This window comes from Proteus sp. G2609 (assembly GCF_963896135.1).
Classification (GTDB): domain Bacteria; phylum Pseudomonadota; class Gammaproteobacteria; order Enterobacterales; family Enterobacteriaceae; genus Proteus; species Proteus mirabilis.
On sequence record NZ_CAWQNB010000019.1, the window covers coordinates 1 to 96,301 of the forward strand.

Annotated in this window: 72 protein-coding genes and 1 pseudogene; 34 read left to right on the forward strand and 39 right to left on the reverse strand. The window is 38.8% G+C overall.

Annotation, left to right across the window (positions count from 1 at the left end):
* Nucleotides 1-219 precede the first annotated feature (219 nt).
* Nucleotides 220-723, forward strand: coding sequence for a YbjN domain-containing protein (locus AACV01_RS05065; protein ID WP_012367695.1), 504 nt, complete (start codon nt 220-222; stop codon nt 721-723).
* A gap of 28 nt (nt 724-751) precedes the next feature.
* Nucleotides 752-1,885, forward strand: coding sequence for a 23S rRNA (uracil(747)-C(5))-methyltransferase RlmC (gene rlmC, locus AACV01_RS05070; protein ID WP_161682519.1), 1,134 nt, complete (start codon nt 752-754; stop codon nt 1,883-1,885).
* Nucleotides 1,886-2,027: 142 nt separating this feature from the next.
* Here rlmC and artM read toward each other — a convergent pair whose 3' ends face one another.
* The 6 genes from artM to AACV01_RS05100 all read right to left on the reverse strand — a co-directional run bounded on the left by artM (nt 2,028) and on the right by AACV01_RS05100 (nt 7,432).
* Complete coding sequence (artM, locus tag AACV01_RS05075; protein WP_004244548.1) at nt 2,028-2,696, reverse strand: arginine ABC transporter permease ArtM; 669 nt, start codon at nt 2,694-2,696, stop codon at nt 2,028-2,030.
* Nucleotides 2,696-3,400, reverse strand: coding sequence for an arginine ABC transporter permease ArtQ (gene artQ, locus AACV01_RS05080; RefSeq protein WP_004244549.1), 705 nt, complete (start codon nt 3,398-3,400; stop codon nt 2,696-2,698). Before artQ ends, artM begins: the two co-directional genes overlap by 1 nt.
* 30 nt (nt 3,401-3,430) lie before the next feature.
* Nucleotides 3,431-4,165, reverse strand: coding sequence for an arginine ABC transporter substrate-binding protein (gene artJ, locus AACV01_RS05085; RefSeq protein WP_004244550.1), 735 nt, complete (start codon nt 4,163-4,165; stop codon nt 3,431-3,433).
* Nucleotides 4,166-4,179: 14 nt separating this feature from the next.
* Nucleotides 4,180-4,908: an arginine ABC transporter ATP-binding protein ArtP gene (artP, locus tag AACV01_RS05090; protein ID WP_046335166.1), complete on the reverse strand. Its 729-nt coding sequence runs from the start codon at nt 4,906-4,908 to the stop codon at nt 4,180-4,182.
* Between the two features lie 106 nt (nt 4,909-5,014).
* Nucleotides 5,015-6,478: a DUF2867 domain-containing protein gene (locus tag AACV01_RS05095; protein ID WP_036971351.1), complete on the reverse strand. Its 1,464-nt coding sequence runs from the start codon at nt 6,476-6,478 to the stop codon at nt 5,015-5,017.
* Between the two features lie 51 nt (nt 6,479-6,529).
* Nucleotides 6,530-7,432: a lysine exporter LysO family protein gene (locus AACV01_RS05100; RefSeq protein ID WP_004244553.1), complete on the reverse strand. Its 903-nt coding sequence runs from the start codon at nt 7,430-7,432 to the stop codon at nt 6,530-6,532.
* A gap of 345 nt (nt 7,433-7,777) precedes the next feature.
* Between AACV01_RS05100 and AACV01_RS05105 the strand changes: the two genes are divergently transcribed.
* From AACV01_RS05105 to macB, 3 genes are all read left to right on the forward strand, one after another.
* Nucleotides 7,778-9,451 carry an ATP-dependent nuclease gene (locus AACV01_RS05105; RefSeq protein WP_004244554.1) on the forward strand — a complete coding sequence of 558 codons (1,674 nt, stop codon included), beginning with the start codon at nt 7,778-7,780 and terminating at the stop codon, nt 9,449-9,451.
* 141 nt (nt 9,452-9,592) lie between these two features.
* Complete coding sequence (macA, locus tag AACV01_RS05110) at nt 9,593-10,702, forward strand: macrolide transporter subunit MacA (protein WP_161682521.1); 1,110 nt, start codon at nt 9,593-9,595, stop codon at nt 10,700-10,702.
* A complete protein-coding gene (gene macB, locus AACV01_RS05115) occupies nt 10,702-12,645 on the forward strand; it encodes a macrolide ABC transporter ATP-binding protein/permease MacB (RefSeq protein WP_004247615.1) in 1,944 nt (647 codons plus the stop codon). Before macA ends, macB begins: the two co-directional genes overlap by 1 nt.
* Nucleotides 12,646-12,807: 162 nt before the next feature.
* Here macB and cspD read toward each other — a convergent pair whose 3' ends face one another.
* Entirely contained in the window at nt 12,808-13,017 is a 210-nt protein-coding gene (cspD, locus tag AACV01_RS05120; protein ID WP_004244557.1) for a cold shock domain-containing protein CspD, read from the reverse strand.
* Between the two features lie 289 nt (nt 13,018-13,306).
* Here cspD and clpS point away from each other — a divergent pair, with 289 nt between their 5' ends.
* Nucleotides 13,307-13,621 (forward strand): ATP-dependent Clp protease adapter ClpS, encoded by a 315-nt coding sequence (clpS, locus tag AACV01_RS05125; RefSeq protein ID WP_004244558.1) that lies wholly within the window; start codon nt 13,307-13,309, stop codon nt 13,619-13,621.
* A 30-nt stretch (nt 13,622-13,651) separates the two neighbouring features.
* The gene (gene clpA / locus AACV01_RS05130) at nt 13,652-15,946 is read left to right on the forward strand and encodes an ATP-dependent Clp protease ATP-binding subunit ClpA (RefSeq protein WP_161682523.1); all 2,295 of its coding nucleotides are present in this window, start codon (nt 13,652-13,654) and stop codon (nt 15,944-15,946) included.
* Between the two features lie 119 nt (nt 15,947-16,065).
* Here the strand turns inward: clpA and infA are convergent, their stop codons facing one another.
* From infA to trxB, 5 genes are all read right to left on the reverse strand, one after another.
* Entirely contained in the window at nt 16,066-16,284 is a 219-nt protein-coding gene (gene infA / locus AACV01_RS05135; RefSeq protein WP_004244560.1) for a translation initiation factor IF-1, read from the reverse strand.
* A gap of 319 nt (nt 16,285-16,603) precedes the next feature.
* Nucleotides 16,604-17,296, reverse strand: a complete 693-nt coding sequence (aat, locus tag AACV01_RS05140) for a leucyl/phenylalanyl-tRNA--protein transferase (RefSeq protein WP_036932268.1) — start codon at nt 17,294-17,296, stop codon at nt 16,604-16,606.
* A gap of 1 nt (nt 17,297) precedes the next feature.
* Nucleotides 17,298-19,049 carry a heme ABC transporter ATP-binding protein/permease CydC gene (gene cydC, locus AACV01_RS05145; protein ID WP_004244562.1) on the reverse strand — a complete coding sequence of 584 codons (1,752 nt, stop codon included), beginning with the start codon at nt 19,047-19,049 and terminating at the stop codon, nt 17,298-17,300.
* A 2-nt stretch (nt 19,050-19,051) separates the two neighbouring features.
* Nucleotides 19,052-20,821, reverse strand: a complete 1,770-nt coding sequence (gene cydD / locus AACV01_RS05150) for a heme ABC transporter permease/ATP-binding protein CydD (RefSeq protein WP_161682525.1) — start codon at nt 20,819-20,821, stop codon at nt 19,052-19,054.
* Between the two features lie 141 nt (nt 20,822-20,962).
* The gene (gene trxB / locus AACV01_RS05155; protein WP_004247618.1) at nt 20,963-21,922 is read right to left on the reverse strand and encodes a thioredoxin-disulfide reductase; all 960 of its coding nucleotides are present in this window, start codon (nt 21,920-21,922) and stop codon (nt 20,963-20,965) included.
* 542 nt (nt 21,923-22,464) lie between these two features.
* On the opposite strand from trxB, the gene lrp reads away from it, so the two are divergent.
* From lrp to serS, 5 genes are all read left to right on the forward strand, one after another.
* Complete coding sequence (lrp, locus tag AACV01_RS05160; protein ID WP_004244566.1) at nt 22,465-22,959, forward strand: leucine-responsive transcriptional regulator Lrp; 495 nt, start codon at nt 22,465-22,467, stop codon at nt 22,957-22,959.
* A gap of 127 nt (nt 22,960-23,086) precedes the next feature.
* Entirely contained in the window at nt 23,087-26,917 is a 3,831-nt protein-coding gene (locus tag AACV01_RS05165; protein ID WP_161682527.1) for a DNA translocase FtsK 4TM domain-containing protein, read from the forward strand.
* Between the two features lie 112 nt (nt 26,918-27,029).
* Nucleotides 27,030-27,635, forward strand: coding sequence for an outer membrane lipoprotein chaperone LolA (lolA, locus tag AACV01_RS05170; protein WP_004244569.1), 606 nt, complete (start codon nt 27,030-27,032; stop codon nt 27,633-27,635).
* 10 nt (nt 27,636-27,645) lie between these two features.
* Nucleotides 27,646-28,995: a replication-associated recombination protein A gene (locus tag AACV01_RS05175; RefSeq protein WP_012367706.1), complete on the forward strand. Its 1,350-nt coding sequence runs from the start codon at nt 27,646-27,648 to the stop codon at nt 28,993-28,995.
* A 133-nt stretch (nt 28,996-29,128) separates the two neighbouring features.
* Nucleotides 29,129-30,418 (forward strand): serine--tRNA ligase, encoded by a 1,290-nt coding sequence (serS, locus tag AACV01_RS05180; RefSeq protein WP_004244571.1) that lies wholly within the window; start codon nt 29,129-29,131, stop codon nt 30,416-30,418.
* 179 nt (nt 30,419-30,597) lie between these two features.
* On the opposite strand, the gene AACV01_RS05185 is transcribed toward serS, so the two are convergent.
* Nucleotides 30,598-30,930 (reverse strand): hypothetical protein, encoded by a 333-nt coding sequence (locus AACV01_RS05185; RefSeq protein WP_046335160.1) that lies wholly within the window; start codon nt 30,928-30,930, stop codon nt 30,598-30,600.
* 399 nt (nt 30,931-31,329) lie between these two features.
* Here AACV01_RS05185 and allD point away from each other — a divergent pair, with 399 nt between their 5' ends.
* The gene (gene allD, locus AACV01_RS05190; RefSeq protein ID WP_161682529.1) at nt 31,330-32,379 is read left to right on the forward strand and encodes an ureidoglycolate dehydrogenase; all 1,050 of its coding nucleotides are present in this window, start codon (nt 31,330-31,332) and stop codon (nt 32,377-32,379) included.
* 72 nt (nt 32,380-32,451) lie between these two features.
* Here allD and AACV01_RS05195 read toward each other — a convergent pair whose 3' ends face one another.
* From AACV01_RS05195 to ycaO, 5 genes are all read right to left on the reverse strand, one after another.
* Entirely contained in the window at nt 32,452-33,357 is a 906-nt protein-coding gene (locus AACV01_RS05195) for a BPSS1780 family membrane protein (protein ID WP_004244574.1), read from the reverse strand.
* Nucleotides 33,358-33,714: 357 nt separating this feature from the next.
* On the reverse strand, nt 33,715-34,455 hold the full coding sequence (pflA, locus tag AACV01_RS05200; protein WP_004244575.1) for a pyruvate formate lyase 1-activating protein: 741 nt from the start codon (nt 34,453-34,455) through the stop codon (nt 33,715-33,717).
* 107 nt (nt 34,456-34,562) lie between these two features.
* A complete protein-coding gene (pflB, locus tag AACV01_RS05205) occupies nt 34,563-36,845 on the reverse strand; it encodes a formate C-acetyltransferase (protein WP_004244576.1) in 2,283 nt (760 codons plus the stop codon).
* 54 nt (nt 36,846-36,899) lie between these two features.
* On the reverse strand, nt 36,900-37,754 hold the full coding sequence (gene focA / locus AACV01_RS05210; protein ID WP_004244577.1) for a formate transporter FocA: 855 nt from the start codon (nt 37,752-37,754) through the stop codon (nt 36,900-36,902).
* Nucleotides 37,755-38,423: 669 nt separating this feature from the next.
* Nucleotides 38,424-40,181 carry a 30S ribosomal protein S12 methylthiotransferase accessory factor YcaO gene (ycaO, locus tag AACV01_RS05215; protein WP_046335159.1) on the reverse strand — a complete coding sequence of 586 codons (1,758 nt, stop codon included), beginning with the start codon at nt 40,179-40,181 and terminating at the stop codon, nt 38,424-38,426.
* A gap of 227 nt (nt 40,182-40,408) precedes the next feature.
* Here ycaO and ansB point away from each other — a divergent pair, with 227 nt between their 5' ends.
* On the forward strand, nt 40,409-41,446 hold the full coding sequence (gene ansB / locus AACV01_RS05220; RefSeq protein ID WP_004244579.1) for an L-asparaginase 2: 1,038 nt from the start codon (nt 40,409-40,411) through the stop codon (nt 41,444-41,446).
* Nucleotides 41,447-41,520: 74 nt separating this feature from the next.
* On the opposite strand, the gene AACV01_RS05225 is transcribed toward ansB, so the two are convergent.
* The gene (locus AACV01_RS05225) at nt 41,521-42,792 is read right to left on the reverse strand and encodes a two-partner secretion domain-containing protein (protein ID WP_161682531.1); all 1,272 of its coding nucleotides are present in this window, start codon (nt 42,790-42,792) and stop codon (nt 41,521-41,523) included.
* 136 nt (nt 42,793-42,928) lie between these two features.
* A complete protein-coding gene (locus tag AACV01_RS05230; protein WP_161682533.1) occupies nt 42,929-44,359 on the reverse strand; it encodes an MFS transporter in 1,431 nt (476 codons plus the stop codon).
* Between the two features lie 136 nt (nt 44,360-44,495).
* Here AACV01_RS05230 and serC point away from each other — a divergent pair, with 136 nt between their 5' ends.
* The 11 genes from serC (at nt 44,496) to kdsB (ending at nt 57,917) form a co-directional block, all read left to right on the forward strand.
* A complete protein-coding gene (gene serC / locus AACV01_RS05235; protein WP_004244582.1) occupies nt 44,496-45,584 on the forward strand; it encodes a 3-phosphoserine/phosphohydroxythreonine transaminase in 1,089 nt (362 codons plus the stop codon).
* A gap of 196 nt (nt 45,585-45,780) precedes the next feature.
* On the forward strand, nt 45,781-47,067 hold the full coding sequence (gene aroA / locus AACV01_RS05240; protein ID WP_012367711.1) for a 3-phosphoshikimate 1-carboxyvinyltransferase: 1,287 nt from the start codon (nt 45,781-45,783) through the stop codon (nt 47,065-47,067).
* A gap of 288 nt (nt 47,068-47,355) precedes the next feature.
* The gene (cmk, locus tag AACV01_RS05245; RefSeq protein ID WP_020945417.1) at nt 47,356-48,033 is read left to right on the forward strand and encodes a (d)CMP kinase; all 678 of its coding nucleotides are present in this window, start codon (nt 47,356-47,358) and stop codon (nt 48,031-48,033) included.
* Between the two features lie 181 nt (nt 48,034-48,214).
* On the forward strand, nt 48,215-49,888 hold the full coding sequence (gene rpsA, locus AACV01_RS05250; protein ID WP_004244586.1) for a 30S ribosomal protein S1: 1,674 nt from the start codon (nt 48,215-48,217) through the stop codon (nt 49,886-49,888).
* Nucleotides 49,889-49,952: 64 nt separating this feature from the next.
* Nucleotides 49,953-50,240: an integration host factor subunit beta gene (gene ihfB, locus AACV01_RS05255; RefSeq protein ID WP_004244587.1), complete on the forward strand. Its 288-nt coding sequence runs from the start codon at nt 49,953-49,955 to the stop codon at nt 50,238-50,240.
* 501 nt (nt 50,241-50,741) lie between these two features.
* Nucleotides 50,742-53,066, forward strand: coding sequence for a DNA internalization-related competence protein ComEC/Rec2 (locus AACV01_RS05260; protein ID WP_337247708.1), 2,325 nt, complete (start codon nt 50,742-50,744; stop codon nt 53,064-53,066).
* 36 nt (nt 53,067-53,102) lie between these two features.
* Nucleotides 53,103-54,848, forward strand: a complete 1,746-nt coding sequence (msbA, locus tag AACV01_RS05265; protein ID WP_004244589.1) for a lipid A ABC transporter ATP-binding protein/permease MsbA — start codon at nt 53,103-53,105, stop codon at nt 54,846-54,848.
* Entirely contained in the window at nt 54,845-55,846 is a 1,002-nt protein-coding gene (gene lpxK / locus AACV01_RS05270) for a tetraacyldisaccharide 4'-kinase (protein ID WP_046335154.1), read from the forward strand. Before msbA ends, lpxK begins: the two co-directional genes overlap by 4 nt.
* 495 nt (nt 55,847-56,341) lie before the next feature.
* The gene (locus tag AACV01_RS05275; RefSeq protein WP_004247631.1) at nt 56,342-56,557 is read left to right on the forward strand and encodes a cold-shock protein; all 216 of its coding nucleotides are present in this window, start codon (nt 56,342-56,344) and stop codon (nt 56,555-56,557) included.
* A gap of 414 nt (nt 56,558-56,971) precedes the next feature.
* Nucleotides 56,972-57,151, forward strand: coding sequence for a Trm112 family protein (locus AACV01_RS05280; protein WP_004244593.1), 180 nt, complete (start codon nt 56,972-56,974; stop codon nt 57,149-57,151).
* Between the two features lie 4 nt (nt 57,152-57,155).
* The gene (gene kdsB, locus AACV01_RS05285; RefSeq protein ID WP_004244594.1) at nt 57,156-57,917 is read left to right on the forward strand and encodes a 3-deoxy-manno-octulosonate cytidylyltransferase; all 762 of its coding nucleotides are present in this window, start codon (nt 57,156-57,158) and stop codon (nt 57,915-57,917) included.
* 123 nt (nt 57,918-58,040) lie between these two features.
* On the opposite strand, the gene elyC is transcribed toward kdsB, so the two are convergent.
* Nucleotides 58,041-58,871 carry an envelope biogenesis factor ElyC gene (gene elyC, locus AACV01_RS05290; RefSeq protein WP_046335153.1) on the reverse strand — a complete coding sequence of 277 codons (831 nt, stop codon included), beginning with the start codon at nt 58,869-58,871 and terminating at the stop codon, nt 58,041-58,043.
* Between the two features lie 379 nt (nt 58,872-59,250).
* Here elyC and cmoM point away from each other — a divergent pair, with 379 nt between their 5' ends.
* Genes cmoM through mukB form a run of 4 tightly spaced genes read left to right on the forward strand, consistent with a single transcriptional unit; the run spans nt 59,251 to nt 66,522 of the window.
* On the forward strand, nt 59,251-60,024 hold the full coding sequence (cmoM, locus tag AACV01_RS05295) for a tRNA uridine 5-oxyacetic acid(34) methyltransferase CmoM (protein WP_004244596.1): 774 nt from the start codon (nt 59,251-59,253) through the stop codon (nt 60,022-60,024).
* Nucleotides 60,025-60,033: 9 nt separating this feature from the next.
* Nucleotides 60,034-61,356 carry a chromosome partition protein MukF gene (gene mukF, locus AACV01_RS05300; protein ID WP_004244597.1) on the forward strand — a complete coding sequence of 441 codons (1,323 nt, stop codon included), beginning with the start codon at nt 60,034-60,036 and terminating at the stop codon, nt 61,354-61,356.
* Nucleotides 61,337-62,068: a chromosome partition protein MukE gene (mukE, locus tag AACV01_RS05305; RefSeq protein WP_004247634.1), complete on the forward strand. Its 732-nt coding sequence runs from the start codon at nt 61,337-61,339 to the stop codon at nt 62,066-62,068. Before mukF ends, mukE begins: the two co-directional genes overlap by 20 nt.
* Nucleotides 62,065-66,522: a chromosome partition protein MukB gene (mukB, locus tag AACV01_RS05310; protein WP_161682539.1), complete on the forward strand. Its 4,458-nt coding sequence runs from the start codon at nt 62,065-62,067 to the stop codon at nt 66,520-66,522. The genes mukE and mukB overlap by 4 nt, the downstream gene beginning before the upstream one ends.
* A gap of 282 nt (nt 66,523-66,804) precedes the next feature.
* On the opposite strand, the gene catA is transcribed toward mukB, so the two are convergent.
* The gene (gene catA, locus AACV01_RS05315; RefSeq protein WP_060554589.1) at nt 66,805-67,458 is read right to left on the reverse strand and encodes a type A chloramphenicol O-acetyltransferase; all 654 of its coding nucleotides are present in this window, start codon (nt 67,456-67,458) and stop codon (nt 66,805-66,807) included.
* 405 nt (nt 67,459-67,863) lie between these two features.
* On the opposite strand from catA, the gene aphA reads away from it, so the two are divergent.
* From aphA to AACV01_RS05335, 4 genes are all read left to right on the forward strand, one after another.
* The gene (gene aphA, locus AACV01_RS05320; RefSeq protein WP_004247637.1) at nt 67,864-68,577 is read left to right on the forward strand and encodes an acid phosphatase AphA; all 714 of its coding nucleotides are present in this window, start codon (nt 67,864-67,866) and stop codon (nt 68,575-68,577) included.
* 342 nt (nt 68,578-68,919) lie between these two features.
* Nucleotides 68,920-70,635 (forward strand): L,D-transpeptidase, encoded by a 1,716-nt coding sequence (gene ldtD, locus AACV01_RS05325; RefSeq protein WP_004244603.1) that lies wholly within the window; start codon nt 68,920-68,922, stop codon nt 70,633-70,635.
* A gap of 331 nt (nt 70,636-70,966) precedes the next feature.
* Nucleotides 70,967-71,515, forward strand: coding sequence for a YcbK family protein (locus AACV01_RS05330; protein WP_004244605.1), 549 nt, complete (start codon nt 70,967-70,969; stop codon nt 71,513-71,515).
* Nucleotides 71,516-71,564: 49 nt separating this feature from the next.
* Entirely contained in the window at nt 71,565-72,215 is a 651-nt protein-coding gene (locus AACV01_RS05335; RefSeq protein ID WP_004247640.1) for an MBL fold metallo-hydrolase, read from the forward strand.
* A gap of 92 nt (nt 72,216-72,307) precedes the next feature.
* Here the strand turns inward: AACV01_RS05335 and AACV01_RS05340 are convergent, their stop codons facing one another.
* The 17 genes from AACV01_RS05340 to tssB all read right to left on the reverse strand — a co-directional run bounded on the left by AACV01_RS05340 (nt 72,308) and on the right by tssB (nt 94,344).
* Nucleotides 72,308-72,781, reverse strand: coding sequence for an Hcp family type VI secretion system effector (locus AACV01_RS05340; protein WP_004244607.1), 474 nt, complete (start codon nt 72,779-72,781; stop codon nt 72,308-72,310).
* A gap of 90 nt (nt 72,782-72,871) precedes the next feature.
* Nucleotides 72,872-74,608, reverse strand: coding sequence for a type VI secretion system baseplate subunit TssF (locus tag AACV01_RS05345; protein WP_161682541.1), 1,737 nt, complete (start codon nt 74,606-74,608; stop codon nt 72,872-72,874).
* Entirely contained in the window at nt 74,601-75,944 is a 1,344-nt protein-coding gene (locus tag AACV01_RS05350; protein ID WP_223231965.1) for a VasL domain-containing protein, read from the reverse strand. Before AACV01_RS05350 ends, AACV01_RS05345 begins: the two co-directional genes overlap by 8 nt.
* A gap of 49 nt (nt 75,945-75,993) precedes the next feature.
* A complete protein-coding gene (gene tssM / locus AACV01_RS05355) occupies nt 75,994-79,542 on the reverse strand; it encodes a type VI secretion system membrane subunit TssM (protein WP_161682543.1) in 3,549 nt (1,182 codons plus the stop codon).
* A gap of 2 nt (nt 79,543-79,544) precedes the next feature.
* Nucleotides 79,545-81,008, reverse strand: a complete 1,464-nt coding sequence (tssA, locus tag AACV01_RS05360) for a type VI secretion system protein TssA (RefSeq protein WP_161682546.1) — start codon at nt 81,006-81,008, stop codon at nt 79,545-79,547.
* A 5-nt stretch (nt 81,009-81,013) separates the two neighbouring features.
* Nucleotides 81,014-81,664 carry a type VI secretion system-associated protein VasI gene (gene vasI, locus AACV01_RS05365; protein ID WP_004244612.1) on the reverse strand — a complete coding sequence of 217 codons (651 nt, stop codon included), beginning with the start codon at nt 81,662-81,664 and terminating at the stop codon, nt 81,014-81,016.
* Nucleotide 81,665: 1 nt separating this feature from the next.
* A complete protein-coding gene (locus AACV01_RS05370) occupies nt 81,666-82,454 on the reverse strand; it encodes a helix-turn-helix domain-containing protein (RefSeq protein WP_004244614.1) in 789 nt (262 codons plus the stop codon).
* A 3-nt stretch (nt 82,455-82,457) separates the two neighbouring features.
* Nucleotides 82,458-85,181, reverse strand: coding sequence for a type VI secretion system ATPase TssH (tssH, locus tag AACV01_RS05375; RefSeq protein ID WP_161682548.1), 2,724 nt, complete (start codon nt 85,179-85,181; stop codon nt 82,458-82,460).
* Between the two features lie 8 nt (nt 85,182-85,189).
* On the reverse strand, nt 85,190-85,945 hold the full coding sequence (gene icmH, locus AACV01_RS05380) for a type IVB secretion system protein IcmH/DotU (protein ID WP_004244617.1): 756 nt from the start codon (nt 85,943-85,945) through the stop codon (nt 85,190-85,192).
* Nucleotides 85,938-87,296 (reverse strand): type VI secretion system baseplate subunit TssK, encoded by a 1,359-nt coding sequence (tssK, locus tag AACV01_RS05385; RefSeq protein ID WP_004247647.1) that lies wholly within the window; start codon nt 87,294-87,296, stop codon nt 85,938-85,940. Before tssK ends, icmH begins: the two co-directional genes overlap by 8 nt.
* A 1-nt stretch (nt 87,297) precedes the next feature.
* A complete protein-coding gene (gene tssJ / locus AACV01_RS05390; RefSeq protein WP_004244619.1) occupies nt 87,298-87,849 on the reverse strand; it encodes a type VI secretion system lipoprotein TssJ in 552 nt (183 codons plus the stop codon).
* Between the two features lies 1 nt (nt 87,850).
* Nucleotides 87,851-89,119: a type VI secretion system-associated FHA domain protein TagH gene (tagH, locus tag AACV01_RS05395; protein ID WP_004247648.1), complete on the reverse strand. Its 1,269-nt coding sequence runs from the start codon at nt 89,117-89,119 to the stop codon at nt 87,851-87,853.
* Between the two features lie 4 nt (nt 89,120-89,123).
* On the reverse strand, nt 89,124-90,161 hold the full coding sequence (gene tssG / locus AACV01_RS05400; protein WP_004244621.1) for a type VI secretion system baseplate subunit TssG: 1,038 nt from the start codon (nt 90,159-90,161) through the stop codon (nt 89,124-89,126).
* Entirely contained in the window at nt 90,125-91,900 is a 1,776-nt protein-coding gene (gene tssF / locus AACV01_RS05405; RefSeq protein WP_046334530.1) for a type VI secretion system baseplate subunit TssF, read from the reverse strand. Before tssF ends, tssG begins: the two co-directional genes overlap by 37 nt.
* A 7-nt stretch (nt 91,901-91,907) precedes the next feature.
* A complete protein-coding gene (tssE, locus tag AACV01_RS05410) occupies nt 91,908-92,339 on the reverse strand; it encodes a type VI secretion system baseplate subunit TssE (protein ID WP_004244624.1) in 432 nt (143 codons plus the stop codon).
* 5 nt (nt 92,340-92,344) lie between these two features.
* The gene (gene tssC, locus AACV01_RS05415; RefSeq protein WP_004247652.1) at nt 92,345-93,823 is read right to left on the reverse strand and encodes a type VI secretion system contractile sheath large subunit; all 1,479 of its coding nucleotides are present in this window, start codon (nt 93,821-93,823) and stop codon (nt 92,345-92,347) included.
* A gap of 20 nt (nt 93,824-93,843) precedes the next feature.
* Nucleotides 93,844-94,344: a type VI secretion system contractile sheath small subunit gene (tssB, locus tag AACV01_RS05420; protein ID WP_004247653.1), complete on the reverse strand. Its 501-nt coding sequence runs from the start codon at nt 94,342-94,344 to the stop codon at nt 93,844-93,846.
* 1,896 nt (nt 94,345-96,240) lie between these two features.
* Here tssB and AACV01_RS05425 point away from each other — a divergent pair.
* Nucleotides 96,241-96,301, forward strand: a pseudogene (locus AACV01_RS05425) (type VI secretion system tube protein Hcp); the annotation flags it as partial.

Genomic DNA, 96,301 nt, shown 5'->3' on the forward strand with positions numbered 1-96,301 from the left:
ATTCAGACATCAGTCTGAACGCAGTAGGGATCCACGTCCTTTAGGGCGTGGAGGATGTCAAATGATGATGAGTGAAAGAGGCTAGGTGACTTAGCCTCTTTGTCACTTGACTTTATTTGTGGCGTTTTTCTATTTATTACTGCCTTCTGGTGAAAAAAAGTGGCAAAATAACATCAATGCAGAAAAGCACTCTTATTTTTAGCGCGTAAAGGTTATTTAATGGACGCTGTTGTTACTATCGATCTGGATCAGCTGAAATCTTGGCTGGATGAATTACAGATTGCTTTCTATGAATGTGACTCTTGTCAGGCGTTACATTTACCTCATCTTCAATATATCAATGGTATTTTCGATGCTAAAATTGATGTGCTTGATGATGTGCTTGTTTTTACCGCTATTGCTGAATTAAAACCATCAGCGATAGTGCCTGTTATGGCAAATCTTAGTCAAATTAATGCAAGTTCCCTATTTATTAAGACGTTCCTAGAAATTAGCGATGAAAACTTACCGAAATTAGTTTTGAGCCAATCTTTACCTATTGCTGTGGGACTATCATTTAATCAGTTCGAGCTGTTTTTACATAAGGCTGAAGAGCAGTCAGCAGAAGTGATCAGTGAGATCTTTAATAATGATTTTCTGTATGGCGAAAGACAAGAAAATGAAGAAGATGAAGATCTAGACATAACATCATCATCAACAGACTCTTCATATACTGTACATTAATTACTATCTATAACGGTCATAAAATCTTATGCAATGCGCACGCTCCAGTGCGGGTGATTGCCACTCTTGTGGGTGGCTTTCTCTTGCTTATTCCGAACAAATTAATCAAAAACAACATAATCTATTAGACTTATTGCCCAAAAACTATGCGTTTACTCAATTAGCGCCGGTAGAAAGCCAACAAGTTAAATTTCGTAATAAAGCGAAAATGGTGGTAAGTGGTAGTGTCGAAAAACCGATTTTAGGGTTACGTAAACCAGAGGGGGAAGGTGTTGATTTATGCCAATGCCCACTCTATCCCGCTTCTTTTGAACCGGTTTTCCCAATATTAAAAACCTTTATAGCCAAAGCAGGATTAGTGCCTTATAACGTGGAACGTCGTCGAGGCGAGCTAAAGTTTATTTTATTAACAGAAAGCCGCCACAATCACAGCATGATGCTACGTTTTGTGCTGCGCTCAGAAAAAAAACTGGCGCAACTTCGCCAAGCATTACCATGGTTACAGGCTCAATTACCCCAATTAGCCGTGATTTCGGTGAATATCCAACCTATCCATATGGCGATATTAGAAGGTGAGCAAGAAATTGTATTAACAGAGAAAACCTTTTTAGATGAATATTTTAATGAGATTCCGTTACATATTCGCCCGAAAGGTTTTTTTCAAACCAATCCCGATGTTGCCGCGTCACTGTATGCAACGGCAGGGCATTGGGTCAAAGAGTTGCAGATAAACCGGTTATGGGATCTCTTTTGTGGCTCAGGGGGATTTGGCTTACATTGCGCACAAAAAAACACGGAATTAACAGGCATTGAGATTAGCCCTGAAGCGATTGAATGTGCACGTTTATCCGCCAATGAATTAGGGTTAGAGCATGTAGAGTTTCAAGCGCTGGACTCTACTGGTTTTGCTTTAGCAAAAGAGTCTGTTCCTGAATTAGTACTGGTTAATCCGCCACGACGAGGTATTGGCGAAACGTTATGCGACTATTTAAATAGTATGAAGCCTCGTTTTATCCTCTATTCCAGTTGTAATGCTCAAACGATGGCAAAAGATATACAACAACTTTCTCATTATCGTATCGATAGAGTGCAACTGTTTGATATGTTCCCTCATACTGCTCATTATGAAGTGTTGACGCTCTTGGTTTTACAACAAAGTTAAACGCTAATTTAATCGCAATAACATGTTATTGTCGTTAACGCTTGATAATTTTAACTGCACAACTTAATAACCCCCAAAGCGATTGTTCAACTTTGGGGGTTAATTTTAAAGCAAAAAACGTGGTGTAATGATTTAAGTTGCACTAATCACGATGTTCAAAAGCTAAGGCTTTCTTCTCAATTAATCTCATTAACAGTGTCAGTATTCCATTGATAGCTAAATAAATAATGCCAGCAGCAACAAATACCATCACATCATAATTTTGCCCAAAGACTTGTCGGCTATAGCCGGTTAGCTCAAGTAAAGTGATAGTGCTAGCAAGAGAAGTACTCTTGAAAATCAGCACCACTTCATTGGAATAAGAAGAAAGGGCGCGTTTGAAAGCATAAGGTAAGATGACATTCGCTGTTTGTAATGGCGACATACCTAAAGCTTGGCAGGATTGCCATTGTCCAGCAGGTATCGCCCTTACTGCACCGTGGAAAAGGAGTGTTGAATAAGCCGCACTATTTAATGCTAATGTCACCATGGCGCAAAACCAAGGCGTGGATAATAATTCCCACAACAGAGGATATTCTTTTAATGAGGGGAATTGTCCGGGTCCATAATAGATTAAGAAAAATTGTACTAACAAAGGTGTGCCAGTAAACAATGTAATATAGACTTTTACGATAGGTGAAATAACAGGGACTTTTAATGCCAAAATAAAAGTCATTAATACCGATAACGTAAAGGCGACTAGGAGCGCAACAAAAGTCAGTGATAAACTGGTCGGTAAGCCTGGTAAAATATCAACAATATAATCCCACATTATGAGGCACTCCGTTCAAATCGGGTCGTTCTCATCTCTAACCATTTCAGAATATATTGGCTGACTAATGTAATGGCTAAATAGATAAGTGCCACAATGCTATACCAAGTAAAAGGCTCTTGAGTACGATTGGCAATACTCTGGGTTTGTAGCATTAAATCATTAACGCTAATTAATGAGACTAAAGCGGTATCTTTTAAGAGCACTAACCACTGATTACCGAGTCCGGGTAACGCGTGACGCCACATTTGAGGCATGATAAAGCGGAAAAAAATGGTGATTTTTCCCATACCCAATGCCTGTCCTGCTTCCCACTGTCCGGTTGGCACGGCTTTTAATGCACCACGTAAAGTTTGTGAAGCGTAAGACGCATACAGAAGTGAAAGGGCGATAACACCACAATAGAAAGGTAAAGATTCAGTATCACCAAAGTCAAATTGTAAGGTGAAAGGACCTAATTCAATACCATCCATGAGCATCATGACACCTTGTAAGGTGCCATAATAGACAAAAAGAACCACCAGCATTTCTGGCAGTCCTCTAATTAGTGTTACCCAGCAAGTTCCTAGAAAAGCAAAGGCTTTCCACTTTGCGGATTCCCACGCAGTAAACAGCATGGCTAGAACTAATCCGATAATAAGAGCAGAAATAGCAAGTGTGACCGTAGTCACGGTCGCACCTGCTAGCGTTGTTATTTCATTCATTTATTAAGCTATTGTTGTTATTAACTATAATTATTCAAACCATTTTTTATAAATGACATCATAGGTGCCATCGGCTTTTACTTCAGATAATGCTTTGTTTAATTTATCTTGTAAATCAGCATTACCTTTTCTTACTGCAATAGCAAGGCCTGTACCAAAATAGTTAGGATCAGTGACCTTATCACCAACAATACCTAATTCAGGATTCTTTTTCAGCCATTCATTAACCACAGCGGTATCACCAAAGATAGCCTCGATACGACCATTTTTTAGGTCTAACACGGCATTTTGGTAACTGTCATAAGGCACCGTTTTCATCTCTTTATGTTGTTCATTGATGAATTTCTGATGGGTTGTCCCATTTTGGACACCAATTTGCTTGCCTTTTAAACTTGCAACATCGGAAATTTTACCTGTAACGGTGATAAAGACCGCTGAGTTGTCATAGTAAGAATCAGTAAAATCTACCTGTTTTTGACGCTCAGGCGTAATATCAATCCCCGCCATTAATGCGTCAAAACGACGGAATTTTAAGCTAGGAATTAAGCTATCAAATGATTGATTGGTAAAAGTACATTCAGCATTAATTTTTTCACACATGGCATTTGCTAAATCTACATCAAAACCAACGATTTGATTGTTTGCATCAATCATTTCAAATGGAGGATAAGTTGCCTCAGTAGCAAAACGAATAGTCTCTTTATCAGCCGCTGTTGCAGAAAGTGTAATACTGGTCAGAAGTGCTGCAAATAATATTTTTTTCATTGTCAGATCCCGATTTAGTGTGACAAGTAATTAGCAAAAGCTTCCGTTTGAGGGGCAGTGAAATGATGATTATCACCTTGCTCTATAATACGGCCGTTTTCCATATATACAACTTTGCTTGCGGCTTTGCGCGCAATTTCAACTTCATGGGTCACAATAACTTGTGTGATCCCTGTTTCAGAAAGCTCTTTTATGATATCAACAACTTGAGCCGTAATTTCTGGATCAAGTGCTGCCGTTGGTTCATCAAATAACAGTACCTGAGGCTCCATCATTAATGCTCTTGCAATGGCAACACGTTGCTGTTGTCCACCGGATAAATGCAGTGGAAAACGTTGTGCATAATCACTTAAACGTAAACGGTCAAGTAATTTCATCGCTTTTTCTTTAGCTTGCGGTTTTGCCAAGCCTAAAACACGACAAGGTGCTTCAATTAAATTATCAAGAACCGTTAAGTGTGGCCATAAATTATATTGCTGAAAAACCATGCCAACATTTTGGCGTAATGTACGAATCGCTTTCGCATTCGGTTGCTGGCCAAAATCAAAATGTAGACCAGCAATGTCTAATTCACCAGAACGAGGCATTTCTAATAAGTTTAGAACCCGCATTAGAGAGCTCTTACCCGCACCACTTGGTCCTAACAGAACCATTGTTTCACCAGCAGAACATTCTAGATTAATATCATAGAGTGCTTGGTGCGAACCGTAGAAACAATTTATATTTTTTAATTGAATACTCATGCGTTTTTTTTGAATAGTCATTAACTGTTTCAAATGATAAAACGATGAGAATAATTATGCAACTAATAGTGCATAAAAAATTGCTTTTTTTACTTAAAAATGGATATTAGGACGATTGTTCGGGCTTTTTAGGTGAATTTTTATCCAATCTATAGGCGCAAGTTGAGATGGTTTGAGCCATACCTTTAAAAATAAATAAATGGGCTGGCATCATGGCAAACCAATAGAGTAAACCACTAAAACCAGCAGGATGCCACCAAGCACGGACATCTAATGAGCGTAGGTTACCACTATCGTGAATAGTAAAAGAGAGGCGTCCCAAACCGGGGGCTTTCATACCGAAGAGTAAAGTCAGTTGTTTTTCAGGCTCTAACTTTATTACCCGCCAACCATCAATCATATCACCTAGCGCTAGCGTTTCACGCTGAGGGCGCCCATAAGTGACTTTGTTGCCAACAAGATCATCTAATAAAGCACGCGTTTTCCATAATGCATTACCATAAAAATAACCTTGTTCACCACCAATTTGCTGAACGACATGCCAAAGTGCCGCCGCACTTGCTGGTGTTGACACTGTACATCCGGCATTTTTGGGATAATAGCCATAGCCGGGTTTCCAACGGTTACGTACTTCAGGAGAGTAACCCCAATCTTGATCATCTAAAGCCGCTTCTTCATCTGCGAGTGTTTCTCTGACTGCGTCATCAAAAGAAATTAACTTTTGTGGGATCAGTTTGCGTAAAGAGGCATCTTTAGCGGGAAGATCGTATTTAAGCCCTTGGATAAGCTCCTTGGCGATTGAAGTGGGTACTGAAGTTATTAGGCTAATAAACCCAGCAGAAATAATACTGGCGGGGATAGGCAAAGGGATCAGTAATCGTTTTTTGCCGGAGATGTTAATAAAGCGCTCAAAAAGTGTTTGATAGCTAATATATTCAGGGCCACCGGCATCAAAAATGCGGTGTTGATGGGTTGGGTGATGAATAATTTCTGTTAAATAGTAAATTAAATTTTTTAACGCAATAGGGGATGATTTTGAACGCACCCAACGTGGCGGGGTTAATATCGGTAAGTTATATACCATATCTCGCATGATCTCAAAAGCGGCCGAGCCGGGGCCGACAATCATAGAGGTGCGGATTTCCGTCACAGGAATAGAGCTGGTTCTAAGCACTTCTCCCGTGAGCTTGCGGGCAACAAGATGGGGAGAGTAGGGTTGATCTTTATGTTGGAGCGCACTTAAAAAAATAATTTGTTTAACGTCACTCTCTTCTAAAGCATCGACGACGTTCAATGCCGCTTGGCGCTCTTGTTCGATAAGGTTATGGGCATCTCCCATACTGTGCACAAGGTAATACACAATATCCGTATTACGGATGACATCTCGTAATGTTTTGGGATCGTGTAAATCAACAAATACACAGCGTGTATTTTGCCACCCTTGCGACATCATCCAATCGACTCTACGAGCTCCGGCGGTGACTTGATGGCCTTGTGCTATTAAGGCAGGAATAAGATTTTGTCCAATATGTCCACTGGCACCTAATACCAATACACGCTGTTGATTCATCGTTAACCCACTGTAAGAAAAGACGTAATAATACTATTGTTACAAAATTTTCTATGAAGTAAAGAACGCCATTAAGATTGGTGTGACCAAACTTAATACGAAACCATGCACAATTGCAGCAGGAACTATGGCAACCCCTCCGCTGCGTTGTAATACAGGTAGCGTAAAGTCCATAGAAGTTGAACCACAAATACCTAATGCCGTATTTCTATAACGATTAACAATAATGGGAATTAGCATGATGGCGGCTAATTCACGCATTAAGTCATTAAAGAAAGCGGTACTACCAATTACCGGGCCAAACGCATCGGTTAATACGATCCCCGATAAAGAATACCAACCATAACCAGAGGCTATCGCTAATCCCATTTTTGTGGGTAATCCGAGTAAATAAGCCGCTAATGCACCACCTGCAAGGGCACTTATTGCCATCACTATTGCAATGGTAGTACCGCGACGATTAATTAAGATCTGCTTTGGACTCATGCCACTATTACGTAATTGTAGACCAACAAGCCATAATAAAAAGATAAGTGCGCCTTGACTGGCTTGAGATGCATAACCAAAAATTGACCATCCGGTTAAACCGACAAAAAAACCTACTACCACTACACCACAAAGTTGTAGTGATTCGAGTACCATTTTGATACGTGAAGGGGGCTTAGCTTGTTTATGTGCAGGGACATGCCAGGGATCTTTTTTATCCAGCAACCATAAAAACAGCAGATTGGCACCAAAAGTACAGATAAAGAAGACACTGGCATAGGCAAGGATAGAAAATAAATTTTCACCAATATTATCTAACATGGCTAAGCTAACCCCCATTAAAAAGAGGATCACATAGACCATTGCACTAAGTAAACGGTTAGCCAATTGAAGCAAAGGGCGATTGTTTAACTTAATCAAATACCCTATAAACAGGGGCAATAGGATAATCAATAACCCTGATAGCATTTCTATTCCTTACTGAGTGTTGTCAAAATTATAAAATAAACTAATAACGCGAATTGTATTATAACATTTGCTAATAGTTATGTGGATATAGAAACCGCGATAAGTTGAAAATTTTTATTACAGAAGAAGAGCCTAGCACGATCTGATTAATATAGCCTTAATTGTTTGAAAAATGAGCTAATTAGTTATGTGTCGAATAGTTGAGTAAATTTTATTACGCTTATGAGGAACTGTGTTTTAATAAAAATAAGTCATTAAGTAAAATTATTATCAGAAAGCGTATAAAGTTGATAGAGATGCAATAGATGAACCATAACAACTGAGTTGCGACCTGAGAGGGAATTTATGTATTTAGAAAGAGTGGAAATAGCAGGATTTCGGGGGCTTAATCGCCTTTCTCTCCCCCTTGATATGAATACGGTTTTGGTTGGCGAAAATGCATGGGGTAAAACTTCATTACTTGATGCGTTAACCTTGAGTTTGGGGATCGAAACTTATCAATATGCTTTTACAGCAGAAGATTTTCATCGTTTACCTAATGAGCCAGAAAACAGTAAAAAAAACCTACAAATTATTCTGACTTTTACCGAATCACGTCCAGGTCGTCATCGCTCGTATCGTTTTCGTAAATTAGCACCCGTATGGATAGCTAATGGGGACGCTCGTAAGCATATTTATTACCGTATTAGTGCAGAATTAGATGAGCAGCAAAATGTCAAAACCTTTCGTTATTTTCTGGATAAAGAAGGTAAACAGATCCGTTTAGCGAATGGACAGACCAAAGCGATTATTGCTGAAATTGTGCGCCTTTATCCAGTATTGCGCTTACAGGATGCGCGTTTTATACCTAATTTAACAACAGAAGTTATTGACTCTCATAATGAGCCTCATCGTGAAGCATTTAATAATAAGATGAGTGAATTAACGAAAGCATTAATTAATAACCCAGACAATTTATCAGATGAAGATTTACGTGAAGGGTTAGATGCAATGCAACAGTTATTAGGACACTATTTTGCTGATCACGGTGCGCTACTGTTTAAATCTCATTTGAAACATCGCAAAGTCAGTGAGCCACATATTCGAGGATGGCATGCACTAGAAAATATTAATAAGATTTTAGCGAAACCTAATCAGCGCAATATCCGCTTAATTATTTTAGGTATGTTCTCTTCTATTCTACAGTCACGAGGCAGTGTCGAACTTGATCCTTATGCAAGACCGATAGTGATTGTAGAAAACCCTGAAACTCGCTTACACCCTATTATGCTTTCTGTGGCATGGGGATTATTAAATCTCTTTTCTTTGCAACGCATTACGACAACCAATTCAGGGGAGTTACTCTCCTTAGCACCACTACAAAGTGTTTGTCGATTAGTACGTGATACAGATAAAGTTGCCGCTTATCGACTTGGCGACAAACAACTTCATGCAGAAGAAGAGCGTCGTATCTCTTTTCATATTCGTTATAACCGACCTTCTGCACTCTTTGCTCGTTGTTGGTTATTGGTCGAAGGGGAAACGGAAATCTGGCTAATGAACGAATTAGCCAGACAATGTAACTACTTCTTTGAATCTGAAGGGATCAAAGTCATTGAGTTTGCGCAGTGCGGACTTAAGCCACTGTTAAAGTATGCTACCTATATGGGTATAGAATGGCATACGTTGGTTGATGGCGATGAGGCGGGTAAAAAATACGCCGCCACCGTTAAAGAATTTGCCGCAAAAAGAAATGATGCGGAGCGTGACCGATTAACACGGTTGCCAGCATTAGATATGGAACACTATTTATATAAAGAAGGTTTTCGCAATGTCTATCATGAGGTTGCGGGTGTTCCTGATAATGAAAAATGGCCAGTAAGACGTGTGATCATAAAAGCGATACAACGTTCATCAAAGCCTGATCTTGCCTTAACGGTTGCTAATAATGCTGCACAACGAGGTATTGATGCTATTCCTACTTTATTAAAGGTGATGTTTTCTCGGGTAGCATGGCTTGCGAGAGGAAAAGCCAATTAAGTCATTTTTCTATGCTTCTATTTATAGGGGCATAGATATCTTATTGTGTTTTTATTATCGAAAAAGTTAAGGGTGATTTTAGGTTATTACCAACAGGACTTTATTTTTTATTTCACTCTTATTGTATAAGAAGGATATTTCATGGCTTTTTTCCTAACTAAAAAGCAAGGGAAGATTATAGCTGCTATTTTGATTTTTATTGCCATAGGCTTATTTTTTTTCTGGCCGAAAGAGCATTTACCTAGTTATCAAACACAAAAAATTACTCGTGGGGAGCTTTCCAAAGAAGTAACAGCAACAGGCAAATTAGATGCGGTACGTAAAGTCGATGTTGGTGCGCAGGTGAGTGGTCAGCTACAAACTTTATATGTAAAAGAAGGGGATGTAGTAAAAAAAGGCGATCTGCTGGCGATTATTGATCCGAAAAAAGCACAAAATGAGGTCGCGGAATCTCAAGAAACTAATAATGAACTGACGGCTAATTTACAGCAAGCTAAAGCCGAATTACGTTTGGCGCAATTGACTTATCAACGTCAATTAAAGCTGATTGGCACACATGTTATAGCCCAAGAAGAGCTTGATCGCACTAAAACAGACGTTGAAGTCAAAAAAGCGCGAGTGGCGACTTATGAAGCACAAATTAGAAAAAATCAGGCAACACTGGATACCGCAAGAACTAATTTGCAATATACCCGTATTACTGCGCCGATGGATGGTGTGGTCACTTTTATCAAAACCCTTGAAGGGCAGACAGTCATTGCAGCTCAAGAAGCACCAACCATATTAACATTAGCTGATTTAGATACCATGTTAGTAAAAGCCGAAGTTTCTGAGGCGGATGTTATCTATTTAAAACCCGATCTTAAAGCCTCTTTTACTGTGTTAGGAGCACCAGACAAAGCCTTCAATGGTAAGTTAAAAGATATTTTACCTACACCTGAAAAAATCAATGATGCGATTTTTTACTATGCACGTTTTGAAGTCCCCAATGAACAACATTTGTTGCGTTTACAAATGACAGCACAAGTTAAAATTCTCCTTGAGCATAAAAAAGATATTCTCTTAGTGCCATTGTCAGCATTAGGGGAAAATGTAGGCATAAATGAATATCAAGTAGAGGTTCTCGTCAATGGGCAGCCTGAAAAACGCGTAGTTAAAATCGGTATTCGTACAGATGTTTATGCAGAAGTCATTAGTGGATTAAATGAAAATGATGACGTGATCCTCGGTGAGATTGCAGGAGAGTCATAATGTCTGCATTACTAGAGCTCAACAACGTAAGCCGTTTATATACCAATGGTGAAGAAGACACGGTGGTACTAGATCAGATTTCACTGACGATTAATGCTGGGGAAATGGTCGCGATTATTGGTGCATCAGGCTCTGGGAAATCAACGCTAATGAACATATTAGGTTGCCTAGATAAGCCAAGCAGCGGTGAATATAAAGTGGCTGGGCAATGTGTGGCAGATATGGAAAGTGACCAACTGGCTGCGCTACGTCGTGAACATTTTGGCTTTATTTTTCAACGCTACCATTTGATGGCGCATTTAACTGCTGAGCAAAATGTGGAGATCCCCGCCATATATGCAGGTAAAAGTACAGAGCAAAGAAAAGAGCGCGCCCGTGCGCTATTAACTCGCCTTGGTTTAGCAGAGCGTATTCACTATCGACCAAGTCAGCTTTCCGGAGGTCAACAGCAAAGAGTCAGTATTGCCCGTGCATTAATGAATGGCGGAGAAGTGATCCTCGCCGATGAGCCAACAGGGGCATTAGATAGCCAATCGGGTAAAGAGGTAATGGCTATCTTAAAGCAATTAAATCAACAAGGGCATACGGTGATTATTGTCACTCACGATCCATTAATTGCCCAACAAGCCGATCGTATTATTGAAATTAAAGATGGTCAAATTATTAGCGATAATAATAATCACCATTCTGTACCAGTGAAAAAGGCACCACCTGCGATCCAAACCGCCTCTTATTTTCATCAAGTCATTGGGCGTTTTACGCAGGCATTAAACATGGCTTGGCGAGCAATGGTGGTGAATAAAATTCGTACCTTGCTGACAATGTTGGGGATCATTATTGGCATTGCCTCTGTTGTCACCATTATTGTTATTGGTGATGCTGCCAAAGATAGGGTCTTAGCAGATATAAAAGCGATTGGCGCCAATACCATTGATATCTATCCGGGTAAGGAGCTTGGTAGTGATTCACCAGAAGATAAACAATCCTTAACCATTCAAGATGTTGATGCGTTAAAACAGCAATCTTATATACAATCAGTGACACCACAGATTTACTTTAGCTCTCGATTACGTCGTGGTAATCAAGATGCGCCGGCAACAGTTTCTGGTGTTAACGAGGATTATTTTTCAGTGTATGCGTTGAAATTTGCACAGGGGAGCACTTTTACGCCTGATATGATCCATCGCCAAGCGCAAGTAGTCGTTATTGATGAAAATACTCGTCATCGTTTTTTCCCGAATAAACAAGCGGTGATTGGCGAGCAAATTATTATCCGTAATATTCCTTCTACTATCATAGGGGTGGTTGCAGAGCAAAAATCCACTTTTGGTGATAATAAGTCATTACGTGTCTGGGTGCCTTACAGTACGCTAAGTAGTCGAATTTATAACCGTAGTTATTTAGATAACATCACGGTAAAAGTAAAAGAGGGCTATGATGCGAGTGTTGCTGAGCAACAAATTCTCCGCTTATTAACGATCCGGCATGGTAAAAAAGATATTTTTACTTATAACATTGATAGTTTTATTAAAGCGGCTGAAAAAACCACGCAAACTATGCAACTGTTTTTAACCTTGGTGGCGGTTATTTCGCTGGTGGTAGGCGGCATCGGCGTGATGAATATCATGTTGGTTTCTGTTACAGAAAGAACCCGAGAAATTGGTATTCGTATGGCGGTAGGTGCACGAGCCAGCGATGTTATGCAACAATTTTTAATTGAGTCAGTACTGGTGTGTTTGGTGGGAGGATTATTAGGTATTAGCCTTTCATTTGCGATTGCTATGTTTGCCAGCATGATGCTACCCAATTGGCATTTTGTTTTCCAGCCCACGGCACTGATAAGCGCTTTTGCTTGCTCTACAGCAATTGGGGTTATTTTTGGTTTTTTACCGGCGAGAAATGCGGCCAAAATGAACCCTATTGATGCCTTAGCGAGAGAGTAAAATAGCGGTAGTCTATAAAAGATCAAAAGCCCTATCTTTCAAAAGATAAGGGCTTTTATTGGTATGATAATGTGAGCGTCATTTTCTGTTTAAAGTGTGAAAATGGACGAAATAAGGGGCGAGAGCGGATAAAATATTATCCACATTATACTTACTTAACCATTATTCGATAATAGGAATGATAAGATCAGCATGATCCCCTTTAGGTCCTTTTATTGTGCTATAATTAACTTTCTGACCCGCTTTCAGTGTGCGGTAGCCTTCCATTCTTATTGATGAATAATGGGCAAAAATATCTTCGCCACCTGCGGCAGGGGTAATGAAACCAAAACCCTTAGCGTTGTTAAACCACTTAACTGTACCTGTCTCCATACTTAGCTTCTCTCATATACTTGTCTTTATTTACTTAACATTACTTTCAGTATATTTACTGAGCTGTTCATAAAACATACTCTAATTAATTGTTTCAATCGTCAAGGGGGAGATGAGCAAGAAAATGTTCCGAGTAGGTGAAACTTTGATGTAGCTAACGCTTTGTTATTTATTTTGGTAGAAAAAGAGTTAATAAAAAACCGTTGATAGGCAGACTTTCCTATGAGATGGTAAACTGAATGTCATAGTGAGTCGTGACGTTTAACAAACCAATGAGTAACACATAACAATGGGTCAGTTTGATTTTTTAACAGAAACTACACTAGGGGAGAAGGTCTCTCAGTTAAATGAGCCACCTGCGATGTATAAGGTGATCTTGAATAATGATGATTACACCCCCATGGATTTTGTTGTAGAAGTATTAACAATGTATTTTTTTCTTAACGAAGAAAAAGCCACACAAATTATGTTGGACGTTCATCATAAAGGGAAGGGAGTGTGTGGTGTCTATAGTGCGGATATCGCTGAAACTAAAGTTGCACAAGTGAATCAATACGCCAGAGAAAATGGCCATCCACTTTTGTGTACACTGGAAAAAGCGTAGTCCGGTGAGTCTTTTAAGGAGGAGGTGCTTATGCTTAATCACGAATTAGAGCTTAGTCTTAACATTGCATTCGCGAAAGCCCGTGATAACAGACACGAATTTATGACTGTAGAGCACCTGTTGCTGGCGCTATTAAGTAACAAATCGGCGCGTGAAGCATTGGAAGCTTGTAAAGTCGATTTAGCAGTCTTACGCGAAGAGCTTGAAATCTTTATTCGTAAAACGACACCTATTTTACCCGAGCATGTCGATAGAGAAACACAGCCAACCTTGAGTTTCCAACGTGTATTACAACGTGCTGTGTTCCATGTGCAATCTTCAGGTAAAAATGAAGTTTCCGGTGCCAATGTGCTAGTGGCGATTTTTAGTGAGCAAGAGTCTCACGCCGCTTATCTACTACGTAAACATGATGTTAGCCGTCTTGATGTGGTTAATTTTATCTCTCATGGCATTTTAAAAGATGATCAACAAAACAGTGATGATCAGTCTGATATGGGCGATATAAATGCACAATCTCAACAAGAGATGCCACAAGGCGATGATCGCATGGATAATTTTACCACTAACTTAAACCAGTTGGCGCGTCAGGGTAAAATTGATCCACTTATCGGCCGTCAAGCGGAATTAGAAAGAACGATACAAGTCTTATGTCGTCGACGTAAAAATAACCCATTACTGGTCGGTGAATCGGGTGTCGGTAAAACGGCAATTGCAGAAGGGCTCGCATGGCGTATTGAACAAAATGATGTGCCTGATGTGATGAAAGGCTGTACGCTCTATTCTCTTGATATTGGATCTTTATTAGCAGGAACCAAATATCGTGGTGATTTCGAAAAACGCTTTAAAGCGTTATTGAAAACACTTGAAAAAGATGAAAAAAGTATCTTATTTATCGATGAAATTCATACCATCATTGGTGCTGGTGCCGCCTCTGGTGGACAAGTTGATGCCGCTAACTTAATTAAACCACTATTATCAAGTGGTCGTATTCGTGTGATTGGTTCAACCACTTATCAAGAATTTAGTCAGATCTTTGAAAAAGATCGCGCCTTGGCTCGTCGTTTCCAAAAAATTGATGTAATTGAGCCTTCGGCAGATGAAACCGTATTGATTATTAAGGGATTGCGTCAGAAGTATGAAGTACATCACGATGTGCGTTATACCAATAAGGCCATTCAGGCAGCTGTTGATTTATCGGTTAAATACATTACTGATAGACACCTTCCTGATAAAGCCATTGATGTTATTGATGAAGCCGGTGCGAAAACCCGTTTAATTGCACCAAGTAAACGTAAAAAGACGATTAATGTCTCTGATATTGAATCGGTAGTAGCAAAAATTGCCCGTATTCCAGAAAAAACGGTTTCTAGCAGTGATAAGTCAATGCTAAAAAATCTGGATAACCAATTAAAAATGTTGGTGTTCGGTCAAGATCAAGCTATTCATGCCTTGGCTGAATCTATCAAAATGAGCCGAGCAGGTTTAGGGCAAGAGAATAAGCCGGTTGGCTCTTTCTTATTCGCCGGACCAACTGGGGTGGGTAAAACAGAAGTAACGGTCCAGTTGGCGAAAGCGCTTAATATTAAGCTACTGCGCTTTGATATGTCTGAATATATGGAACGACATACGGTAAGCCGTTTAATTGGGGCACCTCCTGGTTATGTTGGTTTTGATCAAGGTGGATTACTCACAGATGCGGTGATTAAAAACCCTTATTCTGTAGTGTTACTTGATGAGATTGAAAAAGCACATCCCGATGTGTTTAACATTCTGCTACAAGTGATGGATAACGGAACACTTACTGATAATAATGGCCGTAAAGCTGATTTTCGTAATGTGATTTTGGTGATGACAACCAATGCGGGTGTTCATGAAACGCAACGTAAATCGATAGGGTTTACTGAACAAGATCATAGCACTGATGCCATGGTTGAAATCAAAAAAGCGTTTTCCCCAGAGTTTCGTAACCGTTTGGATGGCATTATTTGGTTTAATGCGCTATCAGCCGATATTATTGCTATGGTGGTTGATAAATTTATTGTCGAGTTACAAGCTCAATTGGATGATAAAGGGGTATCGCTAGAGGTAAGTCAAGAAGCTCGCCAATGGCTAAGTGATAAAGGTTACGATAAAGCAATGGGAGCAAGACCTATGGCGCGCGTAATTCAAGAAAATCTGAAAAAACCATTAGCCAATGAAATTCTGTTTGGCTCGTTAGTTAATGGCGGATCGGTTTCTGTGACCTTAAATGACCAAGAAAATAAATTACAGTACCAATTTACTAGCCAAGAAAAATTGGCTAAAAAAGAAGATACCGTTATTTAATAATAGCGGTTTATCTTAGGCTAAAAAGCAGACACCACAGGTCAGCATCAATTCATGCTTTGCCTGTGGTGTTTTTTTTCACCCGAAATGATGATATTGCGGGAGAGAATGGATTGGGATCAACGGCTACGGAAGATGATACGGCCTTTGCTCAGGTCATATGGGGTCAGCTCAACGGTAACCTTGTCGCCTGTCAGGATACGAATATAGTTTTTACGCATTTTTCCTGAAATATGAGCGGTAACGACGTGTCCGTTTTCTAATTCTACACGGAACATCGTGTTTGGCAGAGTATCCAGTACAGTGCCTTGCATTTCAATGTTGTCTTCTTTGGCCATCTAATCCTCTAAGTTTTAATAACCATATTTTTTAAACGGCAAGATAATGCCGAAAATATTGTCCTATGTAAAGGAATGTTATTGGTTAACAAAGATGTTTGCTTTGCTAACAAGTTAATATTCCTTACCGTTACTTGTGTTTTAGTTGCTGAAAAACAAGGTTAATAACACAAGTCATAATTCTTTATTGTGCGGTATTTATTGCAATAAAATAACAACATCCAAACCACACTTTGGATGTGCAAGATGAATTTTTGTATAGACCACAGCAGTGAAATTCTATTTAAAATCTGATGGGCTTTACAAAAACGAGTGGTGATTATAATTCCAACGATTGCTGATACCAACACTTTTTATCAATAATCACCTTTTTCCAACGAGATAGCGCCTCTAAATAGCGATCTCTGGCAATTTCTATCGCACCTAATGCTGCCGTATGAGAGTTTAACACTTGGCAATCAAATAGTTGACCCCCATAACGCAGAAAATGGTTATAAAAAGCAACAAAGGCACATTTAGAAGCATTATTTCGACGACTAAACATTGATTCACCGCAGAAAACGGCACCAACGTTAACCCCATATAAACCACCGACCAATTCGTCGCCCTCCCAAACTTCTACAGAATGGGCTTCTCCTTGTTGGTGCAATGCCCGATAGCCGGTTTTTATATCAGGGCCTATCCAAGTTCCCTCATTACGTACACTACAGGCCTCAATGACATCAGAGAATGCCTGATTTAAGGTGATGGTATAAGGCGCTTGGCGTAAAAACTTACGTAACGTACGACCAATATGCAATGTTCCTGCGGGTAAGACAGCTCGGGGATCGGGTGACCACCATAACGGCGTTTCATGGGGTGTATACCAAGGGAAAATTCCCGTTTGATAAGCCTCTTTCAAACGAGCAGGGGAAATATCGCCGCCAATTGCCAATAACCCACTTGGCTCTTTTAAAGCCAAATGGGGGGCAGGAAAAGTCACATCGTGTTCATCTAATTGAAACAACGGCATATTACGCCTCATCATGTGGCATTAACAATGCTTGTCTTTGATGAAATTTAGCATACTGACCTTGCTGTTGTAATAACTGACGATGCGTGCCGGTTTCGACAATATGACCGCCATCCATCACACAAATTTTATCCATTTTATCTAGCCCAGAAAGTCGGTGGGTGATCATTAATACCGCTTTTCCTTGGCAATGTTGCTGTAATAGCGCGAGGATCTGTTGCTCTGTATCTGCATCAAGACCTTCTGTTGGCTCATCAAGTAAAATTAGTGGTGCATTATGGAGTATGGCTCTTGCCAGCCCTAAACGTCGTTGTTCGCCTCCAGAAAGCTGTCTTCCACCATCACCCATCCATGCATTTAAACCTTCATCATTTTCGACCAGTTGTTCAAGACCAACTTGGCGTAGAACATGAGTAAGCTCTTCATCTGTCGCATCTTCTTTTGCCATAATTAAGTTCTCTCTTAAAGTATGGCTAAAAACATGCACACGTTGAGGTACAACAGACATCATTGAACGTAATGTCGCTTCATCATAATCAGCAAGAGATAAATGATTTAATGTGATCACGCCCTGAGAGGGATCGAATGCGCGATTGACTAATTGTAAGAGTGTTGATTTACCACAACCCGTTTTACCGAGTAATGCCACATGTTGTCCTGCTTCAATGGTGAGATCAACATGATTGATCACAGGCATGGGTTGATTAGGATAGGTAAAGCAGACATCCCGTAGTGTTAATGAGGCGCTCGGTTTTATCTCTCCCCCTTGGGCTGGGAAGGTGACATCGGGTTGTTGCTCAATTAAATGCGTAATACGCGTAGCCGATGTCATGACTTGCCCTAAATGTTGAAATGCGACAGTCACCGGGCCGAGCGATTCAAATGCCGCTAATGCACAGAAAGTAAAGAGAGCGATGAGTGCTTCTGGCATAAAGTGGGCATCAATACCATCGGCAGCTAACCATAAAATCAGTGTGGCGGTTAATCCCGAGGCCAAAATCATTAGCGATTGAGATAAACCAGTTAAGTTAGCTTGTTGTGCTTGACGGCGCAGCCAGCGTGCTTCAAGTTGCGCTAAATTTTGTCTAAAGCGGGGAAGGGCGCCAAAAATTGTTAATTCAGCTTGCCCTTGTAACATACTGGTGAGTACGGTGCGATATTGCCCTCTTAGATCTGTGAGATCACGACCAATGGGCTTTCCGGCATAATAAAATACAAAAGGTAATACCACCAGCAGGGTGAGCATAATACCACCTAGCGTATTTGCTAAGCGAGCATCAATAAGCCCAAGCCCAAACATAATGGTCATGATAACCACAAAGGCGGCAATTATCGGTGAGATCACCCGAATATAAAGGTGATCTAAGGTTTCAACATCAGCCACTAAACGGTTAAGTAATTCACCTTGACGAAAACGGGCGATCCCCCCAGGAGAGAGCGGTAAAATTTTCTTAAAAGTGAAAACACGCAAGTGTGAGAGTACACGAAAGGTGGCATCATGACTGACAAGACGCTCAAAATAACGCCCCGCAGTACGAAATATTGCCGCACCTCGTACCCCAGCGGCGGGTAACATATAGTTAAAACTATAAATGCCCGCAAAACCCGCTAATGACGTGCCCGCTAAGAACCAGCCAGAAAGTGTTAAAAGGCCAATACTGGCTAATAATGTTAAAATTGCCAACAAAATACCCAGTAACAGCATAAACCAGTGACGACGGTATAACGCGAGAAAAGGAAGCAGTACTCTCATGATCAAAGTTCCTCTTTACGATGAGCAAGAAGACGAGCAAAGGCACCATGTTGTTGACTGAGTGACTGATAAGTCCCAGTTTCAATGATTTGCCCTTTTTCCATTACCCAAATCTGATCATATTCCATCGTTTCTTCTAATAAGTGGGTAATCAACAGCGTCGTTTGATGTAATGAAGCTTCATTAAGCGCTTGCATAACGAGCTGTTCACTGTGAGAGTCTAAACTTGCTGCTGGCTCATCTAATAATAAAAAGTGACAAGGTGATAAAAGGGCGCGAGCTACCGCAATACGTTGGGCTTGACCAACAGAAAGACGGGCAGCATTATCACCAATAATGGTGTTTAAACCATCCGGTAATTCGTTAATAAAATCACTTACATAAGCTTTTTCAATAGCTTGATTTATCTTCGCTTCACTGGCGTTCGGATCACTTAAACGAATATTATCCAGCAGGGTTTGCTCTGGTAAGTTAGGGTTTTGTCCCACCCAGCTGATACATTGTCGCCATGCCTGTGGAGAGAGTTGAGTTAACTCAACACCATTGACGGTTAACGAGCCACGATAAGGTAAAAAACCTAACAATACATTAAGTAATGAGCTCTTGCCTGCGCCACTTTGCCCGACCAGTGCAATACGCTGTTTGGGATGAATGGTAAAGTTAAGAGGGCCTGCCAGTTTGGCTCCTTGATGTGACAAAATTTCTAATTGCTGGGCAACTATTTCAATACCTTGGTCGGTATTAATAGTTTGATTACCCGTAGGTTGGGGCTGTTCACCTTCAGCTTCTAAAAACTCAACCAAGGAGCCAGCTGCACCTACCGCCTGTGCTTTAGCATGATAATAGGTGCCTAAGTCGCGTAATGGTTGGAAAAACTCAGGGGCAAGGATCAGGGCTAAAAAACCAGAAAATAACGTCACGCCTAACCCATAATCACCAAAGCTCAATTCTCCAAGATAGGAAAAACCAAAATAGACCGCGACGACCGCAATGGATACGGCGGTAAAGAATTCTAATACGCCAGAAGAGAGAAATGCCATACGTAGCACTTCCATGGTTCGCTTACGAAAGTCTTCCGTTGCATCCGTTATCTGTTTTACTTCTGCATCACCACGGTTGAATAGGCGCAATGTATCTAAACCACGTAATCTATCAAGGAAGTTGCCACTTAAGCGACCTAAGGCAAGAAAATTACGCCGGTTAGCATCTGCTGCGCCTAAGCCAACTAACGCCATAAATAAAGGAATAAGAGGGGCTGTGACAAAAAGAATTAATCCTGCGGCCCAATTAATAGGAAAAATGGTAATAAGAATAAGCAAAGGTACAATAGAGGCGAGATACATTTGCGGTAGATAACGCGCATAGTAATCTTGCATATCTTCTATTTGTTCTAGAATAATCGTTGCCCAACTTCCTGCGGGCTTGCCTTTGACCCATACAGGGCCTAGTGCTTCAAGTCTATCAAGTACTATTTTGCGAATTTGCTGTCTGACCGCCATACCACAGCGATAGCCTACACGTTCGCGTATCGCCATCACGACAGCGCGTAAAATAAAGATGCTGATAAGGATAAGGAAAGTAGTCGTATGTGTATCACGACTTAGCCCATCCATAATGAACGCTTGTAGTAGAATGGCTAATAACCATGCTTGCGCAATAATTAATAAACCACTGACTACCCCTAAAATCATTGATAGCCGTAACCAACGGCGGGCTGGAGCACTTTGCTGTTTCAGCCATCGAACCAATTCATTTTGTTTAGTTTTATCCATGAGAAAAGATTCAAATCTGCAGGTGAGATACAAAGTATCAAAAACGCCAAGAATAATAATGATTACTCTTTAACGACCAAGCTAGTATGTTACATGGTAAAAGGCGCTACTGAAATAGCGCCTTGAAAGGAAGTGAGGATTTTAGTTAGATTTTAGTGCGTCTAAGTAACGTTCTGCATCTAAAGCAGCCATACAACCTGTACCAGCTGAGGTAATGGCTTGACGATAAATATGATCCATTACATCACCTGCGGCAAAAACACCTTCAATAGATGTTTGGGTAGCATTGCCTTGCGTACCGGATTGAACTTTAATGTAACCGTTATCTAAGGCTAATTGATCTTCAAAAATTGCCGTGTTAGGGCTATGACCAATAGCAATAAAGACGCCCATAACCTCTAGCTCTTCGGTTTTATCACTTTTCGTATCTTTTAAGCGCACTTTAGTGACACCCATATCATCACCTAACACTTCATCTAAGGTACGATCGGTATGCAAAATGATATTGCCATTCTTAACTTTGTCCATTAAACGGTCAATTAAGATTTTTTCAGAGCGGAATGAATCGCGGCGGTGGATTAGGTGCACTTCTGAGGCGATATTTGCTAAATACAGTGCTTCTTCTACGGCAGTATTACCGCCACCGACAACAGCAACTTTCTGGTTACGATAGAAAAAGCCATCACAGGTTGCACAGGCAGAAACACCACGGCCTTTAAATGCTTCTTCAGAAGGTAAACCGATATAACGTGCTGATGCCCCTGTTGCAATGATCAAGGCATCACAAGTATATTCTTGTTCATCACCAAATAGGCGGAAAGGTCGGTTTTTCAGATCGACTTTGTTGATATGGTCAGAGATAATCTCGGTATTAAATTTTTCAGCGTGCTGAAACATGCGATCCATTAAACCAGGACCAGTTAATCCTTCAGGGTCGCCAGGCCAGTTTTCAACTTCAGTTGTGGTAGTGAGCTGTCCTCCTTTTTCAACACCCGTAATCAGCACGGGTTCTAGGTTAGCTCGTGCTGCATAAACTGCTGCAGTATAGCCGGCAGGACCTGAACCTAAAATAATAAGTTTGCTATGTTTGATGGTGCTCATGGATACCTCATCTTTGATTAGGCTTGATGCGAATTGAGCGATTGTAGGAGAAATAAGACGTTAAAAAAAGCCAAGAAAGGGAAATAGCGATAATATTTTAACTATTTTAGCAATAGTTAATAGTAATATAGTTTAATAATTATAGAGTTATATTGCGTTAACATCATCGAATTAACCTGAAACATTTTGCTTTACAATTGCTGTTTATCTTGCATATATAGACAATAACATAGCGCCTTGTTCTGATTTTTGCTCATTTGCTTTGACAATCCGCTGTACATTTGCGAAAACATGACTGTAAAAGATAATTATCCTCAGACGTAATAGGTATTATTTTTAGACAGACAGGGTATAGGATAGTGCTTTTGCAAGATGAATAGATAAGAATTTGGATAAAATGATTGTTTTATCTGGCATTAAATAAAAATAGATTGGTAGTTTGCTCTGACCGTTTGATACCGAGGTCTCAATATGATGCTGAAGGTGTACAGGTATGGGTATAGGAAAATAAAGTAAGAGAAAAAGAGAAAGAGAGTATAGAGATGATTGATAATAAAAAACGTCCGGGTAAAGATCTTGATAGAATAGACCGGAATATTCTAAATGAGCTTCAGAAAGATGGTCGTATCTCAAACGTTGAGCTGTCTAAACGCGTTGGTTTATCACCAACTCCATGTTTAGAGCGTGTACGCCGATTAGAACGCCAAGGATTTATTTCTGGTTATACTGCGCTATTAAACCCCCATTACCTAGATGCATCTCTGTTGGTATTTGTGGAAATCACATTAAACCGTGGTGCACCAGATGTCTTTGAACAATTTAATATGGCTGTTCAAAAACTTGAAGAGATCCAAGAATGTCATTTAGTTTCTGGTGACTTTGACTATCTGTTGAAAACTCGTGTACCTGATATGTCTGCTTATCGTAAATTATTAGGCGAAACGCTATTACGTCTTCCTGGTGTAAACGACACCCGCACTTATGTGGTGATGGAAGAAGTAAAACAAAGCAATCGCCTAGTGATTAAAACACGCTAAGCCTGCTAATAGGTTAGTGCAAAACAGGATAAAGTTAGGTACACTCCTGTTTATGTATACAGTTTCAACGCTGGGTTATCTCAGCGTTGTTCCGTTTAAACCTTAAGTGAAACCTGGAGAGCCCTCTTTGAGCCAGGAATATACAGAAGATAAAAATATTCGTTTTACTAAGATAAGTAACCGCCGTCGTATTTGGGAAGCCCTTCTTATTTTGATAGGCATTGGTGCTATCTTTTTAATGATTTCTTTACTGAGCTTCCATCCAGCCGATCCGAGTTGGTCACAAACCACGTGGAATGAACCTATTCAAAACTTAGGTGGCAATATTGGTGCATGGCTTGCTGATATCCTTTTTTCAGCATTTGGCTTGCTCGCTTATGCAATCCCTATTGTGGTGGTATTTGGTTGCTGGAATGCATTACGTCATCAAAAAAATCGTGAATACACAGATTTTTTCTCCCTTGCATTACGTACAATTGGTGCCTTGGCTCTGGTTCTTACATCTTGTGCGTTAGCTGATCTTAATTTTGATGATATCTACAATTTTAGCTCTGGTGGGGTGATTGGTAGCTTATTTAGCAAGGCATTGCTACCTTGGTTTAATATGCTAGGTGCAACACTGGCGCTACTATCAGTATGGGCGATAGGCTTTACGCTATTTACTGGCTGGTCATGGCTGACGATTACCGAAAAGATTGGTGCGGTTATCTTAGGTGCGGTTGCTTTTATTACTAATCGTGGTCAAAAAGATATTGACTATGATGATTATGAAGAACCCGCCGATCCTGCTCAGGCAGATCCCGAGGCGCTGGTGGATAACAACACCCAGCCAGAACATCAACTTTCTGCGCAAGTAGAGCCAGATAGTGATGATATTCTCTTTTCTGCACCTTCCGCCCTTGAGTTAGCGCGTCAGCAAGAAATGGCGATCACGCCACAACATGATGATATAACTGAAACTCCAGAAGTTGCTAGCGGATCTGCAACCCCAACGATTTCAGCCACAGAGACGGTTATCGCTGAGGAGCACGAGAGCAAAGAGCGTGCAGAGCATATTGTTGATAATCAACAACCGACGCATGCCACAACCCATGATGCAGAAGTAACACCGCCATCCATTATGGCTACTCATGACGCTAGCCCAGTCACTGAGCCTGAACCTGAACACTATCGCTTTGAAATACCATCGGCATTTCTTAAGCAACAAGCGCATTCCTCTGACTCTATGGCAGACAATGGTGTCGTGACAGAAGAAGTACCGACAACCATGCCATTGACGGAAAACAAACCTATTGAGACAAACGAAGTGCCAATTGTCTCGCAAAAAACAGCGGCGGATAATAGCGACCATAGTGCATCATTATTTACGCCATCTGCTACATCAGCTACATCAACAGATAGCAATTCAGCTTCATTAACTCAAACAGCCGCCGGTGTTGCCAGTGTGGCAACAGCAGCAATAGTCAGTCACGGTGCACAAGTTAAACAAGGATTAGGGCCTGAATTACCTCGACCAAATCCTGTACGATTACCAACGCGTCGAGAGCTTTATGGTATTCGTATCCCATCACAACGTGAGGCGGAATTACGCCGCCGTGAAGAAGCGCTTCAACAAGATCATGAAGACGATTTAGCGGATATACAAGAGCAGGCTAATTTCGAACAATCGTTACGTCAGCAATTTCTTGAGCAACAACGTGAGCGCTATGGTGAGGATACATCAGCAACACAAAATGTTGAGCCAACCATCACGATGTCATCAGCGACATCTAGCTCGCAGTCAACCTATGACGAGTATGACGAGTCTGATAATCAACCTTTCATTGATACCCATACCTTTTCTGCGCAAGAAACAGAAGAGGAGAGTGATGAGTATGAACAACACCTCGCTGAGCAGTTTAAGCAACAACTGCAAGAACGTTACGGTGAGGATGTTTTACAGGATGAAGATGACGAGGTATTGCCATCAGTCACGACTGGAGCATCCGAGACGTCAGCCTCGGCACAAGGGTATCATCCCCATATTCAGCACTCTTTTGCGTCTCAATCTACCCCTGTTACTCAACAGACTGATAACAGCACTCTTTATCCTAACAGTGATGCATTCTTACAAGTATCACCTCGTGATGATGAAGAAGAGGAATACACACCGACTATCGAGTTACAAGAAAATCTTGATGCATTAGGCTCGTTATCACCGGTGGATGATTTGTTAGATGAAGAGCCTGCAGAGCCTGTTTTTACGCCGATGGTAACCCCTGCAGAGCCAGTATCTTCTGTATCTTCTGTAGGGCAAACACCTATTGAGCCTCAAGCACAGATGGCTCAACATTTTGCACAGCAACAGCAACAGCAACAGCAACAGCAACAGCAACAGCAACAGCAACAGCAACAGCAACAGCAACAGCAACAGCAACAGTCATTAATTCATCCGTTATTAATGCGCAATGATAGGCCGTTACAAAAACCAACAACACCAATGCCATCACTTGACTTATTAACCTCTCCTCCTATGGATGATGAACCTGTTGATATGTTTGAGCTTGAGCGTATTGGTAAGTTAATTGAAGCGCGTTTAAATGACTACCGTGTTAAAGCAAAAGTGGTTGGTATTTCACCGGGACCGGTGATCACCCGTTTTGAGCTAGAGCTAGCGCCAGGTGTAAAAGCTGCACGTATTTCAAATCTATCCCGCGACTTAGCGCGTTCACTTTCCACGACGGCAGTGCGTATTGTTGAAGTTATACCGGGCAAACCTTATGTTGGGCTTGAGTTACCAAACAAAAAACGCCAAACCGTCTATATGCGTGAACTATTAGATAGTGATGCATTCCGTGACAGTCGTTCACCATTAACTGTGGTACTAGGGAAAGATATTGGTGGGCAACCTGTGGTTGCTAACTTGGCTAAAATGCCTCACTTACTGGTTGCTGGTACTACAGGTTCGGGTAAATCTGTTGGGGTGAATGCGATGATCATCAGCATTCTCTATAAAGCGAAGCCAGAAGATGTACGCTTTATTATGATTGACCCGAAAATGTTGGAATTATCGGTTTATGAAGGTATTCCGCATCTGTTAACCGAAGTGGTGACAGATATGAAAGATGCTGCGAGTGCTTTGCGCTGGAGTGTCGCAGAAATGGAACGCCGTTATAAATTAATGTCCGCATTAGGGGTACGTAACCTTGCAGGCTATAACGAAAAAATTAAAGAAGCGGAAGCCATGGGGCGTCCAATTCCAGATCCACTATGGAAACCTTCTGACAGCATGGCACCTGAGTTGCCTATGTTAGAAAAAGAGCCTTATATTGTGGTCATCGTCGATGAGTTTGCTGATCTAATGATGACCGCGGGTAAAAAAGTGGAAGAATTAATTGCTCGCTTAGCACAGAAAGCACGTGCGGCGGGAATTCACTTAGTATTAGCCACTCAGCGCCCTTCAGTGGATATTATTACTGGTTTAATTAAAGCGAATATTCCAAGTCGCATCGCATTTACCGTATCGAGTAAAATCGACTCGCGCACTATTTTAGACCAAGGTGGTGCCGAATCCTTGTTAGGTATGGGTGATATGCTTTATGCCCCTAATGGCTATATGCCAGAGCGTGTACATGGTGCATTTGTCAGCGATGATGAAGTACATGCGGTTGCAACAGACTGGAAAGCACGTGGCCGACCTCAATATATTGAAGCCATTACCAAATGTGGTGAAGAAGGCGAAGGTGGCAATGGTGGTGGTTATGATGATGGTGAAGAGCTTGATCCGCTATTTGATCAGGCCGTAGAATTTGTGGTTGAAAAACAGCGAGTCTCCATTTCCGGTGTACAGCGTCAATTTAGAATAGGCTATAACCGTGCAGCCAGAATTGTTGAGCAGATGGAGATGCAGGGTATTGTCAGTGCACCTAATCACAATAATACGCGTGATGTATTATCACCACCGCCAGCAGAAATGTAAGATCTTGAAAACAGAGTTATCAGCGCTTAAATCAGCATGATAATCTAATAAATATCACTATAACTTATACGCCGACATGATGTCGGCGTAATCTCAGTCAGAGGCGTGTTGAATGAAAAAAGTATTACTCACAGTCTGTGCTATCGCGTTGTTTGGTAGCCAAGCCGCTTGGGCGGATGCTCGTCAAGACTTACAACAACGTCTTAATAAAGTGAATAGCTTTCAGGCTAACTTTAGTCAAACGGTTACCAGTAACGAAGGTGCGTTAATTCAAAAAGGGGAAGGACATTTAAAAGTACAGCGTCCTGATCTGTTTAATTGGCAAATGACGGCACCGGATGAGAGCACACTAATTTCTGATGGTAAAACATTGTGGTTTTATAACCCATTTGTCGAACAAGTGACGGCAACTTGGTTAGAGAGTGCCACAACGAATACCCCTTTTATGTTGATTGCGCGTAATGATAGTAAAGAATGGCAAAATTACGATGTTAAGCAAAATGGTGATCGCTTTGAATTAACCCCTAAAACAGAGAACAATTTAAAGCACTTTTCTATTACCGTTTCACCTAATGGTCAAATCCAACAATTTGCGGCTACAGAGCAAGATGGGCAAGTCAGCCAATACCAATTAACGGCACAAAAGGTCGCCCCCATTGATGCATCAGCGTTCCGCTTTACACCACCCGCGGGTGTGACGGTGGATGACCAACGCTAGTGAGGCTATTTTGAGTAATTTATCACTCGACTTTTCACAAAATGAATTTCAACCTCTGGCCGCGAGAATGCGGCCTGAAACATTAGAACAGTATATTGGGCAGAAGCATCTACTCGCTGAAGGTAAACCGCTACCACGGGCGATAAAAGCAGGCCAATTGCATTCAATGATCTTATGGGGGCCTCCGGGTACAGGAAAAACCACATTAGCTGAAATTATCGGGCGCTATGCCCAAGCGGATATAGAAAGACTTTCTGCGGTGACGTCAGGGATCAAAGAGATCCGGGCCGCCATTGACATAGCGCACCAAAATAGAAATGCGGGGCGTAGAACCATCCTATTTGTTGATGAAGTTCATCGTTTTAATAAAAGCCAACAAGACGCTTTTTTGCCACATATTGAAGATGGCACTATCACTTTTATTGGTGCAACAACGGAAAACCCTTCTTTTGAATTAAATTCGGCACTGCTATCACGTGCACGAGTTTACCTGCTACGCTCATTGACAGAAACAGACATTGAACAGGTATTACAGCAAGCATTAGATGATACTGAACGTGGATTAGGTGGGCGTAATATTATTTTACCTGATAATACACGCAAAATGATTGCTGAATTAGTCAATGGCGATGCGCGCCGTTCACTCAACCTGCTTGAAATGATGGCTGATATGGCAGAAGTCGATAGCCAAGGCAAACGAACGCTAACAGCGGAATTACTAAAAGAAATTAGTGGTGAACGTAGCGCCCGTTTTGATAATAAAGGTGATCGATTTTACGATCTTATCTCTGCCTTGCATAAATCAGTACGTGGCTCGGCACCTGATGCTGCACTTTATTGGTATGCTCGTATCATCACTGCGGGGGGAGATCCACTGTATGTTGCTCGTCGCTTACTGGCTATTGCTTCAGAAGATGTTGGTAATGCAGATCCGCGTGCTATGCAAGTTGCCATCGCTGCATGGGATTGCTTTACGCGGGTAGGCCCAGCAGAAGGTGAACGTGCGATAGCACAAGCGATTGTTTATCTTGCTTGTGCGCCGAAAAGTAATGCCGTGTATACCGCTTATAAAGCCGCACTGGCAGATGCGAAAAGTAAACCTGATTATGATGTACCTGCACATTTACGTAACGCCCCAACACAATTAATGAAAGAGATGGGTTTAGGTGCAGAGTATCGCTATGCTCATGATGAACCTAATGCTTATGCGGCAGGAGAGGTCTATTTTCCTGCTGAAATGGCACAAACGCGTTATTATCACCCTGTTAATCGAGGGTTAGAGATCAAGCTTGCTGAGAAATTAGACTGGCTTTCTCAGCAAGATCAAAATAGTGTGACAAAACGCTATCGCAAATTGTAAAGATGCGGTAAGGTTATTCAATCATTAGTAATTTTTTTAACTACCCCTTATCTCAGGTATCTTCGCGATAGGTAAACAAGAGAATGATAGGAGATAAGGTTTTTATTAATCTATCAATAAGCACAGGATAAGCATGCTCGATCCAAATCTACTGCGTAATGAGCTAGACGCGGTCGCCGAAAAACTGGCTCGCAGGGGGTTTACCCTCGATGTGGAAAAAATTCGTCAACAAGAAGAACGCCGTAAGGTGTTACAGGTTGAAACAGAATCCCTGCAAGCAGAACGTAATTCCCGATCGAAGTCTATTGGTGCTGCTAAAGCGCGTGGTGAAGATATTGAGCCACTTCGTCAGGAAGTTAACCAATTAGGTGAAAAACTTGAAGCGGCAAAAGCGGAATTAGATAAACTGCAAGCCGACATTCGTGACTATGCGTTAACTTTACCGAATCTGCCTCATGACTCTGTGCCTAATGGTAAAGATGACAGCGAGAACGTTGAAGTATTTCGTTGGGGTGAACCAAAGACTTATGACTTTGAATTAAAAGATCACGTTACTCTAGGTGAACTCACAGATGGTTTAGATTTCCCATCTGCCGTGAAAATCACCGGTTCACGTTTTGTTGTGATGAAAGGTCAAATTGCACGTTTACATCGTGCGATCGCCCAGTTCATGCTGAACTTGCATACAGAACAACATGGCTATCAAGAAATGTATGTGCCTTATTTAGTTAACCATGCCACTTTATATGGCACAGGACAGTTACCTAAATTCAGTGGTGATTTATTCCATACCAAACCACTTGAAGAAGAGTCTGAAAGCCAATATGCGCTGATCCCAACAGCAGAAGTACCTGTTACCAATATGGTTAGAGACGTTATTCTCGAAGAAGACGAACTACCATTGCGAATGACTGCACATACGCCATGTTTCCGCTCAGAAGCGGGCTCTTATGGTCGTGATACACGTGGTCTGATCCGTATGCACCAATTTGATAAAGTAGAGTTAGTACAAATTGTACATCCTGAAAAATCAATGGATGCATTAGAAGAGCTAACTGGCCATGCAGAGAAAGTGTTACAATTGCTCAATCTGCCTTACCGTAAAGTGGTACTTTGTACAGGTGATATGGGCTTTGGTGCACGTAAAACCTATGACTTAGAAGTGTGGGTACCGGCACAAAATACCTACCGTGAAATTTCTTCATGCTCTAACTGCTGGGATTTCCAAGCACGCCGTATGCAAGCACGTTTCCGTGCTAAAGGTGACAAGAAAACTCAACTTGTGCACACTTTAAATGGTTCAGGTTTAGCTGTAGGGCGTACTTTAGTCGCCATTATGGAAAACTATCAAACCGCTGATGGTCGTATTGAAATTCCAGAAGTTTTACGTCCTTATATGAATGGCCTTGAGTATATTGGTTAATAAAAACGTAATTACTCAGTGGCTATAATATTAAAACCCCCTACTAAACAGGGGGTTTTTTAATGGTATAAAAAGTATCAAAAGACTAGTGGTGGTAATTTCTATTAACCTTTTAACCTGAGTATAATTTTATTAATGTTTTATATTCTGGCTATATACTAGCTTCAGTATCTAATACCTCAATGAGGTTGAGATAAGTAAGGCAACAAAGAGAAAAATACTTCTATTTTTCTTTCATTTGTCATGTCAACAAAATCGTCCATTGCAATTTCTATAAAATCAATGGTGTTATTATCAATAGTGAATTTATACATTAAATGGCCACTCCAACTGCGATGAACATAGACACAGTTTTCTATACTATATGAAAGCCATTTATCTTCCATACATGCAGGTAACCAGCCGTTTAGTATATTTTTTTTAGCATCATCAGTTAGGGAATAATTAATATGATGAATCAATGGAGTTTTTTCAAAATACTTTAGGTTCTTTAATATTTCTTTATTTATCATTCTTTATCCCACAAATAATAATTGTTATTACAGACTACCTAAATGGACTTAAATGATCAAAAGAAACATATCATTTTTCTCTTTGATACAGATGAAGGGTGACATTATTAATAAATAATAGCAGGTAGTTTTTTACTGATGATTTTTTTAATAAAAGAGCGTTTTATTGCTCTTAATATTATTTAATAACAGTTATCAGGTGCAGAAAAAACAGATGATTATTAAAAAATTCTTACTAAAATAAGTGAGATTAAATAAAAATATAATGCAATTCGCTATTGGTTAAACTGATCACAGCAGATCATCTCTATACTGCTACATTAAAATTATCGCTCAAGTTAATTTCAATTATCTTATGACGTTTCTATTTATTTAGAACCCTACTAAAGAGCCTATTGTATGATAATTTCTAAACAGCAGTTACACCAATTAATCAAAAATAAGTTACATAATGCAGGACTGAATGAAAACCATGCAGACATTGTTGCCGATGTATTAGTTCATGCTGATATGAAAGGAATTCATTCCCATGGTGCTGTACGTGTGGAATATTATGCTGAGCGCATTAGTAAGGGAGGAACAAATACGCATCCTAAGTTTACTTATCAAGAGACAGGACCTTGTAGTGCGATTTTTGATGGTGATAATGGTGCTGGACATGTTGCTGCTAAGCAGGCCATGGAGCACGCGATTAATATGGCACAAGAGAAAGGCATTGCTGTTGTTGGGGTTAGACGTATTGGTCATAGTGGGGCGTTATCCTACTTTGTAGAACAAGCCTCTGCATCTGGAATGATTGGTATTTCACTTTGCCAATCGGATCCTATGGTAGTGCCATTTGGTGGCTCTGAAGTTTATTATGGCACTAATCCTATCGCTTTTTCAGCCCCGAGTGCAGATGATAAACCTATTACCTTTGATATGGCGACGACGGTGCAGGCATGGGGTAAAATTCTCGATGCGCGGGCTAAACATAATGACATTCCTGACACATGGGCGGTAGATGAAGCGGGCAAACCAACCTGTGATCCCTTTGCAGTAAAAGGTTTATTACCTATTGCGGGGCCAAAAGGTTATGGCTTGATGATGATGGTCGATGTATTGTCCGGTATTTTATTAGGGTTACCCTTTGGTAAACATGTTAGCTCTATGTATCATGATTTGACACAAGGTCGTGAATTAGGTCAGCTCCACATTGTGATTAATCCAGCCTTTTTCACTGATGCTGATTTATTTAAAAAACACATTTCTCAAGTAATGGCTGAGTTAAAGAGTATTAAGCCTGCAGTCGGTTTTGAACGGGTATTATATCCTGGGGAAAATAGTCAGCTTGCAGCGCAGAGAAGCGAAAAAGAGGGGATAGAAATCGTTGACGAAATTTATCATTACTTAAATTCTGATGTATTATTTAATCAATCTTATGATAATAAAAACCCATTTGCCAGCTAAGTTATATTAATAAAAAAACAGCCATCCATTAATTAGGCGGCTGTTTTTGGGTTATCCAAAATTATAAAATATTTAACTGACTAATTTACCGATATTCGATTCTGCGGTTTTATTTAAAGAAACTTTATTCCCACCATCACCATTATTGTCATTGTTATCAGTATGGTTATTAGTCATATTACCCATATTTTTCTGATAGAAAATATGGCGATATGATCCATACATTGCAGTAAAAGAGAGTGGAATAGTGATAAATAAGCCTAATCCAAATGGGATAATACTCAAGCCAATAATGATGCTTAACAGCACAAAGAATAGAAAGCCACCAAATAAGTTGTTTTTAACCGCCATAAAACTGGCTTTAACGGCAGGGATAGCTTTATAGTCATTTACTAAAATTAAGGCAGGGGCAAACCAATAAGAGGCAGTACTGATTAAGCTAAAAATGATAATAATGATAGAAGAAAACGTAATTGGTGTCAGGTTATCAGCCAATAAGCCTTGAATATAGTAGGTTGGTGCATCATTAAGAGCGGCTTGAGCAACTTCCATCAATAATGAACCACTGATTAATAGTGCTAAAATAAAGCCTGCTAAGATAATAAGCACACTAATACCATAAGCACCCATGATGCTAAGGTAGCGTTTGTTCTGGAAACCAGAAAATAAATTATCCAAATTTAGCTGACCAGTCTCATATTGCTGATGGGCTATCATCATAAGCCCGGCAACTAATACAGCTGAAATAAACGGGGAGATAATCGGCCCAATAAGTGGGATAAATCCAAGGATAGATGAGATAATTAAGTTAACAAGAAAGTAAATAATTACAGCGCCTACCCACATAAAAAAGCGCTCTTTAACTAAATCCCATCCAATACCTAACCACTCGGTTGCCCCTGAAGCACCTCTTTGTAGAGGAACTGGCGTAAACACCTCTTCTGGCTCCGTAAGCGATGAACTATTATCTTGTTCCATTTTTTTCTCTGCCTTAAAAATAATTAATTGTTTATAAATATAACTTTTTATAATTCATATCATATCTTTTTATTTTGTAATTAATCAATACTATTAAACTAAAGAATGCTTAAGGATAATCTTAGAAACTTCTAAATGACCATTAGAATGAGTAACAATTTTATATTGTCAGAATTAACTGCAATGGTCGTTATTAAAAATATCTTTATTTGAGGTATGGAAAACAATATTTTTTAATTTAGTGGCTGGCGCTTTCTCAAAAGAACATGCCGCAGGGAGGGGAAAACTTGATGGCAGTTTTACATAAAAAAAGCAGTACATTGTGCACTGCTTTTTAAAATGGGGGTGTATAAAAGCTTAATACATCACTTTATGACCATAAGATGCAATAATTGCTTTAACATTTTCCATCGTCTCTTTTGACGGTGGATGAATACCATCGAGTTTATACTCTTCTCCTAAAGCAACCCATTTATGTTTACCTAATTCGTGGTAAGGGAGAAGCTCGACTTTTTCGATATTTTTCATATCTTTTATAAATTCGCCTAAACGATGAGCAGAATCATCATCATCAGACCAACCGGGCACAACTACGTAACGTATCCAGGTTTTTTGGCCTCGTTTAGCTAAATAGCGGGCGAATTCCAGTGTACGTTGGTTAGAAACACCAACCAGTTTTTGGTGAATGTCATCATTCACTTGTTTTAAATCCAGCATGACTAAATCAGTCACGTCCATTAATTCATCGATGACAGGATCATAACGGCGTACAAAACCGTTAGTATCTAAGCAGGTATGGATATTTTCTTTTTTACAAGCACGGAACCAATCACGTACAAATTCTGCTTGTAAGATAGCCTCACCACCAGAAGCAGTAACGCCACCACCAGAGGCATTCATAAAGTGACGATAAGTCACTGCCTCTTTCATTAATTCATCAACTGTGACGATTTGCCCACCATGAGTATCCCATGTGTCACGGTTGTGACAATAGAGGCATCTCATTAGGCATCCTTGGAAGAAAACAATAAAGCGTATTCCGGGACCGTCAACAGTACCGCAGGATTCAAATGAGTGGATACGACCAAGTACGGACATAACAGGGTTACTCCAAAACTGTCTAGATAAAAAGGCCCCAAAGTAGGGGCCTTTATTCTAAGCGATTTTATCTACTTTCTCAGTAAATAAATGCATGGGTTATCAAATTACATTGTTTGAGTGAATGTACGAGTGATAACGTCTTGTTGCTGCTCTTTAGTTAATGAGTTGAAACGGACTGCATAACCAGAAACACGGATAGTTAATTGAGGATATTTCTCAGGATCTTCCATTGCTTCTAACAGCATTTCACGATTCATTACGTTAACATTCAGATGTTGGCCACCTTCGATATCCGCTTCATGATGGAAGTAACCATCCATCAGACCTGCAAGGTTTGCTTTACGAACATCATCATCTTTACCTAACGCGTTAGGTACGATAGAGAAGGTATAAGAAATACCATCTTTCGCGTAAGCAAATGGCAGTTTAGCAACTGAAGTTAATGAAGCAACTGCACCTTTTTGGTCACGGCCATGCATTGGGTTAGCACCTGGTCCGAATGGTGCGCCAGCACGACGACCGTCTGGAGTGTTACCTGTTTTCTTACCATACACAACGTTTGAAGTGATGGTCAGAATTGACTGAGTTGGCACTGCGTTACGGTAAGTGTGCAGTTTCTGAATTTTCTTCATGAAACGTTCAACTAAGTCACAAGCGATATCATCAACACGAGAGTCGTTGTTACCAAATTGTGGGTATTCACCTTCAATGTTGAAGTCTACGGCTAAACCGTTTTCATCACGGATTGGTGATACTTTTGCATATTTGATAGCAGACAGTGAGTCAGCCGCAACAGATAGACCTGCGATACCACAAGCCATAGTACGGTATACGTCACGGTCATGAAGTGCCATCAGTGCTGCTTCATAGCTGTATTTATCGTGCATGTAGTGGATAACATTCAGTGCAGTAACATACTGAGTTGCTAACCAATCCATAAATTGATCCATACGGTTCATCACAGTATCAAAGTCTAACACTTCGTCCATGATAGGTGCGTGTTTTGGACCTACTTGGATTTTCAGTTTCTCATCCACACCACCATTGATGGTATACAGTAAGGTTTTAGCTAAGTTTGCACGAGCACCGAAGAACTGCATTTGTTTACCCACAACCATTGGGCTAACACAACATGCAATTGCATAGTCATCACTATTGAAGTCAGGACGCATTAAGTCATCATTTTCGTACTGGATTGAAGAAGTATCGATTGAGACTTTAGCTGCATATTTTTTGAAATTAATAGGCAGTTGTTCTGACCATAGGATAGTCATGTTTGGTTCTGGTGAAGGACCCATGGTGTACAGGGTATTTAAGAAACGGAAAGTATTCTTAGTTACCAAAGTACGACCATCTAAACCCATACCACCTAATGATTCTGTTGCCCAGATTGGGTCACCAGAGAATAATTCATCATACTCAGGAGTACGTAAGAAACGAACCATACGTAATTTCATGACTAAGTGGTCAATTAATTCCTGAGCTTGTTCTTCAGTCAACAGACCTGCATCGAGATCACGTTGGATATAGATATCTAAGAAAGTAGATACACGACCGAAGGACATTGCTGCGCCGTTTTGAGATTTAACAGCGGCTAAGTAACCGAAGTAAGTCCATTGTACTGCTTCTTTCGCATTTTGAGCTGGGCGAGAAATATCACAACCATATTTCGCAGCCATTTCTTGGATTTGACCTAATGCAGCGTGCTGCTCTGCGATTTCTTCACGCAGTTGGATAGTCATTTCCAGATCTTCACCTTTTTCCAGTTTTTCTTGTAAAGAGGTGAATTGAGCGAATTTGTCTTTACGTAGGAACTCGATACCGTAAAGTGCAACACGACGGTAGTCACCGATGATACGGCCACGACCATAAGCATCTGGCAGACCAGTTAAGATACCTGATTTACGGCATTTTAAGATGTCTGGAGTATAAACATCGAATACACCTTGGTTGTGTGTTTTACGATATTCAGTAAAGATTTTTTTCAGCTCTGGATCTAGCTCACGGTTATAAGCGTGGCAAGAACTTTCAACCATACGGATCCCACCGAATGGGATGATTGCACGTTTTAGAGGTGCATCAGTCTGTAAACCGACGATTTGTTCTAAATCTTTTTCGATATAACCCGCATCGTGTGAAGTGATAGTTGAAGCAACAGAAGTATCAAAATCAACCGGCGCATGAGTGCGGTTTTCAATTTTGATGCCTTCCATAACTTGTTCCCAAAGTGTATCAGTTGCTTTAGTGGAACCTGCTAGGAAAGATTCGTCGCCTTCATATGGAGTATAGTTTTTTTGAATAAAGTCACGAACATTAACATTGTTCTGCCATTCACCTTCAGAAAAACCTTTCCATGCTTCAGCAAATTTTTCATTTAAATCAGACATGATACTTCTACCTTTTTACAATGGAACTTAAGAAATCAGTCATAACTGCACGGATTAATGTTTATCGCCGCGCAGATGCATTAACCAGTATACCAGACCGACTAGGACTGCTCCGCCGATAATATTACCGATAGTGACTGGCAATAAATTATCAACGAGGAAATTTGATACTGTTAGATTTGAAAATTGTTCTGGTGATGCACCTACTGTAGTCCAGAATTCTGCCGGTGCAAAATTCTTAATTACAATACCTAAAGGAATAAGAAACATGTTAGCGATACTGTGCTCAAAGCCACTCGCCACAAACATACCGATAGGTAAAATAAGTGCAAAGAGTTTATCAATTAAAGTTCGACCTGCATAACTCATCCAAACTGCAAGACAAACCATTAAATTAGCTAAAATACCTAAACAAACTGCTTCAATAAAGGTGTGCTCAACTTTATGCTGTGCAGTTTGTAATACATTCAGACCCCATAACCCATTAGCTGCTGCATATTGACCTGCAAACCACATTAAGGCAACAAAGAACAGGGCGCCAATAAAGTTACCAATATAGACATTTATCCAATTAGCGAACATCTTAGCCCAAGAAATACGTCCTGTCGCTTTAGGAATAATGGTGAGTACAGTTGAAGTGAATAAGTCTGCACCACAAACAACCACGAGCATTAAGCCTAAAGAGAAACAAATTCCTCCAACGAGTTTAGCGAGACCAAATGGAACAGATGCGGTGCCTGTAGTCGCTGTAATATAAAAAACAAACGCAATTGAAATAAACATTCCCGCAGTAAAAGCAGATAAGTAAGTTGTTGGGATATGTTTGTTTGCTTTATAACAACATGCATCATCGGCAACTTTTGCCATATCAGCAGGTGATAATAAATTAAAAGGGCTGTCAGCTTTCATACTAACACTCTCTTATATGTTGGAATAATTATAGCACGCAATAATAGTAGCAAAGGGTCTTACTCCTAAAGTTGATATGGATCATAGTCGCTTATGAGAGACGCAATTTTAGTACGTAAAAACCGGCTAAATTAACTATAATTATTTGATTAATAACAAGAAAAAATTTTTTAAATTTTATCAAAAAATTTTAGCCTGGCTGGATAAACAAAGTAAAAAGTAAATATAACGTATTATTTATTTCTATTAGCGTTAACAGATAAAAATAAAATTTAACGCTCCATTTACTTTTGCGCTAAATATAAACATTACTTTATTTGTGGGTAATCTAATTGATTACGCCAGCCTTAAAACCATTATAAAAATACGGTTTTTAAATTTTTGAGATCTAGATAAACAATTAGCAATTTAAACTATATTTTTATGGTTTTTTTAGATTAAAAAGTTAACCTTATCTTTTTATGTCGTATTTAAAACTTAAAATCGTCATTTTTGACATATTTGACACTTTTGTCATTTGACATAATTGTCATGGTGGCAAAATTGTCGTTATATTTTTTATATATAATAAAACACTCTACTTATTAGTAGAGTGTTTTGATTTTAAACAAAGCGATTATTAATCAGTTAAAAATAATTATTTAATAAATAACCTTAAATAAAATAACGTTATTTATTCGATTGACGTTTTGCTTGTTGTAATTTTTCATACGCGGCTAATAAAGATTGATGAACAGGCAAATTCGCTAATGATGGATCAATGGGTTGCAAGCCATAAAAAGGTTGTTTACCTTTAATTGCATTTAATGCAGCTTGCAGTGTTTCCTCGCCATACATACGAGAAAAAGCCTCCATATATTGTGCAGGCTCACGATCATGCTCTTCACGTAGGAGTAAAAGATTATGCAGGCAACGATAATAATTTTGACGCGCTGGTGTAAATAATGATGCGTTGAAATCTTGTGTCCACTCAACCCAAACTAATGCTTGTTCTAAATCGCCACCAGCGAGTGCTAACATTGATTTTAATTCACCTACACGTAAATGACTCCAGCCATTATCTTTACCCGGTGCAATACCAATCATTTCTCTGATACGAGTAAAGTCATCTAAGCCATCTTCATCAAATTGGCCAATAAGTGAGAGGTACTCTTCTTTTGTGCCATGACTTGTTGGTAAAGAAAGAATGGTGTCACGCCAATGGACACCCATAATGTTATTGGCTAGTTGCAGATCTTCAGCAGGATAAATATCGGATAAGCCAGGGACTAAAATACGGCAAGCATAAACCCCTAAATGGTCATAATCCATAATATACACTTCTGCATCACATTGCTGGCACAGTGACATTAATGTGTGGAATTCTTCTTCGGTTGAACCACTGAAATCCCAATCCACAAATGGATAGTCTGCATCTTTTTTAAACAGATCCCAACTAATTAAACCACTAGAGTCGATAAAGTGGGTTTCAAGATTAGTGTGATCACCGACTTCTTCATCATCAAAACTCGGTGGATTGAAAACATCGAGATCTTTAAGGCTACGGCCTTGCAATAACTCAGTAACAGTACGCTCTAATGCCACACCAAAATCGGGATGAGCACCAAAAGAAGCGAAACAAGTCCCATTTTGTGGGTTAAACAGCACGACGCAAATAACGGGGAATTGTCCCCCTAAAGAAGCATCAAAACTAAAAATAGGGAAGCCTTCTTTTTCTAATGTCGTAATAGCTTCAATAACAGCAGGATAACGAGCTAAAACTTCATGGGGAATTTTAGGCAAGCTAATTCTTTCGCTGATAATTCTATTTTTGACATAGCGTTCAAACACTTCAGAAAGCCCTTGTACTCGAGCTTCATTTTGCGTATTTCCTGCTGACATACCATTAGATGCGTAAAGATTTGCAATGATATTAACAGGTATATATACAGGTGTTTTATCTGATTGGCGAATAAACGGTAAGGCACAAATACCACGTTCTGAATTACTTGATTGTAAATCAACCAGTTCACTGCCACATAGCTCACCTTCAGGATCGTAAAATTGACGTAAACGTGCATCTAATAAGCCTTCAGGTACAGCATCATCATCTGTCAGTGGAAACCATTTTTCATTTGGGTAATGAACAAACTCACCTTCTGCAATATCAGCGCCTAGCCAGAAATCAGAAAAGAAATAATTGGTTGAGAGACGTTCAAAATATTCGCCTAATGCTGAAGCCAATGCTGCTTTTTTAGTAGCACCTTTGCCGTTAGTAAAACATAACGGACAATCTTTATCACGAATATGAACAGACCAAACGTTAGGAACAGGATTTAACCATGAAGCTTCTTCAATGTTAAAACCTAACTGAGTTAATTTTTGCTGAAAGCTAGCGATAGAGTCTTCCAGTGCGGCATCTTTGCCGGGAATAAATGTTTGTGACATGGCAGGTTTCATCAATATTTTACGAGTGATAGTTAGGGGCACATGATACTGAAATCGTCGCTAATGCACTAATTATTTCTCGTATCGGTTGATTTTAAATAACATTCCTTATCATTAATGCACTAATATATTAGTTCTTTTGATAAATTCGTTCTATTTATCACGGAATTACTAATAATAAATCATCATAATTGGACGCGATTTTATAGACTCATAAGGATTAAAAAATGATAAGAAAAACATTGCTAGCCAGCTTATTAACCGTAATTAGTGGTACCGTTTTTGCTTTACCTAATGTGACAATCCTCGCAACTGGGGGAACCATCGCAGGTGGTGGAGACTCTGCCACTTCTTCAAGCTACACAGCAGGAAAATTAGGCATTGATACATTGATTAATGCCGTACCTGAGGCAAAAAAAGTCGCTAACTTAACAGGCGAGCAAGTGGTTAATATTGGTTCGCAAGATATGAACGACCAAGTGTGGTTAAAACTGGCGAATAAAATTAATACGGATTGTGATAAAACAGACGGCTTTGTGATAACCCATGGTACAGATACGATGGAAGAGACCGCCTATTTTCTTGACTTAACCACAGCATGTAAAAAACCGGTGGTGATGGTAGGGGCAATGCGCCCAGCAACAGCATTAGGTGCTGATGGTCCATTAAACCTCTATAATGCCGTAGTGGTGGCGAGTGATAAAGCATCTGAAAATCGTGGTGTATTAGTTACCATGAATAATTCGGTAATTAGTGGTAAAGATGTTGTCAAAATGAATACGACAGAAGTGCAAGCATTCCAGCCGATTAATGCGGGTGCTCAAGGTTATGTTCACGATGGTAAAGTACACTATTACACTGCTGCAACACCGCGCGCTGAGAAAGTTGCCTTTGATGTCAGCAAATTAACCGAATTACCAAAAGTAGGTATTGTTTATAACTATGCTAATGCATCTGATTTACCGGCTAAAGCGTTTATAGATAACCACTTTAAAGGTATTGTTAGTGCAGGTGTCGGCAACGGTAATTTATATTCTGACATCTTAAATACTTTAGCTGATGGTGTAAAAAAAGGTGTTGTTGTGGTTCGTTCAAGTCGTGTTCCGGTTGGATTTACCACACAAAATGGTGAAGTAGATGATGCAAAATATGGCTTTATTGCTTCAGAACGTTTAAATCCACAGAAAGCAAGAGTGTTATTACAGTTATCTTTGACAGAAACACAAGATCCCGCCACGATCCAAGAAAACTTTGAAAAATATTGATTAGATTTTTTGTTTTTTAGTTAAATCAGAAAACCATCCGCTGATGCATAGCAGATGGTTTTCTTTGCTAAAGATTATTTTATTTTGAGTAATTTAATATAAAATTGGACACCTTCTCTATTATTTTGAATATTGCTTATATTCTTATCGCGTGTGTGTAACCGCTCTGTCATGATAATACCATCATTTATCAGATTGCTATCCTCACTAATATTTAAAGTTAAGTTTTTCATTAGGCTAATAGTATCTTTGGGTATTAATCCTATATATATACCACTGTATATATTATTAGTTTTGCCTGTATTAAGCCAATATGGCATGCCAATAGTTCCACTTTCCATATTGTGGAAGAAAGACCCATTTTTCAGATCTAAATATCCGTTTCTAGCGAGAATATATCCATGGTTATTAAATATTGTTTTATTTAGATTAAGTTGTATAGCATTTTTACTACGGTTACTACTTTCTAAACTACCATAATTATAAATAGTAGTATCAGAAGCATTGATAATGATATTTTTAGAAGAGATTAAACCTTGTTTTTTAGGATCACCATTTTTATCACCTAATATTATCTGACTGGGGAGATTATCTCTTTTTATATTTGAGCGCATAGCGTATTCTTGTTTTAAGATACTTTCGTCTTCTTTAATTATTACTTCTTCTTTACCTGAATGAATAATTATATCTTTTTTAGAAGATATAAATCCGTTTTCTAACTTAATGTTATTAGATATGATATTAAGTTTATTAAAAGAATGACTAGAACTACGGTCATTTTCGTTACTGAATACAATTTTTCCAATATGATCAATTGATTTTCCACCCATATATCCTTTATTTGTGGGAGCGATAGATTTTTCTAAGCGGTAGCCGATTAATTCATCATTATTATTGATAACAGGTTTCCCAGTTGTTAACGTTTCTTGTAAGGTATTCGAAAAACTACAATTATGGCATTCAATACCATTTGGGTTGGCTATAACAACATGAGCTGCATTGCCAACTACCGCGATATTTCCCGATAAGAGTGACGTTGCTCCATTAACCACTTCATTAATAATAGTCTCAGCGGCAACCTCTTTATTATTTAAAATAATGCCAGCATCAGTTACATGAAATCTATCATATTTATTATAAGAAATGCCTTTGGAATTTTTTGGTGCTATTAATATTTCTGCTTGATTATGATTGGTTTCATTGGGTTTAACGGTTGTTGAAGAATCTTGATTAATAAAAACAAGATTAGAATAATGTTTATTATATTCATAGTTAGGCTGTACTACGGCTTGGCATATTGATGGTGTGTATATTACGCCAATTATTATTGCATTTCTTAATTTCATATATTTACCCTTGTATATTATTTAGGGCTAATTTATCGATATTAAAAACACAAATAAAGATAGTCAGGTTTAAAAGGCGTTTATTTATAAAAAATAAAAAGGCTATTTTTTTAATAGCCTTTTGGGTTATATGTTATTAATGTTTTCTTATATTGGAAACAACGTTTTTTGCAGTAATAAATGCAATCAGTGGGGTAATAGAAAATACAATAAATAACCAATGGGCTGCATTTTGTGCGCCAGCAATACCTCCGGGGTTGGTTAATCCTGCCATATTTACAACAGTACCTGAAATGGCAGCACCTACAGCGGTTGAAAATAGCTGAATAGTAGTGATTGACGTCGCCGCTTTTTGCGCTTCTTCCCCTTGAGAAACCTGTAATACACGAGTGAGATAATGAGGCCACGCCATGCCAATTCCTGCACCTGTAAAAAAGAGGGCTAGACAAATAATAATCACTTGCCCATAAGGTAAAAGGAGATAATTTGAAATTAATAAGCCAAGAACAATTATGGCAGTAAAGTTAATGGCAGGGCCGATACGCATAAGACGCTGAGCAATACTGCTTGATTGAGATGAAGAGATAATAGCCGAAAAAGACCAACCAGCACCGACTAAAGCAGCTAAATAACCGGAAAGTAATGGAGTAATACCATGGATCATTTGTAAAAAATAGGGCACAAATACTTCTGTCTGAACACTTATTCCTAGCAATGCCATAGTCAGATAAATAGGGGATAGTGGGGCTGAAAAAGAGAATGTTCCTTTAGGAAAAAGCCCATCATGAGATCTCTTATCGATATAAATTAATAATAAGATAAAAATAATTGCTAATAGAAAAGATAAAATATGATATAGCGTAACTTGATACAAGCTACCGATTGAGATAGATAACACTGCTAATATTAATAAGGTAAGTTGTAGGTAGGGAAGTGATGTTTTTTTGTTAGCAATATCAGCACTGTTTTCCTTAGGAAGGATAGTAAACAATAGAATAGCATAAGGAATGCCTACACAAAGAATAGACCAAAAAGCACCTCGCCAAATATTATATTCTGCAAATATTCCTCCTAATGCGGGACCCAGCAACGTTGATATTCCCCACATACTGGACATTAACGCCATAGCTCGAGACCATAATGGTTGCGGAAACATCACCCTGACCAATGAATAAGCTAAAGCCAGTAACATTCCGCCCCCCGCACCTTGAATAAATCGGCCAACCAACAAGATTGGCATTGAAGGGGCGGTAGCACAGATAATAGAGCCTGCTAAAAAGCAGAGTGTGGCAAATAAGTAGCTATTACGTGGCGCGAGCAAAATTAATAAACGAGAAGTCAACGCTGAAGAGAGAATGGATGCCAAAATAAAAACGGTGGTATTCCATGCATATAAATTAAGCCCACCGATATCACGAACAATAGAAGGTAGGGTGGTAATGGTGATATAGACATTAATAGCATGTAATGCCACTCCCCCTGCTAAAGCGAGTGATTTTAGACTATTTCGTCCTTTAAGTAGCATTCCCCAGCTCGCATCTTCCTTTTTATACTGACTCCCCGACATAAAATACTCCTAACGATTATTTTTGTGTGCTACACATAATACGTAAGTTTACAAAAGTCATTGCGCCAATTAGAGGAGAATGATACAACCGATAGAGGTCGTTTTGTCAAAACATATTCAGATAGGGTGAATTTGAATGAGTCAGGTATATAACTTTAGTGCAGGTCCGGCCATGTTACCGGCAGAAGTTCTTCGTCGTGCAGAATTAGAATTATGCAACTGGCACGGATTAGGGCGTTCTGTTATGGAGATCAGCCACCGCAGTAAAGAATTTTTGGAGGTTGCCCATCAGGCAGAGCAAGATCTACGGGATCTACTCAATGTACCAGAAAATTATAAAATTCTGTTCTGTCATGGTGGCGCTCGTGGTCATTTTGCGGCATTACCGCTTAATTTATTAGGTGAGAAAACCACCGCTGATTATATCGATGGAGGATATTGGGCTAAAAGTGCTGCCGATGAAGCGGAAAAATATTGTTCACCTAATATCATTAAAATAAAGACAGAAATTGACGGTAAAATCGCGGTTAAACCAATGAAAGAGTGGCAATTAAGTGATAATGCAGCCTATGTGCATTATTGCCCAAATGAAACTATCGATGGGATTGCTATCCACGAAGAGCCGGACTTTGATGATAAAAAAATTGTTATTGCCGACTACTCTTCCGCTATTTTATCTCAGCCACTTGATGTTAGCCGTTTTGGTATGATTTACGCTGGAGCACAAAAAAATATTGGTCCTGCGGGGTTAACACTGGTAATTATTCGCGAAGATTTACTGGGTAAAGCACGTAAAGAAACCCCTTCAGTATTTGATTACACAGTACTGGCTGAAAATGACTCTATGTTTAATACACCGCCGACTTTTGCTTGGTACTTATCAGGCATGGTGTTTAAATGGTTAAAAGAGCAAGGTGGCTTGCAAGAGATAGCAAAACGCAATTATGAGAAAGCGACACTGCTTTATAGTGCGATTGATAACAGTGATTTCTATATTAACCGTATTGCAACAGAAAACCGCTCTTTGATGAACGTACCTTTCCAAATGTCTTCTCCTGCTTTAGATGCGGTTTTCTTAAAAGAAGCTGAAGAGCAAGGATTAGTTGCGCTGAAAGGGCACCGTGTTTCAGGCGGTATGCGTGCATCTATTTATAACGCAATGCCTTTTGCTGGTGTACAAGCATTAGTTGATTTTATGGCTGATTTTGAGCGTCGCCACGCTTAATGGTTACCTTTTCACTGCTGCAAAACCTGTCTTATTGGCAGGTTTTCTGATAATTAAAGCACAGAGAGCCAACAACTGTTATCTCTGTGCCAATATGGCAAATAGATAAATATTAATTACGATAATCATACTATTTGACATTATTACACAGCATCTCTACCTATTTTGACTTATCTAGCGGAGCTTTTACCTGTTTATGGAATCGTTGACATTACAACCCATCGTACATATTGAAGGCACTATCAATTTACCCGGATCAAAAAGTGTCTCTAACCGTGCACTTTTATTGGCAGCTTTAGCCAAGGGAAAAACGCGTTTAACTAATTTATTAGATAGTGATGATATTCGTCATATGCTCAATGCATTAACTGCCTTAGGGGTACAATATCAATTATCAAATAATAATACGGTATGTGATATTGAAGGGTTAGCAGGTTCTTTTCATCCCCAGCAGCCACTTGAGCTTTTTTTAGGCAATGCAGGAACAGCGATGCGCCCATTGGCGGCAGCTTTAAGCCTCGGAGAGCACGATATTGTTCTTACGGGTGAGCCTCGTATGAAAGAGCGTCCTATTGGTCATTTAGTGGATGCGTTACGTCAAGGGGGGGCAAAGATTGATTATCTTGAACAAACGGACTATCCGCCGCTACGTGTTTGTGGGGGATTTTCGGGCGGGAGTGTTGATGTTGATGGCACCGTTTCCAGCCAATTTCTGACCGCATTACTAATGATGGCGCCTTTAGCTCAGCAAGACACCACTATTACCATTAAAGGTGAATTAGTCTCTAAACCTTATATTGATATCACGTTAGCCTTGATTAACACTTTTGGTGGAGAAATTGAAAATCAAAACTATCAGCGTTTTATGATTAAAGGTGGTCAACAATATCAATCTCCAGGTAAATATTTGGTTGAAGGCGATGCATCTTCTGCCTCTTATTTTTTGGCGGCAGCCGCCATTAAAGGAGGGATCGTGCGAGTGACCGGCATTGGTAAAAATAGCTTGCAAGGTGATATCCATTTTGCGTCTGTGCTTGAAAAAATGGGGGCTACAATACGTTGGGGTGACGATTATATAGAGTGTGAACGTGGCAAGTTAAAAGGGATAGATATGGATATGAATACTATTCCTGATGCGGCAATGACGATTGCTACGACAGCGCTTTTTGCTGAGGGTGAAACGACTATCCGTAATATCTATAACTGGCGGGTAAAAGAGACTGACCGTCTATCTGCCATGGCGACAGAATTACGTAAAGTTGGTGCGATGGTTGATGAAGGTCGCGACTACTTAACTGTGATACCGCCTAAACAGTTAACGACGGCTGAAATAAAAACCTATAATGATCACCGGATAGCTATGTGTTTTTCACTTGTGGCATTGTCTAACACGCCGATTACCATTCTTGATCCTGGCTGCACGGCAAAAACATTCCCTGACTATTTTGAAAAACTAGCAAGTATTTCTCATGCAAAAGTTTAATTAAAATAGCATCAATTAAATCGATAGTATTGGCTTTTCTCTAGTACGATACTATCGATTTTCTTAATTTAAGCGTGTTTTTATTCTATAAATAAGTAGATTAATAAAAAATTATCTTTAAAAAGCACTGCTTGTTTTTAACTGCTTGTTTCCTCCTCTACATAGTATGCGTATAATGACGCGCAATATATTAATACTGTTTTTCTCTGTTTAGAGCTTATGTTGTATGACACCGTAGGTTCACGGCAGTAAATATGGAAAAACAGTGCCCATGAAAAGGAGAAACTCATGGCGGTTATCGTCCCTGTAATTACTGTTGATGGGCCTAGCGGAGCAGGTAAAGGAACATTGTGTCAAGCATTAGCAAAAGCCTTTGGTTGGCATTTACTTGATTCCGGTGCTATTTACCGTGTATTAGCATTAGCAGCATTACATCATCATGTGGACATTACATCAGAAGATGCATTAGTGCCTTTAGCGGCGAATTTGGATGTGCGCTTTATACCTAATGACAATGGTTTAAGTGTTATTCTTGAAGGTGAAGATGTTTCAACCGAAATTCGTACTGAAACCGTTGGCAACACAGCGTCACAAGCAGCAACGTTTCCTCGCGTAAGAGAAGCATTATTACGCCGTCAGCGTGCATTTCGTACTGCACCGGGATTAATTGCTGATGGCCGAGATATGGGCACAATCGTTTTTCCTGATGCGCAAGTAAAAATATTTCTTGATGCCAGTGCGCAAGAGCGTGCACGTCGTCGCATGTTACAGTTGCAGGAGAAAGGCTTTAATGTTAACTTTGAACGCCTTTTATCCGAGATAAAAGAGCGTGATTATCGTGATAGAAATCGCGCAGTAGCGCCTTTGGTTGCGGCAAAAGATGCATTAATTCTCGATTCAACAAGCTTATCTATTGATGAAGTTATTGAAAAATCGTTAGCTTATGCGAAAAAAATCTGCAATTAACAGCGTAATTCGTTTTTATTTCGTTTATACTAGGTAATTATTAAAATCGGGTTGACGTGTTAATGAATACACAATAATGCCCGATGACCTTGTCACAAAGGATGTAACGAGGTATGTGAAACAACCCCATTCGGCCGGATGCTAAATGGACGTTAATTAAATTTACTTGAAGATCATTAACATGACAGAATCTTTTGCTCAACTCTTTGAAGAATCCCTAAAAACAATCGAAACTCGTCCAGGTGCAATCGTTCGTGGCGTTGTTGTTGCTATCGATAAAGACGTTGTTCTGGTTGATGCAGGTCTGAAATCAGAATCTGCGATTCCTGTAGAACAATTCAAAAACGCGCAAGGCGAATTAGAAATCCAAGTGGGTGACGAAATTGACGTTGCTCTGGACGCGGTTGAAGATGGCTTCGGTGAAACCGTTCTGTCTCGTGAGAAAGCTAAACGTCACGAAGCGTGGCTGATGCTGGAAAAAGCTTACGAAGAAAACGAAACTGTTGTTGGTATCATCAACGGTAAAGTTAAAGGTGGTTTCACTGTTGAACTGAACGGCATTCGTGCGTTCTTACCGGGTTCACTGGTAGACGTTCGCCCAGTTCGCGATACAACTCATCTGGAAAACAAAGAGCTTGAGTTCAAAGTCATCAAATTAGACCAAAAACGTAACAACGTTGTTGTGTCTCGTCGTGCGGTTATCGAATCTGAGAACAGCGCAGAACGTGATCAACTGTTAGAAAACCTGCAAGAAGGCATGGAAGTTAAAGGTATCGTTAAGAACCTTACTGACTACGGTGCATTCGTTGATCTGGGCGGTGTTGACGGCTTACTGCACATCACTGATATGGCTTGGAAACGTGTTAAACACCCAAGCGAAATTGTCAATGTTGGCGACGAAATCACTGTTAAAGTCCTGAAATTCGACCGTGAGCGTACTCGCGTATCATTAGGTCTGAAACAACTGGGCGAAGATCCATGGGTAGCTATCGCTAAACGTTATCCAGAAGGTACTAAACTGACTGGTCGTGTAACTAACCTGACTGACTATGGTTGCTTCGTAGAAATCGAAGAAGGCGTTGAAGGTCTGGTACACGTTTCTGAAATGGATTGGACTAACAAAAACATTCACCCATCTAAAGTTGTTAACGTTGGTGATGTTGTTGAAGTTATGGTTCTTGACATCGATGAAGAACGTCGTCGTATTTCACTGGGTCTGAAACAGTGTAAAGCAAATCCATGGCAGCAATTCGCAGAAACTCACAACAAAAACGACCGTGTTGAAGGTAAAATCAAGTCTATCACTGACTTCGGTATCTTCATCGGCTTAGACGGTGGTATTGACGGTCTGGTTCACTTATCTGACATTTCTTGGAATGTTGCAGGTGAAGAAGCTGTTCGTGAGTACAAAAAAGGCGACGAAATCGCTGCAGTAGTACTGCAAGTTGACGCTGAGCGTGAGCGTATCTCTCTGGGCGTTAAACAATTATCAGAAGATCCATTCAATAATTACCTGTCTGCTCACAAAAAAGGTGCTATTGTTTCTGGTAAAGTAACTGCTGTTGATGCTAAAGGCGCAACTGTAGAATTAGCTGACGGCGTTGAAGGTTACCTACGTGCTTCAGAAGCTTCACGTGACCGCGTTGAAGATGCAACTCTGGTTCTGAATGTTGGCGATGCTGTAGAAGCTAAATACACTGGTGTTGACCGTAAAAACCGCGTTATCAACCTGTCTGTTCGTGCTAAAGACGAAGCAGATGAGAAAGACGCTATCGCTTCTGTAAACAACAAAGAAGAAGCTGGTTTTTCAAACAACGCTATGGCTGAAGCTTTCAAAGCAGCTAAAGGCGAATAATTTAAGTTATTAACGGAAGGCAACGAGAGTCGTTGCCTATTTATCGGTAGTCTAGGGAGGTAATATGACCAAGTCTGAGTTAATCGAGAGACTTGCAGGCCTACAATCTCATCTTTCGGCTAAGACGGTTGAAGAAGCTGTAAAAGAAATGCTTGATCATATGGCTGATACTTTGGCTGATGGTGAGCGTATCGAAGTCCGCGGATTCGGCAGTTTTTCTCTACACTACCGTGCGCCGCGTACGGGTCGTAACCCGAAAACTGGTGATAAGGTAGAGCTGGAAGGTAAATACGTTCCACACTTTAAGCCAGGTAAAGAGTTACGTGACCGTGTAAATATTTATACGGAATAATAGTTTCCTATCAAATAGGCATAAAGTTAGTAAACTTTTTCAAAAACGGTGCTTCGGTGCCGTTTTTTATTGGGTTATCGGTTGGTATTAAGTTACGTTCTACTATTCTCTATTCTCTATTCTCTATTCTCTATTCTCTATTCTCTATTCTCTATTCTCTATTCTCTATTCTCTATTCTCTATATTCTTTATCACTTCTCTATATTCTCTTTATTAGCGATTATTGTAAGACATTGGGCTTACCTTACGTGATCTTTATCTATTTGGCTTGAGTTAATTTTGATATTTGCCGTTATTCCATCACTTTTTAGAACAACTTCGCAAAAAATAGTGTATGCGCTTAAAACGAAAGTTTTTATTAAAAGAGAGTTCGAAAAAAATACGATTTTAACTATCTTAGGTAACAATTTAACAGCATGATATTACAAGAAAAAATTAATTATATGGATGTAAAATATGATTTTATTAGCCAAGATAAAATATATTTATAGAAATAAAATAGTGTTAATAAAATGGCATTATCTATATGCTAAATATATTGCAATGCTAGGGCTAAAACCTCTTAATATAGATTATCTTGCCGTTATCATTATATTAAGTTGCTTACCTTTACTTATTCAACGTGAAACACTGAGTTTACCCCTGAGTTATACACTGATTATCGTAGGGGTATTGTTATATTTAATTCCTTTTTCATACTTACGTTTTTTGTTGCTATTACTCTATTTTTGGTGCTATGCAAACAGTACTGCCTCTTCTTTAATGGCCAAAACCTCTCAACTTGCTGACACCATTGCCACAATAGAAAGCGCAATTCTAGAATATCGTCGATTGCCGGATAGCAATATAATGATTAAAGTTGCTATTCCTAAACAGCATCTCTTTTCTGCTAAGCTCTATGCCAATATATATTGGCGTCATCCGCCTAAAAATGTCGTAGTCGGGCAAACATGGCTGTTTAAAATTCACTTTCGTGCAGTACATGGTTATTTAAATGAGGGAGGATTTGACAGCCAAAAATATGCCGTTTCAGTAAGAGAAACATTGTCAGGAAAAATATTATCAGCCACATTAACGAATTCTCACCTTCCTATTTATACTCAATTTATTCACTATCTTTCATCTCATTGGCAAGCCACAAAAAATAGTGGCGAAATCACAGCATTAGTGTTAGGTGATAAACGAGGTATTTCTGCTGAAAATAAAATACTTTATATGAAAACAGGTATTTCGCACCTTATTGTGATTTCAGGACTGCATATTGGCCTTGCTGCTCTGTTTGGTTGGCTGATGGCGAGAGGAGTACAATATCTTTTCCCAACGCAATGGATTAACCCACAATTTCCTTTGGTTATTAGTTTAGGTTGTGGTGTTTTTTATGCGGCTTTATCAGGATGGGGGATCCCCGCAACCAGAGCGATAATAGGCCTAACTATTTGGGTTTTACTCCATTGGCGTAGTGGACTTTTTTTACCTTGGCAGTGGGCGATTTGGAGTGCGGCAGTGATTTTATTGCTTGATCCGCTTGCCATATTATCCGCTAGTTTTTGGTTATCCTTTTCTGCAGTATTTGCCATCATTGTTTGGTATTGGCTCTATCCATTAAATAAAAGATTTAGCCAGCAAAAACGTTGGTTTGTTATTAGACTCATTCATTTGCAACTAGGGCTATTGATCATCTTATTACCTTTTCAATACTACTTATTTGGTGGTGGTAATCTTTTTAGCTTGCTTGTTAATTTATGGGCTGTGCCTATTATTTCGTTTATTACCGTACCACTTATTATGTGTGGGCTATTTACTGTCTTTTTACCTGTTCTACAACCTATTATTTGGTCATGGGTTGATCAGTCTATCAATTGGGCATTTTTCTGTGCGCCTTATTTTCTTGCGTATTGGCAACCCTGTGGCGCTGTCCCCTGGTTATTTGCATTAAGCGGTATTATGACTCTTTTAGTTATCAAAATGAGCTGGTGGCGTCATCATGTGATTATTTTGATCACTATTGCTACTTTTTTATATTGTGAACTGTCTTTCTCTAAACGTTATGATTGGCGAATAACCATGTTAGATGTTGGACATGGTTTAGCTATTATTATTGAAAAAGAGGGAGAAGCGGTTATCTATGACACAGGGATACGCTGGAAAAGTGGTGGCACTATTGCTAAAAATGTCATTATTCCCTATCTAACGCATCATCGATTACAGCCTGTTGCCATGATAATTAGCCATGATCACCTTGATCATACTGGTGGTATTGACGACTTATTACGTGCTTATCCCAAGTTAACTATCCGTAGTAGCTTTGACAATCCCCAACATTTACCGTGTTTACAAGGGGGAGTATGGCAATGGAAAAACCTTACTTTCAACGCGCTCTGGCCGCTGACATTATCTCGCTCACCTAAAAATAATGATTCTTGTGTGATTTCATTAACGGATGGTAACAGTGTTATTTTATTAACCGGCGATCTGGAAAAAGAGGGGGAAGCGCAACTACTGAGAAGGAAAAAAGCCTATTTAAAAGCGGATATTTTACAAGTTCCTCATCATGGTAGCCAAACATCATCCACATTGGCGTTTATTCAAGCAATATCACCAAAATATGCACTAGTTTCTGCTGCACGTTATAGCCCTTGGCGTTTACCTTCTGATAAAGTACATAACCGTTATAAAAAAGAGGCCATTGATTGGCTAACAACATCGATAAATGGGCAAATTTCTATCGAGTTTAAACACGGAAAGATTGATGTATACACCTATAGACGAGATATTTTACCTCGTTGGTATCATCAGTGGTTTGGTGTTTTGACGTTTCCCGAGTAGAATAGCCCGCTATTTATTAAAAGTTTGGTAATATATATGAATGATATAGACCTATCAACGTGGCAAACATTTCGACGCTTATGGCCGATGATTCGGATCTTTAAAGCGGGGTTGTTTGCTGCAGCAGGCGCATTAATCATAAATGCGGGTGTTGATGCATTTATGATCTCTTTATTGAAACCTCTGCTTGATGAAGGCTTCGGTAAAGCAAGTAATGATGTATTAAAATGGATGCCTTTAGCCGTTATTGGCCTGATAGTTCTGCGTGGTATATCTAACTTTATTTCTAGTTACTGCCTTTCTTGGGTATCAGGAAAAGTCGTGATGAATATGCGCCGTCGGCTGTTTTCTCATATTATGGGAATGCCGGTGAGCTTTTTTGATCAGCAATCTACAGGTACGTTATTATCACGTATTACCTATGATTCAGAACAGGTCGCTTCATCTTCATCAGGGGCTTTGATCACTGTTGTCCGTGAAGGGGCTTATATCATCGGCTTATTTGGCTTGATGTTCTACTATAGCTGGCAGTTATCACTTATCTTGATTGTGATCGCACCTATTGTGGCGGTGGTGATCAGAATGGTATCAACACGCTTTAGAACCATCAGTAAGCGTATCCAAAATAGTATGGGGCAGGTGACAACAAGTGCTGAACAAATGCTTAAAGGCCATAAAGAAGTCTTAATTTTTAATGGTCAAGAAGTTGAGAATAAGCGCTTTAATCATGTTAGTAACCATATTCGTCGCCAAGGTATGCGTATGGTGGTGGCATCTTCTATATCAGATCCCATTATCCAGCTTATTGCTTCTTTTGCTTTAGCCTTTGTTTTATATGCAGCCAGTTTTCCTGAGATTATGGATACCCTGACTGCAGGGACAATTACGGTGGTCTTCTCTTCAATGGTCGCTTTAATGCGCCCATTAAAATCATTAACTAACGTTAATGCTCAATTCCAACGAGGCATGGCTGCTTGCCAAACATTATTTGCTATCCTTGATATGGAACAAGAGAAAGATACCGGCACCCTTGAGCTGAAAAAACCAACAGGTGATATTGAGTTCCGTAATGTCACTTTCCAATATATCACCAAAGATACACCTGCTTTGAAAAATCTGTCCTTCACTATTCCTGAAGGGAAAACAGTGGCACTAGTAGGGCGTTCAGGCTCAGGTAAATCTACTATTGCAAACCTCCTCACTCGTTTTTATGACGTTAACGAAGGGGAGATTTTGATCAATGGTCACGATATTCGTGATTACACATTAAGATCACTACGTAATCAGGTTGCGTTAGTTTCACAAAATGTGCATCTGTTTAATGAAACGGTAGCAAACAATATTGTTTATGCTTGTGAAGACCAATATACCCGTGAGGATATCGAGAAAGCGGCTAAAATGGCTCATGCTATGGACTTTATCCAAAAATTAGATAATGGTCTCGATACTGAAATTGGTGAAAATGGCGTGTTGTTATCAGGTGGTCAGCGTCAACGTATTGCCATTGCAAGGGCACTATTGCGTGATGCGCCTATTCTTATCTTAGATGAGGCAACTTCAGCATTAGATACTGAATCAGAGCGGGCAATTCAAGCTGCACTTGATGAACTGCAAAAAAATAGAACATCATTAGTGATTGCTCACCGTCTATCAACCATTGAAAAAGCAGATGAAATTTTAGTGATTGAAGATGGGGAAATTGTTGAACGTGGTGCTCATCTTGATTTAATTGAGCGAAAAGGCGTTTATGCTCAGCTACACAGGATGCAATTTGGCAAATGATTGAGCGGATTTGGTCTGGTAAATCGTGGTGTTACCTTCTTTTATTGCCTTTTTCATGGCTCTATGGGGCGATCAGCCTTTTTAGGCGTTTTGCCTATAAACAAGGCTGGTTGTCCTCATGGAAATCCCCCGTACCTGTTGTTGTGGTAGGTAACTTAACGGCAGGAGGTAATGGTAAAACACCAGTGGTGATTTGGCTTGTTGAGCAATTAAAAGCACAAGGCTTTAAACCTGCGGTTGTTTCTCGTGGTTATGGCGGGAAATCAGACCAATATCCTTTATTATTGTCGCCAGAAACACAGCCGGCCGTCGCAGGAGATGAACCGGTTTTAATTTATCATCGCACTGGCGTACCTGTTGCCGTTGCACCTTCTCGCAGTGATGCGGTCAAAGCGCTATTAGCGCAATATGATCTTGATATTATTATTACTGATGATGGATTACAGCATTATGCCCTACAGCGAGATTATGAAATCGTCGTTATTGATGGACAACGGCGTTTTGGTAATGGCTGGTGGTTGCCCGCAGGGCCGATGAGAGAGCGCGCTCATCGTCTTGATTCTGTTGATGCGGTTATTGTCAATGGTGGTGATTGTCAAGCGAATGAAATAGCGATGAGTTTAGAGGGAGAAATCGCGGTAAATCTAAAGACAGGTGAGAAAAAAGCTATTACTGAGTTGGGTAATGCAGTTGCTATGGCAGGGATTGGTCATCCTCCTCGTTTCTTTAATTCCTTGCAAGATAAAGGGGTTAAGTTAATTGCGACTAAAGCCTTTAATGATCATAGTGAATATACCCTACAAGAGTTACAAATACTGACGCCTCACCAAGAGCCTCTGATTATGACAGAAAAAGACGCAGTTAAATGCCAGCATTTTGCGCAAAACAACTGGTGGTATTTGCCTGTCAGTGCGGTATTGGAAGATCTATCTGTGCTAAATCAAGTCAGCCAATTAGTGACAACGCGAAAAAAACTTGTATATGATCTGAAACAATGATATTTATAATGGAAATCAGGATAGCGTTACATAAAGATTACCTACCCACTAATCGCATACCGCTTTTGTCGTAGTTCAATTTAACTCGCTAATACCCTATCTACTCAAAAGCCTTGTGTGGAGAGTTTTTAGATCTTTATTGTAGAGTTAATATTGTTATGCTGTGGATATTATTCGTGTTTGATAGTTAAAATGCTTTCGAATAGAAATTACTTTAACATTTATATCAAGCAAGTTTATTGATAGGTACAGGCTACAATATAGAATATGTCATATATTTGTCATGAATATTTTGTAGTTTAGTGTCTGTTCAATAAATAGTTATCTAATTTAGCTATCACGATTTTGAACATTTATATTGAATAATAAAATGCACTACTTAAATTAATGTGTTCAGAATTTAATGGGGTTTTATATAAGAAGACTTAATAAAAAGTAGAATGCATGTGTATAGAAGATAAAAACTATACAAAGAACAAAAGGAGTTTATCTATCATGACATTACAATTAAGAATGGGTCGCGTAAAATGGTTTGACAATAATAAAGGATATGGTCTTATTGTTGCAAAAGATCTTGAACAAGATATTTACGTCAATAAAAAAGCGATTGCCAATACAAAAAATAAAGCACTAACCGAAGGCCAAGACGTTGAGTTTTCTGTTATCAAAACAGCAGCAGGTCTAGAAGCCGCTGATGTTATCGGGTTCTAAATAGTCGACACCTATAATAAATGGGCAAGACCATGTTTTAACCTATTGATTTAATTAAAATCTATCATTACGTTGATGCAAAAAGGATAAAATAAGACGTTATCACTGATTGCTCAAGGTAATATAAAATGGTTGCCACGTTAATTAGAATGCAATAAAGATAATAAAAAGGTTAAATTATTATCAATAAAAGCGGAATGTAATTCTTTATTAATGATGTTGCAGACAAAACGATAAAAGGCCACATTATTGTGGCTTTTTTGTTGCTTATAGTGAAAAAGAAAATAGTAAATTTATTAATAGAGAAAATATTTAGCGAATAATTACCAAACCCGCGGTGTAGAGTATTAACGCTGATCCTTCCTTATGATATCCTTTTATCCTATAACATGATTAACCCTTGTGAGGGACAAAATGGATCACCGCTTACTCGAAATTATTGCTTGCCCAGTTTGCCATGGCAAACTTATCTTTGATAAAGAAAATTCAGAGCTTATCTGCAAAATTGATCATCTCGCTTATCCTGTTCGTGACAATATTCCGGTTCTACTAGAGAATGAAGCCAGAGAGTTGTCATTAGAAGAGGAAAAATAACCTAATGTTTACGGTCATTATCCCAGGTCGATATGCGTCGACTCGGTTACCCGGTAAGCCACTTGCTGATATTCATGGCAAACCGATGATTGTTCGTGTTATGGAACAAGCAAAGCGTTCAGGTGCTAAACGTGTCATTGTTGCAACTGATAACTTAGATGTGGTTCGTGCTGTTGAACAAGCGGGTGGAGAAGCGTGTATGACCCGTGAAGACCACCACTCAGGTACAGAGCGTTTAGCTGAGGTTATCGAAAAATATCAATTCGCAGATGATGAGATAATCGTTAATGTACAAGGCGATGAACCACTTATTCCACCCGCAATTATTACGCAAGTGGCGGAAAATTTAGCTAATTGTGGTGCAGGTATGGCAACTCTTGCTGTGCCTATCGTCGACTCAAAAGAAGCCTTTAATCCTAACGCTGTAAAAGTGGTTATGGATGCGAAAGGTTTTGCACTGTACTTTTCTCGAGCCACTATTCCTTGGGAAAGAGATCGTTTTAATCTCTCTCATGATGAAATAGGCGAGCATTACTTACGTCATATCGGTATTTACGCTTATCGTGCAGGCTTTATTCGTCGTTATATTACTTGGGAGCCAAGCCCATTGGAGTCTATCGAAATGTTAGAGCAGCTACGTGTATTGTGGTATGGCGAGAAAATCCATGTAGCAAAAGCGCTTGAAGTGCCGGGTGTCGGAGTTGATACTCAAGATGATTTAATTGCCGCGAGAGCTGCTTTTCGGGCACTAAACCAAGAGTTCTAATATTTGCAGTATATTGCAAATTAATGTTTAACGGCACTGGTATTCAGTGCCGTTGTTGTTTTCTACCATCGATAAAAAAGAGGATTGATTACCTTTTTACCTAATGATCTCATTCTTTATGCATTATTTTATGCCATTGTCAGCTTCATTTTTATTCTCAACAACCGCCTCTGCACTAGATGGTTCGCTAGGTTTTATGGTTTGCCAAATCGAGCCGATAAACTCATACCATGCTCGCTCACTATGCTGAAAATAATACGCTGAAGGGGTATATTTTTCCCAAGGATGCAGTGGGGTAGTAATGGCTAGCTGATTAGCTGGTGCAACAATAGGGTGCATACCTCTAGCTAAAAAGAAACGTTCTGCTCGCGCTAAATGGTTTGCTGAGGTCACCAATAAAAAAGGTTGTTTACCGATAAGTTTATCCACTTCATACGCTTCTTCTTCGGTATCTTTAGGTTGGGAAAGGGCGATCGTTTTTTCTGCTGGAACACCTAATGATTGTGCAACTTGTGCAGCCACTTCGGCGCTACTTATTTTATTGACGCCGGCACCACCGGTAAAAATTAAGCTGGCATTAGGATAACGATAATAAAGCCTTACGCCTTCAGCAACACGAAATAAGCTATTATTTAGCAGGTTAGCACTAGGAGCCCATTCAGGGTTATAAGTAAAACCGCCCCCTAAAACGACAATGTAGTTAACATCTTGTGGTGAGTTTTCGCGTAATTCATAACGTGCTTGATACGCTTTTTCACTCGGCATCAATAGAGTATCTGCGACAGGTTGCATGCCTAACAGCGTAAGCAACACAATCACGATAGTGAGTACGCTTTTTCCTGTTTTTTGCCAACGAGTAAACCACAGTAAAATAAGCGCAAAAAAAGCAATTATTAATAACAGTGGTAGTGGCATGATTAGGCTACCAAGATATTTTTTGAGCAAAAACAGCATAAATCTTCCTAAGTTGAGTGAAATGTCAGCAACTGAGAGTAAAAATTTAGTGAAAACTAGGGGATTGATAAAGCATTGTGTCAAAATAGCGTATAAGTATAGTTTTTACTAAATGCTAACGAACAGAAATACTCACTAATTTAGAAATTGTAAAACGATAAACGTTTGAGCGTTAATTTTTTCATTAATAAGCGTTATATTTATACTGCGCTTTGCGAATAATCTGATTCATGGCTTATTTTGTGATTGAAAACAGCCAGTATCATCGAACACTGGTAAAATTGTTGTCTTTGTTTACCTTCAGTACAGTGTCTCATATTTTTGAATTTATCAGAATGCAAAGAGCGCAAGTAACAAGTTGTTATCATGAGGCGTTTTAATGTCAGACCGTAATTTTGACGATATTGCTGATAAATTCTCTCGCAATATCTATGGCACAACAAAAGGAAAAATCCGCCAAGCGGTGATTTGGGATGATTTACAACAATTATTAACTCAACTCCCTGATCGTCCGTTGCGTATTTTAGATGCGGGGGGTGGTGAAGGTTATTTTTCCAGACAACTGGCAAAATTAGGGCACCAGATAATTTTATGTGATCTATCACAAGAGATGCTTAACCGCGCACAAGAAGCGGCTATTGATGAAGGTGTTGTCAATCAAATGACGTTTATTTGTTGTGCAGCACAAGAGATAAACCAGCATCTAGATGATGGTGTTGACTTAATTCTATTCCATGCCGTATTAGAGTGGATCACAGATCAGAAAAACGCCATAAATGTACTTACCGATATGCTACTTCCTAATGGTATCCTATCGCTAATGTTTTACAATGCGAATGGCATTGTCATGAGAAATGCTATTTTGGGAAATTTCCATTTGGCAAATCCGGAAATACCACGCAGAAGAAAACGCTCATTATCCCCACAAAATCCGCTACAACCTGAGGATGTTTATCAATGGTTAGCGTCATTTTCAATGACGATTTTAGGAAAAACGGGAGTGCGTGTTTTTCATGACTATTTGCAAAGTCGTCAGTTGCAAAATAAAGATTTTCCAGCGTTGCTTGCCTTAGAGCAACGCTATTGTCGGCAAGAGCCCTATATCAGTCTGGGGCGTTACATTCATGTCATGGCACAAAAATGTGTAAATTAAGGATGTACTATGAGTGATTTTACCCAGACCGTTCCTGAGTTAGTGTCTTGGGCGAGAAAAAATGATTTCTCTATTTCACTGCCACCGGAAAGATTAGCTTTTTTGATGGCAGTTGCTGTATTAAACAGCGAACGCCTTGATGGCGAGATGAGTGAAGGGGAGTTGATTGATGCCTTTCGAGAGGTGTGTAAAGGCTTTGATCAACCCGCAGAATCAATACAAGTTCGTGCTAATAATGCCATTAATGATATGGTCAAGCAGCGGCTTTTTAACCGTTTTACCAGTGAACTGGTAGAAGGTAATGCGATATATCGTTTAACGCCATTAGGTATTGGCATCAGTGATTACTACATTCGTCAACGTGAGTTTTCATCACTACGCTTGTCGATGCAATTGTCAATTGTGGCAAGTGAGTTAGATTCAGCGGCAAGTGCCGCAGAAGAAGGTGGTGATGCATACCATTGGCATCGTAATGTTTTTGCACCGTTAAAATATTCGGTGGCTGAGATATTCGATAGCATCGATTTATCTCAACGCATTATGGATGAACAGCAAAATATCGTTAAAGAAGATATTGCTGCACTATTAAACCAAGATTGGCAAGCTGCCATTTCAAACTGTGAACAATTACTATCTGAAACCTCTGGGACATTAAGAGAGTTACAAGACACACTGGAAGCGGCAGGGGACAAATTACAAGCAAATCTATTACGTATTCAAGAAGCGAATATGAGTTCAGGCCATGTCGACCAAATAGATACTTTAGTCTTTGAGTTACAAAGTAAACTTGACCGTATTATTAGTTGGGGACAGCAATCTATCGATTTATGGATAGGTTACGATAGGCATGTGCATAAATTTATTCGCACGGCGATAGATATGGATAAAAACCGTATTTTTTCACGTCGCCTACGCCAATCCGTACAAAACTATTTCGACAGCCCATGGGCATTAACTTATGCTAATGCGGATAGGCTATTTGATATGCGTGATGAAGAGCTTGTGTTGCGAGATGAAGAAGTGACCGGGGAATTGCCTGAAGAGCTGGAATATCAGATGTTCAGTGAAGTAAATGAACAAATTGCTCAATGGGTTGAACAAGAGCTGGCTGCTTATAAATTAGAACAACGAGCGTTAGATCTCAGTTCAGTATTAGTTGAGTATCTTAATCGTTATCCACAACAGAAGCATTTTGATGTGGCACGGATTGTCATTGATCAAGCGGTACGATTAGGTGTCGCGCAAGCTGAACTTGCAGGATTGCCAGCAAAATGGGCAGAAATTAACGAATATGGAGCTAAGGTACAAGCGCATGTCATCGATACATACTGAACAATTTATACCAGCTAAATTAGCACAGGCATTAGCGAATTCACTTTTTCCTGAACTGGATAGTCAGCTACGTGCAGGTCGACATATTGGTATAGACTCACTAGATAACCATGCTTTTTTGATGGACTTTCAAGATGAGTTAACAGATTTTTATGCGCGTTATAATGTCGAATTAATTCGAGCACCTGAAGGCTTTTTTTACTTACGCCCCCGTTCAACGACGCTTATTCCTCGTTCAGTGCTTTCTGAAATGGATATGTTGGTCGGCAAAATTCTTTGTTATCTCTACCTTAGCCCTGAACGATTAGCTAATCAGGGGATCTTCACTGTACAAGAATTATTTGATGAATTACGCACACTGGCCGATGAAAGCAAATTGTTACGCTTAGTTAATCAACGCTCAACAGGATCGGATTTAGACCTACAAAAACTGCAAGAGAAAATGAGAACGTCACTTAACCGACTACGTCGTTTAGGGATGATTTCGTTTTTACCCAATGATACGCAACGTTTTTCAATTACTGAATCGGTGTTCCGCTTTGGTGCTGATGTGCGTAGTGGTGACTCTCCTCTTGAAGCGCAAATGCGTATGATCCGCGATGGTGAAGCTATGCCACTAGAGCAAGATAGCGAGCCAAGTGATGACGATGAACAGGAAGATGAGCAATTAGAGTCCAGTGAAGATGATGATGCAGAGGAAGAAAATAAATGATTGAACGAGGAAAATTTCGCTCATTAACATTGATCAACTGGAATGGGTTTTTTGCTCGTACTTTTGATTTAGATGAATTAGTCACGACTTTATCCGGTGGTAACGGAGCGGGTAAATCCACCACCATGGCGGCTTTTATTACCGCGATGATCCCCGATCTGACTTTACTTCATTTTAGAAATACCACTGAAGCCGGTTCAACCAGTGGCTCTCGTGATAAAGGATTATATGGGAAATTACGCCCGGGAGTTTGTTACGCTGTTTTAGATGTGATTAATTCCCGCCATTTACGAGCTGTCGTTGGCGTACGCTTACAACAAGTTGCCGGACGAGATAAAAAGGTTGATATCAAACCTTTTATGATCCAAGGGCTACCTATTGCTGAAAATCCAACAGAAATTTTGACGCAAGCTGTCGATGGACGCCAAGCACGTGTTTTACCACTTAATGAATTAAAAGAAAAAGTAGAAGCAATAGAAGGCGTTGTTTTTAGACAATTTAACTCGATTACTGATTTCCACTCTGTACTCTTTGATTTAGGGGTTATTCCGAAACGTTTACGCTCAGCAAGCGATCGGGCAAAATTCTATCGTCTTATTGAAGCTTCATTATATGGCGGTATTTCAAGTGCCATCACTCGCTCTTTACGCGACTATTTATTACCTGAAAATAGCGGAGTAAGAAAAGCCTTCCAAGATATGGAAGGGGCATTACGTGAAAACCGCATGACCTTAGAAGCTATTCGGGTCACTCAATCCGATCGTGATCTGTTTAAACATTTAGTTACCGAAGCGACCTCGTATGTTGCAGCGGACTATATGCGTCATGCTAATGAAAGACGAGTACACCTTGATCAGGCTCTATCTTTACGTAAAGAGTTGTGGGATCAGCGTAAAGCGATTAACAATGAAGCTTATCGCTTTATTGAAATGGGCAAAGAGTTAGAAGAGCAACAAGCGTTATCGGCTGATTTGGAAACGGATTATCAAGCCGCCAGTGATAGACTTAATCTTGTACAAAATGCGGTACGCCAACAAGAAAAAATCGATCGCTATGTTGCGGATGTTGAAGAAATCACATTCCGTTTAGAAGAGCAAAGTGAAGTTGTTGAAAAAGCAACATCAAAAAAAGAAGAGTTGGAAGCGCGAGTTGGATCTGCGGAAAAAGAAGTTGATGAACTGAAAAGTCAATTGGCAGATTATCAACAAGCGTTAGATGTTCAACAAACCCGAGCTATTCAATATCGTCAGGCGGTACAAGCATTAGAGCGTGCGAAAGCACAATGTGGCATTGATGATTTAGATGAAACCAATGCAGAGTTATGGGCTGAACGTATTCAAGCAAAAATTCAATCCATCACGCATTCATTACTTTCTATGGAGCAGAAACTCGGTGTTTCTGATGCGGCCAAAACACAATTTGATCAAGCCTATAAATTGATCACTTCGATTGTTGGGGAAGTTGAGCGTCAAAATGCGTGGAGTGCGGCTAAAAGCGCATTACGTGAATGGTCATCACATCGTCATCAAGCCGATCGTGTTCACCCTATTCGGATGCAATTAGCTGAATTAGAGCAACGTTTACAGCAAAGAAATAATGCTGAACGTCAACTTGCAGAGTTTAATAAACAGTATGGCAAAAATGTTGAGCCTGATGATCTATTTACTCTACAAGAAGAGCTAGAAGCAAAGATTGAAGAGCTGAGCGATTATGTTAGTGATTCAGGCGAACAGCGTATGCAAATGCGCCAAGAGCTTGATCAACTAAAACAACAAATTGAAAAATTAAGAAAACAAGCGCCAGTTTGGTTTGCTGCACAAGATGCTTTAACGCAACTGTGTGAACAAACGCATCAATCTTTTGAAACAAGCAATCAAGTTACTGAATATATGCAACAGTTACTTGAGAAAGAGCGTGAAGCCACGGTTTTGCGTGATGAAACCGCTGCTCGCAAACAGCAAATTGAAGCTCAAATTGAACGATTAAGTCAGCCTAGTGGGGCTGAAGATGGCCGATTAATTACTTTAGCAGAACGCTTTAACGGGGTTTTATTATCGGAGATTTACGATGATATCACCTTAGATGATGCGCCTTATTTCTCAGCATTATATGGACCTGCACGCCATGCAATTGTGGTACAAGATCTCAGTGCGATCGAAGAGCAGTTAGCTTCTTTAGAAGATTGCCCGGAAGATCTCTATTTTATTGAAGGTGATCCACAATCCTTTGATGATAGCGTATTTAATGCCCAAGAGATGGAAAAAGCGGTACTTATTAAAAGTTCAGATAGGCAGTGGCGCTATTCACGTTATCCAGAAATTCCATTATTTGGCCGTGCGGCACGAGAAAACCAGCTAGAAATATTATCCCGTCAACGAGATGAGCTGTCAGAGCTGTATGCTACACAGGCCTTTGATGTGCAGAAAATTCAACGTGCACACCATGCATTTAGCCAATTTGTTGGGCAACATATTTCAGTGGCATTTGATGCCGATCCTGAAGAAGATATTCGCCAATTAAATCAACGTCGTAATGAATTAGAGCGCGAGTTATCACAATATGAAGAGGGCACTCAGCAACAACGTCAGCATTATGCGCAAGCCAAAGAGTCGCTCAATTTATTAAATAAACTCATTCCTCAAGTCAATTTATTATTGGACGAAACATTAATTGATCGTGTTGAAGAGCTACGTGAAGAGCTTTATAACGCAGAAGAGTCAATGCGTTATTTACAGCGTCATGAGAAAGCATTAACTGCGTTAGAGCCTATAGCCTCGATTTTACAAAGCGATCCACAAGAGCATGATCAATTAACACAAGATTATCAATACGCAAAAGAAGAGCAGCAACGTTATCAACAACAAGCATTTTTGCTGGTGGAAGTGGTTCAGCGTCGTCCACATTTTAGTTATAGCGATGCGGTTGAAATTGTCAGTGAAAATAACGATCTTAATGAAAAATTACGTCGTCGTTTAGAAATGGCTGAAACAGAGCGAGCGACAGCGAGAGAGTTATATCGTCAACAGCAGGCACAATGTGATCAGTTTAATCAAGTACTAGCCTCACTAAAAAGTTCTTTTGATACTAAATCAGAACTATTAAGAGAGCTTGAGCAAGAGATGAAAGAGACTGGCTTGCAAATTGATGCGGGTGCAGAAGCGCGAGCCAAAGAGTTACGTGATCAACGTTATGCTGCGGTGAGTGCTAACCGTACGCGTATTAGCCAACTTGAGCGTGATATTGCGCTTAGTGAAGCTGAACGTGAAAATATGGCGAAGAAAATTCGCAAATTAGAACGTGATTATGGCCAAATGCGTGAACACGTCGTCAGCGCTAAAGCCAGTTGGTGTGCTGTTATGCGCTTAGTGAAAGAAAATGGTATGGAGCGCCGTTTACATCGTCGTGACTTTGCCTATCTTTCAGCGGATGAGCTACGTTCAATGTCGGATAAGGCTCTAGGTGCGTTACGTCAGGCTGTGGCGGATAATGAATATTTACGGGATGCATTACGTCGCTCTGAAGATGCAAAATACCCTGATCGCAAAGTCCAATTCTTTATTGCGGTTTACCAACATTTAAGAGAACGTATTCGACAAGATATTATCAAAACCGATGATCCGGTTGATGCTATCGAACAGATGGAAATTGAATTAGCGCGCTTAACCGAAGAGCTAACCAGTCGTGAACAAAAACTGGCGATCAGCTCTCGCAGTGTGGCAAATATTATTCGTAAAACTATCCAACGTGAACAAAATCGCATTCGTATGCTAAATCAGGGCTTACAAGCGGTTTCCTTTGGTCAGGTTCGTGGTGTACGGTTAAACGTTAATATTCGTGAAAGCCATCAAATCTTACTGGATGTATTATCGGAAGAAGAAGATAGCCAATATCAAGATCTATTTAAAAACCAAAACCTAACCTTCTCTGAAGCGATGGCAAAACTGTATCAACGCTTAAATCCACAGGCTGATTTTGGTCAGCGTATGCCACAAACGGTGGGTGAAGAGCTACTTGATTACCGTAACTATCTTGAGATGGAAGTTGAAGTTAATCGTGGGCCAGAAGGTTGGTTAAAAGCAGAAAGTGGTGCGCTATCAACGGGTGAAGCCATTGGTACAGGTATGTCTATCTTAGTGATGGTGGTTCAAAGTTGGGAAGAAGAATCACGACGCTTAAGAGGAAAAGATATTTCGCCTTGTCGTTTGCTCTTCCTTGATGAAGCCGCACGTTTAGATGCGAAATCTATCGCGACCCTGTTTGAACTGTGTGAACGACTTGATATGCAACTTATCATTGCCGCACCAGAAAATATTAGTCCAGAAAAAGGCACAACTTATAAATTAGTGCGTAAAGTCTTTAATGGAAGCGAGCATGTTCATGTGGTCGGATTAAAAGGCTTTGGGCAACAAAGTGAAAAAGATAACATTTTATCCGAAAATGTTGCAGATAGTTGATGAAGGATCATGATGAGTAAGTGAATAACCTTATAATATAACTTATTGTTTTCATTATTTTATATTTTGGTTATTCATGAGTGTTAATGGCATTTAGTATTTTTATCACAGTTATTAGTACAAATCAGTGTACAAATTTTATAGCGTGACCCCTCAATAAAAAGGGAAGTACTAAATGCCCCTCATCAATTTATATCGATGTTAAAATAATCAATAAAAGTGGAAACAGAGGATAGCGACAGGTTTGAGTGGAACAAAAACATGTGCTTTAAGTCCCATTGATTATTTACATCCCTCATCGCAGTATTGCTGTATTTCATTGAGTAATCTGCCTACATGGAAGCCATCACATACGGCATGATGCACTTGAATTGCTAGTGGCATCAGAACTTTATCTCCCTGCGTATAATATTTACCTATTGTAAATACAGGGGCAAAGAAATTGTTTATATTCGCCACATTCAAGTTAAAACTGGTGAAACTTACCCAAGGATTTGCTGACACAAAAAACATATTTTCGATAAATTCTTTTGGAAAATAGGCTAGATTGTCACCGTATTGCGCTATATCTTCTGAATAAGTTTTCAAAAATTGATTGATATCTTTGTGGTAATAACTCCATAAAGATGAAAATGTTTCGGTCTGTTCATGAAAGATAGTGTACCCAGGGTTAACACTATCCCATATCACCAATTCCCCGTCTTTCATTGCCATGCGGAATTCTGCATGTTTATTTACCAATTGGCTAATGATGTATATAAATGTCGGATAGAATTTGTACCCATTTTGCTTTACGGTTTTTAATAAGGAAGTAATATCCAGTTGAACAGTCTGGCTAAAGGTGCATTGAGCAAAAGACTGAAATGCTTCAAAGTGTTCTTTTCGTCCCCATTGGGATAGATCAACAACAGTATATCCCACTCGCTTTGTGTCCATGTTAGCTTTCCTATTTTCTAATCCAAATTTAAATTAATTGTATATTACTTATAAATTATTAAAACAATTTCGAACCTCTATCTGTAGATAAACCCATAACCTATGATAGGTAATGGGTTTTTCTTGGCTAATTTTAAAATGTTTATTTTTTACCAAAAAATGTTTCAAAAATAACAGAGTCATTGATGTATTCATTTGGGGACGACTTAGATAATAACGGCGCTATCTGCTTTCGTAGATAGTGCGTTATTTTTTCAAAGTGTTAGATAGATCAAAAAATGAAAGTAAACTAACAAAAGAGTACCAGCCTAAATAAAATAACGTGCGCTATATCTCATTTAAATGTAATTATGATGTTTATTATTATCACCTTCTGTGATTAATATAAAAATTAAAGGAAAGAGAATGCGTAAAGTCACACTTACTCTTAGTGCAATTGCGTTGGCGTTAAGTTTAAATGGCGCAGCAATGGCAAAAGTTCATATGCCAGAAGTTGTTAGCCCAGGGGTTACTGTTACTGAACTTGCACACCAGCAACCAATTAAATGGGTTTCTGTTGCAGAAATTGAAAAAAGCTTAGAAGGCCAAGCACCAATGGCGGTAGGTTTTGATATTGATGACACTGTTCTGTTCTCAAGCCCAGGCTTTTATCGTGGTAAACTGGAATATTCTCCAAACGATTTCAGTTATCTGAAAAACCCAGAATTCTGGGAAAAAATGAACAACGAATGGGATAAATTCAGTATGCCTAAACAAGTCGGTATCGATCTTGTTCAGATGCACTTAAAACGTGGTGATACTGTTTATTTCATTACCGGTCGTACACAGACTAAAACAGAGACTGTGACTAAATATGTTCAAGAAGGTTTAAATATTCCTGCAGACAAAATGCAACCTGTTATTTTTGCCGGTGACCAACCTGGCGCAAATAACAAAGTAAGCTGGATGCGCGATCACAAACTGAAAATTTACTACGGTGATGCAGATGCTGATATCGCAGCAGCAGATGAGCTAAATATCCGTGGGATCCGTATCTTACGTGCCGCTAACTCTTCTTACCAGCCGTTACCTAAAGCGGGACAATTTGGTGAAGAAGTGGTTATCAATTCAGAGTACTAATCTGTCTCTGTGCTGTTGACCTTTATTTGTTAGGCGTAGGAAACTACGCCTTTTTTATTTTGGGTTTCTTTATAAAACAAAATAGAACCATATGATAGATTAAATCTATATACTTTCTATTTGAATATTTATTGTGCACGGCATTGTGAGTATTTAGTATTTATACTCTTATTTAATATAAAAAGTGTATTAAACATCTTTTTATGATGATTTAAGTGCATATTGTTGAAAAGATTTTATAAAACTTTACAAATATTAGTTTATTCCTATAAAACTCTTTGTCTAACTCATCTAATATTTTACGATAGCAAAATAATAACAAGGGATGAGGCACTGAGGACTATGGCGCAACAAGCAATTAAAAGAGCAATAACATATTCGGTCGTAATAGGTACACTTCTCTCAGGGCATAATGTTATTGCCTCAGAAAGTGAAACGCCACCGCTATTCACATCAGAAACACCTGCATTAGTACCCGCATTTACAGAAGACGTGGCAACACAAGATACATTAAATTCACCATCAGTGAGTAAGCAGGAAGTTAGCACTAAACTACAATCTTGGTTACCAAGCGAATATAAACCACTTTACTTTAAGCAACTCGTGGATGTTTATCAAAGCAATGATTTAGCACTGATTTGGCAAGATGAACAAATTACAAAACAACTAGAGCAGCAACTGGCAGAGGTTGCCTTAACTGGAATTCAACCACAATTTGGACGTTGGTTAACGCTATTAGAAACAGCACAATTAACGCCAGAAGCACGAGATATTATTTTATCTGACGCTTTTTTAGGTTATATCAGCTTTGTTGAACAGATTAATCAATCAGGAACAACACTGTTATATCGCGCTGCGATACAAGCATTACCGGCACCAACTGTGCAAGCTGTCGAGCATTTCCAACTCAATCTACAACAAAATACCTTAGGGCGCTTTGTCGTCTCCTTTGCACCCTCACACCCTTACTATCCATTAATGAAAGAGGAAGTGCGCAAACAGCTTCATCAAGAGGTTATTTGGCCCGTTATGGAAGGGAAAAATTCATTAAAGCCAAACCAATCGGCAGAAGAAGTTATTGCATTAAGACAAATATTGCGTAACTTAAATTTACTGCCTCAATTGGCTGAAAATGAGCAAGAAGTAGCAACAACGATTTATGATGAGCCTTTAATTGCTGCTGTAAAATCGTTTCAAGCGGCCCATGGATTAGAAACTGACGGTATTATTGGTAGACAGACGCGTAATTGGTTAAATATGACACCAATACAGCGTGCTGGAATTATGGCATTAAATATACAGCGGTTACGTTTAACCCCACCTATTGGTGACACTGGAATTTGGGTCAATATTCCTGATTACTCCCTCTATTTTTATGCTAATAATCAACTGATTTTAGATTCAAAAGTGATTGTTGGTCGACCAGATAGAAAAACCCCCATTATGAGTAGTGCGCTTAATAATGTTGTGGTTAATCCGCCTTGGAATGTACCTACGAGTATGACGCGTAAAGATATTGTTCCAAAAGGAAAGGCTGATCCTAGTTATTTTAGTCGTAAAGGTTATACGATTTATTCAGGGTGGGGGAATGACGCTTATCCAATCAATCCTTATGATATAGATTGGGAAAACATCTCTGCGGCTAATTTTCCATATCGCATTTGGCAAGCCCCTGGGCCAACTAACTCCCTAGGCCGATATAAATTTAATATGCCAAACTCTGAAGCAATTTATCTGCATGACACACCAAACCACAATTTATTTACTAAAAATATGCGAGCAATTAGTTCAGGTTGTATTCGTGTGAATAAAGCGGCGCAATTAGCGACGATATTATTAGGTGATGCAGGATGGAAACAAGATAGAATTGATGCAGCTTTAAAACGAGGTTCAACACAATATGCACCAATTCCAGAACGTATCCCTGTCTATTTATATTATCAAACAGCTTGGGTAGCAGAAGAAAATGCCCCTCAATATCGAGCAGATATTTATAATTATGACCAAAGCATTAATAATGCAACCTCTTTTTTAGAGAATATTAAGAAATATTTGTAATAGAACAGATGGCTAACAACAATAAAGAGTAAGCATTATGCTTGCTCTTTATTTTTTATAAAAATCAGTGAGATAAAATAATTTTATTCAGTTTTATTAATAAATTTTAAAAAATAGCTATTATTTTTAATCTATTTTTAGAAATAACATTAATATTAATAAAATGTTAATTGCTAACACGGCTATTATTAATAATAAAACATAAACTTTTATAAAATAATATCAATGATATGTTTACAAATCTATACAAACAATAAGCAACAATTCAAGAAAAATATTGTCATAATAAAGGTCTGTTCTTCCTTCTATCATTATTTTGAGTGTAGCTATCATGGATATTGTTGATTCACATCGTCGTAAGTGGTTAGGCCTTGGTATGGCTGCTGTTGGTTTAGGTTTACTTCCCTCACATGCATTTGCATCATTAGCAACTCCCCGACCGAAAATTCTTCGCTTTAATAATTTAAATACTGGTGAAACTATTAAAGCCGAGTTTTTTGATGGTAAACGTTATAATAAACAAGAGCTTGCTAGACTAAATCATCTTTTTAGAGATCACCGTCAAAATAAAGTTAAAACTATCGATCCAGCCTTATTTGATCAAATCTATCTGTTACAGGTGATGTTAAACAACAATAAAGCCGTTGAACTTATTTCGGGTTATCGTTCACTCGCGACTAATAATCATCTACGTCAACACACCAGCGGTGTTGCGAAAAAAAGCTATCATACCCGTGGTCAAGCAATGGATTTCCGTTTAGTAGGTACTGATTTATCTAAAGTACGCCAAGTTGCACTAAGAATGAAAGCGGGAGGAGTGGGTTATTATCCACGAAGTAATTTTGTTCATATCGATACAGGACCCGTGCGCTCATGGTAATCTATGTAATAAATAAATAGATATAGACTAAGAAAGCGCGGAGTAAGCTATGATGTATCACATTATACCTGTGACAAATTATATGCAAAATTGCACCCTTATCTGGTGTGATGATACCAAAGAAGCGGCCATTGTTGATCCCGGTGGTGATGTCGAAACATTAATTGCAGAAATTGAACAACGTCAATTAAAGTTGACTAAAGTGCTATTAACTCATGGTCACTTTGATCACGTAGCAGGAACAGCTCAAATTGTTGAGCATTTTCATGTGCCTGTTTATGGGCCACATAAAGATGATAACTTCCTTATTGAAGATTTAGAACAACAGTGTCGTATGTTTAACTTCCCCAGTGGAAAATCTTTTACGCCTGATCAATGGTTAAATGAAGGGGATACTGTCACTATTGGTAAAACCATTACTTTGTCGGTTTTACATTGTCCGGGCCATACACCGGGTCATATTATTTTTGTTAATCACCAAAATAAACTTATCTCGATGGGAGATGTATTATTTCGTGAAAGTATTGGTCGTACTGATTTCCCTCGTGGTAATCATGCCGATCTGATAGCTTCTATCAAAAATAAAGTATTACCACTAGGTGATGATTATCTATTTATCCCCGGCCATGGCCCTATGTCTAATTTAGGTCATGAGCGTCAATATAATCCTTTCTTACAAGATGAAATGCCCATTTGGTAATTTAAAATAAAGCAAACTCTTTAAGCCCTTTATATTAAAGGGCTTTTTTATAGATGAAAAATTAAAAATGATATCGCTCATCGTCGGTAAAATTAAATATTTTTGCTGATACTATAACCTGATGTTCCTGCACAAATATGGTTCCAAGAGATACTTTCATATCGAATAGTAATATCTTCATAAGGCTGGGCATCTGCATGCGTCAGTGAATTAGGGTAATGTGCTGATATATTGGTAATGCTGGCTTTTGTTAGCTTAATGGTATAAAACTTTTCTTGATTGCCGTTTGAACTTGTTCTATAGAATTCTAGCTCGCACTCTAATAATTCATTATTTGTTATTGCAACCCCAAGTAAGGGTGAAGATTTATCTATAGGTTTTGAAATTACCACAGGGGAATGATTTAAATTTTGTGCTCGAGTTAAATCATAATCAAATGAATACACAAATATCTGATCTTCATGTCCGTGCTGATATTTATTGCCTATAGATCCTAAAGTAGAGCACCCTTTAGATATATCACCTTGAGATTTCCCTATTATCTTTAAATATATTGAATTAGCCATTATTTATAACTCCTTTTTGATATTTCTTCATATGATATTATCAACTTTATAAACACTTTTATTATGTGCCATAGTTAATACTGCTAATTATTAAATCATTGATTTATAGCCCCTTAGTGGTGAGGGAGATAAATACCAAGTGGTGTTTTTCTGATCATTGAGTGTAACTGACATTTCCAATAACATATTTTCAGATAAACAGAATGGGAAAAAATGGTAAAGATGTGTAGTAAAGACAAAAGCTTCACCTCTATTTTCATATTGTGTTTCGTCAATGAATAGCGATAAAGATAAACAACGATAGGGTTTACCTTTTAAAATATAGTCATATAAATGTGTTTTTAGTTCAACGAGTCCATTTAATAATCGCTCACATTTTCGAGTGATCTGCCTATCAGTATCTCGGTAAAGAATATAATCAGAAATCATATGTTTAATAGTATCTAATGACATTAACATTGAACCATTAGCACTGTAATGAGATAACAATTTCCAAAAATGGTGATTATTTACAATAGGTGGATAACAAGATGATAATAATGTGATATTTCCCGTTTTTACTGCATCAGGCATTTTTTCGCTGTGTTTATTTAATAGACCTAACTCATTTCTTTTATATTGTTCAAAGCCAATATAAACACATGCAAAATGTAAACTAGGCGGTGTGACCATAGGATCACCTTTATTATCAAAGAAATTCAAATAATAAAGTGTATGCCCAGTAATATTTTTCTCCATTGTTAATGAATAGAAAATGGCTTTATGAAATTGGGGCATTAAACGAGAGGCGGCGGTTAATTCTGTCGTAGGATAAAAATGACAGTATATGCCACGCGCTAGCTCATGAGGCTCTAGTGATAACTCAATTTTATCAAGATCGGCCAAATAGTGATGGGTTGGAATAGGGAGTAAATAACTTGATTTATTCTTTTTAAAATCAATTAAAAGTGTATGTTTTGCTTCACTATCAATCGCTGGAGCACAGTTTAAAAAAAAGCTCTGATTACACTCTTCTTGAGTTAAAGGAAGTTGCTGACTGAAATAGATATTCACAACAAATCGCTGCTGTTGTTTCCAATCTAATTGAGTCACTATTTGTGGTATATCTAACTCAATAAAATGGTGAACATGGGGTAAATAAAGACCTTCTAATAAACGTTGTGGCGCAGAAAATGAGTTATTTTTCTGTGGGAAGATTTTATAGTCATTGCCAATTTTGGGTTCAAAAGCATAATTAAGAGGATCGCCTTCATAACGTTCACCATTATGTACCACCTCAATTTTTTCAAAGTATTGACTAAATGCGAGTAATAAAATGTCTGAGGTGGTTTTATTTTCCCCTAAAAAAACATTAAGTGTATTTGTTTGAGTTAATTCCACATCACCACGATATAATATTTCAAGAGAGATACAAGAGTGGTTTGGATGCTGAGTAATTTTTCTATCCAAAATGCTATAAGGCATGATGGTGAAATTATGGCAGAAACTAAATTGTGCCCCGTTGTCGCCAATCACCAAATGTTTTTCATTAATCTCCATGGGATAGGGGAGAATTTCACTTTGGTCAATTTGGATAATTGTTGTGGATGGTAGCCCTTTAATGGCTTGGGAATTTAGTCGTTGCAGTAGGGGTAATGTGATCTCAGGAAAAGCATCATCAATTTTATCTTGTAAACGAGCAGATAAAAAAGCAAAGCCTTCTAAGAGATAACTTGTTTGTGGATCTTGAGGATCAAGTACGCTCGCTAAATGTGGCGCTTTATCTGCATACTCACTGAACAGTTTTTGTAAGTACTGCTTTTCTTTAATATATTTAATTTCACTCATGATCTAATCCAAAAGATGAATATGAGCCAGGTTTTAAACCTTGTTGTTCAGCTTGTTTTTGTAAATCATAATAACGAGCTAATAACCCATTAATTTTATTATCAATATTATTAAGAGTTGCAGGAGAAATAGGTTGCCCTGTTTCAATTTGTACAGCGAGCTGTCGCAGTTTTTCTTCGATTGGCTCAACTTTATTGTGCTGCTTTTGAATATCATAAATTGCCGTTTTTAGATAAGAGAGTGTAAAACTGCCTCTATTTCGTTCTTGCTGAACTATTTTATTAGAAAGCTGTTGTAATAATGTCGCGGTCTCAGACCAGCTATCATTAATTGGCATATTCTCTAAGCGCGTTTGATAAAGATTTTGCCAATTACGTGTAAAATAAATTTGCTCTGCATCTGTAGGCCAAGCGTTTTTGGCTTTTTCTTGCATCGTATCAATTAGCCGTAAATTAGAAAGAGGAGAACGTTTTTCTAATAATGATAAATGATACTCGTAGCTATTTAACTGTGGTTTAAACAACCATTTGGCAGCCGCACCTTCAGGTATTGAAGTAATCGCATTCATCTCTTGTTTTAAATAGAGATGTACACCAAATCCAACGGCTAAAAACAGTATGCAACTGAGCACACAGCCCCATATAAAACCTCGGGTCGCACTCATTTTTTTTGCTACTACAGTGAAAGAAGAGGCGGGTTGAGGCGTTTCAATCACAAAAGTGGGGGCTGCTTTGTCCGTTGTTTTCGACGGTTGTTGAATACAGACTAATGGCGGTACGCTAACGGGTTCGGCACTATCTTGTTGCGTCTGTTTTTCTTGTTTTTCAATTTGTTTGGCTAAGTTTTGGAAAAACCACAGTAAGTTTTCAATTTTAGGTAGTTTTTCCCAAGTTGTTTTAGCCAGTTTATCGATTATTAACTGTAACGCGCGCTCTGAACGATAGATTAATCGTAGATCTTTTGCTTGATAGGATTGTTGTCTTAATAAAGCGCTGGCTTTGGTATTAAACCAGTTTAATACCTCTGTACGTTGGTTTGGCTTTTCCGGCCACAGGCTATCCCAATAAGTCACAATAACATTTGCTAATAACTCACATCCTTCAGTAAAACCGCTTAAACCATGCTGTTGTAATCTTGCAATGGTATAGTAAGCACCGCTTTGTAGGTCGATACCATGATTTTTAAATAGGGATAAGCAAAGTGACTCAATAAGTGTCCAACTTATTTCTGGTCGAGCAGGGTGGCTCAATTTATTAAATTCGGTTTTCAGGGCAATAAATTCAGGGGTATCAAGTGGAGATCCCCCAATTTTAATCACTAAACTTTCTGATTTCATCGCACTCAACATCCTTTTATTCCCCCACTATAAAGTGGGGGAAATCACATTAATAAAGCGTTTCAGGTAAACGGAATTTTGTGAATAATCCACCGAAGAAAGGATTATTAGATTCATCAACTATAACTCGATAAGTCATATCACCACCGTCGATTGTGAAGCGAATATCGAATGAGTTAGATTTGATATTGATGAGTTTTGCATTATCAACTAATCGCATTTGTGCCCATGGCCCAGAGAAACTGATTGAACGTGGCGATTTATCACCGGAAAGAGGCACTAAAGTCAGTTTACTTTCAATATTGGAACGCATTGAGTTTGGCCATACCAAGTGTGTCACATGGCTGCGACTATGAGCGTAATCAATCAATTGTCCATCAAGATTTAAGATGCTACGACGCTTATTACCACTTAATGACAGTGGCTCAATAGCATATTGTGCTTCTAAATTACCTTGGGCATTAAAGAAGGTTTCTCTAATACGATTGGCTATTTCAATTTGTGCTAATACATCAGCGCGGATCAATGATTGGCTATCACTATCGTTAACTAAGTTATTCTCAACGAATAAACGCAGATTTTGTTGATAGAAGCTATCTAATGTTCCATTTGGTTTGAAGAAACGTTCAAATTCACTTAAAGGAACATCTTGTTTAGCTGCTGGGTTAAATGGATAACGACCGGCAATATAAGTATTGTATTGTTTGACAACATTTTCATTCCATTCTACTTCCATATAACGAATAGCTTCTTTTTGGACCACATTCCATGCTTGCACTGATAACTCATCGACCCAGCGGTTAAGCGGCTCTGGTAATGTTTTCGCCATTTGTGATAGCTCAAAAATAGCGTCGCGATTATTATCGTTTAAGCGCATCGAAACTGCTTTAAGCGCCGCTTTCCCCGGCACTGGAGAGTTTTGGATCCCCAATAGGTAACGATGTAAGTCATTTAGTTTTTGATTCAGATTCTGTAAATTTTCCCCTTGGTTACTGACTAATATCTCAGTTTGAGGAGTAAATTCGCGATCTAAGCGGGTTAATAAACGGTAAGATGGCTCAGCCATCAGTGTTTTTTGTTCATCAAGTGGTAAATTTTCATCAATAGTTGGAATAACCGTGTTATCACGTAGAACTTGTAATGCTCGGCGTAATGGTTGTTCACCACTAATAATTTGCTCAAGAGCGGTAATTTCATCTTGTATTGAATCAAATTGACGAATTTCTAAATTGCTCATGGCATTACGCCATTGAGCCGTATAGTCACTAAGATATTGTTCACTGATTTGACGCTGAATTTCTTTACGATCACTTTCACTATATTGTGTGTTGGTGGTTAGATTAAGAACCCAAGCATCAAGTAATGTTAGCTCGACCAATTTATCATTTTGGCGGATAAAATAGTTTAATAACCCTGAGCGCGTTAAGAATTGTGGAATTTCTAATTTATCATCATCAATAGCCGTAAAGACCGTATTAAAACTTGGGCCAATTTGATGTTGTAAATTTAAAGGCGCTGAAAGCTCTTGATTAGCCTTTAAGCGTAAGGCTTGATATACACGCTGATAAAGTGACAATACACTTAACTCTGCTTGTGCATTTTTTATAGGTCCAGCAAAAGGCATAAAGGCTTTAGTGGCTGAAACAAACCCTTTTTCACGCTCTTGTTTCCAATCTGTGTGCTCAAGGGCATAGCGCAAATGGGCTTTTAGTTGCAGTTGTTTTTCACGTTGACCAGTGAACAGTTGGCTCCAATAATCAGCCATAAAATCTTCTACCATGCCATTATTACGGCCACTTTTATCTTCTAACATGCGCATAATACGCAATATCTCTAACTTATCTTCACTTCCTTTATCGGCACTGTTAAGTTCATTTAACAACCCAGACATAATCGCAGGTAAAAAGCGATCGGTGAGTAGTTGTAAATAGACTTGTTCAACTTGTGGGCCTACTTTTTGACCTTGGTAAAGACCCATATCAGAAAAGAGCACATTTTTATCACGATGATTACCATAAGCTAAGGTTGCTTCACGTAATGGATTGAGCACCGGTAATTGTAGGCTACCATCAGTATCTTTCTGAGCATTGTTCTCAATAGCACGGAATGCTTTTACCTCATTAAGAACGTTTTCTCCAGCACGATAGTTTTTGTCGTAATAGTGGCTCCAACCATTCCAAATTGCGATTAAGCCGACAAAGCTAACAGCAGTGGTGACTAATAGGCGAGTCCGATGTTTTTTAACCCAATAATGGTTTTCTGCTGCAATATTAGGCTCACTAAATAGCACTTGACTAAATAATTGGGTAGTAAAATAAGGGTGGCTATCATTAATTGGCCATGTAGTAAGAGGTGCTGTCGGTAAATGATATTGTTCGGACGCTGTTTGGCTAAACACATCATCGATTTGACCGATTTGCAATGCAGAAGTTAAATAAACCCCTCTTAAACAGATATTATGTTGCTCATTATTGATGAGCAATGCATCAATTAATGTGCATACAGAATGTTGTAACCCTTCAATTTGGCGCACGAAACTAAATAGATCACTACGCTGGTTACCTTCTGCTCTTTGTAGCATCATTTCTGGTAATGCGCTGTTCATTTGGCCTACCCATTGTGACCAAAAATGATTTAATTCCTTTTTCCAATTACTTTTTGCTTTCTGGTTGAAAGAAACACCTAATACTTCATTACGTTGTTGAACATCTAATGATTGATACATTGAGTCAAAACCACGTAATAGATCTAGCTTGGTTAAGACGATATATAAAGGCAAGCGACTATTAAATGTCATGCGTATTTCTTCAATACGCATTTGTAAATCAGCAAGTAGCTGACTATTTTGCTCCTTACTATTGGTTAATAACGATAGGGTATCGACAGTTAAGACGATGCCATTCATTGGTTGTCTTGGGCGATTAGTTTTGATCCAATTGAGTAAATCGCCCCACAAACGGTGATAAAGTTGAGGTTTATCAGCCTGATTTGCAGGTTGGGTTAATAGATCACCATTAGGGACAAAAAGTACAGCATTGTCGGTTAATAGACATTGAATATTTAATGCAATATTTTGTTCGTTAACAATATTGTCGCTAGGCGCAATATCTAATGGGTTTACCGTATTTTTTAATAAGCTATGCTTTCCACTTTGGTTAGCACCTAAAACAAAATACCAAGGGCGTAAATAAACCGCTTTAGTATGACCATTTAAGTGACGAATAAATTGTGATTTCCAATAGTTTAAATAACGTTTTTGAAAATCAAGATCTTGTCTTACCGGATCAACTACAGCTAATTCGACATCAAGTTTTAATGCTTCCAATTTTTTAACTCGACGCCATGTTGCTAGACCAATCCAACTCACAACAAGCAATACAATAACGACGGTTGCTAACCAACGTGTGGTGACCTCGCTAAACGGTATGGAATCTTGATAACGAAATGTTGGCCCCCACCACCAGATCCAAATAATGAGCAAAGCGGGAAGTAATGCCAATAAAAATAGCAAAAAGGAGGCAATTTTAGATTTATCAGCAAAAAAGAGTTTTTTTACCGAACTCGTAATGTTTGAAATGGAGAAAACCGGTAATTTCATTATTATTGATCCCTATCCATAGTCATTGTTATTTCTGTCTTTTTGTCTATTTTTTGCATGAGTTGTCGTATTAAGTTGGGTTCCCAATCTGCAAGTGAATAATGTGAGGCAGAGGTATTAAGTTGTTGGTATAACTGTGTAGCCATATAATCCATACCTGACAATTCAAATAGTTGTGCAGACAATAATTGTCCATAAAATCTATCTCTAGGCTCTGATCTGCTAGCAAGGTTTAATTCAATAAGCTTCAGGGCTGCTTCAAGACCTTGTTGTTCATAACATTGCAAGACTTCTTGCTCTAAGATCGCAGTATTTGTATTCGATGGTGGCAATTGACCGTTTTCAGTTTGGTTATATTGCTCTAACCACTGTTGTACACTTTCAGGAAAGAAGGGAGTCATATCCGAAAAGTGCAAGTTAACAAGTTCAGGAAGACGCGCTAAAAAAATACGTAACTCTTCAATAATGCCACTTTCTACTTCCCTATAACCTAATTTAGCTGCTACTTGTGCAGCTAACATATGGCCTTCTAACCAGTAAGGAGAGAGTGAGAGACTCTGTTCAATATTGTTTAATAGCGTAATGGACGCTTGAGTCAGTTGAGCTTTGTAATCCATTACACGGTCAATTGATACGGGGGCTAAAGGCGTTTTACCTTGAGCATTAGCTTGAGGTAAGACCGTAATAGCGTGCCAAATTGCATAACGCCGTATACGATATCCTACTGAACTTTCAGGGGCTTGTTGGCAGATAACATCAGCTACTTGAAGTAATGTTTGTTTCCATTGTCTTTCATCTTGATGGTTAACGTTAATAGTTGGTGTTAAGCTATTTTTTGTCGGTGTTTCTATAGACTCGCTAACCGGCGGAGTCTGTACTTTTTCTTCTTTCTCGGCAGGTGAAGCAACAATAATCGGCGCATCGTTATTTTCAATACGATTATAATCTCTGCTTAAATCATCAATTTGTTCTGCAAGTGCCGGGCTTTGTTCATGCCAAAATTGCGCTAGAAAGGCGAACGAGCCTAGAATATCATCACGCATCGCGCTGTTGGCTGCATGACAAAAACTCTCACTCGCTGTTTCAAAACGTTTCAAAACTTGATTGGCTAAACGTGATTTCAATTTCATATTGGTTGGGTAGCAACTTTGCCAATATTGACGATTAAAATCAGTTAGGATCTGTGCTGCCAATACTAATTCTTTTGGCTCTCCAGCATGTTGTAAAGTACGTAATAAATGGACTAAGATCCGAAAATCTTTAGTCTGCGTTTCAAATAGGTGTAAACAGCGACGCTGGATCTCTTTAATATCTAATTGACCATGACTAAGTGAGCCGAACTTTATCATTTCACTGTCAATATATTCCCAGTCGGCATCATTATCATTGACAGCACTACTGACTTGCTGTTCATCAAGCGCTGTCAGTAGCTGTTGTTTCCATGCATAAGAAGTATTGTTCATCATGATTTCTACCAGTGGCAAGCCGCTCTTAAAGGGATTATTTGTTGTGAAATACCTGAAATATTGAAGGTGAGTTTTTCGTTATTAGATAATTTCAATGTCAATCTTTCAGCATTTAACAAGCGTTTAATTTCATCTATGCCCGGTATACCGCGGCTTGATTCCAATACATAACCGTTTTCACGTAAAAACCATTCTGCAGTAAATTGTGTTTTATCCGTTGAAACCATCACACTGCCAGCATCTTGTTTTGTTGGCAGGATAATTTGCATCCGAGTAATGTTATCAATACAGCTCAGCATTAAGATGGGGCGAGGCGGTTGAAAGCCAATCGCTGGAATGGTCATTAATACGGGATAATCACCGGTTTCTGGTACTGAGACGAGAAAACCTGCACTGTTTCCCGTCCGTTTCATTTCATGCTCTGTTGCTTGGCGCCATGTTTTACCCATTTGAGTAACATCAGGCAGTGCATTGGAGGAAGATGTTGAAGAAAGCGCAATTTTGTCATAACAATCTAAACGAATTAGCTGAGATGATTCCAAACGGCATTGAGTTAATTCCTCAATCATTTTCTGATTAAGATTATTTTCGGCCTTTCCCGGTGAAGTGAAGAGTAAAGGGAGCAATGTGCAGAAAAAGATTTTCAATACGTTCATTTTATACTCCGTATTTCTTCAATTTATATATTAACGCTCGTTTAGAAATACTAAGCTGTTCTGCCATGGCGTTAATATCTCCTTTCAATTCTTGCTGTTTATCTAATAAAATTTCTTTTTCATAATTTTCTATAGCAACTTCTAAATCATTAACTCCTTTGATTTGTATGGTAGGAAGTGCAATAGTCGCTACAGATGCGGTTAATTTATCTAACGTTTCATTAAGCGTGGTTTCTTTTTCCCTTTGTAATTGATTGATATATTGCAAGTAAGAGATTTTTTGTTGCATATTTGATAATTCAAAAAGATGCTTTAATTGATGATTAAATAGTTCACAATAAATAGGGAAAATACCTTGCTCGATATTTTCTAGCTCTTCAGCTTGCCCTAAAAGAATAATCGTGCCGCATGCTTTATGGTTAACATCATAGATAGGCAAACTATACAATCCGGTGTTCACCGGAAGCTGTGAAATAAAACCGCGCATAGCAGCATTATTAATATAACTACCTTGTTGTAAGTTTTGCCAAAATACAGGTTCACCCTTAAACAGCAGTTGAATTAAAGGGTGATCTGCATCGGTAATATCGGTATCTAAAAAATGGCTTTGCACTTGAAGCGTTAAGTCGATATTCCAACTTTCCAATTTATTTTCAGCTTTATTCATTAACGAAATAATTAACCCACTCAGTGAGCTACGAAAAAAGCTATATTTTAGAAATTGAACAGCTAGCGTCTCTACATCATGACATTCTAGTAGTGCAAGCGCATTTTTTAGTCTCGCTTTCATTGCTTAATTAACCTCCGCAATAAACTCATCATTTTCAGTCGCTAAGCGAATATGAGAGATAGCTTCATTACGTGCACTATATTGTAGAAGTAATAAAGAAAGAGGCGGCAATAACGCACCATCAATAATAGATTCCAAAATACGCGCACCATTTTCAGCACGAGAAGCTCTGCGTAAAATTTCCGTAGCAACACTCTCTTCTACATTGATTTCTGCGTTGAAACGCTGTTTTAACAGGTTAATAAGACGGGCTAATTTGCCATCAACAATTTGTCGTAAAACCTCTGCAGGCAACGGTAAATAAGGGATCACTTCCATTCGAGCAAGTAATGCCGGTTTAAAGAAAGTTGTTAATTCAGGGTAGAGTGCATCTTCTAGTTCGTCCGGTTTATCCGCGTAAGCAGTAATGACATGGTCACCTAAATTAGAGGTGAGGAAAAATGCGATATTTTTACAATCAATGACTCGTCCTTCTCCATCGGCTATCTCTCCTTTATCAAAAGCTTGATAAAATAGATTTAGCACATCAGGATGCGCTTTCTCTACTTCGTCGAGTAAAACAACTGAGTAAGGTCTTTTACGAATAGCTTCTGTTAAGATCCCTCCTTCACCATATCCCACATAACCGGGAGGTGAACCAATAAGGCGAGAAACAGTATGTTTTTCTTGAAACTCAGACATATTAATAGTCGTGAGATATTGTGTGCCACCGAACATTAATTGGGCAATTTGGATAACCGTTTCTGTTTTACCCACGCCACTAGGACCTGCTAATAAGAACGCCCCCAGCGGTCGACCCGGTCGACGTAAATCAGCCCGCGCTGTAAGTAAATGTTTGTGTAAACATTGAATGGCTAATGATTGGCCTTTGATACTCTCTTCCAAGTAGGTTGGCAACTCAGTGACAATTGATAATGCATCTTGTGATAATCGATTTAATGGTACTCCGGTCCATTCAGCAATTACCGCCGCAATTTGTTTTTTATCGACGTGAGGCGAAACCAGTAAATGCGTGTCGTGTAACTGAGCAAGTTGTTTATCTAATTGTTGTAACTGTTGCTTTAATTCTTCAGATGAGCAGGGGGGCTGTGTTGCTATTTTTTCATCATTATCTTCAGCATTATCTTCAGCATCTTCTGCTTCACTATAAGTTCTTATATCACTTACCACTTCATTATTTGCAACATCATTTGCGACATCGTCATTAGTCGCTTCGGTCGCATTATTAAGTAATGTTGCTCGTAAGGTAATAATTTGAGATACAAGCTCTTTTTGTTGCTCCCATGCTTGCTGTAAATCAGTTGCTTGTTGTTCAATAGCACTTGCTTGTGAGGCTAACGTTTCAAGACGCTCAGAATGATCATCTAAACCTAAATAGTGTTCTCTTTGTAATACATCCATTTCCATATTGATTTGATGGAGTTCTGTTTTCAAAGAGGATAATGCCTTTGGTGGCGAAGATAGGTTAATCGCGGCTCTTGCACAGGCTGTATCTAATACATCAATGGCTTTATCTGGTAATTGACGTCCAGAGATATAACGTTCACTTAATTCAGCACTGGCTCGTAGTGCTTCATCATCAATAAAGACATGGTGGGATTTTTCATAGATACTACGTAAGCCACGCATAATGATAATGGCTTCTGCAGATGATGGCTCTTTGACTTGTACTAATTGGAAACGGCGCGCTAACGCGGCATCTTTTTCAAAATATTTTTTGTATTCGCTCCAAGTCGTTGCTGCGATAGTTCGTAGTTCTCCACGCGCCAAAGCCGGTTTTAATAAATTAGAAACATCTAAACCACCTTGCTGGTTACCTGCACCAATGAGGGTGTGTGCTTCATCAATAAATAGAATGATAGGGTGAGAAGATTGAGTGACTTCTTGCATAATGCCTTTAAAGCGTTTTTCAAATTCGCCTTTGACTGCAGCACCTGCTTGTAATGCGCCTAAATCAAGAGTAAGAAGTTCACAACCTCTTAATTTATCAGGAATATCTCCGGCAATAATACGTAGTGCTAGTCCTTCAATTAACGCACTTTTACCCACACCGGGCTCTCCGACTACTACAGGATTGTTTTTACGGCGACGGCACAGAATATCAATCATTAAGTCGATTTCATTATCGCGACATAAGACCGGATCTAACTCACCATTTCGCGCTTGTTCAGTCATGTTATGAGTAAATTTCGCTAACAATGAATCAGCGGCAAGGTTACCTTTTTCTGATACTGTTTTTTCGTTAAAAGGCGATTCAGCAGAGCCTTCAGTCCATTGATCAAAATTGAGTTTTAATTGGTCGCGGTTAATCTGCGCAAGCATATCGGCAACAGGTTTCGCAAGATAACGCAAAGGCATTTGTAGTAAAGTTAAAAACAATGCACCAGAGCGAAGTTCACTGTGATTTAGTTCAGTTGACGCTAATAGCCAGCTATCTTTCATCCATTCGACTAATAAGGGTGAAAAACTAGGATAACTTTGTGTAATAACTTGATGTGGCGGAATGTCGATATCTAATAACTCTGATAACGCATTAATATCTAATGCGCTTTTTTGACTGATCATACGAATGTCAGTTAATGGCGTTTCTATCAGTTTTTGTAGAAACTGAGCAATCGTAATTTCAGGTTGCTGGTGGCTTACACAGTAAGCGGCTGCACTTTCTAAGGCATGCTTAGCTATTGGGTGTAATCGATTAACGAGAGTAGAGAGATCAATTTGGATCATAATGCGTCCTAGCCAAGTAAAGTATTAAGTTGTTCCACAATACTGAGTGTTTGATAATTCAGTCTGGATGAATAAATGCTATAAATAATCAACGCGAATACCGCTGTACCTATGAGAATATAGCGAGCCCCTAAACGCTTACCTAAACGATAACGACTTTGTTGGTTATCACCTTTTTCAAATAGAACTATTGGCTTAGCGTTACCTCTTAGCTGTTGGATCTGCTTTTGTAAGCGTCTTAATAAATGATTAAATTCATCATTTTGTCCCGCAGAGACTTTGTAGCGCCCGCGGTATCCTAGGCATAAACAAAGGTAGATAAATTCAATCAGATCGAGGTAACGTTTAGGTTCACCTAATAATCTTTCAATTAAGACAAAGACTTTTTCACCACCCCATGATTCATTATGAAAATGAACCAGTAATGATTGTTTTACCCAACCATTATCTTGATCCCAGCCTAATCCAAGGGCGGTTTCATCAATAAAAGTACATAGCACATAACGAAATGAAACAATGGCACCTGGCTCGTAACCTTGGATCTGTAATTGTTGCTCAATAGAGGTAATATCCATGACAACTTGTTGGTAAAGCTTTTCTGAAAGTGGGGTTTCAGACATCGCTTTCATGCGCAATACCATGCCTAATAAAGGTGTAGCCGCATCTATCATTGGATTGATGTTGTTTCCTCTTAGCGGCAGTTGGTAATTTTTCTTTGTAATGCGCTCTTCATCATCATGATTCAGTAAAATATCATCAGTCATAGAGTGCTCCATCTCTTATTGCCCATAACTGAATATCGAGATCGGGGAAGTTTCCTGAAACGTGGAATGCGATGTTGCCATCCTGCTGGATCCCTTTCCATTCATTGCCTTGTTGATCAAAATGGAAATAGTTATATCCCGAGTGATAAGGTAATTGTCTTGGTGCAGCCGAAAGTGGTGATAAAGGAACACCCGGTATTTGCACACTAACCAAGCTGCGAATGTTATTGATTGTTGTCACCTTAGTTTGTTGTGGGAATTGGCGACGTAGTTGCTCTTGCGGCATTTGTGATTTCACCGCAATAATAAATTCAGCTCGTTGTAGCAGTTGTTTGTCATGAATGGTTGCTACACGAATACCATGCTCTTGAACTTGTAGCGGGATTGGGATCGCTCTTGGTGTTAAGACAACACTGAGTGCTTCGCGGATACTGGCTATTAATGGAATATAACTTTCTGTTAATTTAGCATGTTGATATTTGGCAATATTTTCAGGTAAACGTGAAGTATTCGTGAATGTTTGTAGTTCACCACAAAGCTCTAATAAATCTCGAAATAGTTTTTCAGGATGGATCACCGGCTCTTGAGCATAATGCGAATAGAGTGGATAAGTGCGATTAAGCACTTGTAACATCATAAATTCTGCCACATCCGCAACACCTTGCTGACCTGGGGCACCAATGCGAGAGGCAATTTGTTTTCCTCTTTCATATAGCGTTCCTTCAAGCTCGGTGAGAAATTGGCTCAATAATGTTGAGGCACGGATATTTAATAGGCTAGGAATATAATCATTATCCAGCGTTAAATTACCATTAGCATTACGCTCTCTAATACGACAGATAGGTAAAGCAACATAGGCATCTAAACCATGTTTACCTTGTTTGAGTATTGGTGTGAGCTGTGCAACATGAATAGCACTGATATCACCATTTTCAGTATGTAAATCACGAATATTTTCGGTGCTTTCGCTGTAGCGAGAAAGTAAACGACTACCGTTATGTTCAGTGGAAATTTCACTGACATTCTCGTTCATTAAAGGAAAAGCCAGATAAATAATACTGCTGTCACTATCAGTAATATTCGTTATATCAATAGGCTGTGGTAGTAAATCTTGGTTTGGTATAGAGAAAATGGTGCCGTCTGGCATAACACCAGAAGCTTCTTTAATACCAATACGACCTAAAGCATATAAATCGTCACTCAATTTTAAGGTACTAAATCCCCAAAAGTGTGAAAAAAAGTTATTTAAAATACTCACCGTCATATAATCTTGATGACGTTGTTGTTGCTGAAAATGTTGAGGTTTGATAAATAGCCCTTCACGCCAGATCACTCTATTTTTAGTTGACATATTAATCATCCTCTTCTTGTCTAAATTCGATTTCATTTTCCCTAATGTGCACTAATAGGAAGTAGTGGCGTCCTTTACCACGCGCTTTGACTATTTTCTTCCATTCTGCTTTATCAGGATCTGAGTAATAGGCAATAATGCCAATGTAACGGTTAGATGGGTCTAACGTCATAGTAGGGAAGGGTTTATATTGGCCAGGTAAAATGGTGTAGTCTTGATGGTCAATATAATTTTTCTTTAGAACTTTCTCTAAGTCACCCTCTTTTGCATCTATCTGATCATGATCAACAGAGCCAAATACTGAATCTTCGTTAAGATAAACAACTTGGATATTTATCGGCGCAGCTTCACCTTCCTGATTAGGATTAATATAGGGCTCCGCAAGGATGGTTAATGCAACGGTAGAGGGCTGATCTTTCGGTTGCCCAACAGGAGTTGAGGGATCTAATAAGATTTTCCCCATTTTACCCGCGGCTTCAAAAGGTTTACTACATCCACTCAATATTAAAAAAGAGCTAAATAACAGTAATATTGAGAAAGTTCTAAGCTGCATATTAAGCTTCCTCTATTCCTTTTCTCAGCGCTCTGTCATAAGCATGGCTGTATACTTCATAGAATAATTTTTCAAAACCCTGTTGCCGAGATGAAGAGAGTTCTTTGTAATAGTTGTTGTACATTTCCCAAGCCCAGCCATCATTCATTGGTGTGTTATCTGAAGCTCGTCGATACTGAGAAAAGCGGTTTAATAAATGTTCAGGAGAGAATGCTGCCAACATGGTTGATAGTGCGGTTGAAATAGCTTCTTGATTCGCTTGATAATGCAATTGGATGTTGTGCAAGCTTTCTGTTACTGCCGCTGGTGCTGAAAGATGTACAGGGCTACGTTCATCGGTAAACATCAACTTCATTGTCTCTTCATAGCCACTATTAAGACGTAGAGGATTATCTTCAATTGGGCGTAATTGCTTATCTTGTAAGCTTTCTTGTTGTTGTTGCAAAATCAGTAAACCTTCAATAGCCGCTTTGACGGTTTTACCCAGTTCAACAAGAAAATCATTAGCATGCTGTGTATTTGTTAAATTAAGGTGGATACCTAATCCCTTCATCAGAGGGTTAACCGCCACATGATCGACATCGGTCATATGTTCGTTTTCATTAGGTGTGATTTTAGGTAAATCAATAAATTCTTGGACCATAGTATTCTCTTGATTATCTGATGTCGGAAAGGCAGATGAATACGAGTGGGGGTCACTCAATAAAGGATCGTCTGAAGTAGCTTGTGTATTTTTAGAAATTAAGCTTAGATTTTCGTTTTCTAAAGCCTGTAGTGGGTCTGTTGTTAATGCCCCCTGAACGGTTGGTACAAACGGAGGCTCTTTCCGCTCATTTTTGACTGTTGTATCAACATCAAATAATGAATCTAGCGGATTATGATCTTTTGCGATAATAGACTGAGGCGTCATCGCCATCATATTTTGTACCGGCTCTCCGGTAAGACTAATATTGGTGGCAATAACTAATTTACCCACTTTTATCTGATCACCTTGGGTCAGTCTAACGGCATCAAGATGCAATGGAATAATCGCATTATTAATGTAAACAGGACCTGAATTTACTTTTAAGCAAAAGTGTTGATCTTTCCAAAACACCGTACATTGCCGATCGGCAATAGCACCTTCATTATCTTGGATTTTCCAGTCACATTGATTGCCACTACCAATCTGTCCGCCACTTTGAGTTAAAGTCGCATTTGGCAGATAACCACTTTCTAGCTGTTCACTATTTTTGATGCTAAAAGAAATTGTTGGCTGATATTTATCCATCTCTTTATTCCAATACCGTAATGGTGACATCCGGTTTCTTTGCGGGTTGACCTAAAAAGCTTTGCCAGCCTAATTGGTTGTGTTGTTGGTGACCCAAACGGAACCCTTCGGCTTGCTTTTCAGCAATGCTAAGACGTAAATCCCAAGCTAATTGCTCATGAAAAATGTAAGAAACAAAGGCAACTAATGGTGCGAAATCACTGCCGTTAGGTAAAAAACGCATATAGCGTTCTAAACTTAATTCACTGATTTCGATGGTGCATTTTCCATTGCAGTCATATATGTGTGAGCCCAGACTAAAATTTTCCCCTAATAACATTCGTGGGCGAGATTTTTGTCCGGATTGATGAGAAATCGTACCTAACTTGTTTTGTTGTGATTCAGGAATAGGAACACGGCGTGTCTCCCAACCAATTACTTTTACATTTTCTAAGTCGAAACAGTGAGATATAAGACTACTAATCACATCAGAAGAGCGACTTGGACTCGCCAAAAGACCAGCATAAGCGAGCATTTTGCTATGGTTGATTTTGATCCGACCGCGATTAGCCCCATTACCTAATCCAACGAGAGAAAACATATATTGTGAAAATGAATCCTGACCTTCATTTTCAAAGCAAATGTAGTAACGATATTTGCGCCAGATCCGATAAAGTAACGCTATCAGGCGATGATTGAAGATATCGAGAAAAGCGGAGATACCTTCTATCTGTTGTGCATCTTCCCAAGCAAACTCATCCAGATAATAGCCTGGTAGGGGGGACTGACTTCCTTGTAAGCCCAAAAAAGCGACTTCTAATTCATATTGTTCGACATTATTTTTTTCAATGGAAATGACATCTCGCGTCGGAAATGCAATATTTGAATAAGATTTAAAGCGAAGAATACCGCTGTCATCCTCCATCGAGTTGACATCTTGATGAATTATTTTATTTAACAATTCAACGAGTTGATAAAAATTATACTCTGTTACCGATGAGCCAGCTTGTTCCAGCCAACGATCGATTACTTCAGTATGTGCTGGTTGATTTGTGCTGGCCATCGATAAACTTCCTTATTATCAAGGTTAATAACTTCCAACTCATGAAACATATTAATGCTGGTATATAAGGTGAAAAATTGAGCGATAACGGTACAAAATAGGAATAAACTTCCTTCGGAAAGAAACGCATTTTGATGAACAACTAACGTTGTCTTCAGACCGCGAACAGGAAGGCCTTTGTAGATATGCTCAATATGCTCTGAATGTAAATCAACTAATGCATCTAGGCGTTTTTGTGATTGCCTTGCAACCTGTGTGTTATAAACAGACGGTAAATCATAGAGTTGTAATATTTTTTTTAATGAATCAAGATTGAGCAAAGACTGATAATTTAAAGATAAATTAGTTAATTCAGACCAATATAATGTTTTATCTAATAATGGATATAAAGGCAGTGTTGGTGCGAATAAATTCTTAGCAGATAAAGCCCCATAAGGAATTGATGCACTATCTAAATCGATAGAACGCGTCGATAACTGGGAAGCGATATAGCGGTTAGTACAGTTGAGTGCAACAGAAACGGTTTCTTCACACTGTTGTAACTGAGGCTCTTGCTGACGAACAAAAGAAAGTCGATGGGAATAGCCGTATAACTGTTCATTTTGACTTATCTTTAAACGGTAATAGCCATGATTTTCAGTCTGATGGTTTTGATGATAAAAACTTTCAAATGCTGTATAGGTGATCGGATAAGGTTTAGCATCATTAGGATAACGTAACCCTCTAACCTCATTAATCGAAAAAATATCAAAACATTCAGTAAGTTGGTAATTAGGACTTAAAACATACTCCTCACTTTTCCCCGTCAAATTTATTGCTTCACTATCAATAGGAAATAAATTCACAATAGGGGTGCAATTAAGTTTAATACTGTCGTCATAAAGAATAACGCCATCAGGAATTTCTAGATCAAAATTGATCACCAGTTTGAATTGCTCTGCTTCGATAGCCAAAGGAATGTCATCCAAACCATGAATATCTAGAAAGAGAAAGGCTTCAGGAAAACAGAAAAACTCTTGCAGTATACGATAGCCATCATAGCTATTTTTCGGGTATGGAAGTAAGGCATCCTGCTTTTGAAAACCAACAGGCGTAACTGAAAAGTGAGTAAGAGGTAGCGTATGTACATCTGTGACTAAAGAGGCACTCTGCACATGCTGGCTTAATAAAAAATAGAGCTGATTTGTAGTAAATGGCGCACCATTTAAGTAAAAACACAATTTATCTAAGCCAATATTGGCAAGTGGCTGTTTTGTTGCTAACTCAAATGTTATTTCAATGGCGGTTGTTTGCTGCAAAATGTTACTGATTTTTGTCGGCATTAACCAGAGATCGCGACTTTGACTAAATCGACATTGAAATAACGTCTCGTGGTTTGTTTCCTCACTTTGCACATAAAGTGGAGTGGCACTAAAGGGTTGTCCTGCTGAAATTTTTGTTGCGTGTTGGCACTGAGCATAATTAGGATGATATTCAACAATCGTCATGCTTGGCACAGGGCGCGCGTAGTTTGGCCAAAGCATATTGGCTAAACTGTTAGTTAACTCAGGAAATTGTCTATCTATTTGCTGGCGTAAATTACCCGATAAATAAGATAGCCCATCCATAATCCGCGAAGTATCAGGATCTTTAACATTGTGCGAAAGCAAATTAACAAGTTGCGGTTTTTCTTTGGCAACTTGCTCAGTCAGCTCATTTAAGTATTCTGATTCATTGGTAAAGTAGGATTTTGATGACATATTAATGCTATTTAAGCTGATATCTACGGTTATTATCTAAATACACATTAAATTCAATAAGTTGCTGCTTATTTTCTAAATCAATAAAAGCATTAATATTAAATTGTAAAGATAAACTATCTGCATCTTCTTCAAGAAATTTCACTACAACTTTGCTGATCCGTGGTTCATACGCAATAATGCAACTACTAATGCTATCTTCTAGGTGAGATTTAAAATCAACCGTAGATTGAGTCGCATCATTTAAATCAGGGATCCCTAAGGGTGGCGTTCCTTGGCAACCATCAGGTCTAGCATTTAAGATGTAATTTAAATTTTGTTTTATTGATTCAATGAGTGTATTTGTTCGCGAACGATGGGAAAAACCTAAGTTTTTCCCTCGGATCCGTTCAAATAAGCTGGCGCCAGCATTAGCCTGCCAGCCATAATTGGATGCCATCACCGTTACTCTTTATCAAGACGACCAACAAGTGATAATTCAAAGTTTGCACCCATATATTTAAAATGTGGGCGAACTTGAATAGCGACTTGGTACCAGCCTGGATCGCCATCAACATCAAGTACTTTGATTTCAGCTGAACGCAATGGACGTTTACTACGAACATCTGCTGGTGGGTTTTCTTGATCTGCGACATATTGCTTAAGCCAAATATTGAGTTCACGCTCCAGATCTTGACGCTCTTTCCATGAGCCAATCTGTTCACGTTGCAATACTTTTATATAATGAGCTAAGCGATTGATAATAAACATGTATGGCAATTGAGTTCCTAACTTATAGTTAGTCTCTGCCAATTTGCCTTCAGGAGTATTTGGGAAGACTTTTGGTTTTTGAACCGAGTTTGCGGAGAAGAATGCAGCATTATCACTGCCTTTACGCATGGTCAGCGTGATAAAGCCTTCTTCTGCTAGTTCAAATTCTCTACGATCGGTAACTAAAACTTCAGTTGGGATCTTAGTTTGTAATTCACCCATCGCTTCAAAAATATGCACAGGAAGATCATTAACTGTACCGCCGCTTTGTGGGCCAATAATGTTTGGACACCAACGATATTTTGCAAAACTATCATTAATACAGCTTGCTAATAAGAATGCGGTATTACCCCATAAATAGTGCTCATGGTCTTGTTTAACATTTTCTGAATAGTTAAACATTTTTACAGGGTTTTCTGTTGGAGAGTATGGCAAACGTAATAAGAAACGCGGTGCTGTTAACCCTAAATAACGGGAATCTTCTGCTTCACGCAGTGAGCGCCATTTAGTGTGTGCAGGGCCTTCAAAAACAGATTTTAGATCTTTAATTGCCGGCAGTTCAGCGTAGCTATTAATACCAAAGAAATTAGGTGAAACAGATGATAGGAATGGCGCGTGAGCCATTGCACCAACAGTACTAACATACTGCATTAACTTCATATCTGGCGCAGTATTGTTAAAGGCGTAGTTACCAATAACTGTTGCAACAGGTTCACCACCAAATTGGCCGTATCCTGAAGAGTAGACGTGTTGATAGAAGCCTGATTGAACAATTTCTGGAGAAAATTCAAAATCTTCTAATAACTCTTCTTTAGTTGCATGAAGAATATTGATCTTAATATTTTCTCTAAAATCAGTGCGATCAACGAGTAATTTTAAAGAACGCCATGAAGCTTCAATTTCTTGAAATTTAGGCGCGTGAAGAATTTCGTCAACTTGAGTACTTAGTTTATTATCAAGTTCAACAAGCATTTTATCGATTAATAATCGATTGATCTGTTGGTCTTCAGATTCACTGGCGAAAATATTACTAATAAAAGCAGCAACACCTTGTTTGGCAATATCGTATGCTTCTGTTTCTGGAGACATACGTGATTGAGCCATAATTTCATCAAGTAAAGAGCCTGTAGATGCGGGGGCTTGTTGCTCTTGAGCTTCTGCATTTAGTGACATGAAATAATCCTCTATAAACATTATTTTTGATTAGCAGCAATATCGAGCTCTTTTAGAAGCTGTTCGCGAGTTTCTTGATTTTCAAGTAGTTCTTGAAGACGCTTTCTAAAAGCTGGGACATTGCCTAGAGGACCTTTTAATGCAACTAAAGCTTCACGCAATTCGAGAAGTTTATTTAATTCGGGCACTTGGCGAGCGATACTATCAGGAGAGAAATCCTGTAAAGATTTCACATCAAGGTTAACATTAAGCTCTGAATCACTGCTTTCTTCTAAGGTATTGCGAACATTAATATTTAAATTAATGCCAGCACTTTCCATAACAGAATTGAAGTTGTTTTGATTGACTGAAATCGCTTTGCGATCTTCAATGGGGGTCTCTTCCGTTTTACCTTTCATATCCCCAACAATCAACATATTCAATGGAAGTTCGACTTCAGCCTGAGCTCCGCCAGTATTTGGCGTATATTTAATATTAATCCTTTCTTTAGGGGCAACACTACCGAGATTTTTCTTACTCATTTAAGTTAAGCTCCTTGTATGAGTATGCAATAACTTCTTAATTCCATAAATAAAATGCCTAAATTAAAAATTAATAATAAATTTAGAGCATGCACTTCCCTACACAGAACAAAACAGGCTCTGCGTTAAGAATTCTTTTCCCAGTAAGGTGTTTAAATATGTTTAATATTGTACAAAGTTTATTTTTTAGTTTTGGTCATGATATACAAAATTAACTTAGGGTCAATAGGTAATTTATTATATGAGTTCTTATTTTTATATTAAATAAGCTGAGAGCAGTATCAATAGGGCATCTTATCGGGATAAGAAATAAGTTTGACTATAATTATGAAAGCTAACTTATTCGGTGGTTACTCTAATAATGAGTATCTAAATGATATAGCTAATTGCAATATTAATTAAACTCAATTTAATAAATATAGAATATATTAATTTATAAAATTCTGTGAGCTAAGTTCATATTTTACAATTAGTAATATAATTTCATATTTTTCTAGCATAATTACTTATTTTATCTATTTTGCTTGAAATGTTATTTCAATTTTAGGATAAGTTAGCTTTTACTCATTATATTTGTATCACGATGATGGATACATATTAAACAAGCCTTTTAGGATATTGGCGATGCTTTTATGTTTTGCTTTATTTTCAATGGTTTATGGTTTTTTAAGTTAAGGCGTTAATCTTGGTTTAAGAGCAATAAAGAGGTTTTTTTGAGATATCAATTTATTCATAGGAATATAACGTGTTAGAAAATAAGAGGGAATAATAGGTTTTCAAGCCCTTTGTGACGCTACATATTGATATATTAAAAATAACATATATATAACGAGTATATGATAAAAAATAAAAACGCAATGAAACTATTTAGGTGTGAATTAGTTTTTTATGGCAACAGAATTGCAAACATAATACAGCTATATTTGGTTTAACTTAAGGGTATGATCTGAAAAATATTCTGCTTTAATAAATGGATTTTTAATTTTTTAGTACGATGTATCTCTTATAGTGAGTAAGAAGATGGTGCTATAAGCCAAAAAAGACTAACCATAAATAGCTAAATAACTATAGAGATATCTTTATTGTTATCAAATAAGAGGATTACCTATTTCAATCAAGGATAAATACTAATATGGCTCAAATAGATCTTTACCCTAATATGATATGAAAAATCTTCTCTCAATATTGCTACTGTAATGAGCATCGCTTCTTAATTTATACTGGAATAACAGCATATCTTTATCATCAATAAGTAAAGACCAAGATAGTTAAACTAAAACTTTTGTGTCTCCCTATCCTTATTTTCTACTTGTTCATTGTATAGTTTTATAATTAGCCTCCATAAAATGAGTATTGGTACGTAAAAATAAGACTGAAATATACGCATATTGAGTGTGTTAAATAAAAATAGTGGCTTAATTAGCATGATATTTTAATTAAATTGAGCTTAACAGCTAAATATATTGACCAATTTGGACTGCTCATGGAAAAAGGACAGCATAATTCAATGTAATTGATTTTTAATACTTTAAAATCAATGGATTATATGCGCTATTTTTGATTTAACATTTCTGTTACAAAATATATTTTTATGTACATAGTGTTTCTTGGGCTGCGAGCAATTTGTCTATTTATTCATCATATTTTATGCTGATAAATACTTTTTATGACTGTTTTTACAGCATGATATAGCGATATTTCAACCAGTTTACGCTAAGTGACTTATCCTAGAGAGATACAAAAAAAACGGGCTGTTTACAGCATATTGATAAGATTTTATTATCCTTTACCGAAGTCTTACCGTGCGCACTGGCTAAGATGACAGACATGACTAACGGATTGTTTTTAAGACAATCATTTAATTTAATTTGTCGTTTTTGATAAAAGGATATTGTTATGCCAACTCCTTGCTATATTTCCATTGAAGGAAAAACTCAGGGCAACATCACTGCAGGCG

Excerpts from the sequence above, each read along its gene's own strand:
- AACV01_RS05065 (WP_012367695.1), top strand. The coding sequence starts at position 220 with ATGGACGCTGTTGTTACTATCGATCTGGATCAGCTGAAATCTTGGCTG.
- rlmC (WP_161682519.1), top strand. The coding sequence starts at position 752 with ATGCAATGCGCACGCTCCAGTGCGGGTGATTGCCACTCTTGTGGGTGG.
- artM (WP_004244548.1), bottom strand. The coding sequence starts at position 2,696 with ATGTGGGATTATATTGTTGATATTTTACCAGGCTTACCGACCAGTTTA.
- artQ (WP_004244549.1), bottom strand. The coding sequence starts at position 3,400 with ATGAATGAAATAACAACGCTAGCAGGTGCGACCGTGACTACGGTCACA.
- artJ (WP_004244550.1), bottom strand. The coding sequence starts at position 4,165 with ATGAAAAAAATATTATTTGCAGCACTTCTGACCAGTATTACACTTTCT.
- artP (WP_046335166.1), bottom strand. The coding sequence starts at position 4,908 with ATGAGTATTCAATTAAAAAATATAAATTGTTTCTACGGTTCGCACCAA.
- AACV01_RS05095 (WP_036971351.1), bottom strand. The coding sequence starts at position 6,478 with ATGAATCAACAGCGTGTATTGGTATTAGGTGCCAGTGGACATATTGGA.
- AACV01_RS05100 (WP_004244553.1), bottom strand. The coding sequence starts at position 7,432 with ATGCTATCAGGGTTATTGATTATCCTATTGCCCCTGTTTATAGGGTAT.
- AACV01_RS05105 (WP_004244554.1), top strand. The coding sequence starts at position 7,778 with ATGTATTTAGAAAGAGTGGAAATAGCAGGATTTCGGGGGCTTAATCGC.
- macA (WP_161682521.1), top strand. The coding sequence starts at position 9,593 with ATGGCTTTTTTCCTAACTAAAAAGCAAGGGAAGATTATAGCTGCTATT.
- macB (WP_004247615.1), top strand. The coding sequence starts at position 10,702 with ATGTCTGCATTACTAGAGCTCAACAACGTAAGCCGTTTATATACCAAT.
- cspD (WP_004244557.1), bottom strand. The coding sequence starts at position 13,017 with ATGGAGACAGGTACAGTTAAGTGGTTTAACAACGCTAAGGGTTTTGGT.
- clpS (WP_004244558.1), top strand. The coding sequence starts at position 13,307 with ATGGGTCAGTTTGATTTTTTAACAGAAACTACACTAGGGGAGAAGGTC.
- clpA (WP_161682523.1), top strand. The coding sequence starts at position 13,652 with ATGCTTAATCACGAATTAGAGCTTAGTCTTAACATTGCATTCGCGAAA.
- infA (WP_004244560.1), bottom strand. The coding sequence starts at position 16,284 with ATGGCCAAAGAAGACAACATTGAAATGCAAGGCACTGTACTGGATACT.
- aat (WP_036932268.1), bottom strand. The coding sequence starts at position 17,296 with ATGCCGTTGTTTCAATTAGATGAACACGATGTGACTTTTCCTGCCCCC.
- cydC (WP_004244562.1), bottom strand. The coding sequence starts at position 19,049 with ATGAGAGTACTGCTTCCTTTTCTCGCGTTATACCGTCGTCACTGGTTT.
- cydD (WP_161682525.1), bottom strand. The coding sequence starts at position 20,821 with ATGGATAAAACTAAACAAAATGAATTGGTTCGATGGCTGAAACAGCAA.
- trxB (WP_004247618.1), bottom strand. The coding sequence starts at position 21,922 with ATGAGCACCATCAAACATAGCAAACTTATTATTTTAGGTTCAGGTCCT.
- lrp (WP_004244566.1), top strand. The coding sequence starts at position 22,465 with ATGATTGATAATAAAAAACGTCCGGGTAAAGATCTTGATAGAATAGAC.
- lolA (WP_004244569.1), top strand. The coding sequence starts at position 27,030 with ATGAAAAAAGTATTACTCACAGTCTGTGCTATCGCGTTGTTTGGTAGC.
- serS (WP_004244571.1), top strand. The coding sequence starts at position 29,129 with ATGCTCGATCCAAATCTACTGCGTAATGAGCTAGACGCGGTCGCCGAA.
- AACV01_RS05185 (WP_046335160.1), bottom strand. The coding sequence starts at position 30,930 with ATGATAAATAAAGAAATATTAAAGAACCTAAAGTATTTTGAAAAAACT.
- allD (WP_161682529.1), top strand. The coding sequence starts at position 31,330 with ATGATAATTTCTAAACAGCAGTTACACCAATTAATCAAAAATAAGTTA.
- AACV01_RS05195 (WP_004244574.1), bottom strand. The coding sequence starts at position 33,357 with ATGGAACAAGATAATAGTTCATCGCTTACGGAGCCAGAAGAGGTGTTT.
- pflA (WP_004244575.1), bottom strand. The coding sequence starts at position 34,455 with ATGTCCGTACTTGGTCGTATCCACTCATTTGAATCCTGCGGTACTGTT.
- pflB (WP_004244576.1), bottom strand. The coding sequence starts at position 36,845 with ATGTCTGATTTAAATGAAAAATTTGCTGAAGCATGGAAAGGTTTTTCT.
- focA (WP_004244577.1), bottom strand. The coding sequence starts at position 37,754 with ATGAAAGCTGACAGCCCTTTTAATTTATTATCACCTGCTGATATGGCA.
- ycaO (WP_046335159.1), bottom strand. The coding sequence starts at position 40,181 with ATGTCACAAACATTTATTCCCGGCAAAGATGCCGCACTGGAAGACTCT.
- ansB (WP_004244579.1), top strand. The coding sequence starts at position 40,409 with ATGATAAGAAAAACATTGCTAGCCAGCTTATTAACCGTAATTAGTGGT.
- AACV01_RS05225 (WP_161682531.1), bottom strand. The coding sequence starts at position 42,792 with ATGAAATTAAGAAATGCAATAATAATTGGCGTAATATACACACCATCA.
- AACV01_RS05230 (WP_161682533.1), bottom strand. The coding sequence starts at position 44,359 with ATGTCGGGGAGTCAGTATAAAAAGGAAGATGCGAGCTGGGGAATGCTA.
- serC (WP_004244582.1), top strand. The coding sequence starts at position 44,496 with ATGAGTCAGGTATATAACTTTAGTGCAGGTCCGGCCATGTTACCGGCA.
- aroA (WP_012367711.1), top strand. The coding sequence starts at position 45,781 with ATGGAATCGTTGACATTACAACCCATCGTACATATTGAAGGCACTATC.
- cmk (WP_020945417.1), top strand. The coding sequence starts at position 47,356 with ATGGCGGTTATCGTCCCTGTAATTACTGTTGATGGGCCTAGCGGAGCA.
- rpsA (WP_004244586.1), top strand. The coding sequence starts at position 48,215 with ATGACAGAATCTTTTGCTCAACTCTTTGAAGAATCCCTAAAAACAATC.
- ihfB (WP_004244587.1), top strand. The coding sequence starts at position 49,953 with ATGACCAAGTCTGAGTTAATCGAGAGACTTGCAGGCCTACAATCTCAT.
- msbA (WP_004244589.1), top strand. The coding sequence starts at position 53,103 with ATGAATGATATAGACCTATCAACGTGGCAAACATTTCGACGCTTATGG.
- lpxK (WP_046335154.1), top strand. The coding sequence starts at position 54,845 with ATGATTGAGCGGATTTGGTCTGGTAAATCGTGGTGTTACCTTCTTTTA.
- AACV01_RS05275 (WP_004247631.1), top strand. The coding sequence starts at position 56,342 with ATGACATTACAATTAAGAATGGGTCGCGTAAAATGGTTTGACAATAAT.
- AACV01_RS05280 (WP_004244593.1), top strand. The coding sequence starts at position 56,972 with ATGGATCACCGCTTACTCGAAATTATTGCTTGCCCAGTTTGCCATGGC.
- kdsB (WP_004244594.1), top strand. The coding sequence starts at position 57,156 with ATGTTTACGGTCATTATCCCAGGTCGATATGCGTCGACTCGGTTACCC.
- elyC (WP_046335153.1), bottom strand. The coding sequence starts at position 58,871 with ATGCTGTTTTTGCTCAAAAAATATCTTGGTAGCCTAATCATGCCACTA.
- cmoM (WP_004244596.1), top strand. The coding sequence starts at position 59,251 with ATGTCAGACCGTAATTTTGACGATATTGCTGATAAATTCTCTCGCAAT.
- mukF (WP_004244597.1), top strand. The coding sequence starts at position 60,034 with ATGAGTGATTTTACCCAGACCGTTCCTGAGTTAGTGTCTTGGGCGAGA.
- mukE (WP_004247634.1), top strand. The coding sequence starts at position 61,337 with ATGTCATCGATACATACTGAACAATTTATACCAGCTAAATTAGCACAG.
- mukB (WP_161682539.1), top strand. The coding sequence starts at position 62,065 with ATGATTGAACGAGGAAAATTTCGCTCATTAACATTGATCAACTGGAAT.
- catA (WP_060554589.1), bottom strand. The coding sequence starts at position 67,458 with ATGGACACAAAGCGAGTGGGATATACTGTTGTTGATCTATCCCAATGG.
- aphA (WP_004247637.1), top strand. The coding sequence starts at position 67,864 with ATGCGTAAAGTCACACTTACTCTTAGTGCAATTGCGTTGGCGTTAAGT.
- ldtD (WP_004244603.1), top strand. The coding sequence starts at position 68,920 with ATGGCGCAACAAGCAATTAAAAGAGCAATAACATATTCGGTCGTAATA.
- AACV01_RS05330 (WP_004244605.1), top strand. The coding sequence starts at position 70,967 with ATGGATATTGTTGATTCACATCGTCGTAAGTGGTTAGGCCTTGGTATG.
- AACV01_RS05335 (WP_004247640.1), top strand. The coding sequence starts at position 71,565 with ATGATGTATCACATTATACCTGTGACAAATTATATGCAAAATTGCACC.
- AACV01_RS05340 (WP_004244607.1), bottom strand. The coding sequence starts at position 72,781 with ATGGCTAATTCAATATATTTAAAGATAATAGGGAAATCTCAAGGTGAT.
- AACV01_RS05345 (WP_161682541.1), bottom strand. The coding sequence starts at position 74,608 with ATGAGTGAAATTAAATATATTAAAGAAAAGCAGTACTTACAAAAACTG.
- AACV01_RS05350 (WP_223231965.1), bottom strand. The coding sequence starts at position 75,944 with ATGAAATCAGAAAGTTTAGTGATTAAAATTGGGGGATCTCCACTTGAT.
- tssM (WP_161682543.1), bottom strand. The coding sequence starts at position 79,542 with ATGAAATTACCGGTTTTCTCCATTTCAAACATTACGAGTTCGGTAAAA.
- tssA (WP_161682546.1), bottom strand. The coding sequence starts at position 81,008 with ATGATGAACAATACTTCTTATGCATGGAAACAACAGCTACTGACAGCG.
- vasI (WP_004244612.1), bottom strand. The coding sequence starts at position 81,664 with ATGAACGTATTGAAAATCTTTTTCTGCACATTGCTCCCTTTACTCTTC.
- AACV01_RS05370 (WP_004244614.1), bottom strand. The coding sequence starts at position 82,454 with ATGAAAGCGAGACTAAAAAATGCGCTTGCACTACTAGAATGTCATGAT.
- tssH (WP_161682548.1), bottom strand. The coding sequence starts at position 85,181 with ATGATCCAAATTGATCTCTCTACTCTCGTTAATCGATTACACCCAATA.
- icmH (WP_004244617.1), bottom strand. The coding sequence starts at position 85,945 with ATGACTGATGATATTTTACTGAATCATGATGATGAAGAGCGCATTACA.
- tssK (WP_004247647.1), bottom strand. The coding sequence starts at position 87,296 with ATGTCAACTAAAAATAGAGTGATCTGGCGTGAAGGGCTATTTATCAAA.
- tssJ (WP_004244619.1), bottom strand. The coding sequence starts at position 87,849 with ATGCAGCTTAGAACTTTCTCAATATTACTGTTATTTAGCTCTTTTTTA.
- tagH (WP_004247648.1), bottom strand. The coding sequence starts at position 89,119 with ATGGATAAATATCAGCCAACAATTTCTTTTAGCATCAAAAATAGTGAA.
- tssG (WP_004244621.1), bottom strand. The coding sequence starts at position 90,161 with ATGGCCAGCACAAATCAACCAGCACATACTGAAGTAATCGATCGTTGG.
- tssF (WP_046334530.1), bottom strand. The coding sequence starts at position 91,900 with ATGTCATCAAAATCCTACTTTACCAATGAATCAGAATACTTAAATGAG.
- tssE (WP_004244624.1), bottom strand. The coding sequence starts at position 92,339 with ATGGCATCCAATTATGGCTGGCAGGCTAATGCTGGCGCCAGCTTATTT.
- tssC (WP_004247652.1), bottom strand. The coding sequence starts at position 93,823 with ATGTCACTAAATGCAGAAGCTCAAGAGCAACAAGCCCCCGCATCTACA.
- tssB (WP_004247653.1), bottom strand. The coding sequence starts at position 94,344 with ATGAGTAAGAAAAATCTCGGTAGTGTTGCCCCTAAAGAAAGGATTAAT.